Origin of the sequence: Bordetella genomosp. 6 (genome assembly GCF_002119705.1) — a bacterium.
Classification (GTDB): domain Bacteria; phylum Pseudomonadota; class Gammaproteobacteria; order Burkholderiales; family Burkholderiaceae_B; genus Bordetella; species Bordetella bronchiseptica_F.
The window spans coordinates 3,608,579-3,720,165 of sequence record NZ_CP021107.1 but is presented as its reverse complement, the minus strand read 5'-3'; the positions used below and the strand labels follow the sequence as shown (position 1 = coordinate 3,720,165).

At 69.4% G+C, this 111,587-nt stretch carries 107 protein-coding genes, 1 tRNA gene and 1 other RNA gene (2 of these 109 running past the window's edge); 67 read left to right on the top strand and 42 right to left on the bottom strand.

The window, feature by feature from the left end; all coding sequences use genetic code 11:
- The 3 genes in view from ybeY to miaB are tightly spaced (each overlapping or abutting the next) and all read right to left on the bottom strand, a layout consistent with a single transcriptional unit that may run on beyond the window.
- Window positions 1-263, bottom strand: partial view of an rRNA maturation RNase YbeY gene (gene ybeY / locus CAL11_RS17455; protein WP_033465013.1) — the 5' portion only. It extends 211 nt beyond the left edge of the window; only the first 263 of its 474 coding nucleotides appear in the window; its start codon is at window positions 261-263; its stop codon lies beyond the left edge, outside the window.
- The gene (locus tag CAL11_RS17450; RefSeq protein WP_015064328.1) at window positions 253-1,275 is read right to left on the bottom strand and encodes a PhoH family protein; all 1,023 of its coding nucleotides are present in this window, start codon (window positions 1,273-1,275) and stop codon (window positions 253-255) included. Before CAL11_RS17450 ends, ybeY begins: the two co-directional genes overlap by 11 nt.
- Entirely contained in the window at window positions 1,272-2,699 is a 1,428-nt protein-coding gene (gene miaB / locus CAL11_RS17445) for a tRNA (N6-isopentenyl adenosine(37)-C2)-methylthiotransferase MiaB (RefSeq protein WP_015064327.1), read from the bottom strand. The genes CAL11_RS17450 and miaB overlap by 4 nt, the downstream gene beginning before the upstream one ends.
- 158 nt (window positions 2,700-2,857) lie before the next feature.
- On the opposite strand from miaB, the gene CAL11_RS17440 reads away from it, so the two are divergent.
- On the top strand, window positions 2,858-3,589 hold the full coding sequence (locus CAL11_RS17440; protein ID WP_086093644.1) for a phosphatase PAP2 family protein: 732 nt from the start codon (window positions 2,858-2,860) through the stop codon (window positions 3,587-3,589).
- A gap of 117 nt (window positions 3,590-3,706) precedes the next feature.
- Here the strand turns inward: CAL11_RS17440 and secF are convergent, their stop codons facing one another.
- The 5 genes from secF to queA all read right to left on the bottom strand — a co-directional run bounded on the left by secF (window position 3,707) and on the right by queA (window position 9,336).
- Window positions 3,707-4,642 (bottom strand): protein translocase subunit SecF, encoded by a 936-nt coding sequence (gene secF, locus CAL11_RS17435; protein WP_015064325.1) that lies wholly within the window; start codon window positions 4,640-4,642, stop codon window positions 3,707-3,709.
- A 50-nt stretch (window positions 4,643-4,692) separates the two neighbouring features.
- Window positions 4,693-6,573 carry a protein translocase subunit SecD gene (gene secD, locus CAL11_RS17430; protein ID WP_033465008.1) on the bottom strand — a complete coding sequence of 627 codons (1,881 nt, stop codon included), beginning with the start codon at window positions 6,571-6,573 and terminating at the stop codon, window positions 4,693-4,695.
- A 64-nt stretch (window positions 6,574-6,637) separates the two neighbouring features.
- The gene (gene yajC / locus CAL11_RS17425) at window positions 6,638-6,982 is read right to left on the bottom strand and encodes a preprotein translocase subunit YajC (protein WP_015064323.1); all 345 of its coding nucleotides are present in this window, start codon (window positions 6,980-6,982) and stop codon (window positions 6,638-6,640) included.
- Between the two features lie 147 nt (window positions 6,983-7,129).
- The gene (gene tgt / locus CAL11_RS17420; RefSeq protein ID WP_086093643.1) at window positions 7,130-8,266 is read right to left on the bottom strand and encodes a tRNA guanosine(34) transglycosylase Tgt; all 1,137 of its coding nucleotides are present in this window, start codon (window positions 8,264-8,266) and stop codon (window positions 7,130-7,132) included.
- Entirely contained in the window at window positions 8,263-9,336 is a 1,074-nt protein-coding gene (queA, locus tag CAL11_RS17415; RefSeq protein WP_086093642.1) for a tRNA preQ1(34) S-adenosylmethionine ribosyltransferase-isomerase QueA, read from the bottom strand. The genes tgt and queA overlap by 4 nt, the downstream gene beginning before the upstream one ends.
- A gap of 157 nt (window positions 9,337-9,493) precedes the next feature.
- On the opposite strand from queA, the gene dacB reads away from it, so the two are divergent.
- Together dacB and upp are read left to right on the top strand one after the other, a co-directional pair.
- Entirely contained in the window at window positions 9,494-10,930 is a 1,437-nt protein-coding gene (dacB, locus tag CAL11_RS17410; protein ID WP_068925379.1) for a D-alanyl-D-alanine carboxypeptidase/D-alanyl-D-alanine endopeptidase, read from the top strand.
- A 90-nt stretch (window positions 10,931-11,020) separates the two neighbouring features.
- Complete coding sequence (gene upp / locus CAL11_RS17405; protein ID WP_033465004.1) at window positions 11,021-11,662, top strand: uracil phosphoribosyltransferase; 642 nt, start codon at window positions 11,021-11,023, stop codon at window positions 11,660-11,662.
- 79 nt (window positions 11,663-11,741) lie between these two features.
- Here upp and cysG read toward each other — a convergent pair whose 3' ends face one another.
- On the bottom strand, window positions 11,742-13,163 hold the full coding sequence (cysG, locus tag CAL11_RS17400; protein ID WP_068925381.1) for a siroheme synthase CysG: 1,422 nt from the start codon (window positions 13,161-13,163) through the stop codon (window positions 11,742-11,744).
- Between the two features lie 264 nt (window positions 13,164-13,427).
- Here cysG and CAL11_RS17395 point away from each other — a divergent pair, with 264 nt between their 5' ends.
- The 4 genes from CAL11_RS17395 (at window position 13,428) to CAL11_RS17380 (ending at window position 15,361) form a co-directional block, all read left to right on the top strand.
- Window positions 13,428-14,144 carry a hypothetical protein gene (locus CAL11_RS17395; protein ID WP_086093641.1) on the top strand — a complete coding sequence of 239 codons (717 nt, stop codon included), beginning with the start codon at window positions 13,428-13,430 and terminating at the stop codon, window positions 14,142-14,144.
- A gap of 84 nt (window positions 14,145-14,228) precedes the next feature.
- Window positions 14,229-14,546 carry a DUF883 family protein gene (locus CAL11_RS17390; RefSeq protein ID WP_003809432.1) on the top strand — a complete coding sequence of 106 codons (318 nt, stop codon included), beginning with the start codon at window positions 14,229-14,231 and terminating at the stop codon, window positions 14,544-14,546.
- Window positions 14,547-14,586: 40 nt separating this feature from the next.
- Window positions 14,587-15,000 (top strand): phage holin family protein, encoded by a 414-nt coding sequence (locus tag CAL11_RS17385; protein WP_033465000.1) that lies wholly within the window; start codon window positions 14,587-14,589, stop codon window positions 14,998-15,000.
- A gap of 1 nt (window position 15,001) precedes the next feature.
- Window positions 15,002-15,361, top strand: a complete 360-nt coding sequence (locus tag CAL11_RS17380; RefSeq protein WP_033464998.1) for a hypothetical protein — start codon at window positions 15,002-15,004, stop codon at window positions 15,359-15,361.
- Window positions 15,362-15,397: 36 nt separating this feature from the next.
- Here CAL11_RS17380 and ubiD read toward each other — a convergent pair whose 3' ends face one another.
- Entirely contained in the window at window positions 15,398-16,942 is a 1,545-nt protein-coding gene (ubiD, locus tag CAL11_RS17375; protein ID WP_086093640.1) for a 4-hydroxy-3-polyprenylbenzoate decarboxylase, read from the bottom strand.
- A gap of 83 nt (window positions 16,943-17,025) precedes the next feature.
- Between ubiD and CAL11_RS17370 the strand changes: the two genes are divergently transcribed.
- The gene (locus tag CAL11_RS17370; RefSeq protein WP_033464993.1) at window positions 17,026-17,856 is read left to right on the top strand and encodes a lytic transglycosylase domain-containing protein; all 831 of its coding nucleotides are present in this window, start codon (window positions 17,026-17,028) and stop codon (window positions 17,854-17,856) included.
- Window positions 17,857-17,893: 37 nt separating this feature from the next.
- Here the strand turns inward: CAL11_RS17370 and CAL11_RS17365 are convergent, their stop codons facing one another.
- A complete protein-coding gene (locus tag CAL11_RS17365) occupies window positions 17,894-19,048 on the bottom strand; it encodes a pyridoxal phosphate-dependent aminotransferase (protein ID WP_086093639.1) in 1,155 nt (384 codons plus the stop codon).
- 42 nt (window positions 19,049-19,090) lie between these two features.
- Between CAL11_RS17365 and CAL11_RS17360 the strand changes: the two genes are divergently transcribed.
- The 4 genes from CAL11_RS17360 to CAL11_RS17345 all read left to right on the top strand — a co-directional run bounded on the left by CAL11_RS17360 (window position 19,091) and on the right by CAL11_RS17345 (window position 24,042).
- Window positions 19,091-19,963: a hypothetical protein gene (locus CAL11_RS17360; RefSeq protein WP_086093638.1), complete on the top strand. Its 873-nt coding sequence runs from the start codon at window positions 19,091-19,093 to the stop codon at window positions 19,961-19,963.
- 116 nt (window positions 19,964-20,079) lie between these two features.
- The gene (locus tag CAL11_RS17355) at window positions 20,080-22,368 is read left to right on the top strand and encodes an NADP-dependent malic enzyme (protein WP_086093637.1); all 2,289 of its coding nucleotides are present in this window, start codon (window positions 20,080-20,082) and stop codon (window positions 22,366-22,368) included.
- Window positions 22,369-22,417: 49 nt separating this feature from the next.
- On the top strand, window positions 22,418-23,581 hold the full coding sequence (locus CAL11_RS17350; protein WP_086094613.1) for a patatin-like phospholipase family protein: 1,164 nt from the start codon (window positions 22,418-22,420) through the stop codon (window positions 23,579-23,581).
- Window positions 23,578-24,042, top strand: coding sequence for a barstar family protein (locus tag CAL11_RS17345; RefSeq protein ID WP_015064315.1), 465 nt, complete (start codon window positions 23,578-23,580; stop codon window positions 24,040-24,042). The genes CAL11_RS17350 and CAL11_RS17345 overlap by 4 nt, the downstream gene beginning before the upstream one ends.
- Window positions 24,043-24,072: 30 nt before the next feature.
- On the opposite strand, the gene CAL11_RS17340 is transcribed toward CAL11_RS17345, so the two are convergent.
- A complete protein-coding gene (locus tag CAL11_RS17340; protein WP_086093636.1) occupies window positions 24,073-24,813 on the bottom strand; it encodes a 16S rRNA (uracil(1498)-N(3))-methyltransferase in 741 nt (246 codons plus the stop codon).
- A gap of 194 nt (window positions 24,814-25,007) precedes the next feature.
- Between CAL11_RS17340 and tkt the strand changes: the two genes are divergently transcribed.
- The 3 genes from tkt (at window position 25,008) to CAL11_RS17325 (ending at window position 29,383) form a co-directional block, all read left to right on the top strand.
- A complete protein-coding gene (gene tkt / locus CAL11_RS17335; RefSeq protein ID WP_068925385.1) occupies window positions 25,008-27,044 on the top strand; it encodes a transketolase in 2,037 nt (678 codons plus the stop codon).
- Between the two features lie 17 nt (window positions 27,045-27,061).
- On the top strand, window positions 27,062-28,072 hold the full coding sequence (gene gap / locus CAL11_RS17330) for a type I glyceraldehyde-3-phosphate dehydrogenase (RefSeq protein WP_003809444.1): 1,011 nt from the start codon (window positions 27,062-27,064) through the stop codon (window positions 28,070-28,072).
- A gap of 117 nt (window positions 28,073-28,189) precedes the next feature.
- A complete protein-coding gene (locus tag CAL11_RS17325) occupies window positions 28,190-29,383 on the top strand; it encodes a phosphoglycerate kinase (RefSeq protein ID WP_086093635.1) in 1,194 nt (397 codons plus the stop codon).
- Window positions 29,384-29,391: 8 nt separating this feature from the next.
- Here the strand turns inward: CAL11_RS17325 and fabI are convergent, their stop codons facing one another.
- The 8 genes from fabI to CAL11_RS17285 form a co-directional block, all read right to left on the bottom strand.
- On the bottom strand, window positions 29,392-30,165 hold the full coding sequence (gene fabI / locus CAL11_RS17320; RefSeq protein ID WP_086093634.1) for an enoyl-ACP reductase FabI: 774 nt from the start codon (window positions 30,163-30,165) through the stop codon (window positions 29,392-29,394).
- Entirely contained in the window at window positions 30,162-31,352 is a 1,191-nt protein-coding gene (locus tag CAL11_RS17315; protein ID WP_068925386.1) for an acetate/propionate family kinase, read from the bottom strand. Before CAL11_RS17315 ends, fabI begins: the two co-directional genes overlap by 4 nt.
- 25 nt (window positions 31,353-31,377) lie before the next feature.
- Window positions 31,378-32,316, bottom strand: coding sequence for a phosphate acetyltransferase (locus CAL11_RS17310; protein WP_033464975.1), 939 nt, complete (start codon window positions 32,314-32,316; stop codon window positions 31,378-31,380).
- Window positions 32,313-34,643: a DUF3141 domain-containing protein gene (locus CAL11_RS17305; RefSeq protein ID WP_086094612.1), complete on the bottom strand. Its 2,331-nt coding sequence runs from the start codon at window positions 34,641-34,643 to the stop codon at window positions 32,313-32,315. The genes CAL11_RS17310 and CAL11_RS17305 overlap by 4 nt, the downstream gene beginning before the upstream one ends.
- Window positions 34,644-34,794: 151 nt before the next feature.
- Window positions 34,795-35,436: a glutathione transferase gene (yfcF, locus tag CAL11_RS17300; protein ID WP_086093633.1), complete on the bottom strand. Its 642-nt coding sequence runs from the start codon at window positions 35,434-35,436 to the stop codon at window positions 34,795-34,797.
- Window positions 35,437-35,537: 101 nt separating this feature from the next.
- A complete protein-coding gene (locus CAL11_RS17295; protein WP_015064307.1) occupies window positions 35,538-35,867 on the bottom strand; it encodes a DHCW motif cupin fold protein in 330 nt (109 codons plus the stop codon).
- 31 nt (window positions 35,868-35,898) lie between these two features.
- The gene (locus tag CAL11_RS17290; protein ID WP_033464969.1) at window positions 35,899-36,447 is read right to left on the bottom strand and encodes a DinB family protein; all 549 of its coding nucleotides are present in this window, start codon (window positions 36,445-36,447) and stop codon (window positions 35,899-35,901) included.
- A gap of 18 nt (window positions 36,448-36,465) precedes the next feature.
- Complete coding sequence (locus CAL11_RS17285; RefSeq protein WP_033464966.1) at window positions 36,466-36,951, bottom strand: GNAT family N-acetyltransferase; 486 nt, start codon at window positions 36,949-36,951, stop codon at window positions 36,466-36,468.
- A gap of 183 nt (window positions 36,952-37,134) precedes the next feature.
- Between CAL11_RS17285 and CAL11_RS17280 the strand changes: the two genes are divergently transcribed.
- Genes CAL11_RS17280 through CAL11_RS17265 form a run of 4 tightly spaced genes read left to right on the top strand, consistent with a single transcriptional unit; the run spans window position 37,135 to window position 39,493 of the window.
- Window positions 37,135-38,073, top strand: a complete 939-nt coding sequence (locus CAL11_RS17280) for a DnaJ C-terminal domain-containing protein (protein WP_086093632.1) — start codon at window positions 37,135-37,137, stop codon at window positions 38,071-38,073.
- A gap of 2 nt (window positions 38,074-38,075) precedes the next feature.
- On the top strand, window positions 38,076-38,393 hold the full coding sequence (locus CAL11_RS17275; protein ID WP_015064303.1) for a chaperone modulator CbpM: 318 nt from the start codon (window positions 38,076-38,078) through the stop codon (window positions 38,391-38,393).
- A 45-nt stretch (window positions 38,394-38,438) separates the two neighbouring features.
- Window positions 38,439-39,152 carry an AzlC family ABC transporter permease gene (locus tag CAL11_RS17270; protein ID WP_086093631.1) on the top strand — a complete coding sequence of 238 codons (714 nt, stop codon included), beginning with the start codon at window positions 38,439-38,441 and terminating at the stop codon, window positions 39,150-39,152.
- Window positions 39,149-39,493: an AzlD domain-containing protein gene (locus CAL11_RS17265; RefSeq protein ID WP_015064301.1), complete on the top strand. Its 345-nt coding sequence runs from the start codon at window positions 39,149-39,151 to the stop codon at window positions 39,491-39,493. The genes CAL11_RS17270 and CAL11_RS17265 overlap by 4 nt, the downstream gene beginning before the upstream one ends.
- A 20-nt stretch (window positions 39,494-39,513) precedes the next feature.
- Here CAL11_RS17265 and CAL11_RS17260 read toward each other — a convergent pair whose 3' ends face one another.
- Entirely contained in the window at window positions 39,514-40,989 is a 1,476-nt protein-coding gene (locus CAL11_RS17260) for an inorganic phosphate transporter (protein WP_033464963.1), read from the bottom strand.
- Window positions 40,990-41,174: 185 nt separating this feature from the next.
- On the opposite strand from CAL11_RS17260, the gene mog reads away from it, so the two are divergent.
- From mog to CAL11_RS17245, 3 genes are read left to right on the top strand one after another with little or no spacing between them, the layout of a single operon-like run.
- Entirely contained in the window at window positions 41,175-41,825 is a 651-nt protein-coding gene (mog, locus tag CAL11_RS17255) for a molybdopterin adenylyltransferase (RefSeq protein WP_015064299.1), read from the top strand.
- Between the two features lie 53 nt (window positions 41,826-41,878).
- Window positions 41,879-42,214, top strand: a complete 336-nt coding sequence (locus CAL11_RS17250; protein ID WP_086093630.1) for a hypothetical protein — start codon at window positions 41,879-41,881, stop codon at window positions 42,212-42,214.
- Window positions 42,211-43,071 (top strand): M23 family metallopeptidase, encoded by an 861-nt coding sequence (locus tag CAL11_RS17245; protein WP_086093629.1) that lies wholly within the window; start codon window positions 42,211-42,213, stop codon window positions 43,069-43,071. The genes CAL11_RS17250 and CAL11_RS17245 overlap by 4 nt, the downstream gene beginning before the upstream one ends.
- 22 nt (window positions 43,072-43,093) lie before the next feature.
- On the opposite strand, the gene CAL11_RS17240 is transcribed toward CAL11_RS17245, so the two are convergent.
- From CAL11_RS17240 to CAL11_RS17210, 7 genes are all read right to left on the bottom strand, one after another.
- Window positions 43,094-43,375, bottom strand: coding sequence for a hypothetical protein (locus CAL11_RS17240; RefSeq protein WP_086093628.1), 282 nt, complete (start codon window positions 43,373-43,375; stop codon window positions 43,094-43,096).
- Between the two features lie 74 nt (window positions 43,376-43,449).
- On the bottom strand, window positions 43,450-43,713 hold the full coding sequence (gene infA / locus CAL11_RS17235) for a translation initiation factor IF-1 (protein ID WP_003809486.1): 264 nt from the start codon (window positions 43,711-43,713) through the stop codon (window positions 43,450-43,452).
- Window positions 43,714-44,075: 362 nt separating this feature from the next.
- Entirely contained in the window at window positions 44,076-44,480 is a 405-nt protein-coding gene (locus CAL11_RS17230) for a GFA family protein (RefSeq protein WP_086093627.1), read from the bottom strand.
- A 128-nt stretch (window positions 44,481-44,608) separates the two neighbouring features.
- Window positions 44,609-44,941, bottom strand: coding sequence for an FmdB family zinc ribbon protein (locus CAL11_RS17225; RefSeq protein ID WP_086093626.1), 333 nt, complete (start codon window positions 44,939-44,941; stop codon window positions 44,609-44,611).
- Window positions 44,942-44,960: 19 nt separating this feature from the next.
- Complete coding sequence (locus CAL11_RS17220; protein ID WP_086093625.1) at window positions 44,961-45,476, bottom strand: AmiS/UreI family transporter; 516 nt, start codon at window positions 45,474-45,476, stop codon at window positions 44,961-44,963.
- Window positions 45,477-45,528: 52 nt separating this feature from the next.
- A complete protein-coding gene (gene fmdA, locus CAL11_RS17215; RefSeq protein ID WP_086093624.1) occupies window positions 45,529-46,755 on the bottom strand; it encodes a formamidase in 1,227 nt (408 codons plus the stop codon).
- 177 nt (window positions 46,756-46,932) lie between these two features.
- A complete protein-coding gene (locus CAL11_RS17210; protein ID WP_086093623.1) occupies window positions 46,933-48,063 on the bottom strand; it encodes a helix-turn-helix transcriptional regulator in 1,131 nt (376 codons plus the stop codon).
- Between the two features lie 247 nt (window positions 48,064-48,310).
- Here CAL11_RS17210 and CAL11_RS17205 point away from each other — a divergent pair, with 247 nt between their 5' ends.
- Window positions 48,311-48,853 (top strand): MOSC domain-containing protein, encoded by a 543-nt coding sequence (locus tag CAL11_RS17205; protein ID WP_086093622.1) that lies wholly within the window; start codon window positions 48,311-48,313, stop codon window positions 48,851-48,853.
- Between the two features lie 175 nt (window positions 48,854-49,028).
- The gene (gene fba, locus CAL11_RS17200) at window positions 49,029-50,093 is read left to right on the top strand and encodes a class II fructose-bisphosphate aldolase (RefSeq protein ID WP_015064288.1); all 1,065 of its coding nucleotides are present in this window, start codon (window positions 49,029-49,031) and stop codon (window positions 50,091-50,093) included.
- A gap of 84 nt (window positions 50,094-50,177) precedes the next feature.
- Here the strand turns inward: fba and CAL11_RS17195 are convergent, their stop codons facing one another.
- Window positions 50,178-50,624, bottom strand: coding sequence for a GFA family protein (locus tag CAL11_RS17195; RefSeq protein WP_033464956.1), 447 nt, complete (start codon window positions 50,622-50,624; stop codon window positions 50,178-50,180).
- A gap of 227 nt (window positions 50,625-50,851) precedes the next feature.
- Here CAL11_RS17195 and CAL11_RS17190 point away from each other — a divergent pair, with 227 nt between their 5' ends.
- The 16 genes from CAL11_RS17190 to CAL11_RS17120 all read left to right on the top strand — a co-directional run bounded on the left by CAL11_RS17190 (window position 50,852) and on the right by CAL11_RS17120 (window position 64,031).
- Window positions 50,852-51,733 (top strand): phosphoribosylaminoimidazolesuccinocarboxamide synthase, encoded by an 882-nt coding sequence (locus tag CAL11_RS17190; protein ID WP_003809513.1) that lies wholly within the window; start codon window positions 50,852-50,854, stop codon window positions 51,731-51,733.
- 199 nt (window positions 51,734-51,932) lie between these two features.
- Window positions 51,933-52,229, top strand: a complete 297-nt coding sequence (locus tag CAL11_RS17185) for a type II toxin-antitoxin system MqsR family toxin (RefSeq protein ID WP_086093621.1) — start codon at window positions 51,933-51,935, stop codon at window positions 52,227-52,229.
- A 2-nt stretch (window positions 52,230-52,231) separates the two neighbouring features.
- Window positions 52,232-52,633 (top strand): type II toxin-antitoxin system MqsA family antitoxin, encoded by a 402-nt coding sequence (locus CAL11_RS17180; protein ID WP_086093620.1) that lies wholly within the window; start codon window positions 52,232-52,234, stop codon window positions 52,631-52,633.
- 97 nt (window positions 52,634-52,730) lie between these two features.
- Window positions 52,731-52,889, top strand: a complete 159-nt coding sequence (locus tag CAL11_RS24400; protein ID WP_167382416.1) for a DUF5993 family protein — start codon at window positions 52,731-52,733, stop codon at window positions 52,887-52,889.
- A 7-nt stretch (window positions 52,890-52,896) separates the two neighbouring features.
- Window positions 52,897-53,376, top strand: a complete 480-nt coding sequence (locus CAL11_RS17175; RefSeq protein ID WP_086093619.1) for a disulfide bond formation protein B — start codon at window positions 52,897-52,899, stop codon at window positions 53,374-53,376.
- Between the two features lie 134 nt (window positions 53,377-53,510).
- Window positions 53,511-54,026 carry a 5-(carboxyamino)imidazole ribonucleotide mutase gene (purE, locus tag CAL11_RS17170; RefSeq protein ID WP_167382528.1) on the top strand — a complete coding sequence of 172 codons (516 nt, stop codon included), beginning with the start codon at window positions 53,511-53,513 and terminating at the stop codon, window positions 54,024-54,026.
- A gap of 2 nt (window positions 54,027-54,028) precedes the next feature.
- Window positions 54,029-55,219 carry a 5-(carboxyamino)imidazole ribonucleotide synthase gene (locus CAL11_RS17165; RefSeq protein WP_086093617.1) on the top strand — a complete coding sequence of 397 codons (1,191 nt, stop codon included), beginning with the start codon at window positions 54,029-54,031 and terminating at the stop codon, window positions 55,217-55,219.
- Between the two features lie 18 nt (window positions 55,220-55,237).
- Window positions 55,238-56,275, top strand: a complete 1,038-nt coding sequence (locus tag CAL11_RS17160) for an L-threonylcarbamoyladenylate synthase (protein WP_086093616.1) — start codon at window positions 55,238-55,240, stop codon at window positions 56,273-56,275.
- A gap of 135 nt (window positions 56,276-56,410) precedes the next feature.
- Complete coding sequence (locus CAL11_RS17155) at window positions 56,411-57,433, top strand: amino acid ABC transporter substrate-binding protein (protein WP_086093615.1); 1,023 nt, start codon at window positions 56,411-56,413, stop codon at window positions 57,431-57,433.
- Between the two features lie 91 nt (window positions 57,434-57,524).
- A complete protein-coding gene (locus tag CAL11_RS17150) occupies window positions 57,525-58,361 on the top strand; it encodes an IclR family transcriptional regulator (RefSeq protein ID WP_086093614.1) in 837 nt (278 codons plus the stop codon).
- A 192-nt stretch (window positions 58,362-58,553) separates the two neighbouring features.
- A complete protein-coding gene (locus CAL11_RS17145) occupies window positions 58,554-59,459 on the top strand; it encodes an arginase family protein (protein ID WP_033464932.1) in 906 nt (301 codons plus the stop codon).
- 26 nt (window positions 59,460-59,485) lie between these two features.
- Window positions 59,486-60,277, top strand: coding sequence for an ABC transporter substrate-binding protein (locus CAL11_RS17140; protein ID WP_086093613.1), 792 nt, complete (start codon window positions 59,486-59,488; stop codon window positions 60,275-60,277).
- Window positions 60,278-60,299: 22 nt separating this feature from the next.
- On the top strand, window positions 60,300-60,992 hold the full coding sequence (locus tag CAL11_RS17135) for an amino acid ABC transporter permease (RefSeq protein ID WP_003809541.1): 693 nt from the start codon (window positions 60,300-60,302) through the stop codon (window positions 60,990-60,992).
- 21 nt (window positions 60,993-61,013) lie between these two features.
- Window positions 61,014-61,766 carry an amino acid ABC transporter ATP-binding protein gene (locus CAL11_RS17130; RefSeq protein ID WP_086093612.1) on the top strand — a complete coding sequence of 251 codons (753 nt, stop codon included), beginning with the start codon at window positions 61,014-61,016 and terminating at the stop codon, window positions 61,764-61,766.
- A 128-nt stretch (window positions 61,767-61,894) separates the two neighbouring features.
- Window positions 61,895-63,454 carry an acetolactate synthase large subunit gene (locus CAL11_RS17125; RefSeq protein ID WP_068925409.1) on the top strand — a complete coding sequence of 520 codons (1,560 nt, stop codon included), beginning with the start codon at window positions 61,895-61,897 and terminating at the stop codon, window positions 63,452-63,454.
- A gap of 133 nt (window positions 63,455-63,587) precedes the next feature.
- The gene (locus tag CAL11_RS17120; protein WP_033461376.1) at window positions 63,588-64,031 is read left to right on the top strand and encodes a MaoC family dehydratase; all 444 of its coding nucleotides are present in this window, start codon (window positions 63,588-63,590) and stop codon (window positions 64,029-64,031) included.
- Between the two features lie 180 nt (window positions 64,032-64,211).
- Here CAL11_RS17120 and CAL11_RS17115 read toward each other — a convergent pair whose 3' ends face one another.
- On the bottom strand, window positions 64,212-65,405 hold the full coding sequence (locus tag CAL11_RS17115) for an acyl-CoA dehydrogenase (RefSeq protein WP_033461374.1): 1,194 nt from the start codon (window positions 65,403-65,405) through the stop codon (window positions 64,212-64,214).
- Between the two features lie 79 nt (window positions 65,406-65,484).
- Window positions 65,485-67,182: a thiamine pyrophosphate-binding protein gene (locus CAL11_RS17110; RefSeq protein WP_086093611.1), complete on the bottom strand. Its 1,698-nt coding sequence runs from the start codon at window positions 67,180-67,182 to the stop codon at window positions 65,485-65,487.
- A 156-nt stretch (window positions 67,183-67,338) separates the two neighbouring features.
- On the opposite strand from CAL11_RS17110, the gene CAL11_RS17105 reads away from it, so the two are divergent.
- The 5 genes from CAL11_RS17105 (at window position 67,339) to CAL11_RS17085 (ending at window position 70,859) form a co-directional block, all read left to right on the top strand.
- Window positions 67,339-68,226, top strand: coding sequence for a LysR substrate-binding domain-containing protein (locus CAL11_RS17105; protein WP_033461370.1), 888 nt, complete (start codon window positions 67,339-67,341; stop codon window positions 68,224-68,226).
- A gap of 38 nt (window positions 68,227-68,264) precedes the next feature.
- Window positions 68,265-69,197, top strand: a complete 933-nt coding sequence (gene xerD, locus CAL11_RS17100) for a site-specific tyrosine recombinase XerD (protein ID WP_086094610.1) — start codon at window positions 68,265-68,267, stop codon at window positions 69,195-69,197.
- Window positions 69,198-69,210: 13 nt separating this feature from the next.
- Window positions 69,211-69,699, top strand: a complete 489-nt coding sequence (gene ybaK, locus CAL11_RS17095) for a Cys-tRNA(Pro) deacylase (protein WP_086094611.1) — start codon at window positions 69,211-69,213, stop codon at window positions 69,697-69,699.
- A gap of 116 nt (window positions 69,700-69,815) precedes the next feature.
- Window positions 69,816-70,394: a DJ-1/PfpI family protein gene (locus tag CAL11_RS17090; RefSeq protein WP_033451572.1), complete on the top strand. Its 579-nt coding sequence runs from the start codon at window positions 69,816-69,818 to the stop codon at window positions 70,392-70,394.
- A gap of 96 nt (window positions 70,395-70,490) precedes the next feature.
- The gene (locus CAL11_RS17085) at window positions 70,491-70,859 is read left to right on the top strand and encodes a ribbon-helix-helix domain-containing protein (protein ID WP_033461365.1); all 369 of its coding nucleotides are present in this window, start codon (window positions 70,491-70,493) and stop codon (window positions 70,857-70,859) included.
- A 6-nt stretch (window positions 70,860-70,865) separates the two neighbouring features.
- Here CAL11_RS17085 and pbpG read toward each other — a convergent pair whose 3' ends face one another.
- Both pbpG and CAL11_RS17075 read right to left on the bottom strand, forming a co-directional pair.
- Window positions 70,866-71,963, bottom strand: a complete 1,098-nt coding sequence (gene pbpG / locus CAL11_RS17080; RefSeq protein ID WP_086093610.1) for a D-alanyl-D-alanine endopeptidase — start codon at window positions 71,961-71,963, stop codon at window positions 70,866-70,868.
- A gap of 404 nt (window positions 71,964-72,367) precedes the next feature.
- Window positions 72,368-72,442 (bottom strand) — tRNA-Arg (locus tag CAL11_RS17075).
- A gap of 246 nt (window positions 72,443-72,688) precedes the next feature.
- On the opposite strand from CAL11_RS17075, the gene CAL11_RS17070 reads away from it, so the two are divergent.
- From CAL11_RS17070 to CAL11_RS17020, 12 genes are all read left to right on the top strand, one after another.
- Window positions 72,689-73,891 carry an MFS transporter gene (locus CAL11_RS17070; protein WP_033461362.1) on the top strand — a complete coding sequence of 401 codons (1,203 nt, stop codon included), beginning with the start codon at window positions 72,689-72,691 and terminating at the stop codon, window positions 73,889-73,891.
- A gap of 35 nt (window positions 73,892-73,926) precedes the next feature.
- On the top strand, window positions 73,927-74,073 hold the full coding sequence (locus CAL11_RS24500; RefSeq protein WP_167382527.1) for a hypothetical protein: 147 nt from the start codon (window positions 73,927-73,929) through the stop codon (window positions 74,071-74,073).
- A 21-nt stretch (window positions 74,074-74,094) separates the two neighbouring features.
- Complete coding sequence (locus tag CAL11_RS17065) at window positions 74,095-76,755, top strand: PD-(D/E)XK nuclease family protein (RefSeq protein ID WP_086093609.1); 2,661 nt, start codon at window positions 74,095-74,097, stop codon at window positions 76,753-76,755.
- A gap of 12 nt (window positions 76,756-76,767) precedes the next feature.
- Window positions 76,768-80,172, top strand: a complete 3,405-nt coding sequence (locus CAL11_RS17060) for a UvrD-helicase domain-containing protein (protein ID WP_086093608.1) — start codon at window positions 76,768-76,770, stop codon at window positions 80,170-80,172.
- Between the two features lie 506 nt (window positions 80,173-80,678).
- Window positions 80,679-80,776, top strand: an RNA gene (gene ffs, locus CAL11_RS17055) — signal recognition particle sRNA small type.
- A 166-nt stretch (window positions 80,777-80,942) separates the two neighbouring features.
- Window positions 80,943-82,991 (top strand): DNA polymerase III subunit gamma/tau, encoded by a 2,049-nt coding sequence (locus tag CAL11_RS17050; protein WP_244172825.1) that lies wholly within the window; start codon window positions 80,943-80,945, stop codon window positions 82,989-82,991.
- Between the two features lie 46 nt (window positions 82,992-83,037).
- Window positions 83,038-83,364, top strand: a complete 327-nt coding sequence (locus CAL11_RS17045) for a YbaB/EbfC family nucleoid-associated protein (RefSeq protein ID WP_033462776.1) — start codon at window positions 83,038-83,040, stop codon at window positions 83,362-83,364.
- A gap of 49 nt (window positions 83,365-83,413) precedes the next feature.
- A complete protein-coding gene (gene recR / locus CAL11_RS17040; RefSeq protein WP_033462775.1) occupies window positions 83,414-84,022 on the top strand; it encodes a recombination mediator RecR in 609 nt (202 codons plus the stop codon).
- 74 nt (window positions 84,023-84,096) lie between these two features.
- Window positions 84,097-85,347, top strand: coding sequence for a CaiB/BaiF CoA transferase family protein (locus tag CAL11_RS17035; protein ID WP_010926155.1), 1,251 nt, complete (start codon window positions 84,097-84,099; stop codon window positions 85,345-85,347).
- A gap of 105 nt (window positions 85,348-85,452) precedes the next feature.
- Window positions 85,453-86,493 carry an ABC transporter substrate-binding protein gene (locus CAL11_RS17030; RefSeq protein ID WP_086093606.1) on the top strand — a complete coding sequence of 347 codons (1,041 nt, stop codon included), beginning with the start codon at window positions 85,453-85,455 and terminating at the stop codon, window positions 86,491-86,493.
- Window positions 86,486-87,295, top strand: coding sequence for an ABC transporter ATP-binding protein (locus tag CAL11_RS17025; RefSeq protein ID WP_033462773.1), 810 nt, complete (start codon window positions 86,486-86,488; stop codon window positions 87,293-87,295). Before CAL11_RS17030 ends, CAL11_RS17025 begins: the two co-directional genes overlap by 8 nt.
- A 3-nt stretch (window positions 87,296-87,298) precedes the next feature.
- Window positions 87,299-88,093, top strand: a complete 795-nt coding sequence (locus tag CAL11_RS17020; RefSeq protein ID WP_033462772.1) for an ABC transporter permease — start codon at window positions 87,299-87,301, stop codon at window positions 88,091-88,093.
- Between the two features lie 41 nt (window positions 88,094-88,134).
- On the opposite strand, the gene tal is transcribed toward CAL11_RS17020, so the two are convergent.
- The gene (tal, locus tag CAL11_RS17015) at window positions 88,135-89,097 is read right to left on the bottom strand and encodes a transaldolase (protein ID WP_068925423.1); all 963 of its coding nucleotides are present in this window, start codon (window positions 89,095-89,097) and stop codon (window positions 88,135-88,137) included.
- Between the two features lie 225 nt (window positions 89,098-89,322).
- On the opposite strand from tal, the gene carA reads away from it, so the two are divergent.
- The 3 genes from carA (at window position 89,323) to CAL11_RS17000 (ending at window position 94,721) form a co-directional block, all read left to right on the top strand.
- Window positions 89,323-90,477 (top strand): glutamine-hydrolyzing carbamoyl-phosphate synthase small subunit, encoded by a 1,155-nt coding sequence (carA, locus tag CAL11_RS17010; protein ID WP_068925425.1) that lies wholly within the window; start codon window positions 89,323-89,325, stop codon window positions 90,475-90,477.
- Window positions 90,478-90,487: 10 nt separating this feature from the next.
- Window positions 90,488-93,730 (top strand): carbamoyl-phosphate synthase large subunit, encoded by a 3,243-nt coding sequence (carB, locus tag CAL11_RS17005; RefSeq protein ID WP_086093603.1) that lies wholly within the window; start codon window positions 90,488-90,490, stop codon window positions 93,728-93,730.
- Between the two features lie 226 nt (window positions 93,731-93,956).
- Window positions 93,957-94,721 (top strand): SDR family oxidoreductase, encoded by a 765-nt coding sequence (locus tag CAL11_RS17000; RefSeq protein ID WP_086093602.1) that lies wholly within the window; start codon window positions 93,957-93,959, stop codon window positions 94,719-94,721.
- 214 nt (window positions 94,722-94,935) lie between these two features.
- Here CAL11_RS17000 and CAL11_RS16995 read toward each other — a convergent pair whose 3' ends face one another.
- From CAL11_RS16995 to CAL11_RS16970, 6 genes are all read right to left on the bottom strand, one after another.
- On the bottom strand, window positions 94,936-95,580 hold the full coding sequence (locus CAL11_RS16995; protein ID WP_086093601.1) for a histidine phosphatase family protein: 645 nt from the start codon (window positions 95,578-95,580) through the stop codon (window positions 94,936-94,938).
- Window positions 95,581-95,590: 10 nt separating this feature from the next.
- Window positions 95,591-96,490, bottom strand: a complete 900-nt coding sequence (locus tag CAL11_RS16990; protein ID WP_033462766.1) for a LysR family transcriptional regulator — start codon at window positions 96,488-96,490, stop codon at window positions 95,591-95,593.
- A 47-nt stretch (window positions 96,491-96,537) separates the two neighbouring features.
- Window positions 96,538-97,623, bottom strand: coding sequence for an ABC transporter ATP-binding protein (locus CAL11_RS16985; RefSeq protein WP_033462765.1), 1,086 nt, complete (start codon window positions 97,621-97,623; stop codon window positions 96,538-96,540).
- Window positions 97,620-99,329: an ABC transporter permease gene (locus CAL11_RS16980; RefSeq protein ID WP_033462764.1), complete on the bottom strand. Its 1,710-nt coding sequence runs from the start codon at window positions 99,327-99,329 to the stop codon at window positions 97,620-97,622. The genes CAL11_RS16985 and CAL11_RS16980 overlap by 4 nt, the downstream gene beginning before the upstream one ends.
- A gap of 79 nt (window positions 99,330-99,408) precedes the next feature.
- A complete protein-coding gene (locus tag CAL11_RS16975; protein WP_086093600.1) occupies window positions 99,409-100,731 on the bottom strand; it encodes an extracellular solute-binding protein in 1,323 nt (440 codons plus the stop codon).
- A gap of 100 nt (window positions 100,732-100,831) precedes the next feature.
- Window positions 100,832-101,149, bottom strand: a complete 318-nt coding sequence (locus CAL11_RS16970; protein WP_086093599.1) for a hypothetical protein — start codon at window positions 101,147-101,149, stop codon at window positions 100,832-100,834.
- 133 nt (window positions 101,150-101,282) lie between these two features.
- Here CAL11_RS16970 and CAL11_RS16965 point away from each other — a divergent pair, with 133 nt between their 5' ends.
- Window positions 101,283-102,596, top strand: coding sequence for a solute carrier family 23 protein (locus CAL11_RS16965; protein ID WP_033462761.1), 1,314 nt, complete (start codon window positions 101,283-101,285; stop codon window positions 102,594-102,596).
- Between the two features lie 28 nt (window positions 102,597-102,624).
- Here the strand turns inward: CAL11_RS16965 and CAL11_RS16960 are convergent, their stop codons facing one another.
- Window positions 102,625-104,262 (bottom strand): methyl-accepting chemotaxis protein, encoded by a 1,638-nt coding sequence (locus tag CAL11_RS16960; protein ID WP_086093598.1) that lies wholly within the window; start codon window positions 104,260-104,262, stop codon window positions 102,625-102,627.
- Between the two features lie 618 nt (window positions 104,263-104,880).
- On the opposite strand from CAL11_RS16960, the gene greA reads away from it, so the two are divergent.
- Window positions 104,881-105,357: a transcription elongation factor GreA gene (greA, locus tag CAL11_RS16955; protein WP_003809615.1), complete on the top strand. Its 477-nt coding sequence runs from the start codon at window positions 104,881-104,883 to the stop codon at window positions 105,355-105,357.
- 354 nt (window positions 105,358-105,711) lie between these two features.
- On the opposite strand, the gene CAL11_RS16950 is transcribed toward greA, so the two are convergent.
- Window positions 105,712-106,314, bottom strand: coding sequence for a YhbY family RNA-binding protein (locus CAL11_RS16950; protein WP_068925431.1), 603 nt, complete (start codon window positions 106,312-106,314; stop codon window positions 105,712-105,714).
- Between the two features lie 18 nt (window positions 106,315-106,332).
- Here CAL11_RS16950 and CAL11_RS16945 point away from each other — a divergent pair, with 18 nt between their 5' ends.
- The 5 genes from CAL11_RS16945 to CAL11_RS16925 all read left to right on the top strand — a co-directional run.
- Window positions 106,333-106,965: an RlmE family RNA methyltransferase gene (locus CAL11_RS16945; RefSeq protein ID WP_010930175.1), complete on the top strand. Its 633-nt coding sequence runs from the start codon at window positions 106,333-106,335 to the stop codon at window positions 106,963-106,965.
- Between the two features lie 237 nt (window positions 106,966-107,202).
- Window positions 107,203-109,089 carry an ATP-dependent zinc metalloprotease FtsH gene (gene ftsH / locus CAL11_RS16940; protein ID WP_086093597.1) on the top strand — a complete coding sequence of 629 codons (1,887 nt, stop codon included), beginning with the start codon at window positions 107,203-107,205 and terminating at the stop codon, window positions 109,087-109,089.
- Between the two features lie 18 nt (window positions 109,090-109,107).
- Entirely contained in the window at window positions 109,108-109,950 is an 843-nt protein-coding gene (gene folP / locus CAL11_RS16935; protein ID WP_033460043.1) for a dihydropteroate synthase, read from the top strand.
- Window positions 109,947-111,305 carry a phosphoglucosamine mutase gene (gene glmM / locus CAL11_RS16930; protein WP_068925434.1) on the top strand — a complete coding sequence of 453 codons (1,359 nt, stop codon included), beginning with the start codon at window positions 109,947-109,949 and terminating at the stop codon, window positions 111,303-111,305. Before folP ends, glmM begins: the two co-directional genes overlap by 4 nt.
- 220 nt (window positions 111,306-111,525) lie before the next feature.
- On the top strand, window positions 111,526-111,587 hold the 5' portion of the coding sequence (locus CAL11_RS16925; RefSeq protein ID WP_086093596.1) for a GNAT family N-acetyltransferase. The gene runs 733 nt beyond the window's last position; only the first 62 of its 795 coding nucleotides appear in the window; it begins with the start codon at window positions 111,526-111,528; the stop codon falls past the right edge of the window.

Genomic DNA, 111,587 nt, shown 5'->3' with positions numbered 1-111,587 from the left:
CCGCGCGCCACGCCGTCGGGGCCTGTGCCGTATTCGAACGTGAGCACGTTGGTGGCGTAGTCGCGGCCGCGGAATTCGCGGTTCAGGCGCCGGCCTTCTGCCAGCCCCACCAGGCGCAGGCCGAGTTCGGCGCCGGCCAGTCCGGCGTGCCCGTCGCCGGCGGCGCCGGCCAGCGCATACTGGACCCAGCGGCGCAGCCGCCAGCGCGGCAGCCGAGCCTCGGCCACCCCATATTGCACCGACAGCGACAGCTCAGTCGCCATTGGCGGCCGCCTGGTCGTAGGCGTCGACGATGCGCGCCACCAGCGGATGGCGCACCACGTCGCGGCTGGTGAAGCGGGTCGTGGCGATGCCCTGGACGTCCTCGAGCACCTGCACGGCGTGCGCCAGCCCGCTTTGCTGGCCGCGCGGCAGGTCGACCTGCGAGGGGTCGCCGGTAATGACGGCCTTGCTGCCGAAACCGATCCGGGTCAGGAACATTTTCATCTGCTCCGGCGTGGTGTTCTGGGCCTCGTCCAGGATCACGAAGGCGTGGTTGAGCGTGCGCCCGCGCATGTAGGCCAGCGGGGCGATCTCGATGGTCTGCTTCTCGAACAGGCGCTGCACGCGCTCGAAGCCCATCAGGTCGTACAGCGCGTCGTACAGCGGCCGCAGATAGGGGTCGACCTTCTGCGCCAGGTCGCCCGGCAGGAACCCCAGCCGCTCGCCGGCCTCGACGGCCGGGCGCGTCAGCACCAGTCGCTGCACCGTGTCGCGCTCCATGGCGTCGATGGCGCAGGCCACGGCCAGCCAGGTCTTGCCGGTGCCGGCCGGCCCCACGCCGAACGTGATGTCGTGCTTGAGGATGTTGTTCATGTAGTCGCGCTGGCGCGGCGTGCGCGGGCGCAGGTCGGTGCGCCGCGTGCGCAGCACCACGCCGCCGCTTTCGTCGTCGACCGGCGGCAGCGTCTGGTCGAGTTCGCGCGGGTCGGCCTGGACCTCGGCCGGGCGGCCCACGCCGATCTCGACCAGGCCGAGCTGGATGTCGTCGACCGACAGCGCGCGGTGGGTGGCCTGCTCGTGAAAGCGCCGCAGGGCCCGCCCGGCCAGTTCGGCCTGTTCGCCCTCTATCGTGACCCGGCTGCCGCGGCGCGCCAGTTTCACGCCCATGCCGTCGGCGAGCTGGCGCAGGTTCTCGTCCAGCGGGCCGCACAGGTTGGCGAGGTGGATGTTGTCGCCATCGAGATTGACGATGACGGGCATGGTGCGGCGGGCGCGGCTGCGGGAAGTGCTCATTCGGCTCCGGAGGTGTCGCGTTCGATGCCGGCGACGCGGCCGCGCAGCGAGTTGGTGTGGGCGTGGGTGATGACGACGTCGACCATATGGCCGATCAGGCGCGGCACGCCGGGGAAGTTGACGATGCGGTTGTTCTCGGTGCGGCCCATCAGTTCGTTGGGGTCGCGTCGCGACGGGCCTTCGACCAGCACGCGCTGGCGGGTGCCGATCATGCCCTGGGCGATGGCCGCGGCCTGCTGGTTGATGAGCGCCTGCAACTGCTGCAGGCGGCGCAGCTTGACGTCCTGCGGCGTGTCATCGTGCAGGTCCGCCGCCGGCGTGCCGGGACGGCGCGAATACACGAACGAGAACGAGGTGTCGAAGCCGACGTCCTCGATCAGCTTCATGGTCTTCTGGAAGTCCTCCTCGGTCTCGCCCGGGAAGCCGACGATGAAGTCCGACGACAGCGTCAGGCTGGGGCGCGCGGCGCGCAGGCGGCGCACCACCGACTTGAACTCCAGCGCGGTATAGCCGCGCTTCATGGCCGCCAGCACGCGGTCGCTGCCGGCCTGCACGGGCAGGTGCAGGAACGACACCAGCTTGGGCAGCCGCGCGTAGGCGTCGACCATGCGTTGGGTCATTTCCTTCGGGTGCGAGGTGGTGTAGCGGATCCGTTCGATACCGGGAATCTCGTGCACGTATTCCAGCAGCATGGCGAAATCGGCGATTTCGCCGCTATCGCCCATGGCGCCGCGGTAGGCATTGACGTTCTGGCCCAGCAGCGTGACTTCCTTGACGCCCTGGTCGGCCAGGTCGGCGACCTCGAGCAGGACGTCGTCGAAGGGCCGCGAAACCTCTTCGCCGCGCGTGTAGGGCACCACGCAGAAGCTGCAGTACTTGCTGCAGCCTTCCATGATGGACACGAACGCGGTGGCGCCATCGATGCGCGGCGGGGGCAGGGCGTCGAACTTCTCGATTTCGGGGAAGCTGATATCGACCTGCGACACACCCTGGGCGCGGCGGCGCTTGATCAGGTCGGGCAGCCGGTGCAGGGTCTGCGGGCCGAACACCACGTCGACATAGGGCGCGCGCTTGACGATGGCCTCGCCTTCCTGGCTGGCCACACAGCCGCCCACGCCGATCACCAGGTTGGGATTCTGCTTCTTGAGGTGCTGCACCCGGCCCAGGTCGGAGAACACCTTCTCCTGCGCCTTCTCGCGCACGGAACAGGTGTTGAACAGGATGACATCGGCATCCTCGGGGTTGTCGGTCAGCTCCAGCCCCTGGTCGGCGCGCAGCACATCGGCCATCTTGTCCGAGTCGTACTCGTTCATCTGGCAGCCGAAGGTGCGGATATACAATTTGCCCAGGCCCTGGGCGGCGGTGGCCGGCGTGCCGGCATCGGACGGGCCGGCGCCGTCGCGTTTGACAGTGGTTTCTTGCATGGCGGTCGCCGTGACGGGTGTAGATCCCGGGGGCGTAAGTGGACGAAACCGCCTATTTTAGCCTGTCACCCGCGCGTGGTCTTGGCGGTGCCGTATTTGGCAAGTACTATTGCTGGCCGCCGGGCTGCGGCTATCCGGCCCTTATCTCATACCGCCCCATGACCGCAGAACCGATCGCCGCTTTTCCCCCGCCCCAATCCGGGTCGCCCGGCCAGGGGGGGCTGGCCAGCCTGCTGCGCCGCTGCCTGGTGCCGGTGCTGCTGCTGCTGGGGTGCGCCGCCTGGATCGACCGGCCGCTGACGCTGTGGATCAACCGCAGCGTGTCGCCGCAGCTCAATACGGTGTTCGATTACATCGGCAACCTGGGCGACAGCGGCACCTATGTGACGCTCGGGCTGGCGGCCTATATCCTCGGCCTGCAAGGCATGCTGCGCGGCTGGGCCGCGCCATGGGGCTGGACCTGCGAGAAGATCGCGCGCGCCGGCATGCTGCTGCTGGCCACGCTGACCGCCGGCGGGCTGGTGACCTGGGTGCTCAAGAACATCGTGGCGCGCGCCCGCCCCGAGGAGCTGCTCGACGACGGCATCTACGGCATGGGCCGCATGTTCGCCGGCAGTCCCTTCAATTCGTTTCCGTCCAGCCATACCCAGACGGCGTTCGCCGTCGCGGCCGTGCTGGGCATCCTGGCGCCGCGCTGGCGCTGGCCGGCGCTGGCGCTGGCCGCGCTGGTGGCGATCAGCCGGGTCATCAATCGCGACCATTACCTGTCGGATGTGTGCGCCGCTGCCCTGATCGCCGTGGTGGCGGCCTACGCCATCAAACCCTACGTGCTGTCGCCGAGCCACACCTGGCCGTTGCGCGCGCCCTGGCGCTGGCGCAAGCGCGGCTGACGGGGCGCCTGTCCCCACTCCCCATGCGGGGACGGGCGCCTCGCGCATCGGGCCTCATGTAAAAAACCCTGTCCGGCCATGCGGCCGGACAGGGTTTCTTTTTCCGGGAACGGCCTCTCAGGCGACTTCGACTTCGTCGCCGTCCTTCTTGACCGGCTTGACCAGGTCCTCGCGCTTGACCCCCATCCACATGGCCAGCGCGGCGGCGACGAACACCGACGAATAGATGCCGAACCAGATGCCGATGGTCAGGGCCAGCGAGAAGTAGTGCAGGGTCGGGCCGCCGAAGAACAGCATGGCCAGCACCATCATCTGCGTCGAGCCGTGGGTGATGATGGTGCGCGAGATCGTCTGCGTGATCGCGCTGTTGATGACTTCCTGCACCGAGGCCTTGCGGTACTTGCGGAAGTTCTCGCGGATCCGGTCCATGATGACGACCGATTCGTTGACCGAGTAGCCCAGCACCGCCAGGACCCCGGCCAGCACCGCCAGCGAGAACTCCCACTGGAAGAACGCGAAAAAGCCCAGGATGATGACCACGTCGTGCAGGTTGGCGATCACGCCCGCCACGGCGAACTTCCATTCGAAGCGCAGGCCCAGGTAGACCATGATGCCGATCACCACGACCAGCAGCGCCATCAGGCCGTTGTGCAGCAGCTCCTGGCCGATCTGCGGGCCGACGAACTCGACCCGGCGCAGTTCCACCGCCGGATCGGCCGCCTTCAGCGCGCCCATCACGGTTTCGCTCTGGGTGGCCGAGGTCTGGCCTTCGGCGATCGGCAGGCGGATCATGACGTCGCGCGAGGTGCCGAAGTTCTGCACCTGGAAGTCGGTATAGCCCAGCGTGCCGATGGCCGTGCGCACCTGGTCGAGCTGGGCGGTCTGGGCATAGCTGACTTCCATGACCGTGCCGCCGGTGAACTCGATCGACAGGTGAAAGCCGCGCGTGACGATGAAGAACACGGCCGCCAGGAACGTGACCAGGCTGATGATGTTCAGCACCAGGGCATGGCGCATGAACGGGATGGTGCGATGAATCCGGAAAAATTCCATGTTTCGCCTTGCGTATCAGGACGGCGGGCGGCCCGGGCCGCCCGCATCGATCAGTTTGCCTTGGGTTTCCAGACCGTGCCGATGGAAATGCTCGACAGCTTCTTCTTGCGGCCATACCAGAGGTTGGCCAGCGCGCGCACGCCCACCACCGACGAGAACATCGAGGTGACGATGCCCAGGCAGTGCACCACGGCAAAGCCGCGGATCGGGCCCGAGCCGAACGCCAGCAGCGCCAGGCCGACGATCAGCGTGGTGAGGTTGGAGTCCAGGATGGTGCCCCATGCGCGCTCGAAGCCATGGTGGATGGCCTGTTGCGGCGTGGCGCCGTTGCGCAGCTCTTCGCGGATGCGCTCGTTGATGAGCACGTTGGCGTCGATGGCCATGCCCAGGGTGAGGGCGATGGCGGCGATGCCGGGCAGGGTCAGGGTTGCCTGCAGCATGGACAGCAGCGCCAGCAGCAGCAGCACGTTGACCGTCAGGCCGATGGTCGAGAAGATGCCGAACAGGTGGTAGTACACGATGATGAAAACGGCGATCGCGATGAAGCCATACAGCGTCGAGTAGAACCCCTTGGCGATGTTGTCCGCGCCCAGGCTGGGGCCGATGGTGCGTTCCTCGATGATGGACATGGGCGCGGCCAGCGCGCCGGCGCGCAGCAGCAGCGCCGTGTCGGCGGCTTCCTCGGCGCTCATGCTGCCGGAGATCTGCACCTGGCCGCCGCCGATTTCGCTGCGGATGACCGGCGCGGTGACGACTTCGCCCTTGCCGTTCTCGAACAGCAGGATGGCCATGCGCTTGCCGACGTTGTCGCGGGTGACGTCGCGGAAGATGCGCGCGCCCTTGGAATCCAGCGTCAGGTGCACGGCCGGCTGCTGGGTCTGGCCGTCGCGGCCGGGCTGGGCGTCCTGCAGGTTTTCGCCGGTCAGCACCACCTGGCGGCGCACCAGCAGGGGGCGGCCGTCGCGATCGGTGTAGCGCTCCAGGCCGAACGGCACGCTGCCCGCGGCCAGGGCCGATTGCGCCGCCGGGCTGTCGTCGACCATGCGGATCTCGAGCGTGGCGGTGCGGCCCAGCAGCTCCTTGGCCTTGGCCACGTCCTGCACGCCGGGCAACTGCACGATGATGCGGTCGGCGCCTTGCTGCTGGATGACCGGCTCGGCCACGCCCAGCTCGTTGATGCGGTTGTGCAGGGTGTTGATGTTCTGCTTGAGGGCGGTGTCCTGCACGCGGGTGACCGCGGCCGGATTGAGCATGCCCGTCAGCTGCAGCTTGCCGCCGTCGCTGGTTTCGGTGAACTGCAGGTCGGGCAGGCGCGAGCGCAGCACGTCGCGGGCGCGGTCGCGTTGCTCGGCGGTGGCGAAAGTGGCCACGACCGACTGGCCCGAGCGCTCGATGGCGCCGACGTCGGCCTTCTGGTCGCGCAGCACGCTGCGCACGTCGGCCACCAGCGAGTCATAGCGCGCCGTCAGGGCGCCCTGCATGTCGACCTGCAGCAGGAAGTGCACGCCGCCGCGCAGGTCCAGGCCCAGGTACATGGGCTTGGGCTCGAACCAGCCCAGCGACCGCATCCAGGGCGGCGAGGCGGGCAGCAGGTTCAGCGCCACGGTGTAATGGGGGTCGCCGGCCACGGTGTTGAGCGTGCGGTCGATCAGGTCGCGCGCCTGCAGCTGCACGTCGGTGGACGGAAAGCGCGCGCGCACCGTGCCCAGCGTGCCGTTCTGCTCGTAGTAGACGCTGTCGGCCGGCAACTGGGCGTTTTCGATGATCTGCTGGACCTGCTCCAGCGTGGCCTGGTCGACCTTGATCGTCGCCTTGGCGGACGAGACCTGGACGGCGGGGGACTCGCCGTAGAAGTTGGGCAGGGTATAGAGCAGGCCGATGACGACCGCAACCAGGACCGTGATGTATTTCCAGAGGGGATAGCGGTTCATTGCCGGCTACTTCGTGCGGTGGGTGAGCGGAACAAGGCCCCGCCACGCGGGGCCTTGTGTGACCTTACAGGGCCTTGATGGTTCCCTTGGGCAGGACCGCGGACACGGCGGTCTTCTGCATCACCACTTCGACCGGCTTGTCGGCCAGTTCGGAGACTTCGACGGTGATATAGCTGTCGGTAACCTTGGAAACCTTGCCCAGCATGCCGCCCGAGGTGACGACCTCGTCGCCCTTGGACAGGGCGGCGACCATGTTGCGATGTTCTTTCTGGCGCTTCATCTGCGGACGGATCATCAGGAAATAGAGGATCACGAACATCAGAACGATGGGCAGCATGCCCATCAGCGCGTTGCCTTCGGCCGGCGCGGCCTGGGCCAGCACGAGGCCGGCGGTATCGATAGCAGACATTGGTGTACTCCTGGTTGGTTGTTCGAGTCTATATAGGTTGTCTGTATGCCTGTCCCCCGCGCGAGCCTTGGACAGGGCAAGCCGACTATTGTAGCGATGTTGGCGCGGCGCAACGAGGGCCGCGCCGCGCGGGGGGGACGGCCCGCCCTAGTCGACCCCGCGCGCGCGGTCGGCGGCGAACCGGGCGCGCCACGCCTCGAAGCGGCCGGCGGCGATCGCCTCGCGCATTTCGCCCATGATGGCCAGGTAGAAGTGCAGGTTGTGCAAGGTGTTCAGGCGCGCGCCGGTGATTTCGTTGGCGCGCTGCAGGTGGTGCAGGTAGGCGCGCGAGAAGTGGCCGCAGGTGTGGCAGGCGCAGCTGGGGTCGAGCGGGCGCGTGTCGTCGCGGTATCTGGCGTTGCGGATCTTGACGTCGCCGTAGCGGGTGAACAGCCAGCCGTTGCGGGCGTTGCGGGTCGGCATGACGCAGTCGAACATGTCCACGCCGCGCGCCACTCCCTCGACCAGGTCCTCGGGGGTGCCCACGCCCATCAGGTAGCGCGGCGCCTGCGCCGGCAGGCGCGGCGTGACATGCGCCAGGATGCGCATCATGTCTTCCTTGGGCTCGCCCACCGACAGGCCGCCGATGGCATAGCCGTGAAAGCCGATTTCGGCCAGCCCGGCCAGCGACTCGTCGCGCAGCGCCTCGTACATGCCGCCCTGCACGATGCCGAACAGCGCGTTGGGGTTGCCCAGCCGGTCGAACTCGTCGCGCGAGCGGCGCGCCCAGCGCAGCGACATGCGCATCGAGCGGGCCGCTTCGTCGACGCTGGCGGGCCGGCCATCGATTTCGTACGGCGTGCACTCGTCGAACACCATGACAATATCGGAATTCAGCGAGCGCTGGATGCGCATCGACTCCTCGGGCGTCAGGAACAGGCGCGCGCCGTCGATGGGCGAGGCGAACTTGACGCCTTCCTCGGTGATCTTGCGCATGCCTTGCAGGCTGAACACCTGGAAGCCGCCGGAGTCGGTCAGGATGGGCTTGTCCCACTGCATGAAGCCGTGCAGGCCGCCGTGCTTTTCCATGATGGCGGTGCCGGGGCGCAGCCACAGGTGGAAGGTATTGCCCAGCACGATCTGCGCGCCGATCTCCTTGAGCTCGTGCGGCAGCATGGCCTTGACGCTGCCGTAGGTGCCGACCGGCATGAAGATGGGGGTCTCGACCACGCCGTGGTTGAGCGTCAGGCGGCCGCGGCGGGCGCCGCCGTCGGTGGCCAGCAGTTCGAATTGCAGTCCGGTCATGGGGCAGGAGTCTCGATGAACATGGCGTCGCCGTAGCTGAAGAAGCGGTAGCGTCCGGCGACCGCGTGGGCGTAGGCGCGGCGGATCGGCTCCACGCCGGCCAGCGCCGACACCAGCATCAGCAGCGTGGATTGCGGCAGGTGGAAATTGGTGAGCAGGGCGTCGACGATCCGGTAGCGGTAGCCGGGCGTGATGAACAGCCGCGTATCGCCCTGCGCGGCGGCCAGCGGCCCGTCCTGCGCCTGGGCGGCGGCCGATTCCAGCGCGCGCACGCTGGTGGTGCCCACCGCCACGATGCGCCCGCCGTGCGCCCGCGCCCGGGCGATGGCGGCCACCGTGGCTTCGGGCACCGTGTACCACTCGGCGTGCATGATGTGCTCGGCAAGGTTCTGCACCCGCACCGGCTGGAAGGTGCCGGCGCCCACGTGCAGCGTCACGAAGGCCCGCTGCACGCCCAGGGCGGCCAGTTGCTCCAGCATGGGCTGGTCGAAGTGCAGGCCCGCGGTGGGCGCGGCGACCGCGCCCGGCTCGCGCGCGTAGACCGTCTGGTAGCGCCGTTCGTCGGTCGCGTCGGCCGCGTGCGTGATGTAGGGGGGCAGCGGCGTGGCGCCGTGGGCGTCGAGCAGGTCCAGTACCGGGGCGGGAAAGCGCAGGTCGAACAGTTCGCCCTCGCGGCCCAGCACTTCGGCTTCGAAGGCCTCGGCCAGGCGCAGGCGCATGCCCGGCCCCGGCGACTTGCTGGCGCGCACGTGCGCCAGCGCGCGGTCCGGCGCCGTGATGCGTTCGACCAGCACCTCGACCTTGCCGCCGGTGGCCTTCCGGCCCGTCAGGCGCGCCTTGATCACGCGCGTGTCGTTGAACACCAGCAGGTCGTGCGGGCGCAGCAGCCCGGCCAGGTCGGGAAAGCGGCGATCGTGCAGCCGGCTGGCCGCGTCCAGGTGCAGCAGGCGGCTGCCGCCGCGCTCGGCGGCCGGGCTCTGGGCGATCAGCTCGGGCGGCAGGTGGTAGTCGAAATCGGCAAGCGTAAGAGGGGTGGGCACGCGATACGTTCTATGGAAAGCCGCGGCCAATGGCGGCCGCGTTGGACAGCCCGCTATTGTATGCGAGGGCCCCAGGCGGCTCGGCGGCCGGGCACCGGCGCCGAAAATGTGTCCGCGTGCGCCGCGGCGCGCCAGCTTAGGTATGCTTGCATTCTTGAACGAAAGAACATGTAACAGGCAGGGAGCGATGCGGCGGGCAGGCAAACAAGGCAAGTGGCAACAATGGCTGGCCGGCGTCACGCTGGCGCTGGGCGCCGCCGGCGCGGCGGCGCAGGGCCTGCCCTCCAGTCTGGTGGCGGCCTGGAAAGCGACGAAGCTGCCCGACCAGTCGCTTTCGCTGGTGGTGCAGGAGGTCAACGGCCCGCGGCTGGCGGCGCTCAACGCCAAGGAGCCGCGCAACCCGGCTTCCGTCATGAAGCTGGTGACGACCTGGGCCGCGCTGTCCGAACTGGGGCCCAGCTATGCGTGGCGCACCGAATTCCTGACCGAGCCCGGCAACCGGCCCGATGCCCACGGCGTGCTGCGCGGACCGCTGTACCTGCGCGCCGGCGGCGACCCGCAGCTGCTGCTGCAGGACTTGTGGGCGCTGCTGCGCGAGTTGCGGCTGCGCGGCGTCAAGCAGATTGGCGACCTGGTGGTGGACCGCAGCATTTTCGGGCAGGTGGCCATCGATCCCGGCGCCTTCGACGGCGCCTCCGACCGGGCCTACAACGCCAGTCCGGATGCCCTGATGGTGGGCTTTGGCGCGCAGCGCCTGCTGTTCACGCCCGACGCCGCGGCGCGCAAATGGGTGCCGATGATCGATCCGCCGCTGCCGGGCCTGCGCCTGGAAGGCGCGGTCGAGTGGAGCGATGTGCGCTGTCCGGGGCCGCCGGTGGTCGGCACCGAGCCGGTCGTGACCCAGCAGGGCGTGTCCATCCGCCTGAGCGGCAAGGTGGCCGGCTCGTGCGGCGAGTTCAGCCTGTACCGGCTGGCGCTGTCGCAGCCCGAATACGCCAGCGCGGTGTTCCGCCTGCTCTGGCGCGAGCTGGGCGGCACCCTGAAGGGCCAGATCCGCAGCGGCGTCGTGCCGCCGGACGCCGTGGTGCTGGCCAGCCACGACTCGCCCACCCTGGGCGAGGCGATCCGCACGATCAACAAGCGCAGCAACAATGTGATGGCGCGCACCTTGCTGCTGACTCTGGGCGCCGAGCGCGGCCGCCGGCCGGCCACCGTCGAGAGCAGCGGCGTGGTCGCCCGCACCGTGCTGGGCGCGCAGGGGCTGGAAATGCCCGAACTGGTGATCGACAACGGTTCCGGACTGTCGCGCGAGGGCAGGGTGTCGGCCGACAGCCTGGCCTCCATGCTCACGGTGGCCTGGAATTCGCCCCTGATGCCGGAATTCATCTCGTCGCTGGCCATCGCCGGCGTGGACGGGACGGTGCGGCGGCGCCTCAAGGGCAACGGCGCGCAGGGCATGGCCCACCTGAAGACCGGCTCGTTGCGCGATGTACGGGCGGTGGCCGGCTATGTGCTGGGCGCCAGCGGCAAGCGCTATGTGGTGGTCAGCATGGTCAACCACGAGAACGCGGCCGCCGTGCGCGCGTTCGACGACGCGCTGGTCGCCTGGCTGGCCGAACAGTGATTCCCCGCCAACCGGCTTAAAATCCTCGTGTTCCCGCCGGCGGCCCCGTGCCGCCGGCCATTCGAGAGCCATTTACTGGAGATTCCGCACATGCCCGTGCATGAAATCCGCCATCCGCTGATTCGCCACAAGCTGGGCATCATGCGTCGCGCCGACCTCAGCACCAAGAGCTTTCGCGAGCTGTCGCAGGAAGTGGCGGCGCTGCTGACCTACGAGGCGACCAAGGACATGCCGCTGGCGCCCGCCAGCGTCGAAGGCTGGTGCGGCACCGTCGGGGTCGAGAAGATCGCCGGCAAGAAAGTCACCGTGGTGCCCATCCTGCGCGCGGGCATCGGCATGCTCGACGGCGTGCTGAGCCTGATCCCGGGCGCCAAGGTCAGCGTGGTCGGCGTGGCCCGCAACGAAGAGACCCTGCAGGCGCATACCTACCTGGAGCGCCTGGTGGGCGAGCTGGACCAGCGCCTGGCCCTGATCGTCGACCCGATGCTGGCCACCGGCGGCTCCATGGTCGCCGCCATCGACATGCTCAAGCGGGCCGGCTGTCGCGAAATCCGGGCGCTGACCCTGGTCTCGGCGCCCGAGGGCATCGACGCCGTGCTCACGGCGCATCCGGACGTGCAGATCTACACCGCCTCGATCGACCAGGGCCTGAACGAAAACGGCTATATCATGCCCGGCCTGGGCGATGCCGGCGACCGCATCTTCGGCACCACGCAGAAGCACGCCGAGTAGCGCGCCGCGCGAATCCGCCGCCCGCAAGAGAAACCGCCCCGAAGGCGGTTTTTTTTCGCCATTGCGCAAGGCCCCGGGTTCAGGCGGCCAGCGCCTGCGGGCCGGGCAGGCCGCGCTGGTGCTGGCCGAACCATTGCAGGGTGTCGGCCAGGGCGGCGACTTCGCCGACGACCAGCAGCGCCGGAGGGCGTACGCCGCGCTGGCGCGCGATCTCGGGCAGGCCGGCCAGCGTTCCGGTGACCACGCGCTGTTCGGGCCGGCTGCCGTTCTCGATCAAGGCAAACGGGGTGGTGGGCGCGCGGCCATGTTCGAGCAGGCGCGCGGTGACGTAATCGAGCTGGCCGACGCCCATGTAGAACGCCAGGGTCTGCTGGTCGCGGGCCAGGCCGGCCCAGTCCAGGGTGTCCTGGTCGGCGCGGCAGTGGGCTGTGACCATGCGCACCGACTGCGCATGGTCGCGATGCGTCAGGGGAATGCCGGCATAGGCGGCGCAGGCCAGCGCCGCGGTGATGCCGGGCACCACCTCGTACGGCACGCCGTGCGCGCGCAGGTATTCCAGCTCTTCGCCGCCGCGCCCGAAGATGAAGGCGTCGCCGCCTTTCAGGCGCACCACGCGCCGGCCGGCGCGGGCGTGGGCCAGCATGAGGGCATGGATGCGCGACTGGGTGGCGTCGTGGTCTTCGCCAGGCAGCTTGCCCACGGGCAGGCGTTCGGCGTCGCGGCGCGCCAGCGCCAGCACGCCCTCGCTGACCAGGCGGTCGTACAGGATGATGTCGGCTTCATTGAGCGCGCGCAGCGCCTTGAGCGTCAGCAGGCCGGGGTCGCCCGGGCCCGCGCCTACCAGCACGACGCTGCCCCGGGGGGCGGCCTGCGGCGCGCGCAGCGCCTGTTCCAGCTCCTGCTCGGCCAGCCCGGGCTGTTGCTGGCGCAGGCGTGCCGCGACCGGGCCGTCGAGCAGCCAGTCGTAGAAACGCCGCCGCTGGCCGAGGTCGGGGCGGGCGGCGCGGATGCGCGGACGATAGCGCGCCGCCAGGGCCGCCAGCTGGCCGAGCGAATGGTCGAACAGCGACTCGATGCGCTCGCGCAGGCGCCGCGCCAGCACGGGCGCCACGCCCGACGAGGAGATGGCCACGATGAGCGGCGCACGGTCGACGACGGACGGCACCTGGAAGGACGACAGTTCGGCATCGTCGACCACGTTGCAAAACACCCGGCGCGCACGCGCGGCCTCGCTGACCGCCGCGTTGACGGCGCGGTCGTCGGTGGCGGCCACCACCAGCCAGGCGCCGGCCAGCCAGGCGGGCTCGAAGCAGCCGTCCAGGCGGGCGATGCGGCCCTGGCCGGCCAGCTCGGCGAGCGCCGGATCCAGGCGCGGCGCGCCCACGGTGACCTCGGCCCCGGCCTGCAGCAGGGCCTGCGCCTTGCGGGCGGCGACGGCGCCGCCGCCCACCACCAGTACGCGCCGCCCTGTCAGGTCGGCGAAAATCGGGAACAGCGTCATGAAAATCAGCCACGCGGGAAGGCCCGCAGAATGTCAGTCGATCATAGGGATCGGGGTTCATCCCTACAACTTTCGATTTCTTGAATCCATATAGCCATTAATCATTTGGACGCCCGTCGCCCCGGGCGCGGCCGGTCCGGAACCCTGGATGGGCGGGCGGGTCAGAACTGTCTGCCGGGCCGCGTCGGCCGGCGCAACCGGTGTAGTATCAGCCAGCGCGGTCCGCGTCCCGGACCGCCGAACCGAGCGTTTCAGGAGCGGCCCATGATGGTGCGATTTTTTGTTTCAATTGGTGTGCTGGCGTGGGCCGGCGCGGCGCAGGCGGGCGTGTGCGACGCCAAGTTCATGCATGACGGCGGCCAGGTGCAGTTGACCGGCAGCGGCAACATCGGCCTGGGCGCCGACCTGGGCTTCACCGAGGTGTCCAAGACCAATGGCGACAACTGCCGCGCGCGCGTGCAGGGCGTGGCCACTTTCAGCTATGCCGGCCTGCCGCCGGGCAAGTCGCGGCTGGACTACCTGATGACCGTCAAGAATGGCCAGGCCACGTTCGTGAAGTACGCCGAGGCCGGCGAGCAGCCCCGCTCCGAGGGGCAGTTCGACCTGCGCATGCTGGGCCTGTTCGCCTACGACAAGATCAGCGGCGAAGGGCAGCGCCTGCCCGGCGCCAGCTACCGGCTCAGGATCGGCAAGGAGGCGCCGGTGGGCGGCCAGCCGACCACCGTGGTGCGCATCGGCGAGAAGACGGTCGGCGCCCGCCAGGACCTGAGCACGGCGCTGGGCCGCCATGCCTGCTGGCCGATCACCTATCCGCGCAGCAGCGAACCCACCATGGCCACCTTCAAGGGCCTGACCTTGCCGATTCCGGGCATGGACACCACGGTGACCGATTGGTACTGCCCCGGCGTCAACCTGGTCATGCGCCAGGACATCGACCAGGCCGGGATCAAGTCATCCGTTGAGATTACGCAATTGAAGTAGCACCCCGTAGCACGCGGGGGTGCGTGGCGCGGGGCGCGGCTGGTATGATGAACGCGTCATCGACACATCGACAAGGAGCTGATAATGGCCGCGAGAAGATCCGACGAAGCAACGAAAGAGAAACTCATCGACAGCGTCAAGACCAGCCTCAATGATGCCGAGACCCTGCTGCGCGAAGCCGCCAGCACCACGGGCGACAAGGCGACCGAATTGCGCGAGCGCGCGCTGGCATCGGTGCGCCGCACCCGCGAAGCGCTGTACGACGCGCAGGACGCGGTGCTCGAGCGTGGTCGCCGCGCGGCCCGCGCCACCGACGATTACGTGCACGACAACCCCTGGCAGGCCATCAGCATCGCGGGCGTGACCGGCCTGCTGCTCGGCCTGCTGATCAGCCGCCGCTGATCCCGGCGGGGCGGGCCGCGCGCCCGCCCCGGCATGCACAATGGGTTTGCGTAGATCGGTATTCGGCGTGGCCGCCAGTCTGGTCGGACTGACGCGTACGCGCCTCGAACTACTGGCGCTGGAAGCCGCCGGCGAAAAGATCCGCCTGATCAAGCTGCTGGGCATGGCGTTTGGGGCGCTGCTGTTCCTGACCTTGGCGGTCCTGGTGTTCACCATCACGATCGCGGTGGCCTTCTGGCCTACCGAGTCGCGCTATGCCGCGCTGGGCTGGCTGGCGGGCGGCTACGGCGTGATCGGGCTGGTGCTGTTCTACCTGGTCCGGCGCGACCTGGTCGACGGCCCCGTGCCGTTCGCCGCCACGCTCGAGGAGCTCGGCCGCGATACGGACATGCTGGAACGGGTGCGCGATGCGCAACGCGCCAGCGATGGGCAGCGCAACGCGGAGGACGACTGACATGGCCCGCCACTCGGCTTCGGTAGACCGCATGGTGCGGCTTGAATTGCTGCGCGCGCGCGCGGCGCTGGAGCGCGAGGCGCTGGCGCAGGGCATCGTCGAGGCGGGCCGCACGCTGACGCCCGGCAACATGGTCAAATCCATCTGGCCCAGCCTGGGCAAGGCCAATACCTCGCGGCTGTTCTGGCAGGCATTCGCGCTGGTGCGGCGCTATCCCTTCGTCAGCTCGACGCTGTCGGCCATGGTGGTGGGGCGCGGCGGCCGGCGTTCGCGCCTGCTCAAGCTGGCCGGCGTGGCGCTGGTGGGCTGGCAGGCATACCGGATCTGGCAGTCCTCGCGCGAGGAGCGCCAGGCCGATTGAGCCAGGCGCGGGCGGCCGGCGCCGCCCGCTGCATTGCTACAGGCCCAGCGTGTCCCACATGGCGTCCACCCGGCGCTTGACCGCCTCGTCCATGTGTATGGGCGTGCCCCATTCGCGGCTGGTTTCGCCCGGCCACTTGTTGGTGGCGTCCAGCCCCATCTTGCCGCCCAGGCCGGACACCGGCGAGGCGAAATCCAGGTAATCGATAGGCGTGTTCTCGACCAGCACCGTGTCGCGCACGGGGTCCATGCGCGTGGTCATGGCCCAGACCACTTCGGCCCAGTCGCGCGGGTCGATGTCCTCGTCGACCACCACGATGAACTTGGTGTACATGAACTGCCGCAGCACGCTCCACAGGCCGAACATCACGCGCTTGGCGTGGCCGGCGTACTGCTTGCGGATCGACACGACCGCCAGGCGGTAGCTGCAGCCTTCCGGGGGCAGGTAGAAATCGACGATCTCGGGCAGCTGGCGGCGCAGCAGCGGCACGAATACCTCGTTCAGCGCCACGCCCAGCACGGCCGGCTCGTCGGGCGGCTTGCCGGTATAGGTGGAGTGGTAGATGGGGTTGCGCCGCATGGTGATGCGGTCCACCGTGAACACCGGGAACCAGTCCTGCTCGTTGTAGTAGCCGGTATGGTCGCCATAGGGGCCTTCGAGCGCCATTTCGTAGCCGGTGGCCGGGGGCGGGTTGACGCCATCGGGCACCACGGGCGCGACGGCGCGCGGGTCGTCGGCCGGCAGCAGGTGGCCCTCGAGCACGATCTCGGCCGAGGCCGGCACCGACAGTTCGCTGCCCAGCGCCTTGACGACCTCGGTGCGCGAGCCGCGCAGCAGCCCGGCGAACTGGTACTCCGACAGCGTGTCCGGCACCGGCGTGACCGCGCCCAGGATGGTGGCCGGGTCGGCGCCCAGCGCCACGGCGATGGGAAACGGCGTGCCCGGGTGGGCCTGGGCGTGGTCGCGGAAATCCAGCGCGCCGCCCCGGTGCGACAGCCAGCGCATGATCAGCTTGTCGGGCCCCAGCGGCTGCTGGCGGTAGATGCCCAGGTTCTGCCGGCGGGCGTTCGGCCCGCGCGTGATCACCAGCCCCCAGGCCAGCAGGGGCGCCACATCGCCCGGCCAGCAGGTCTGGATGGGCAGGCGGCCCAGGTCGACATCGGCGCCTTCCCAGACGATTTCCTGGCAGGCGGCGCCGCGCACGGTCTTGGGGCTCATGTCCCACAGGGCGGCCTTCAGCATGGAGACCTTGGCCAGCGCGTCGCGCAGGCCCTTGGGCGCCTCGGGTTCGCGCAGCGAGGCCAGCAGTTCGCCGGTTTCGCGCAGGGCGCCGACGTCTTCGGCCCCCATGCCCCAGGCGACCCGCCGCGGCGTGCCGAACAGGTTGGCCAGTACCGGCATCTGCGCCGGCGCGTCGTTGTGGCGGGCATTCTCGAACAGCAGGGCCGGGCCGCCGGCGCGCAGCACCCGGTCGGCAATCTCGGTCATTTCCAGCCGCGTGGAGACCGGCGCGGTGATGCGTTTGAGTTCGCCCTGGCGTTCAAGCTGGGCGAGAAAATCTCGGAGGTCGCGATACTTCAAGGCAGATCCCGGCAAAATAGTTACATTTTTGAGGCAAAACAGAGGTTAACATCTGGCTCCTCTCATTCCACGCAGGAGGTCCCATGCCCGATGCGTCAGTGGCCGGCCTGTTCCGACAGCTGGCCCAAGGAGTGCACCACCATCTCGCCGAATGGCTGCGCATCAGTTCCCTCTATCTGGGCATCGCGGTCATCGTGACAGTGAGCATGGGGTTTGCCTTGCCCGGTCTGCGCGACCAGGCGCTGCAGGTGCACAAAGCCTTGTTGACCGCCCTGGCACCTACGTCCATGCCATCCGCCGAACTGGAACCCGGAGCCGAACCCGGCGCCGATGCGTCCTCGGCCGTGGTCATGGCGATACCGAGCGCGCCCGCCAGCAACGCGACCGGATTCCTCGGTCCGTTGCGCAGCGATACGCCGCCGGCGCCGCCCAAACGTCCATCCGCCGCCTCGAGCGCGCAGGTGGAGGCATTGCGCAACTATATCTCGCGCAAGTACAAGGTGGCCTATGACGCCACCGCCGTGCTGGTCAACACCGTCTACAAGGTCGGTCGCGAGAAACAGCTCGATCCGCTGCTGTTGCTGGCCGTGATCGCCATCGAGTCGCGCTACAACCCGTTTGCCGAAAGCCCGGTGGGCGCGCAAGGGTTGATGCAGGTGATGACCCGGGTGCACCAGGAGAAGTTCGACGCCATTGCCCACGTGGGCAAGGGCAATCCGCTCGATCCGGTGGCCAACATCCATGTCGGTTCCACGATCCTGAAGGATTGCATCAACCGCCGCGGCTCGGTCAATGGCGGCCTGGCCTGCTATGTGGGGGCCACCGGCCCCGACGACGGCGGCTACGGCGCCAAGGTGCAGGCGGAGCGGCGCCGCCTGGCGCTGGCCTCGGGTATCGCGCTGGCGCGCGATTGAGGCCGTGCCGGCGCCAGCCGGCACGCGCCGCCGCGGCCTACAGCAGCTTTTCGATGCGGGCCACGGCGTCCTGCAGGCGGTCCAGCCCGGTTGCGTACGAGAAGCGCATGGTGCGCTCGCCATGGGCGGGGCCGAAGTCCAGCCCCGGCACGGCGGCCACGCCGCCCTCGTGCAGCAGGCGGTGCGAGAACGCCATGCTGGTCGTGCCCAGCGCCGCGATGTCCGCATAGATGTAGAACGCGCCGTCCGGGCGCACCGGCACCGGGATGCCCAGGCGTTCGAACTCCGGCAGCAGGTAGTCGCGCCGCTGCTTGAAGGCCTCGCGGCGATGTTCGAATATCTTCAGCGCGTCGGGCGTGAAGCAGGCCAGCGCGGCATGCTGGGCCAGCGTGGGCGCGCAGATGGCCAGGCTGGCGGCCATTTTCTCGATCTTGGCCGTCATGCTTTCGGGCACGATCATCCAGCCCAGGCGCCAGCCGGTCATGTGGAAGTACTTCGAGAAACTGTTGATGACGATGATGTCGTCGTCCAGCAGCAGCGCCGAGCGCGGTTGCGATTCGTACGACAGCCCCAGGTAGATTTCGTCCACGATGCTGAAGCCCTGGCGTTCGCGCACGGCGGCCAGCAGTTCGGCCAGTTCGTCGTGGGCGATCGAGGTGCCGGTGGGGTTGCTGGGCGAGGCGATCAGCACGCCCCGGGTGGCGTCGTTCCAGTGGTCGCGCACGTCCTGCGCCGAGAGCTGGAAGCGCTTGGCGGCGCTGCTGGGAATCAGGCGCGGCTGGCCGCCGGCGGCCAGCACGAAGTTGCTGTTGGCCGGGTACGAGGGGTCGGGCATCAGGACCTGCGCGCCCGGATCGACCAGCGCGGCGCAGGCCAGCGCCAGCGCGCCCGAGGCGCCGGCGGTGACGATGATGCGGGCCGGGTCCACGCGCGCGCCGAATTCGCTTTCGTAGAATGCGGCGATGGCTTCGCGCAGGGCGGACAGGCCGGCCGGCGCGCTGTAGCCGCTCAGGCCGGCGCGCGCGGCGCGCTCCAGCGCTTCCACCACCTGGGGCGGCGCGGTAAAGTCCGGTTCTCCGATTCCCAGGCTGATGATGTCGCGTCCGGCCGCTTGCAGGGCCTGCGCTTCCTTGAAAAGCTCCACAACCTGGAATGTCAGAAAATCGTTGGTACGAGTGGCTAGGCGCGGCATGGGAAATCGAATGGGTTATGTAGCGAAAGGGGGATTGTAGTCATGCAGCCATCGCGACGCGCTTTCCTGCTCGGACGCCGCCCGCGGCAGTCGTCCTGGGCGGCGTTCTGCGAGCGGCTCTCGCTGGCGGTCGCGGCGCCGCTGCGCGACCTGGATCCGTCCGGGGGCGCGGCATTGTTGCTGGCGCGCTCGGATGCCGAGGTGCGCCGCGCGCGCGCGCTGTGCCAGGAGTATGGCGTGAGCCTCGGCCTGCCGGGCGCCCGGCAGGCCGGGCGGCCGGTGTTGCAGATCGATCCGCGCGGCCTGCGCGCGCTGGCCCCCGAAGGCGCAGCCTGGCGCGCCGGCCCCGGCTGCCTGGCGGGAGAGCTGGCCGCCGCCGGCCTGGGCCAGTTCGCCGAGGTCGCGCCGGAGCGCACGCTGGCCGACTGGCTGGCCGACGCGCACGGCTGGCCTACCGGCGAGACCGGCGCCAGCGGCGTGCTGGAGGCCAGCGTGCTGCTGGCCGATGGCACCGTCGAGGCGCTGGGACCCTTCGGCGCGGCCGACGTGCGGCCGCTGCGCTCGGCCACGGTGCAGCGCCTGGTGCCGGCCCTGTTCCAGCTGGCCGGCGGCCCGGATGCCGCGGCCTGCCTGGCCCTGCCGGCCTGGCCCGCGCGCTGCCGCCTCGACGCGCTGCAGCCGCGCGAACCGGCAGGCGTCAACCTGGCGCACCTGTTGCTCGGGCATGACGGCGCGCTGGCCTGGGTGGAAAGCGTGCTGCTGGCGCCGGCGCCAGCGCCGCCGCCGGCCGCGCCCGGCGATGCGACGGCCGAGGCCGCGCGCCTGGACGCGCGCGTGCGCGCGCTGTTCGATCCCGACGGCGTGCTGGCCGCGCGCGCCGGGGCCGGCGCGGTTGGCGTACAGGGGCGGGAGTAAGATAGCGCCACTGCGCCTTGCGCAGCCGGCCAGCCCGTGCGGGCGCGGGCAGCATCTTTCCGGCGCGCGCTGCCGCATCGTTCACTTTCGCAGCTCCAACCTACGTCATCGCCATCATGGACGCCAACTTTCGCAAGGCCGCGCTGGAATATCACGAGCATGGCCGCCCCGGCAAGATTTCGGTCACCCCCACCAAGCAGCTGAGCAATCAGCGCGACCTGGCCCTGGCGTATTCGCCGGGCGTGGCCGCCGCCTGCGAGGAAATCGTCGACGATCCGGTGAACGTGTTCCGCTACACCGGTCGGGGCAACCTGGTGGGGGTGATCACCAACGGCACGGCGGTGCTGGGGCTGGGCAACATCGGCGCGCTGGCCTCCAAGCCGGTGATGGAAGGCAAGGCGGTGCTGTTCAAGAAATTCGCCGGGCTGGACGTGTTCGACATCGAGATCAACGAGACCGACCCGGACAAGCTGGTGGAGATCATCGCCGGGCTGGAGGCCACCTTCGGCGGCATCAACCTGGAAGACATCAAGGCGCCGGAGTGCTTCACGGTCGAGCGCAAGCTGCGCGAGCGCATGAAGATCCCGGTGTTCCACGACGACCAGCACGGCACCGCCATCACCGTGTGCGCGGCGTTCATCAACGGCCTGGAAGTGGTGGGCAAGGATATTGCGCAGGTCAAGGTGGTGACCTCGGGCGCCGGCGCCGCCGCCCTGGCCTGCCTGGACCTGATGGTGGACCTGGGCCTGCCCATCGAGCATGTGTGGGTGACCGATATCGAGGGCGCGGTCTATCAGGGCCGCACCGCCCTGATGGACCCGGACAAGGCGCGCTACGCGCAGCCGACCGAAGCCCGCACCCTGGCCGAAGTGATCGAGGGCGCGGACGTATTCCTGGGCCTGTCGGCCGGCAACGTGCTCAAGCCGGAGATGGTGGCCGCCATGGCGGCCAACCCGCTGATCCTGGCGCTGGCCAACCCCAATCCCGAGATCCTGCCCGAGGCCGCGCACGCGGTGCGCGACGACATCGTCATGGCCACCGGCCGTTCGGACTACCCGAACCAGGTCAACAACGTGCTGTGCTTTCCGTACATCTTCCGCGGCGCGCTGGACGTGGGCGCGACCACCATCACGCGCGAGATGGAAAAGGCGGCCGTCCTGGCCATCGCCAACCTGGCGCGCGAAGAGCAGAACGAGGTCGTGGCCGCCGCCTACGGCACCTACGACATCTCGTTTGGCCGCGACTACCTGATTCCCAAGCCGTTCGACCCGCGCCTGATCGTGCGCATCGCGCCGGCGGTGGCCAAGGCGGCCATGGAAAGCGGCGTGGCCACGCGTCCGCTTGCCGACCTGGACGCCTACGCCGAACAGCTGCAGCAGTTCGTCTACCACTCCGGCGCCTTCATGAAGCCGCTGTTCTCGCAGGCCAAGCAGATCGTGCGCGACGGCGGACGGGCCCGCATCGTCTTCACCGAGGGCGAGGACGAGCGCGTGCTGCGCGCCGTGCAGGTCGTCGTCGACGAGGGCCTGGCGCGCCCCATCCTGGTGGGCCGCCCCGCGGTGCTGTCGGCGCGCATCGAGAAATTCGGCCTGCGCCTGCGGCTGGGCCAGGATGTCGAAGTCTGTAACCCGGACTACGACGAACGCTTCCACCAGTACTGGACGACGTATTGGGAGCTGATGTGCCGCCGCGGCATCACCAAGGAGATGGCGCGCGTGGAAATGCGCCGCCGCCTGACCCTGATCGGCGCCATGATGGTGCGCCTGGGCGACGCCGACGGGCTGATCTGCGGGACGGTGGGCGCCTACGCCGACCACTTGCGGTTCATCGACGAGGTCATCGGCAGGAAACCGGGCGCGCAGACCTACGCGGCGATGAACATCCTGCTGCTCAACGAGCGCACCGTGGCGCTGGTGGATACGCACGTCAACGACGACCCCAGCGCCGAGCAGATCGCCGAGTACACCGTGGCGGCCGCCGAGGAAATGCGGCGCCTGAACCTGGCGCCCAAGGTGGCGCTGCTGTCGCGCTCGAATTTCGGCACAGGCAGCTCGGCTTCCGGCGCCAAGATGCGCCGCGCGCTGGAACTGGTGCGCGAGCGCGCGCCCGAACTGGAGATCGACGGCGAGATGCACGGCGACTGCGCGCTGGACGAGGCGCTGCGCCTGCGCATCCTGCCGTCGTCCACGCTCAAGGGGGAGGCCAACCTGCTGGTGTGCCCCAACGTGGATTCCGGCAACATCGCCTACAACCTGCTCAAGACGACCGCCGGCGGCAACGTCGCGGTGGGGCCCTTCCTGCTGGGCGCCAACGCGGCGGTGCACATCCTGACGTCGAGCTCGACGGTGCGCCGCATCGTCAACATGGCCGCGATGGCCGTGGTCAATGCCGACGCGGTCCGCTGAGCGCGGCGCGGGCAGGGCGGGGGGCGCCCGCCCGCTGACCGGCCTGGTCATGACGGGCGGCGGCGCGCGCGCCGCCTACCAGGTGGGCGCGCTCAGCGCCATCATGGCGATCCTCGACCCCAAGGCGCGGCCGGGCTATCCCAACCCGTTTCCCATCATCTGCGGCACCTCGGCCGGCGCGGTCAACGCGGCGGCGCTGGCCTGCCGCGCCGACCGGCCCCACCTGGCGGTGCGCCGCATGCGGCGGCTGTGGGCCTCGCTGGAGACCGGCATGGTGTACCGGGCCGACGCGCCCGGGCTGATCCGCACCGGCGTGCGCTGGCTGGGCCTGCTCTCGCTGGGATGGATGTATGCCGGCCTGACGCGCAAGCGGCCCCAGTCGCTGCTCGACAGCAGCCCGCTGGCCGACCTGCTGGGCCGCGTGATGGACTTCGACCGCATGCGCCACAACCTGGCGCGCGGGAAGCTGTCGGCGCTGGCCATCACCGCCTCCGGGTATACCAGCGGCGAGCACCTGACCTTCTACCAGTCGGACCGGCCGATCGACCCCTGGCACCGGTTCCTGCGCCGCGCCGTGCCTTCGGCCATCGGGATCGATCACATCATGGCCTCGTCGGCCATCCCGTTCGTGTTCCCGGCGCGGCCGGTGCGCGTGCACGGGCAGGTCGAATGGTGCGGCGACGGGTCGATGCGGCAACTGGCGCCCATCAGCCCGGCCATCCACCTGGGGGCGACCCGGGTGCTGGTGATCGGCACGGGCTTTCATGACGACACCCACCCGGAAAAGCGCGAGGAGGACCCGCCATACCCGTCGCTGGCCCAGGTCGGCGGCCACGCGCTGTCGAGCATCTTCCTCGACGGCCTGTCGATGGACGTCGAGCGCCTGGAGCGCACCAATTTCCTGCTCGGCCGCGGCGGCCAGGAGGCCGAGCCGGAGTTCGCCCTGCGGCGGGTGGAGGTGCTGGCCCTGACGCCCAGCCAGTCGCTCGACCAGCTGGCGCTGGAGCACCTGGACGACATGCCGTCGGAAGCCCGTACCCTTTTCCGCGTTCTCGGTGTATCGTCCGACCCGAGCCGGTCAAACGGTGGCGCGCTGATGTCATATCTCCTGTTCGAGCATACGTACACGCAACGATTGATCGAACTGGGTTATGCCGATACGATGCGGCGTATTGACGACGTGGTGAAGTTTTTCGGGGAGGCCGGGGCATGACGCGTAACGGTCAGGCGACTTTGCAGCGCCAACTGCGCCGTGGCGGCGCTTTGGATCACGACGGGCTGGACAAGCAGGCCGTGGTCGACGCCACGCGTGAGCTGGGCATGTCGTTGCTGGTCGCCGATTGCGACCGCGCGCGCAGCCGCTCGGCGGTATTGCGCGCGATCGCCAAGGCGGTCGATTTTCCCGAATATTTCGGCGGCAATCTCGATGCCCTGTACGACTGTCTGTGCGACACCGTGCTGGACCACAAGACCGGCATCGTCCTGTGGCTGTACCGCCTGCATTCGGGCGATCCGGCATTGCACGAAGACAGCAATCTCATCGATGGCGTATGCGCCGACGCGGCCGAGTTCGCCCGCGAGAACGGCCGGGTGTTCGCCTATGTCATCGAGCACGCCGGACGGCACCCCGACCCCGAGCCGGGCGTGGCCGCGGCCCCCTACGGCGAGGCCTGAGGCCGGCGGGGCGCCCGGGCGCCCCGGCTGCTAGCCGTTCCAGCCCCGGATGGCGCTGACGGCGGCGATCAGGGCGATGCCCGCGGTTTCGGTGCGCAGCACCCGGGGGCCGAAGCGCACCGCCTGCACGCCGGCCGCGCGCGCCTGCGCCAGTTCGTCATCCGACCAGCCGCCTTCCGGCCCCACCAGCAGGCAGATGTCGTCGTGCGCAGCGTGCCGCGTCAGCGCGCCGGCCAGGTCGAGTTCGGCCTCGGGGTGGCACAGCAGGCGCAGCGACGCGCCGGGCGCTTGCGCCAGCCAGGTCGCCAGGGCCTGCGGCGCGTCCACGGCCATCAGGCGGTTGCGGCCGCATTGCTCGGCGGCCGCCTGGGCGACCCGCTGCCAGTGCGCCAGGCGCTTTTCGGCGCGCGCCCCATTCAGCTGGAGCACGCTGCGCTGCGCCGCGATGGGGCTGACCCGCCAGGCGCCCAGCTCGACCGCCTTCTCGACCACCCAGTCCATCTTGTCGCCGGCAGGCAGGCCCTGGACCAGCGTGATGCGGCCCGGCAATTCGGCTTCGCGGGGCACGTGCGCGCCCAGCTGCGCCCAGGCCGCCTTGCCCTCGATCTCCAGCGTGGCGGGATATTCGCCGCCGGCGCCGTCGAACAGCACCAGGGCCGCGCCGGCGCGCAGCCGCAGCACACGCACCGCATGGTGGGCGAGCGCCTCGGGCAGCGCCATGCGCTCGCCGGGCGCCAGGCGGGCGTCGCAGTAGAAACGGGGCAGTGACATGACAGTTTCGCGTACGGCTGGGACAAGGCCGTAAGCCTATCATTTCGGCGCCCCGGCGCCGCGATCCGGGCAAGCCGGCCGCCGCGGCGCGCACTATCGGGGACGGATATTCTCCCGGTGCTAAAATCTGGAGCTTTTCAATCCTTACACCTGACGTCGGATTGACCGGCCGCCAGGGTCACAGAGCCTCCCGAATGAGCAACCCGACCGCCCCTAAACTTGCCTTGGCGGATGCCATCCGCGTACTTGCGATGGACGCCGTGCAGAAAGCGAATTCCGGACACCCCGGCGCGCCCATGGGAATGGCCGAAATCGCGCAAGCGCTGTGGCTGGGCAACCTGCGCCACAATCCGGCCGATCCGGCCTGGGCCAACCGCGACCGCTTCGTGCTGTCCAATGGCCATGGCTCGATGCTGATCTACGCCCTGCTGCACCTGACGGGCTACGATCTGCCCCTGGAAGAGCTGAAGAACTTCCGCCAGCTGCATTCGCGCACGCCGGGGCACCCCGAAGTGGGCATCACCCCGGGCGTGGAAACCACCACCGGCCCGCTGGGCCAGGGCCTGGCCAACGCGGTCGGCATGGCGCTGGCCGAGTCCCTGCTGGCGGCCGAGTTCAACCGCGCCGGCCACACGGTGGTGGACCACCACACCTATGTCTTCCTGGGCGACGGCTGCCTGATGGAAGGCATTTCGCACGAGGCCTGCTCGCTGGCCGGCACGCTCAAGCTGTCCAAGCTGGTGGCGTTGTACGACGACAACGGCATTTCCATCGACGGCCATGTCGAGCACTGGTTCGCCGACGACACCGCGACGCGCTTCGAGGGCTACGGCTGGAACGTGATCCGCGGCGTGGACGGCCACGACGTGGCGGCGGTGGACGCGGCCATCAAGCAGGCGCGCGCGCAATCCGAGAAACCCACCCTGATCGTCTGCCGCACCGTGATCGGCAAGGGCTCGCCCAACATGGCGGGCACGCACAATGTGCACGGCGCGCCGCTGGGCAACGACGAGATCGCCGCCACCCGCGCGGCGCTGGGCTGGTCGGCCGGCCCGTTCGAGGTGCCGCAGGACATCTACGCCGCGTGGGACAGCCGTCCCGCCGGCGCGCTGGCGCAGGCCGCCTGGGAAGACAAGTTCCAGGCCTACGCGGCCCAGTATCCGGCCGAGGCCGCCGAATTCACGCGCCGCATGAAGGGCGAGCTGCCCGAAGACTTCGCCGCCCGGTTCGAGGCCTTCCTGCAGGCCACCGTGGCCAAGGGCGAGACGGTCGCCACCCGCAAGGCGTCGCAGTTCGCGATTGCCGAGCTGGCCGGCCTGCTGCCGGAAATGCTGGGCGGCTCGGCCGACCTGACCGGCTCGAACTTCACCGACTGGAAGGGCGTGGCGCCGGTGCGCGCCGGCCACCACGGCCTGCATTTCGGCCGCCATATCAACTACGGCGTGCGCGAGTTCGGCATGGCCGCCATCATGAACGGCATCGCGCTGCATGGCGGCTACCTGCCGTTTGGCGGCACCTTCCTGACGTTCTCGGACTACTCGCGCAACGCCATCCGCATGGCGGCGCTGATGAAACAGCGCGTGGTGCACGTGTTCACGCACGACTCCATCGGCCTGGGCGAGGACGGTCCGACCCACCAGTCGATCGAGCACGCCGCCAGCCTGCGCCTGATTCCCAACCTGTCGGTGTGGCGGCCCTGCGATACCGTCGAGACGGCTGCTGCCTGGGGCGCGGCCGTGACGCGGCCGGCCAGCATCGGCATGGACGTGCGCGACGGCGGTCCGACCGCGCTGCTGCTGTCGCGCCAGAACCTGCCGTTCGTGGCGCGCGACGAGGCCACGCAGAAAGCGATTGTTCGCGGTGGTTACGTCTTGCGCGACGCACACGACGCGCGTGCGGCTATCATCGCCACGGGCTCGGAAGTCGCCATCGCGCTGGCCGCGCAGGAATTGCTGGCCGCCGACGGCATCGCCGTGCGGGTGGTGTCCATGCCCAGCACCGACACGTTCGATCGCCAGGACGCCGAATGGAAGCGCGAGGTGCTGCCGGCCGGCATGCCGCGCGTCGCCGTCGAGGCGGGCGTGACCGCGTTCTGGCACAAGTACGTAGGCCTGGAAGGCGCCGTGGTGGGTATCGACCGCTATGGCGAGTCGGCGCCCGCCGGGGCTTTGTTCAAATTCTTCGGACTGACCGCTGAAAAGGTGGCCGAGGCCGTCAAGCAGGTTTTGTAAAAAAGGGAGATCAAGTCATGACCATTCGCGTCGCCATCAACGGCTACGGCCGCATCGGCCGCAACATCCTGCGCGCCCACTACGAAAACGGCAAGAAGCACGATATCGAGATCGTCGCCATCAACGACCTGGGCGATCCCAAGACCAACGCGCACCTGACGCGCTTCGACACGGCGCACGGCAAGTTCCCCGGCACCGTGACGGTCGACGGCGACTACATGGTCGTCAACGGCGACAAGATCCGCGTGCTGGCCAACCGCAACCCGGCCGAGCTGCCCTGGGGCGAGCTGGGCGTGGACGTGGTGCTGGAATGCACGGGCTTTTTCACCTCCAAGGAAAAGGCCGGCGCGCACCTGAAGGGCGGCGCCAAGAAGGTCATCATCTCGGCGCCCGGCGGCAAGGACGTCGACGCCACCATCGTGTTCGGCGTGAACCAGAACGTGCTCAAGGCCGAGCACACCGTGATCTCCAACGCCTCGTGCACCACCAACTGCCTGGCCCCGCTGGTCAAGCCGCTGCACGACAAGCTGGGCGTGGAAACCGGCCTGATGACCACCGTGCACGCCTACACCAACGACCAGGTGCTGACCGACGTCTACCACGAAGACCTGCGCCGCGCCCGTTCGGCCACCATGAGCATGATCCCGACCAAGACCGGCGCGGCCGCCGCGGTCGGCCTGGTGCTGCCCGAGCTCAACGGCAAGCTGGACGGTTTCGCGATCCGCGTGCCGACCATCAACGTCTCGCTGGTCGACCTGTCCTTCGTGGCCAAGCGCGACACCACCGTCGAGGAAGTCAACAGCATCCTGCAGGCCGCCGCCGAAGGCGAGCTCAAGGACATCCTGACCTACAACACCGAGCCGCTGGTGTCGGTCGACTTCAACCACAACCCGGCCTCCAGCAACTTCGACGCGACCCTGACCAAGGTGTCCGGCAAGCTGGTCAAGGTGTCGTCGTGGTACGACAACGAGTGGGGCTTCTCGAACCGCATGCTCGACACCACCGTCGCGCTGATGTCGGCCAAGTAAGCAGCACGGCCTGAACAGGGCGCAAGGGCCAGGTTGGTTTTCCCGTCAAGGGGAAACGGATCTGGCCCTTTTCGCAGGCAGGCCCCGGACGCCATCCACACAGGAACCGAATACAGTATGTCCAAAGTCAACACGCTTTCCGCGCTGGCCAAGAGCGGCGCTCTGGCCGGCAAGCGCGTCTTCATCCGCGCCGACCTCAACGTGCCGTTCGACGACGCCGGCCGCATCAGCGAAGACACCCGCATCCGCGCCTCGGTGCCCGGCATTCGCCTGGCGCTGGATGCCGGCGCGGCGGTCATGGTCACCTCGCACCTGGGCCGCCCCAAGGAGGGCGCGCTGACCGAGGCCGACTCGCTGGCCCCGGTCGCGCAGCGCCTGTCCGAATTGCTGGGCATGCAGGTGCGCCTGGTGCCCGACTGGGTCGACGGCGTTTCCGTCGAGCCCGGCGAGGTCGTCCTGCTGGAGAACTGCCGCGGCAACGTGGGCGAGAAAAAGGACGACGAAGGGCTGGCGCGCAAGATGGCGGCGCTGTGCGATGTGTACGTCAACGACGCCTTCGGCACCGCGCACCGCGCCGAGGCCACCACGCACGGCATCGCGCGCTTCGCGCCGGTGGCCTGCGCCGGCCCGCTGCTGGAGGCCGAGCTCGACGCCCTGGGCCGCGCGCTGTACGATCCCAAGCGGCCGCTGGTGGCGATCGTGGGCGGCTCCAAGGTGTCGACCAAGCTGTCGATCCTGCAATCGCTGGCCGACAAGGTCGACCAGCTGGTGGTCGGCGGCGGCATCGCCAACACCTTCATGCTGGCCGCGGGCCTGCCCATCGGCAAGTCGCTGGCCGAGCCCGAACAGGTCGAGCAGGCGCGCGCCGTGATCGACATCATGAAGCGCCGCGGCGCCGAGGTGCCGATTCCCACCGACGTGGTTTGCGCCAAGTCGTTCGGCGCGGATGCCGCGGCCACCGTCAAGGCGGCCGCGGACGTGGCCGAGGACGACATGATTCTCGACATCGGTCCGCAGACCGCGCAGCGCCTGGCCGACATCCTCAAGGCGGCCGGCACCATCGTCTGGAACGGCCCGGTCGGCGTGTTCGAGTTCGACCAGTTCGCCCATGGCACCGAGGTGGTGGCGCGCGCCATCGCCGACTCGGCGGGCTTTTCGATTGCCGGCGGCGGCGATACGCTGGCGGCCATCGCCAAGTACGGCATCGCCGAGCAGACCGGCTATATCTCGACCGGCGGCGGCGCCTTCCTGGAATTCCTGGAAGGCAAGGCGCTGCCGGCCGTGGCCGTGCTGCAGGCGCGCGCCGCGTAAGGCGGGCCTCAATCGATGATGTGGTAGCCGCCGTCGATGTAAAGGGTCTGGCCGGTGATGCGGCGCGCCGCGTCGGTGGCCAGCCAGGCGGTGGCCTCGCCCACGTCGTCGATGCCGACCAGGCTGCGCGCCGGCGCCTTGGCCTGGGCCCGGTCGAGCAGGGCGTCGAAGCCGGCGATGCCCGAGGCGGCGCGGGTCTTCAGCGGCCCGGGCGAGATGGCGTGCACGCGTATGCCCTGCGGGCCCAGTTCGGCCGCCAGATAGCGGGTGGCCGATTCCAGCGCCGCCTTCACCGGCCCCATCATGTTGTAGTGCTCCACCACCATCTGCGAGCCGTAGTAGGTCATGCAGAACAGGGTGCCGCCCCTGGGCATCAGGGGTTCGGCCAGGTGCGCCATGCGGATGAACGACCAGCACGAGATGTCCATGGCCTGCAGGAAGCCTGCGCGCGAGCAGTCGACCACGCGCCCCTGCAGATCGTCGCGCGGCGCGTAAGCGATCGAATGCATGACGAAGTCCAGGCCGCCCCAGTGCGCGCCGACTTGCTCGAACACGGCTTCGAGCTGGCCGTCGACGCGCAGGTCCAGCGGCAGCAGCAGGGCGGCGTCGATGCTGCGCGCCAGCGGTTCGACGTGCGCGCGCGCCTTGTCGTTCAGGTAGGTGACGGCCAGTTCGGCGCCCAGCGCGCGAAAGGCGCGCGCGCACCCCCAGGCAATCGAATCCTGGTTGGCGATGCCGGTGACCAGCCCGCGCCGGCCCCGCAGGGGAGCGGCGGCGTTCATGCCTGCCTCCGCCGCACCAGCGCCAGCGTGTGCTGGGCGATGATCAGTTCTTCGTTGGTGCGCACCACGTACACGCCGATGGCGCTGTCGTCGCTCGAGATGCGCGGGCCGTGGCGGGCGTTGCGCGCCTCGTCCAGCCGCACGCCCAGCCACTCCCAGCGGCGGGCAATGGCCGCGCGCACCGGCGCGGCGTTTTCGCCGATGCCGGCGGTGAACACGATGGCGTCGATGCCGTTCATGGCGCAGCCCAGGCCGGCGATGCCCTCGGCCACGCGCCAGGCGAAGTAGTCCAGCGCCAGCCGGGCCGCCGGCGCGTCGCTGGCCAGCAGCTCGCGCACGTCGTTGCCGATGCCCGACAGCCCCTTCAGCCCGCACTCGTGGTAGAGCAGGTGCTCGATGTCGTCGTGGCTCATGCCGCGCTCCATCATCCACAGCACCACGCCCGGGTCCAGGCGGCCGGGCCGGGTGCCCATGGGCAGGCCTTCGAGCGCGGTAAAGCCCATGGTGCTGTCGACGCTGCGGCCATCGACCATGGCGCAGGCCGAAACGCCGTTGCCCAGGTGGGCAGCCACGATCCTGCCGCCGGCGATTTCGGGCAGCGCGCGCCGCAGGCGCTGGGCGATGTACTCGTACGACAGGCCGTGAAAACCGTAGCGCCGCACGCCTTCCTGGTACAGGTGCTCGGGCAGCGCGTAGCGGTCGGCCAGCGGCGAATGGGCGCGGTGGAAGGCCGTGTCGAAGCAGGCTACCTGCGGGATGCTGGGCCGGCGCTCGCGGATCACGCGGATCGGCGCCAGGTTGTTGGGCTGGTGCAGCGGCGCCAGCGGCGTGAGGTCGTCGAGCTGCGCCAGCACGTCATCGTCGACCAGCACCGGCGCGTCGTACTCGGTGCCGCCATGCACCACGCGATGGCCGATGGCGTAGGGCGCGCCGCCCAGGTGGCCGCTGAGCCAGGTGCCCAGCACTTCCTGGGCGCCGGGCACGTCGGCCGCGTGCGTGGGCGCCACGTCGCGCTCGAGCAGCGTCTGGCCGTCCTGGGCGCGGATGCGCAGGTGCGGGCGCGATCCGCCGATGCCGTCGAGCTGGCCGCCCAGGGTGGGCAGCAGCTCGTCGCCTTCGGCGATCTCGTACAGGTAGAACTTGAGGCTGGAGCTGCCGGCGTTGATGACGAGCAGGGTGTCGCTCATGGTCGCGTACTCCGTTGGCGCCGCTTCAGGGCAAGGGGGTGGCGCGCGCCAGATGATGGGCGTAGAGGGTGGCCACCGCGCACGAGGCCAGGCGGGTCTGGGCGCTGTCGGCGCGGCTGGTCAGGATGATGGGCACGCGCGCGCCCAGCACGATGCCGGCGGCCTGGGCGTTGGCCAGGAAGCTGAGGTTCTTGGCCAGCATGTTGCCGGCTTCCAGGTCGGGCACCACCAGGACCTGCGCGCGGCCGGCCACCGGCGAGACGATGCCCTTGACCTGCGCGGCCTCGGGGCTGATGGCGTTGTCCAGCGCCAGCGGGCCGTCCAGGATGCCGCCCTGGATCTGGCCGCGGTCGGCCATCTTGCACAGCGCGGCGGCCTCCAGCGTGCTGGGAATGCTGGGCATGACCTGCTCGACCGCCGACAGGATGGCCACGCGCGGCTCGCCCAGCCCCAGCCCGAGATGCAGCGCGATCGCGTTGCGCACGATGTCGGCCTTGGTTTCCAGGTCGGGGAAGATGTTGATGGCCGCGTCGGTGATGAACAGCGGCTCGGGGTAGGTGGGCACGTCCATGATGAACACGTGGCTGATGCGGCGCTCGGTGCGCAGCCCGGTGTCGCGCGCCACGACCTCGTGCATCAGTTCGTCGGTGTGCAGGCTGCCCTTCATCAGCAGGCTGGCCTGGCCGCCGCGCACCAGCTCGACCGCGGCGGCGGCCGCGGCGTGGCTGTGCGGCGCATCGACGATGGCCGCCCCGCCCAGCTCCAGGCCGCAGCGCTCGGCCACGTCGCGGATTTTCTGTTGCGGCCCCACCAGGATGGGCGTGAGCAGGCCCAGCTGCATCGCCTGCAGCGCGGCGCCCAGCGAGGTTTCGTCGCAGGGATGGGCTACCGCGCAGGGCAGCGCGGGCAGGGTGCGCGCGTGCGCGATCAGGCGTTCGTAGTGGTTGTGGCGCGCCGCGCTCATGCCGCGCGCCCCTTGCGCGGGGCCGCTGCCTTGCGGCCAGCCGGCCTGGCGGCCGTCTTGCCCGCCACAGTCTTGCGCGCGGGCGTCTTGCGCGCCGGCGCGGGCGCGTCGGCGCGCTTGACGGCGCGCCGCTCGGCGCCCTGGAACAGGCGCTTCATTTCGTCCAGGCTCTCGCGCGCCCGGTCGCTCAGCGGGCCGGCGGCCTCCAGCACGTGGGTGATTCCCTGCAGGGTGGCGCGGATGTCGGCGGCGCTGGCGTTCTCCAGCAGCTTCGGGATGGCGCGGATCGCCGCCGGCCCGTCGAGCTGCATCATCAGCGCCTGGTCGCGCGTGGCGTCCTTGAAGGCCTGCAGCGACAGCTTGGCGTCGGTGTCGGCGCGCATCTTGCGGATCATGGTGAAGCTGCGCTCGTCGACGCCGCCCTCGGCGCCGCTGACATATAGCAGCATGCGCAGGCCGGCTTCGCGCAGCCCGCCCTGGTCGATCTGCGCGCGCAGCTCGGCCGCGCGCGCGGCCATGAAGTCGCGGTGCTCGGGCGAAACGCCCGGGTGCTTGCGCGGGGGGCCGTCCTTGGCGCCCAGGCCGGCCCAGTCCTGCACCAGCGGCGAGCCATAGGTGGCCATGAAGATCCGCTCGCAGGCCGAGTCGCGCAGGTCGCGCCAGATGTCCAGGCCCGCCACGATGGCGTTGGACGCCATCTTCTGCAGCGCCCAGAACGGGTTGTCCGCCGTGGCGGGCTGGCGCTGTTCGCGGACCTGCTCGGCCAGCTGCGCGACAGGCGCCACCCAGGGGTTGCGGTCGGAAATCAGCTCGTAGGGCAGGCGCAGCGGATGCATGCGCTGCATCCACTCGGCCGATTGCGGCGTGACGGCGGCCCGCACCCACGGCTGCACGAAGCTGCGGTACAGGCCCAGGTTGATGTCGGAAATGCGGGCCACCGCCGCGAAGCGCTGGTCGTCTTCCTCATTGCGCTCGACGATCTCGCGCACGTCGTCCAGGCGACGGCGCTCGAACGACAGCACGTAGTCGCCGTAGGCCAGGTCGGCGTTGGGCGTGTCGGGCGTCTTGTCGGCGATCTCGGCCTGGTAAATGCCGGGCGGCAGCACGTCGATGACGTCGATGTTGGCGGTGAATTCCTGGTGCTCCTTGCGCGCCACCGCGCCGGAGACGAAGATGCCCAGGTGACCGATGCTTTCATGCACCGCATAGACGATGGTCTGGTTGTGCGCCACCACCTCGCGGTCGTCCTGGTACAGGTCGGTGATCCAGCCCAGCGCCTGCGGCGGCGGCGTGATGTTGTCGCCCTTGGAGCAGAACACGATGATGGGCGAGCGGATGTTGCGCAGGTCGATGCGGATGCCGTCGGAGGTGACCAGGCCGGCGGTGGCCAGGCGGTTGCCCACGAACAGGTTGTCGACGATGTACTGGATTTCGGGGCCGTTGAGGAACACGTGCCCGCCCCACCATTTCTCGAATTCGAGGTAGCGGGGCGCCTCGGTGTCGACCTTGGCGTAGAGGTTGTACTGCTTGCTCCACAGCGTGTTGGCCGGGTTGAGGTTCTCGAAGTTCTGCACCAGCCAGGCGCCGTCGAACTTGCCGTTGCCCAGGTCGCTGGTCATCTGGGTCAGCCAGCTGCCGCCCAGCAGCCCGCCCGAGTAGCGCATGGGGTTCATGTCGCGCCAGCCGGCCCAGTACGACAGCGGCGCGCCGGCGACGATGATGGGGCCGAACAGCTCGGGCCGCATCGCGGCCGTCATCATGATCTGCCAGCCGGCCTGGCAGTTGCCGACCACCACCGGGCGGCCTTCGGCCTGCGGATGCAGGGCGATGATCTCTTCCAGGAAGCGCGCCTCGGCGCGCATCACGTCCTCGACCGTCTGGGTGTCGGTCGGGTGCGGCAGGAAGGTGGCGAAGTAGCAGGGGTGGCCGGCGCGCACCGCCACGCCGATTTCGCTTTCGGGCTTGAAGCCGCCGATGCCGGGGCCGTGGCCGGCGCGCGGGTCGACCACCAGGAACGGGCGCTTCTGCGGGTCGGCCGGCGTGTCCGCGGGCGGGACGATGCGCAGCAGCGCATAGTTGACGGGGCGTTCGAACTTGCGCCCGTCGAGCACCAGCTCGGACTTCATGCTCAGCACATTGGGGGCGCGCTTGGCCATGTGCGTCAGGTACTGGTTGCCGCGCTGGCGCATCACGTCGGTGTACAGGATGCCGCGCTGCCAGGCGTCCAGCGTGTATTCGTACGCGCTGGTCCAGAGGTTGGCGGCGGAATGCGCGGCCGGGGCGGGGGAGCGGTCGGGGGCGGTGCGATCGGCGGCGGGTGCGGCCATGGCGATCTCCATTGCGATGCGGCGGCTGGCCTGGAGCCGTAGCGGCCGGCTCCCGTGTGGGGAGCGGATTCGGGGACCCTTGTGGGTTTACCCTATTACACCGCAAACGATGTTGCGGTGCAACATTCAAATGGCCGGGGCGCCGGCCCCTTCAGCCGCGGGCCGCCTCGTAATGCCGCAGCCATGCCTGCACGCTGGCGCGCTGCCATTGGGCCGCCGCGTAGTCGCGCAGCGGCGCGGGCAGGTCGTCGCCGCTACAGGCCAGGCGGTTGAGCATCAGCGCCAGTTCGGTGTCGGCGATGCTCCAGGCGCCGAACAGGTGCGCCTGGCCGGGTGGCAGCAGCGCCTCGGCCACGCGGATCAGCTTGGCGGCGTCGCAGTGCGCGGCATCGTCCAGCGGCGTGGTGGCCGGGGTATCGAAGACGGAGTCGATCGGGCGCGCCCGCCGCAGCGCCGCCAGGTCGGTGCGCAGCCAGGCCTGCACCTGGCGGGCGCGGGCGCGCGCCTGGATGCCGGCCGGATACAGCGCGGGGTGCGCCGGCGGCGCGAAGGCGTCTTCCAGGTATTCGTGGATGGCGCTGGACTCGGTGAGGTGAAAGCCGGCATGCGCCAGGGCCGGCACCCGGGCGGTCAGGGCGCGGCTCTGGTAGGGCTGCATGCGCTGCTCGCCGGCAGCCAGGTCCACCAGGCGGACTTCGAACTCCAGCTGTTTCTCGGCCAGGGCGACATGGGCCAACATGGCGTAGGGGCTGCGAAAACGGGCGTCGACGTACAGGGTCAGGGGGGCGGGCAACGGCGGGCTCCTGGAACGGCAGGCCACGCGTGCCGCGGTGGCCGATCGCTACAGCGTAGCGCAAACCGGGCCGTCCTGCCCGTCGGTGTGGCGCGCCGGAGTCAGTCGACGATGAACAGCCGCGCGCCGTCGCGGGTCGAGGAGCGGTGCGCCTCGGCCTGGTCGGCGACCTGGTAGCTCATGCCCGGGGTCAGCACGAAAGTGCGGCCGTCCTCCAGTTCGGTGTGCAGTTCGCCTTCCAGGCAGAACAGGATATGGCCCTTGCTGCACCAGTGGTCGGCCAGGTAGCCGGGCGTGTATTCGACCACGCGCACCCGGATGTCGCCGAACTGGCGGGTGCGCCACAGCGCCTTGCCGGATTCGCCCGGATGCTCGGTCTGGGGCACGGTCGACCAGTCGGTGGTGCCGAAGGGGATGTCGTGCATTTTCATGGGCTTCAGGTCCTTTGCGATGAGGGGGGATTCAGGCCGGGGCATCGCCGGACGCGGGCACGCGCAGCACCAGGTCGGTGGCGCCCATGTCGATGCCGGCTTGCGACAGCAGGGTGGTGGCCTGGCCGCGGTGGTGGGTCTGGTGGTTGAAGAAGTGCAGGACCAGGCCGCCGAACGGGCGCCGCGCCGTCTCGCCTGCCAGGCTGGTGTACGCCAGTTCGCAGGCCAGGTCCTCGGGGCGCAATTGCGCGGTCCAGTCGACGATGCGCTGGTCCAGCCAGGCGCGGTGCGCGGCCAGCGGCGGCAGCGCCGGGTAGAGGATCTCGTCCAGGCGCGCCGGGGTGGGCAGCGCAAGCACGGGCTGCAGGGCGGCCGGGCGAGCGGGGTGCGCGGCGAAGCGCCGCAGCCAGACGCGGTCGCCCACCGCCACGTGGTTGAGCGTGCCCAGCAGCGAGCCGAAGTAGGCGCCGCGCTCGCGGGCCAGCTCGGCCGGCGGCAATTGCGCCGCACAGGCATACAGGCGCTGGTTCATCCACTGGTTGTAGTCGGCGAGCAGCTGCAGGTCGGCGGGGCTGGGCATGGGGGCTCCGGAGGCGGGTCAGGCGGCCAGCTTCTTCTGCCAGAACATGGCGCGGCCGGTGTCGGCCGCCAGTTCGTAGCCGGCGTAGCCGAGGCGGCGGTACAGCGCCTGGGCGCGCGTATTGCCTTCCAGCACCTCCAGCGTCACCTTGCAGCAGCCCAGCCGTGTCGCCAGGGCTTCGAGCGCCTGGAGCAGGCGCGTGCCCACGCCCTGGCCGCGGAAGCGTTCGGCCACCGCCAGGTCGTGCAGGTTGAGCAGGGGGCGGCAGGCAAAGGTGGAAAAGCCTTCGATGCAGATGGCCAGCCCGGCCGGCTCGCCGTCCTGCCAGGCCAGCAGCGCGCGGGCGTGGGGCCGGCGCGCCAGCTCGCCCACCAGGTTGGCGCGCGCATGGGCCGACAGCGGCTCGCCGCCGCCCATGGGGCCGCGGGCGTACTCGTCGAGCAGGGCGATGATGGCCCGGCCATGGGCGGCGTCGTTGAAATCGGCTTCGATGATTTCCAGCACGGTGTTTCCTGTAGGGGGCGTGAATGCGGCGCGCGGGGCGCGGCGCGCAAACGGCCATTATGCCGCGCCCATGCGGGGCGTTTGCGCCGGCGCATTGAAAAAACGGGTGCCAGCGCCTATCTTTACCCTATTCGACCGGCCGCGGCGCGTACCCGGCCGCCCCATCCCTTACGAGGCCGGAATATGGAGTTCAAGGACTACTACAAGATTCTCGGCGTGCAGAGCGACGCTCCCGAAGACGAGATCCGGCGCGCCTATCGCAAGCTGGCGCGCAAGTACCATCCGGACGTCAGCAAGGAAAGCGACGCCGAAACGCGCATGCGCGACGTCAACGAAGCGTACGACGTGCTGGGCAACCAGGAAAAGCGGCAGGCCTACGACAACCTGGCCGCCGGCGTGGCGCCCGACGGCGGCTTCCAGCCGCCGCCCGGCTGGGACCAGGGCTTCGAGTTCCACTATGCGCGCGAGGGCGAGGGCGACCAGCAGTTCAGCGATTTCTTCTCGTCGCTGTTCGGCGGTCAGGCGCGCCGCCGCGCGGCGCAGCAGGACTTCCGCGCGCGCGGCGAGGACCACCATGCCGCCATCGAGGTCGATCTCGAGGACGCGCTGCATGGCGCCACGCGCGACATCAGCCTGCGTTCCATGCAGCCCGACGAGCACGGGCAGCCGCAGGTGCGCACGCGCACGCTGAGCGTGCGCATCCCGGCCGGCGTGCGCGAGGGCCAGTACATCCGCCTGGCCGGGCAGGGCATGCCCGGCTACGGCGGCGCCGAGAACGGCGACCTGTACCTGGAGGTGCGCTTCAAGCCGCATCCGCGCTACCGCGCCGAGGGCCGCGATCTCTACATGAACCTGCCCGTGGCGCCCTGGGAGGCGGCGCTGGGCGCGCAGGTCGAGGCCCCCACGCCGGGCGGCGCGGTCGAGGTCGCGGTGCCGCCCGGCTCGCGCAACGGCCGCAAGCTGCGGCTGCGCGGCCGTGGCATTCCGGGCGATCCGCCCGGCGATCTGTACCTGGTGCTGGACCTGGTGCTGCCGCCGGCCGATTCCGACGCCGCGCGCGAGGCGTACCGCAAGATGGCGCAAGACCTGGCGTTCGATCCGCGCCGCAATTTGGGAGTCTGAACATGAGCAAAATCGTGGTGACCCAGGCGACCGTGATCGGCAAGTCGCGCGCGTTGAGCGCCGAGGAACTGGCCCATGCCTGCGACGCGGAAGTCGAGTGGGTGGCGCGCCTGGTCGAGGTGGGCATCGTGCCGGCGCGCGGCCGCCAGCCCGCGGAGTGGCGGTTCTACAGCCTGGATCTGCGGCGCGCCCGCGAGGCGCGCCGCCTGGAGCGCGACATGGGCGCCGGGCTGGATGCCGCGGCGCTGATCCTCGACCTGTGCCAGGAAGTGCGCGAGTTGAAGGCAAGGCTGCGCGCGCTGGGCGAGCCGCCGGCATAGGCCTGCGTACAATCGTCAATCCGTCACTCTCTTGCTACCCATCCCATGCGCAGCAAGCCCATTGACGCGCCCGGCACGCCGGGCGCGCCCGTTTCCGCCGGCCTGAAGGCCTGCATCCCCGTCATGATCGGCTACTTCCCGGTGGCCGTGGCCTTCGGCATCGCGGGGCTGGCCGCCGGCCTGCAGCCCTTGCAGGTCATCCTGATTTCGGTGTTCGTCTACGCGGGCGCCAGCCAGTTCCTGCTGCTGGCCTCGATCAAGGCCGGCACGCCCTGGCTGTGGGTCGTCGCGCTGTGCTCGCTGCTCAACGCGCGCCACCTGCTGTATGGCCCCTTGCTGGCGCGCTTCCTGCCCGAGTCCCTGCGCGAACGGCTGAGGATCGCCTTCCTGCTGACCGACGAGGTGTTCGCGACGGCCTTTCACCGCATGGGCGCGGTCCGGCCGGCCAGCCGCGGCCGCTGGATCACCGCGCTGGGCCTGGGCGCCTGGGCGACCTGGATCGCCGGCACCGCGGTCGGCGTCTATGCGGGCGAAGGGCTGGAGCGCCACTACCCGGTGCTGTCGCAGGTGATGCGTTTCGCGCTGCCGGCGCTGTTCCTGGCGCTGGTGTGCCAGAGCATGCAGCCCGGCATGCGGCGGCCGGTGCTGGCCGCGCTGGCGGTGGGCGGCGCGCTGGCGGCGGCCGGCCAGACCACGCTGGCGATCCTGGCCGGGGCCGCCGCGGGCTGCCTGTGCCATCGTCCGGAGCGGCGCGCATGACGGGCCAGAGCATCGGTTTCTGGGCGGCGGTGGCCGCCATGGCGGTGATCACTTATCTCACGCGCGCGCTGCCGTTCATGCTGTCGACGCGCAGCCGCCTGTTGCGGCGCCTGTCGGAAGAGGGTTCGGCGCTCGCGGCGCTGGGGCCGTCGCTGCTGGCCGGCATCGCCGCGGCGGTGATCGTGCCCGACCTGGTCGGCGCGCAGGCCGTGGACGGGCGCGGCGCCTACATAGGCGGCCTGGTGGTCACCGCCGTGGCCGCCCGGCTGGTGGGCAACAGCGGCGCGGCGGTGATACTGGGGCTGGCCGGTTACGGCCTGCTGCTGGCGCTGGGCCTGTAGGCGGCCCGGGCGCGCGCCGCCTACGCGGCGAGCAGCGTGCCCACCCAGAACAGGCCGGCCGACAGCAGCATCGAGGCCGGCAGCGTCAGCACCCAGGCCATCAGGATGGTGCGCACGGTGCCGCCCTGCAGCCCGCTGTTGTTGGCGACCATGGTGCCGGCCACGCCGGACGACAGCACGTGGGTGGTCGATACCGGCAGGCTGAACACATTGGCCAGGCCGATGGCGCCGACCGCGGTGACCTGGGCCGCCATGCCCTGGGCGTAGGTCATGCCCTGCTTGCCGATTTTCTCGCCCACGGTCAGCACCACGCGGCGCCAGCCCACCATGGTGCCGATGCCCAGCGCCAGCGCCACCGCCACGATGACCCACAGCGGCGCGTATTCGGTGGTGGCGGTGAGGTCGCTGCGCAGGCGCTGCAGGTCGGCGCGCTCGCGCGCCGGCAGGCCTTCCAGCCGCGCGACCTTCTTGGCCGTATCGTCCAGGCACAGCAGGTAGCGCCGCACATCGATGCGCTTGTCGGCCGACAGGTCGGCGTAGCTGGTCACGCCGCGCAGGTCGTCCTGCAGGGCGGCGATGGTGGGCATGGTCAGTTGGGGATCGCAGCGGAACGTCTCGGGCAGGTCGGCGCCGTTGCCGCCGCGCGACAGGGCCAGGAACTCGCCCAGGGTGGCTTCGTTGCGGTGGTAGAACGCGCTCAGGTGGCTGGCGGCGTCGCGGGTGCGGTCGATCTGGTAGGTGGTGCTGTTGACGTCGAGCACGAACTTGGCGGGCACGATGCCGATCAGCACCAGCATGATCAGCCCGATGCCCTTCTGGCCGTCGTTGGAGCCGTGCACGAAGCTGACGCCCATGGCCGACAGGACCAGCACCAGGCGGTTCCAGAAGGGCGGGTGCTTCTTGGCGTCGATGGCGCGGCGCTGTTCGGGCGTCTTGTGCATTTTCGACAGCGGCAGCCAGCGCTTGAGCAGCAGCAGGATGCCGCCGGCCACCATGAAGCCGGCCACCGGCGAGACCACCAGCGACAGGCCGATGTCGATCGCCTTGCCCCAGTTGACGCCGTCGGCCAGCGAGATGTCGGTCAGCAGGGCGTTGGCCATGCCCACGCCCAGGATGGAGCCGATCAGGGTGTGCGAGCTGGAGGCCGGGATGCCGAAATACCAGGTGCCCAGGTTCCAGGCGATGGCCGCCGACAGCATGGCGAAGACCATGGCCAGGCCGCGTCCGGTATCGACGTTGATCAGCAGTTCGACCGGCAGCAGGTGCACGATGGCGTAGGCCACGCCCACCCCGCCCAGCAGCACGCCGAGGAAGTTGAAGATGCCGGAGAGGATGACGGCCAGGTGCGGCGGCATGGCCTTGGTGTAGATGACCGTGGCCACCGCATTGGCGGTGTCGTGAAAGCCGTTGATGAATTCGAAGGCGAGAACGAACGTCAACGCCAGGACGAGGCTGAGACCTACCCAGAGGTCTAGGCCGGAGAAAAGATGGAGCATGGGAGCCAGGTGAGGGGTGTGGTGTGGCGGAATTATTGCAGATTTGTGACCCATCCCGGGCGCGCCGCGCGGCGCGTTAGAATGCCGCGAGAGATCCTCCGGCGCCGCCGCCCCGGGGCCGGCCTTCGGCGGCCCGGCCCGCGCGGCCCGTTCCGTTCCCCCTGCCGCCGCCCGCGATGCCCGCCATGTCCACGCCTACCGCCCTTTCGGCCCCGCTTGTCCGCCGCCATCCCGACGAACTGCTCATCGGCCTGGTGTCGATTTCCGACCGCGCTTCCAGCGGCGTCTACCAGGACCAGGGCCTGCCGTCGCTGCGCGACTGGCTGGGGACGGCCCTGACGTCGCCCTGGCAGGTCGTCGAGCGCCTGATCCCCGACGAGCCCGCCGCCATTTCGGCCGCGCTGGTCGATCTGGTGGACGGCTGCGGCTGCGACCTGGTGCTGACCACCGGGGGCACCGGCCCGGCGCGGCGCGACTGCACGCCGGAAGCGACCCTGGCCGTGGCGACCAAGGAGATGCCCGGGTTTGGCGAGCAGATGCGCCAGATCAGCCTGCGCTTCGTGCCCACCGCCATCCTGTCGCGCCAGGTCGCGGTCATCCGCGAGACGGCGGACCACGCCGCGCTGATCATCAATCTGCCGGGCCAGCCCAAGGCGATCCGCGAAACGCTGGAGGGCCTGAAGGACGCCGACGGCGCCGTGCTGGCGGCCGGCGTGTTCGCCGCCGTGCCCTATTGCATAGACCTGATCGGGGGGCCGTATGCCGAAACCGATCCGGCCGTGATCAAGGCGTTCCGGCCCAAGTCGGCGCTGCGCCAGCCGGCCGCCAGGCAATAGGCCGTGCGCTATAGTGGGCGCGCCGTTTTTCAGATTTTCAGGAAGAAGCCTCGATGAAAGCCCGTTTCGTACTGCTGGCCCTGGGCCTGGCGCTGGCCGGTTGCGCCAATGTGAAGGACATCCGTGACCGCGAGCCGGCCTTCTATGGCTCGCCGCAGCGTTCCGCCCAGGAGTACGCGGCATGCGTCAGCGCGGCCTGGAAGGGGCTGGGCGTGCCGGTCGAGCAGCGCGAGATCCGCAACGGCTATGAACTGGTGTCGCGCGGCAGCCTGGGCGTGGACGCGGTGCTGACCACCACCACCTGGCAGGGCAAGACCGACGCCAGCCTGTCGACCCGCCTGCCGCAAAGCGGCCAGCAACTGGTCGACGCCGCCAACCTGTGCCTGTGAGCGCGGCTTCCCGCCTGTGGCGCGGCGCCTGGCTGGCGCTGGCCCTGCTGGCCGCCCCGGCCGCGCAGGCGCAGGGCTACATCAGCCGCAAGCTGAACGCGCCGGTGCCCGGCGGAGTGGCCGTGGTCGACCTGGGGCAGGCCGCCCAGGCGCCGCAGGTCACGTACCGCGGCCGTCCGGTCATGGTGTTGCGCGAAGCCGAAGGCCCGTGGATCGCCGTGGTCGGCATTCCGCTGGCGGCCAGGCCCGGCAGCGAGGCGATCTCGGTGCGGAGCGCCGGCGGCGCGGCGCGCAGCATCGCATTCGACATCGGCGCCAAGAAGTACACGGCCCAGCACATCAAGCTGAAGAACCAGCGGCAGGTCACGCCCAATCCGGACGACCTCAAGCGCATCGAGCGCGAGCTGGCCGAGCAGACGGCCGCCTATCGCATCTTCCGGGCCGGCGTCACGCCCAGCAATGTGCTGCTGGACCGGCCGGTGCCGGGCCGGCTGTCCAGCCCGTTCGGCCTGCGGCGCTTTTTCAACGGCCAGGAGCGCAATCCGCATTCCGGGCTGGATTTCGCCGCCGCCGCGGGCACGCCGATCAAGGCGCCGGCGGCCGGGCGCGTCGTGCTGGTGGGCGATTACTTCTTCAATGGCAGGACGGTGTTCGTCGACCACGGGCAGGGCTTCATCAGCATGTTCTGCCACATGTCGGAGATCGACGTGAAGGTGGGCGACGAGGTGCCGCGCGGCGGCGTGGTGGGCAAGGTGGGCGCCACCGGGCGCGCCACGGGGCCGCACCTGCACTGGAACATCAGCCTGAACGACGCGCGCGTCGATCCGGCCATTTTCATCGGGGCGTTCAAGCCCTAGGCGCGCGCAGGGGCGGGGCCGCTCAGGCGGTCTGCTCCAGCTCGGCCAGCAACTGGCGGTGCAGGCGTTCGGCGTATTGCAGCTCGTTGATGGCTTGCTGGTGCAAGTGCTGCTGCTCGTCCAGGCAGTTGTCGTACTTGACCTGGGCCTGGGCGTAGGTGAGGCCGGTGTTGCGCAGGCTGTTGATGAACGCCTCGCGCGAGCGGCGCAACAGGCGCAGGCCGTCCTCGCCGAGGCCGAACGCGCGCCGGGCGCTGTTCAGCCGGTCGGCGGCTTCCCGCAGGGTTTCATGCTTGTCCGTCATGGCGCCATTTTTCCATGTCTGGCGCTTCGCTGCACGACGGCGGGCGGGCCGGTACGCAACGGCCCGCTGGGGAATCAGCGGCGGTGCTGCGGCGGACGGCTGGGCGGGCCCGAGCGCTCGTCCTTGTGGCGGAAGTTGATACGGCCCTTGGTCAGGTCGTAGGGGGACATTTCCAGCGTCACGCGGTCGCCGGCCAGGATGCGGATGCGGTGCTTGCGCATGCGGCCCGACGCGTAGGCGCCGACTTCGATGCCGTTGTCCAGTTTGACGCGATAGCGGCTGTCGGGCAGCACTTCGTCCACGATGCCATTCAGTTCGATCAGTTCTTCTTTCGCCATCAGGTACTCCTCGTCAAAGGCGGGCGCCGGGGGGCGCCATATGCGTAAGGCCCCCGCGCGGCGGCGCAGGCCGATCCGACTGGCACGGGTACGGGCCACGAGAAGCCCCGGCAGGGGCACGATAGGCAGGTACTCACGCCGCTAGGGCTGTGTGCGCTCGGGGGCGCGGCTTGGTCGCAGCGATACGGGTGTCGCCGGAAGAAGCGGACGGGCGACGCCCCTGTCGGGATGACAGGCTGGGCGCCCAGGAAAGCCATCGAAAAAAGATTTGCGCCAAGGCAAATCCGATGGCTTTTGCGGAAAAATCAATCACTTATTGTAGCGCGGTTGTCAAATAATGACCAGCCCCCGCGTAGTGCCATTCAGTGCCCGGGGCGGCCTTCGGGGTACTGCGGCAACGCATCGGTAATGTCGTGCCACGGCGCTTTGTGGGCGACGTAGACGTGGCAGGCCGCCTTGACGCCGGGATCGTCGTCCAGCGCGCCCAGCGGCAGGGCGTAGACATCGGGCGTCTGGTCGAAGCGGCTGAGCAGCGGGGTGCCGCAGGCGCTGCAGAAACCGCGGTAGTTGCCCGGCGAGGAGCTGTACCAGGTGACGTCGCTTTCGCCGCGGACGAAGGCGAAATGCTCGGCCCGCACCGTGGCGCGCGTGCGGAAGGCGGCGCCGTGGGCCTTGCGGCACATGGCGCAATGGCAATTGAGCGCATCGGCAAGCGGGCCGTCGACGGTGTAGGCCACCCGGCCGCACAGGCAGGAACCGTTGAGCATGATCGCAGTCTCGGAAAGACGGGTATTCCCAATATACCCGTTGCCCGGCGGCCCGGCGCGCCATTCGTGGCGGCGGGGGGCGGGCCGCATTCCCGCGGCCGGCCCGGGGTTGGCGGCGTCCGGCGGCGTCAGTGGTGGCCGACCATGGAGCGGTGCGGCGAAACCACCCATGGGCCCGGGCCCAGCCCGGCCGGCACCGGCGCGTGGGCGTGGCCATGCCCGTGCCCGTGGTCATGCGCGGGCGCCTGGCGGCTGACCACCGCCGGTTCGTGCGCGCTTTTCTCGTTGCGCGCGTGCGCCTGGCGCACGGCCGGGTTCATGTCGGACAGGAACGGCGCGGTGACCGACTTGGGCGCGCGCTCGCCGCATTGCGGGCAGGCCAGCGCCGCGCCGGCCTCGCGCAGGGCGCGCCAGGCGCGAAACAGGCCGCATTGCGGGCAGGCATAGTCATATAGAGGCATGACGGGGCTCCTCGATGGGTCAGGTCAGCGTGCCGTTGAGCAGCAGGTAGCCGGGGATCCAGCCGGTCACGATGCCCTCGATCACGGTCAGCATGCCGGTGGCGCGGGCGATGGGGCGCTTCCTGACCAGCAGCAGGTAGAACATGAACCACAGCACCGCCCAGGCCACCCAGTTCAGGCCCAGCCAGTAGCCCCACAGCGTGCTGGCCTGGGCCAGCGTCTGCAGGGCCACCGGCACGGCGGTGAGCGCCACGAACAGGCTGTACCAGCCCAGGCCGCGGCCATCGGCGCCGTTGTAGCGGTTCAGCGCCACCCAGATATACGTGAAGGTGAACAACAGCGTCAGCGCGGCGGCGCGCACCGACAGCGGCGAGGCGTCCTGGCCGAAGGCCAGGCGCAGCGACACCAGCAAGGTCAGCGCGCCCGAGAAAATATTGATGATCCAGATCTCCTTGTCGCCGATCTTTTCGAGCAGCCACAGGCCGTTGAGGAACAGCACCGCGCCGACATACAGTAGGGTCAATCCGAGCAACATGAAGAGCTCCTTCGCGCGCGCCGCGGCCTGGCCCCGGCGCGCGCCGTGCGCCTCAGCTGGTGGCGGCCACCTTGGCCTTGCCGACCTTGGCCGACGGGCCGGCCGCCGTGGGCCGGATGTCGAAATCGAAGATCTCCGTCGGAATGGCCAGCGTGCAGCATGCGTTGGGAATATCGACGATGCCGCTGATGCGGCCCTCGACCGGCGCCGTGCCCAGGATGATGTAGGCCTGCTCGCCGGTGTAGCCGAACTTCTTCAGGTACTCGATGGCGTTCAGGCAGGCGCGGCGGTAGGCCACGTGGGCGTCCAGGTAGTACTGCTCGCCGGTATGCTCGTCGACCGAAATGCCCTCGAACACCAGGTATTCGGCGAAGTGCGGCTCGATCGGGCTGGGCTTGAAGATCGGGTTGACGATGCCGTACTTGTTGATGCCGTCCTTGATCAGATCGACCCGTATGTCGAGAAAGCCCGCCATTTCGATGGCGCCGCAGAACGTGATCTCGCCGTCGCCCTGCGACCAATGGATGTCGCCCATCGACAGGCCGCCGCCCTTGACGTACACCGGGAAGTACACGCGCGAACCGCGCGACAGGTTCTTGATGTCGCAGTTGCCGCCGTGCTCGCGCGGCGGCACCGTGCGCCACGCTTCGGCGCCGGCCTTGCGCGCGGCCTCGCCGTTCATCTGGCCCATCAGCGCGGTGTTCGCGTAGGGCGGCGCCAGCAGCGGCGGCACGCGGTCCGGGTCGGTCGCCAGCAGCGCCGCCTCGCGCTTGTTGGCGCGGTCCAGCAGCTCGCGGTCGGGCAGGCAGCCGATCAGTCCCGGATGGATGATGCCCGGCCAGCGCACGTTGGGCACGTGGCGCGACGTGGTGTAGATGCCGTGGAAGTCCCAGCACGCCTTGCGCGCGTCGGGGAAGTGCTCGCACAGGAAGCCGCCGCCGTTTTCGCGCGCGAAAATGCCGGTAAAGCCCCAGGCCGACTCGGGCAGCGCGCCGACGTCCAGCAGGTCGACCACCAGCAGGTCGCCCGGTTCGGCGCCCTTGACCCCGAACGGCCCGCTCAGGTAATGCACGCGCGTGAGGTCGACGTCGCGCACGTCGTTGGCGCTGTCGTCGTTGCCGATCTGCCCGCCGGTCCAGTCGTAGCATTCGACGCGGAACTCGTCGCCCGGATTGAACCATTCCACCATGGGGATATCCGGGTGCCAGCGGTTGTGGGTCTTGGTCGCCTGGTCTTCCGGCGCCTTGTTGAATTCGACATGAAATGCGGTTTGTGCCATGGCCTTGTCTCCTGGTGGTCGCCCGAGGACGGGCGCGGCCGGCGCGTGCGTCGTGGCCGGTTTCCTGCCATGTTAGGGACGCGCCGGGCATGGCACAGCCTTTGCGCGAGGGAATTACAGATCGCCGCCGCGAGGCAGCGGCGCTCCCCTGGTCGGGGGAGGCGCGTGCCCCCGGTTTCAGTAATCGGCGCGTTCGCGCAGGCTCATCAGCTCGGCCTGGCGGTGGGTGTTGGTCTTGCGGAATATCTGCTTGAGATGGCTGCGCACGGTGTGCTCGGAAATATGCAGCGAGCGCGCCACCCGGGCCGGGGTCATGCCTTGCAGGATCAGGGCGCTGACCTTTTCCTCGGCCGGACTGAGCGCGAAGTGATCGGCGAACCGGCGCATGGCCTGGCGGGCGTCCTGGCCCGGATCGCTGATCAGCAGGCCGACCAGGGCGCCGGCCTGGCCGCCCTGGGCATTGCTGTCCGGGCCGAGCGCGCACAGGGTCAGCTGGATGGGGGCGGCGCCGTCGGCCTCGGCCAGCGCCAGGCTGGCGCGGCCAGGCCTGCCGGCCAGCGCGGCCTCGGCCATACGGTGGATGCGTTCGCGCAGCGGCTTTTGCAGCGCGGCATCGCGGGCGGCCAGCCGGCCGTCGACCAGCCGCAGCTGCGCCGGCAGGGCGTCTGCCGCGACTTCGCCATGCAGCACCGCGCCGTCGCGATCCAGCACCAGCACCGGCGGCAGGTAGGCTTGCACGACGCGCGCGAGCAGGCTGGCCAGCCGGGCCTGCGCGGCGCAGCGCGCGCGCACCTCGAACACCGTCATCAGGTGCGGCATCAGCGTGCGCAGGCGCGCGCGGTCGGCGCCGTCGAACGGCGCCTGCTCCTTGCGACGGTGCAGGACGAGATACCAGACATGGTTGCGCTGGCGCGCCAGCACCCCGCACAGGCGATGGAACAAGCCATGCGGGCGCAGGATCTCGCGGTAGAAATCGGTCTGCAGGAAGTCCTCGGGCGCGATCAGTTCCGGGCTGTCCAGGATGCGTCCGGGCAGGTAGGGCGCCTTGGACAGGAACCAGGGGTTGAGCGGGCGGCCCTGGTCGTAGATGGCCTGCAGCGGACCGTCGGCCGGCGCCTGGTAGAGGATGCGGCCGGCGCCGGCATCGAAATCGTAGTGGGCCAGGGCGGCGGCGCGCGTGGCGAAGCGGCGGCACAGCGCCGCCAGCACTCGCTGCCATTGCGTGTCGTCGTTCAAGGTGCCGTAGAGCGCATGCAGCAGCCGGTCTTCGGTTTGCGCGGCGGCCGCGGCGGCTGGTCTGGCGTCCATCGCTGTCCTCGGCGGCAAGGTCGGGGGCATGGTTGCCTGGGCGCCTCGCCGGGCGGCGGGCGCGACGCGAAATAGTCGCAATATTGTGAGCGTGGGCGACCCCGCTGTCCCATTCATTTTCTCTATGCGGCGCCGCACAGCGGGGGGATGGTATCCGGCCCGCGCGGCCGCGCAAGCGGCTACCATGTGGGGCGGCCAGGGCGCGCAGGCGGTCCGGCCGTTGCGTTCATCCGTGCGAGGGGGCCCCATGACAGCCATCGTGACCGCCGTGTGCAGCAGCCCCGGCCATACGTTCAGCAAGCCCGTGCGCGAGGCCATTACGCTGGTGGCCGGCCTGGGCGTGGCGGGCGACGCGCACCACGGGGCGACGGTGCGGCACCGTTCCCGCGTGCGCGCCGATCCCGGCCAGCCCAATCTGCGGCAGGTGCACCTGATCCATGGCGAGCTGCACGACGCGCTGCAGCAGGCCGGCTTCAACGTGGCCGAGGGCACCCTGGGCGAGAACATCACCACGCGCGGCATCGACCTGCTGGCCCTGCCGCGCGACAGCCTGTTGCGCCTGGGCGGCCAGGCCATCTTGCGCATCACCGGCCTGCGCAATCCGTGCGTCCAGCTGGATCTCTACCAGCGCGGCCTGATGGCCGCCGTGCTGGAGCGCGACGCCGCCGGCGGGCTGGTGCGCAAGGCCGGCATCATGGCGGTGGTGGAGGCCGGCGGCGACGTGCGGGCAGGCGATCCGATCGAAGTCGTCCTGCCGCCGCCGCCGCATCATCGGCTCGATTGCGTCTAGGGTCCGCGGAACGGGGACCGGCGCGCCGTCCCGCGCTGATTGCGAAGGGATGTAACGGTCTTCCGGGGGAAGCCGGCGCAGGCGTTGCAAGACCTTTCTTTCAATCCCCCGTAAAATCATGTGGTTCAGCAGGCTTTAACCAATCCATCAATAAAGTACCTCAGGAGGTCTCCCCATGGCCCTAGTTTCCATGCGCCAATTGCTCGACCACGCCGCCGAGCACGGCTACGGCATTCCCGCTTTCAACGTCAACAACCTGGAGCAGGTCCAGGCCATCATGGAAGCCGCCGCCGAGACCGACAGCCCGGTGATCATGCAGGCTTCGGCCGGCGCCCGCAAATATGCCGGCGAAGGCTTCCTGAAATACCTCATCCAGGCCGCCGTCGAGTCGTACCCCCACATCCCGGTCGTCATGCACCAGGACCACGGCCAGTCGCCCGCGATTTGTCAGGGCGCCATCGACCTGGGCTTTTCCAGCGTGATGATGGACGGCTCGCTGAAAGAAGACGGCAAGACCATCGCCGACTACGACTACAACGTCGACGTCACCAAGAAAGTGGTGGACATGGCCCACAAGCTGGGCGTGACGGTCGAAGGCGAACTGGGTTGCCTGGGCTCGCTGGAAACCATGCAGGGCGACAAGGAAGACGGCCACGGCGCCGACGGCAAGCTGACCATGGAACAGCTGCTGACCGACCCCGAGCAGGCCGCCGATTTCGTGCGCCGCACCCAGCTCGACGCGCTGGCCATCGCCATCGGCACCAGCCACGGCGCCTACAAGTTCACCCGCAAGCCCACCGGGGACATCCTGTCGATCGCCCGCATCAAGGAAATCCACGCCCGCCTGCCCAACACCCACCTGGTGATGCACGGCAGCTCCAGCGTGCCGCAGGACCTGCTGGCCGAGATCCGCGAATTCGGCGGCGACATGAAGGAAACCTACGGCGTGCCGGTCGAGGAAATCCAGGAAGCCATCAAGTTCGGCGTGCGCAAGATCAACATCGACACCGACATCCGCCTGGCCATGACCGGCGCGGTCCGCCGCTTCTTCGCCGAGAACCCGAGCAAGTTCGATCCGCGCGAATACCTCAAGCCGGCCCGCGCCGCCGCCAAGGCGATCTGCGTGCAGCGCTACACCCAGTTCGGCACCGCCGGCAACGCCAGCAAGATCAAGCCGCTGCCGCTGGCCGACATGGCGCAGCAGTACGCTGCCGGCAAGCTGGCCCAGGTGGTGCAGTAAGGCGGCGATGGGCGCGGCGCATGGCGCCGCCCGTCGGCCTGGAAAACCGGACGCGCGAGCGTCCGGTTTTTTCATGGCCCCGCGCTACGACGGCGCGTTGCCCGCGAAGTGCGGGTGGGCGGTGTCGATGTCGTGCCAGGGCGGTGCCGAGGCCGTCCAGACCGTGAGCTGGTTGGCAAAGCGCGCAGGCTCGTCCAGCGCGCCGGCCCGTATTATGGTGTAGCCGGCGTCCTCGGTATGGCCGAACAGCGGCGTGCCGCAGTCGGCGCAGAAGCTGCGCATGACCCGGCGCCCCGCCGCGCTGCGGTAGTGGTACTCGCGCGGGGCGCCCCGTTCGAGGCGCAGCGCGCCGGCCGGCAGCAGCAGGGCATGCGCCGGGGCGCCGCCGCTCAGGTATTGGCATTCGCGGCAATGGCAGGTGGCGGCGGCCAGCAGCGGGCCGGTGGCGCGGAAGCGCACCGCCTGGCAAAGGCATCCGCCGGCATAGGTCTGGATGTCGGCCGGCGTGTCGGCGGCGGGGGCAGGGCTCATGGGATCGGGCGCTCCGTTGGACAGGGATGCCCCGAGGCTACCTGTCCCGGCCGTTCGCGTCGAGGGCGGGCCGGACAGGGCGGGGCCATTTGCAGTAACCTAGCGCCTGCGCGTGCCGCGCCCGCCGTCCTGGCTGCCTCGCGAGGCCGCCGCGGCACGCCCGTCATCGACGCTTCCTGCCCAGCCTCGCGCGGGCGGGAAGTTTTCTTTTTGCCATAGGCCATCCCGTGACTTCCGCTTTGCATGAATCCAGCATCAAGTCCCTGCCGCTCCTGGGGCGCGGCAAGGTGCGCGATATGTACGCCGTCGGCGACGACAAGCTGCTGATCGTGGCGTCCGACCGCATTTCGGCGTTCGACGTCATCCTCGATGATCCCATCCCCGGCAAGGGCCAGGTGCTCACCGAGCTGACCGACTTCTGGCTGCGCAAGCTGGCACACATCCTGCCCAACCACTCCACCGGCATCCAGCCCGAGGACGTGGTGGCGCCCGATGAAGTCGACCAGGTGCGCGGCCGCGCCGTGGTGGTCAAGCGCCTCAAGCCCATCCTGGTCGAGGCGGTGGCGCGCGGCTACCTGATCGGATCGGGCTGGAAGGACTACCAGGCCAGCGGCTCGGTGTGCGGCATCGCGCTGCCCGCCGGCCTGCAGCAGGCCAGCCAGTTGCCCGAGCCGATTTTCACGCCGGCCGCCAAGGCCGAGTTCGGCATGCACGACGAGAACGTCGATTTCGCCCACGTGGTCAAGGAAGTCGGCCAGGAAATGGCCGAGCGCATCCGCGACGTGACGCTGCGCCTGTACGGCGAGGCGGCGCGCTTTGCCGCCACCAAGGGCATCATCATCGCCGACACCAAGTTCGAATTCGGGCTGGACGACAACGGCACGCTGCACCTGATGGACGAAGTGCTCACGCCCGATTCGTCGCGCTTCTGGCCGGCCGACGGCTACCGGGTGGGCATCAGCCCGCCTTCGTTCGACAAGCAGTTCGTGCGCGACTGGCTGGAAACCCAGCCCTGGGACAAGACCCCGCCCGCGCCGCGCCTGCCGCGCGACGTGCTGGAAAAGACCGCCGCCAAGTACCGCGAAGCGCTCGACCGCCTGCTCGCCTGAGCACCGCCGGCGCCGCCCAGGCCCGCCGCCCTTCGGGGCGCGCGGGCTTTTTTCATTGGAGGCGCGGCGACAAAAAAGCCGGGATAAAAGCGTCGCGCCAGGGAGGCGGCGCAACCGTTGCGTCCGCACAATGGAGTTATCCGCGTCGGCGCGATCAATTAACCTACTTGCCAAAATTTTCTTTCCTGTTTAGCCTCGCATGGAAAAGGGAACACCGCACTGCAAGCTGCCGGCGCTCAAGGCGCTGGTCCATGCAGGCCAGGTCCGAGCCACGTTATCGGCCTTGTCCGGCGCGGCGGCGCTGGGGCTGGATTTCAACGCCATGATCGACATCGTGCTGGCGCTGACACCGCGGGATTTCCACAAAAGCATGACGACCCATGCCGACCATCGCATTTGGCAGGACGTCTATTGCCCAATGACAGTGATGGGCGCCGTCTACCTGAAGCTGACGGTCCTCGACGGCGTGCTGATCGTGTCGTTCAAGGAGTTGTGACCATGAAGTGTCCCGGATGCGGGGCGGCCGCGCTGGCGCGCGATACCCGCGACATGCCTTACAGCTACAAGGGCGAGGCCACCACGATCGCGGCGGTGACGGGCGACTGGTGTCCGGCATGCGGCGAGAGCGTGCTCGATGGCGTCGAGTCGGCGCGGGTGGGCGAGGCCATGCTGGCTTTCAACCGCCTGGTCAACGCCCGCCGCGTCGATCCCGGGTTCATCGTGCGGGTGCGCAGGAAGCTGGGGTTGGACCAGCGCGAAGCCGCGGCGCTCTTCGGTGGCGGCACCAATGCGTTCTCGCGTTACGAGAACGGCAAGACGCGCCCGCCGCTGGCGCTGGTGAAGCTGCTCAGGCTGCTGGATCGCCATCCGGAGCTGCTGGAGGAAGTCCGCGCGGATTGAGCCTTGCTACAGATTTATCGTGAATTATTTCGTATTGTTACGTTATACTCGCCCTTCATCCCATTAAGGCAAACGCGAGGGGAGCGACGAAATGCTCATGATGTTGCCATTTCTGAGCGGAGCACTGGCCGTCTGGTTCGGCATCCTGGGCAAGCGGCGGCCCTGCTTCACACTTTGGCTGGTGACGCTGGCGGTGTTCGCCGTGGGCGCGCACCGCTACATGACCGGCCCCTTGCCCTTGCCGCTGGCGCTCTGAATCCGCCATGATCTTCCTGCGCAATCCCGGCCGCGGCTCCCGCATCGTCAATACCCTGGTCCTGCTCGCGGTCAGCCTGCTGCTGCTGTCGGCGCTCGTGTGGCAGTGGCTCGAAGGGCAGGCGCCTTGTCCGCTGTGCCTGCTGCAGCGCGCGGCGCTGGTGCTGATCGGCGTCGGCCTGCTGCTGAACGTGCGCATGGGGCCGTCGCCGCTGCATTACGCCATGGTGCTGGCGCCCGCGCTGGGCGGGCTGGCCGCGGCGGGCTGGCAATTGCTGTCGCCGGATGCCGGCGCGGCGGCGCCGCCGTGGCAGGGTTGGGCCTTCCTGCTGTTCGGCGCCATGCTGGTGTACTGCACCCTGATGCTGGCCGCCGATCGCAAGTGGGGCGACAACGCCCTGAAAAAGCCGGTGGCGCTGCCCGGCGCCCTGGTGATGGGCCTGTTCCTGGTGGCGGTGCTGGCCAACGCCGCCGGCGTCGCCCTGTAGCGCGTGATCCCGGCCCCGCGCGGCGCGCCCGCGGGCGCGGGGATGACCATGCCGGCAGCCGCCTGCCGCGTCACGGTAAAATAGCCGATTCGCGGCCGCCTGGCGGGCCGTTCCATCCCTATTACATACCGGTTATGACGAGCAACTCTAGCGCATCGGGCGCGCCCCTGGTGGGCGTGATCATGGGATCTTCCAGCGACTGGGAGGTCATGAAGCACGCCGTGGCCATGCTGCGGGATTTCGGCGTGGCGCACGAGGCGCGCGTGATTTCGGCGCATCGCATGCCGCAGGACATGGCCGAGTATGGCGCGGCGGCGCGCGCGCGCGGGTTGCGCGCCATCATTGCCGGCGCCGGCGGCGCGGCCCACCTGCCCGGCATGATGGCCGCCCTGACCGAGGTGCCGGTATTCGGCGTGCCGGTTCCGTCCAGGTACCTGCGCGGCGAGGACTCGCTGCTTTCCATCGTGCAGATGCCCAAGGGCGTGCCGGTGGCCACCTTTGCCATCGGCGAGGCCGGCGCGGCCAACGCGGCGCTGCATGCCATCGCCACGCTGGCCACCACCGACGACGCCCTGCACGCCCGGTTGGTCGCGTTCCGCGCGCGGCAGACCGAAGCGGCGCGCGCCATGAAAGTGCCTCCCGAAGCCTGACCATGACGCAATCCTCCACGTTCGATCCCATTGCCCCCGGCGACTGGCTGGGCCTGTTGGGCGGCGGCCAGCTGGGCCGCATGTTCTGCCATGCGGCCCAGAGCCTGGGCTACAAGGTTGCCGTGCTCGATCCGGCCGACGAGTGCCCGGCCGGCATGGTGGCCGACCTGCACATCCAGGCCGCCTACGACGACGCCGACGGCCTGGCGCGCCTGGCCGCCCGCTGCCGGGCGGTGACCACCGAATTCGAGAACGTGCCGGCCGACAGCCTGCGCGCGCTGGCGGCGCGCTGCCGCGTCAGCCCCGCGGCCGACGCGGTGGCCGTGGTGCAGGACCGCATCGCCGAGAAGACCTTCATCGCCGGGCAGGGCATCGAGGTCGCCCCGCACGCGGCGATCCGCGCCCGCGAGGATCTGCTGGCCGCGCCGCAGGCGCTGTTTCCGGGCATCCTCAAGGTGGCGCGCCTGGGCTACGACGGCAAGGGGCAGGCGCGCATCGCCAGCCGCGACGAGGCGCTGGCCGCGTTCGACGAGTTCGGCGGCGTTCCCTGTGTGCTGGAAGCGCTGCTGCCGCTGGACTACGAAATCTCGGTGGTGATCGCGCGCGGCTTCGACGGCGCCAGCAGGGTGTTCCCGATCGCCCGCAACGTGCACCGCGACGGCATCCTGGCGGTGTCGTCGGTGACGCCGGGCGCGGCCGACGCCGGCCATGCGGCGCGCCAGGTCCAGGCCACGCAGGCGGCGCAGGCCATCGCGCAGGGCCTGGGCTACCATGGCGTGCTGTGCGTGGAGTTCTTCGTGCTGGGCGACGGCCGGCTGGTGGTCAACGAAATCGCGCCGCGGCCGCACAACAGCGGCCACTACACCATCGACGCCTGCATCACCAGCCAGTTCGAGCAGCAGGCCCGCGTCATGGCCGGGCTGCCGCTGGGCAGCGCCGACCTGCTGGCGCCGGCCGTGATGCTCAATATCCTGGGCGACGTGTGGTTCGAGCCGGGCGCGACCGCGCCGCGCGAACCCGACTGGTCCGCCGCGCTGGCGGTGCCGACCGCCAAGCTGCACCTGTACGGCAAGCGCGAGGCGCGCCGCGGCCGCAAGATGGGACACGTGACGATCGTGGCTGGCACGCCCGAACAGGCGCGCGACGACGCGGCGCGCGTGGCGCGCGCGCTGGGCATGGCCGCGCCGTTCTGACGCATTGATTCCCGCCCCATGACCGCCGCCGATCCCGCCGTCGCCCACGCCGCCGCCTGCCTGCTGGCCGGCGAGCTGGCGGCCTTTCCCACCGAAACCGTGTACGGCCTGGGCGCCGACGCCGAGAATCCGCAGGCGGTGGTGCGCATCTACGCCGCCAAGGGCCGGCCGTCGAACCACCCGGTCATCGTGCACATCGCCCCCGAAGGCGATGTCGATTACTGGGCCAGCGACGTGCCCGCGGCGGCGCGCCAGCTGATCCGGGCGTTCTGGCCCGGGCCGCTGACGCTCATCCTCAAGCGCGCGCCCCACATCGGGGCGGAGGTCAGCGGCGGCCAGGACAGCATCGGCATCCGTTGCCCTTCGCATCCCGTGGCGCAGGCGCTGCTGCGCGCCTTCGCGGCCGGCAAGCCCAACGGGCAGGGCGGGGTGGCGGCGCCGTCGGCCAATACGTTCGGCCATGTGTCGCCCACCCGGGCCGAGCATGTGCGCGCCGAATTCCCGCGCGAAGTCGCCGCCGGCATGCCGGTGCTCGATGGCGGCGACGCCGAGGTCGGCATCGAATCCACCATCATCGACCTGTCGCGGCTGGACCAGGGCGTGGGCCCGGTGCTGTTGCGGCCCGGCCATATCAGCGCGGCGCAGGTGGCTGCCGTACTGGGCATGCCGGTCGCGCGTCCGGACGCCGCGGCGCCGCGCGCCTCGGGCACCCTCAAGGCGCATTACGCGCCGCGCACGCCGCTGGAACTGCTCGACGCCGCGCAGTTGCCGCGCGTGCTGGCGGCCGCGCCCGCCGGCGCCCGCCAGGCGGTCGTGGCCCTGGCGCCGGCGCCCGCCGGCTTGCCCGCCGGCGCGCACTGGCGCATGGCGCCGGCCGAACCGGCGCGCTACGCGCAGGCGCTGTACGCATTGCTGCGCGAACTGGACGGGCAAGGCTATGCGCGCATCCTGGTCGAGCAGCCGCCGCGCTCGGGCGACTGGGACGCCGTCAACGACCGCATCGGCCGCGCCGCGGCCGCCTTTTCCCTCGATACCACCGACCTGCCCGGCACCTGAGCGGGCCGGGGGCGTAACTCCTGATTGCCGCGCCTGTCGGCCGGGCGTAATCTCACGCGGACCTGCCACACGCGGGCACCATCGCCGGATGGCCACGCACGAGGTCGGCCACGGCACTCACCAGGAGAAGCGGTTATGAAGCGGCACATAGCAATGGCGGCGGGCGCCCTGGCCCTGGCCCTGGGCGCCCAGGCGGCGCATGCCGGCCCCACGCTGGACGCGGTCAGGAAGAAAGGATTCGTCCAGTGCGGGCTGACCGACGGCGTCGCCGGGTTCAGCGCCACCAACAGCAAGGGCGAATGGGAAGGCATGGACGTCGACATCTGCCGCGCGGTCGCCGCCGCGGTGTTCGGCGACGCCGGCAAATTCAAGGGCACGGCGCTGTCCACCCAGCAGCGCTTCACCGCGCTGCAGTCGGGCGAGGTCGATGTGCTGCTGCGCACCGTGACGCTGACGCAGACGCGCGACACCTCGCTTGGCCTGGCGGCCGTGGCGGCCAGTTTCTACGACGGCCAGGGCGTGCTGGTGCGCAAGGCGCTGGGCGTGAAATCCGCCAAGGAGCTCAACGAGGCCACCATCTGCGTGCAGCCGGGCACCACCACCGAGCTCAACCTGGCCGACTGGTTCCGCGCCAACGGCATCACGTTCACGCCGGTGGTGATCGACAAGGTCACCGAGGTGGTGCGCGCGTTCGAGTCCGGCCGCTGCGACGCGTTCACCGACGACGCTTCCCAGCTGGCGGCGGTGCGCGCCACGCAAGTGGCCAAGCCCGACGATTTCGAGATCCTGCCCGAGCGCTTCTCGAAAGAGCCGCTCGGCCCCATGGTGCGCCAGGGCGACGAGAACTGGCTGGGCATCGTGCGCTGGACCCTGTTCGCGCTGATGGAGGCCGAGGAATACGGCATCACCCAGCAGAACGTCGACGAGATGCTCAAGAGCAAGAACCCCAACGTGCTGCGCATCCTGGGCGTGACGCCCGGCGCCGGCAAGAACATGGGGCTGGACGAGAAGTGGGCCTATAACGCCATCAAGGCGGTGGGCAACTACAGCCAGATCTTCGAGCGCAACGTCGGCAAGGACAGCCGGCTGGGCCTGCAGCGCGGCGTCAACGCGCTCTGGAGCCAGGGCGGCGCGATGTATCCCTGGCCGATACGCTGAGGCCGGGGCGGCGGGGCGGGCAAGATCGCCAAGCGATACGCCCGTCCCGGATTGCGGTACGCTATGCGCTTTCCGCCTCCTGCCCGCCGCCATGACCACCGTTGCACCTGAAGACTCGCCCCTGTTCGTGGCCGCGCTGGCGCGCGGCCTGACGCTGCTCGCGGCGTTCAGCGAAGGCCGCCCCGCCATGACGCTGCCCGAACTGGCCGAGGCGACAGGCCTGACCAAGAGCGCGGCGCAGCGCTTCGCGCACACGCTGTGGACGCTGGGCTACCTGCGCAAGAACCCGGACAGCAAGAAGTTCTCGCTGTCGCCGCAGTCGCTGCAACTGGGCATGCAGTACGCGCAGACCAGCCCCCTGGTGCTGGGCGGCAATCCGTTCCTGCACTCGCTGAACCGCACCAGCCAGGAGACCTGCAGCCTGGCCGAGCCCGACGGCCTGGACATGGTGTACGTGGCGCGTTTCGCCACCCACAAGCAGATGTTCGTGCATATGCCGGTGGGCATGCGCATCCCGATGTATTGCGCCGCCGCCGGCCGCGCCGTGCTGGCCCGGCTCGATCCCGACCGCGCGCGCCGCCTGCTGCAGCAAAGTCCGCGCGCGGCGCGCACCGCCACGACGCTGACCGACCTGGACGCCCTGATGGCCGAACTGGCGTTCACGCGCGAGCATGGCTATGCCCGCTCCAACGGCGAGTACTACCCCGGCGACATCACCATCAGCGCCGCCGTGCTGGACAACGCCGGCACCCCCGCCGGCTCGGTCAATATCTCGGTGCCGTCGAGCCGCTGGAGCTTCGAGGAAGCGCAGGCGGTTTTCGGCCCGCAAGTGCTGGAGACCGCGCATGCGATCAGCGCCTCGCGCACGCTGGGCGTGACGCCGCCGTTCTACCGGATGGCGCCGCCGTCCGCGCTCAATTCAGACTGAATAGCTCGGGTATTTGACGAGAAGGCAAGGGGAATACCCTAGCTTTCCGGATCTTTCGCGCGTTGATAATCTATTTGCGACATGATCGTATCGACAGTCGATACGACTGGTGTGAAATTATCTGATGGCGCAAGCCGGGAGCTCGTCGTGCAGCAGGGTACAGAAGCAGTGGTCCAGGCAGGTGGGGGATTCATGGGTGTGCCGGCGCGGCGCGGCGCCGGACAGGCCGCGCTGGCCTGCGTGCTGGGCATTCCGTTCGACTGCGGCACGCATCCTTTCCGGGTGGGCGCGCGCCAGGGGCCGGACGCGATACGCGAGCAATCGCGCCTGCTGCGTCCGTTCGACCTGGCGCGCCGCGCCGGGGTGGACAACCCGGTGGAGTTCCTGCGCCTGCTGGACCTGGGCAACGTGGCCTGCGTGCCGGGCGACCCGCAGGCCTCCTATCCGGCCATCGAGCAGGCCGTCGCGCAGGTGCTGCAAGCCGGCGCCATTCCCATCACCATGGGCGGCGACGGCGCGGTCACGCTGCCGCAGCTGCGCGCGGTGGCGCGCCGCTGGCCGGGCGTGGCCGTGCTGCATTTCGATTCGCACACCGACACCTATCCCATCGCCGGCTACAACACCGCCACTACGTTCACGCGCGCCGCCGAGGAAGGGCTGATCGACCTCTCGCACAGCTTCCATGTGGGCACGCGCGGCAATTCGTTCATGGGCGGCGTCATCGAATACGGCCGCGAGGTCGGCTACACGGTGATCCCGTACGACGACTTCGACCGCGACCAGGCCGGCACGCTGGCGCGCCTGCGCGGCCAATTGGGCGACCGGCCCGTGTACCTGTGCTTCGACATGGACATCTTCGATCCGTCCTGCGCGCCGGGGGTATGCACGCCGGAATGGGGCGGCCTCTCGCCCAAGGAGGGCCTGAACCTGCTGCGGGCCCTGAGCGGCCTGAACTTCGTCGCCTTCGACGTCAACACCGTATCGCCGCCGCAGGACGTGGGCGGCGCGACGGCGTTCCTGGCGGCCTCCGTGATGCAAGAATTCTGCGCCCTGGCCGCCGCGGCGGTACAGGCCTATCCGCAAGGGCGGCCGGACTGAGCCGCCACGCTACAAGGGGAATACACATGAAGATCAAAGCCGTTCTGGGCATCCTGGCGACCGTGGGCATGCTGGCGCACGCGGGTAGCGCCGCGGCCCGCACGCTGGACGACGTGCGCGCCGCCAAGTCCGTCAATGTCGTGACCACCGCGTCGGCGCCGCCGCACGGCTTCAAGAATCCGGCCAGCAACCAGCTCGAAGGCATCATGGTCGACGTGGGCGCCGCCGTCGCCAAGCACCTGGGCGTGGCCATGAGCCTGAAGGACGTGCCGTTCTCGGGCCTGATCCCCACGCTGACGTCCGGCCGCGCGGACGTCATGTCGGCGCCGTTGTTCGTCACGCCCGAGCGCGCCAAGGTGATCGATTTCTCGGCGCCCGTATACGAATGGGGCGAAGGCCTGGTGCTGCGCGAGCAGAATCCCGACGACATCAAGCGCTTCGAGGACCTGCAGGGCCGGCGCATCGGCGTGCTGGTGGATTCGGTGCAGTTCAACATGATCAAGGACATGCCGGACACCAAGGTCTCCACCTACCAGGACTACTCGACCCTGCTGGCCGATGTGCGCGCCGGCCGCATCGAGCTGGGCATCATCGATCCGCCCAGCATCATCTACCAGATCCGCACCAAGAAAATTCCCGGCGTGAAGCTGGCCACGCAGTACCAGCCGCAGAAAAAGTGGCACGTGGGCCTGGCGGTGCAGAAGGACAACAAGGCGCTGCTGGACGCGGTCAATGCCGCGCTGGCCGAGATGAAGCGCAATGGCGAACTGGCCGAGATCGGGCGCAAGTGGGGTGTGGCCGACCTCATCAGCAAATAAGCGCGCGCGGCAGGAGGCGACGATGAATCTGGAAACCTTGCGCATGTACCTGACGCCGCTGGCCGAGGGCACGATGTGGACGCTGGCGCTGTTCTTCTGTTCGGCGGTGCTGGCCGTCGCCCTGGGCCTGCTGGTCTGCCTGTGCCGCCTGTCCAAGTCGCGCGTGCTCAGCCGTGGCGCGCGCCTGTACATCGACATCATCCGGGGCACCCCGCTGCTGCTGCAGCTGTTCTACATCTACTACGGCATGCCGGAGCTGGGGGTGGTGATCAATGCGTTCGTGGCCGGCGTACTCGGCCTGACGCTGAACTTCGGCGCCTATCTGGCCGAGCTGTTTCGCAGCGGCATCCAGTCGGTCGACTCGGGCCAGTACGAGGCGGCGCGCGCGCTGGGCCTGAACAAGGTCGACCGCCTGCGCCGCGTGGTGCTGCCGCAGGCCGTGCGCACGGTGTTCCCGGCGCTGGGCAATTACGCGCTGGTGCTGATCAAGGAAACCTCGCTGGTGGCCGTGATCAGCGTGTACGAGCTGATGCGCGCCGGCGAAATGCTGGCGGGCGCCACCTTCCAGGCCCTGACGGTCTACACGATGGTCGGCGCCATTTACTTCGCCATGTGCAGCGTGCTGGCGCACCTGTTCCGCCGTTCGGAAAAGCGCCTGACGGTGCCCGGCTACTGGAGCGGGGCGGGCGAGAACCACGACATCTCCAAGGCATAGCGCATTAACAGGATCAGAACGATGGATGCATGCAACCAGCCCGCGCCGGTCATCACGCTGCGCGGCGTTTCGAAGTGGTACGGCGACTTCCAGGTGCTGAGGGATCTGGATCTCGATGTCTACCAGGGCGAACGGGTCATCCTGTGCGGCCCGTCGGGATCGGGCAAGTCCACCACCATCCGCCTGCTCAATCGCCTGGAAGAGCACGAGCAGGGCGAGATCGTGGTCAACGGCATCACGCTGGACGGCGAATTGCGCAATATCGAGCGCATCCGCGCCGACGTCGGCATGGTGTTCCAGCACTTCAACCTGTTCCCGCACCTGACGGTGCTGGAGAACTGCACCCTGGCGCCGATGCGCGTCAAGGGGCTGGACGAAGGCGAAGCGACGGAGCGCGCCATGCAGTTCCTCGAACGGGTGCGCATCGCGCAGTTGGCCGACAAGTATCCCGGGCAGCTGTCGGGCGGGCAGAAGCAGCGCGTGGCCATCGCGCGCGCGCTGTGCATGCAGCCGCGCATCATGCTGTTCGACGAGCCCACCTCGGCGCTGGATCCCGAGATGGTCAAGGAAGTGCTCGACACCATGGTCGAGCTGGCGCGCGACGGCATGACCATGATCTGCGTCACGCACGAGATGGGCTTCGCCCGCGAGGTCGGCGACCGGGTCGTGTTCATGGATGCCGGCAGCATTGTCGAGTCCGACACGCCCGAGCGCTTCTTCAGCGCGCCGCGCAGCGGCCGGGCGCAGGCGTTCCTGGGACAGATCCTGGGTTGAGCCCGGCCTGCCGCGCGCGCCCGCGCGGCAGTGGTTCCATGGCCGGGGCGGCAAATGGTTCTAGCCCCTGGCGCGCTCTATGCCTATGATGTCCCTCTTCCCATTGACCCTTTTTCTCTGCGTAGACTATGAACGGCGCCGACAGCCTTTGCGACACACTGCTTGCCAATGACATCGATGTCTGTTTTGCCAATCCCGGCACGTCCGAAATGCACTTCGTGGCCGCGCTGGATCGCAAGCCGCGCATGCGCTGCGTGCTCGGGCTGTTCGAAGGGGTCGTGACCGGCGCCGCCGACGGCTACGCGCGCATGGCCGACAAGCCGGCGGCAACGCTGCTGCACCTGGGGCCCGGCCTGGGCAACGGGCTGGCCAACCTGCACAACGCCAAGCGCGCCCGTACGCCCATGGTCAACGTGGTGGGCGACCATGCCACCTACCACGTGCAGTACGACGCGCCGCTGACCAGCGACGTCGAGGCCGTGGCGCAGCCCATGTCGCACTGGGTGGGGCGCATCCGCGACGCCGCCTCGGTGGCCGCGCAGACCAGCGAGGCCATCCAGGTGGCGCGCCAGGAGCCGGGCAACGTGTCAACCCTGATCCTGCCGGCCGACGCCGCCTGGACCGACCTGCCCGACGATACGCCGGCGCCGCAGCCGGTGCGCCAGGCGCCGCAGGCGCAGGCCGACGCCCAGGCCATCCGTGCCGCCGCCCAGGCCATCCGCAGCGGCCAGGCCACCACGCTGCTGCTGGGCGGGGACGCGCTGCGCGGCCGCGCGCTGGCCGCCGCCGGCCGTATCGCCCACGCCACCGGCGTGCGGCTGGCCGCCGAAACCTCCAGCCGCCGCACCGAGCGCGGCGCCAATCGTCCGCCCGTGGCGCGCCTGCCGTACCCGGTCGACCTGGCCGTGGCCTTTCTCAAGGACGTGCGCCACCTGATCCTGGTCGGCTCGCGCTCGCCGGTGGCCTTTTTCGCCTACCCGGGCAAGCCCAGCCTGCTGGCGCCGCAGGAGTGCGACCAGATCGTGCTGGCCGAACCGGCGCAGGACCTGCACCACGCGCTGGAATGGCTGGCCGACGAGCTGGGCATTCCCGCCGATGCGCCGCAGACCCGGCCGGCCGCGTTGACCGAGGCCGTGCCCGCCGAGGGCCGCCTGACCAGCGCGGCCGTCAACCGCGTGGCGGCCGCGCTGCTGCCGGAGAACGCCATCGTCTGCGACGAATCGATCACCCAGGGGCGCGAGTTCAGCATCTACAGCGTGCATTCCGCGCCGCACGACTGGCTGCAGCTGACCGGCGGCGCCATCGGCATCGGCCTGCCGCTGGCCACCGGCGCGGCCGTGGCCTGCCCGGACCGCAAGGTCGTGCTGCTGCAGGCCGACGGCAGCGGCATGTACACGGTGCAGGCGCTGTGGACGCAGGCGCGCGAACGCCTGGACTGCCTGACCATCATCTACGCCAACCGTACCTATGCCACGCTGCATGGCGAAATGAAGAACGTCGGCGTGACCCAGCCGGGCGAGAACGCCAAGCGCATGCTGGACCTGGTCGATCCCCACATCGATTGGGTGCAGGTTTCGCAGGGCCTGGGCGTGGAAGCCGTGCGGGTCGATACGGTCGAAGGCTTTACCCAGGCCATGCGCGCGGCGCTGGCCCGCAAGGGGCCCTTCCTGATCGAAGCCGTGATCTGATCCGCGCATCGCGCCCGGCACGCCGGGCGCGATGCCGCCGCGCAACACGCGGGCGGCGCGTTTGGTCTATCCTGCTGCATTGGCGCGGCATGGCAGCCACGGGCTGCCCGCTGCCTTTCAGCAAGGACGTTCCATGAAATTCGCAGATCTGCGTGCCGGTATGGTGATCACAGGCGGCCCGCTCCAGGTTACCGAGGCAGAGATCCTGGAGTTCGCGCGCAAGTTCGATCCCCAATGGTTCCACACCGACGTCCAGCGCGCCGCCGAAGGCCGCTGGGGCGGCCTGATCGCCAGCGGCTGGCATACCTGCGCGCTGGCCATGCGCATGGCGGTCGACGCCATCCTGCACGACTCCGAATCGTTCGGTTCGCCCGGCCTGGGCGAAGTCAGCTGGCGCGTGCCGGTGCGTCCCGGCGACACCCTGACGCTGCACGCACGCGTGCAGGGCGCGCGCGTTTCCGCTTCGCGCAACGACCTGGGCATCGTCAACTGGGCCTGGGTGGTGGACAACCAGCACGGCGAAACCGTGCTCGAACTCGACGCCACCAGCCTGTTCGACCTAAGCGGGGATGCATAGCGGGGCAGGTGAAAGCCGGCCGGTGCCGGTCCCTGCGTGAAACGGGAACTGAACTCTGCGGCAGCGTGTGCCAGTCCCCCTGCGGGGACAGGCACGCGCCGGTGCCTGTCCGCTTGCGGGGGCAGGCACGCGTAGAAGTTTGCCGGTGCCTGTCTCCCTGCGGGGACAGGCACGCGGGGTTTAGTAGAAGGCCTGCAGTCCGGTCTGGGCGCGGCCGAGGATGAGGGCGTGCACGTCGTGCGTGCCCTCGTAGGTGTTGACGACTTCGAGGTTGACCAGGTGGCGGGCGACGCCGAATTCGTCCGAGATGCCGTTGCCGCCGAGCATGTCGCGCGCCAGGCGGGCGATGTCCAGCGCCTTGCCGCACGAGTTGCGCTTCATGATCGAGGTGATCTCGACCGCGGCGGTGCCTTCGTCTTTCATGCGGCCCAGGCGCAGGCAGCCTTGCAGGCCCAGCGTGATCTCGGTCTGCATGTCGGCCAGTTTCTTCTGGATCAGCTGGTTGGCGGCCAGCGGGCGGCCGAACTGCTTGCGGTCCATGGTGTACTGGCGGGCGGTGTGCCAGCAGGCCTCGGCCGCGCCCAGCGCGCCCCAGGCGATGCCGTAGCGGGCCGAGTTCAGGCAGGTGAACGGGCCCTTCAGGCCGGAGACGCCAGGCATCATCTGCTCTTCGGACACTTCCACTTCGTCCATCACGATTTCGCCGGTGATGGAGGCGCGCAGGCCTACCTTGCCATGGATGGCGGGCGCTGACAGGCCCTTCATGCCTTTTTCCAGGATGAAGCCGCGGATCTTGCCGTCGAAGTCGCCGCCCACGCACTTGGCCCACACCACGAACACGTCGGCGATGGGCGAGTTGGTGATCCACATCTTGTTGCCGGTCAGCTTGTACCCGTCGGGCGTCTTGGTGGCGCGGGTTTCCATGCCGCCGGGGTCCGAACCATGGTTGGGCTCGGTCAGGCCGAAGCAGCCGATCCACTCGCCGGCGGCCAGCTTGGGCAGGTACTTGCGCTTTTGCGCTTCGCTGCCGAATTCATTGATGGGCACCATCACCAGCGAGGACTGCACGCTCATCATCGAGCGGTAGCCGGAGTCGATGCGTTCGACTTCGCGCGCGATCAGGCCGTAGCAGACGTAGTTCAGGCCGGCGCCGCCGTATTCGGTGGGGATGGTGGCGCCCAGCAGGCCCAGCTCGCCCATTTCGGCGAAGATGGCGGGGTCGGTCTTTTCGTGGCGGAAGGCTTCCAGCACGCGCGGCGCCAGCTTGTCTTGCGAGTAGGCCACGGCGGCGTCGCGCACCATGCGCTCTTCTTCGGTCAGTTGCTGGTCGAGCAACAGGGGATCTTGCCAGTGGAACGAGGGCATCGAGGACATGCGGGTACTCCAGTGTAGATACGAAAAACTCAAATCCGGATCGTGGATATGCGGGCGCGGCAGTGCCGCGCCCGCACGCTTACTGTGCCTTGAGCGCCGCGGCGCGGATTTTCTCCAGCGTGGTCGACGGCGTAATGGTTTCCGGGTCGATCAGGCAGTGCAGGATGGCGGGCTTGCCGCTGGCCAGCGCGCGCTCGAAGGCCGGCGCGAACTGCGCGGTGGTCTCGACGCGTTCGCCGTGGCCGCCGAAGGCGCGGGCGTATTCGGCGAAGTCGGGGTTCTTCAGGCTCGTGGCCGAAATGCGGCCGGGGTAGTGCTTTTCCTGGTGCATGCGGATCGTGCCGTACATGCCGTTGTCGATCAGCACGACCACGATGGGCAGGTCGTACTGCACCGCCGTGGCGAATTCCTGGCCATGCATCAGGAAGCAGCCGTCGCCGGCGAAGCAGACCACGGTTTTCTGCGGCCAGATGCGCTTGGCGCCCACCGCGGCGGGCAGGCCATAGCCCATCGAGCCGGAGGTCGGGGCCAATTGGGTGCCGTAGCGCGTGTAACGGTGGAAACGGTGCAGCCAGGTGGCGTAGTTGCCCGCGCCGTTGGCCATGATGGCGTCGGCGGGCAAGGTCTTTTCCAGGTACGCCATCACTTCGCCCAGTTGCAGCGCGCCGGGCGTGCGGATGGCCTCGGGGTCGCTCCATTGCAGGTAGCTCGCGCGCATGGCCTGCGTGTCGTCGGCCCAGACCGGCTGGCCCGACGGTCCGTCCGCTTGCGCCAGCGCGGCGCAGAATGCCGCCGGCGAGGTATTGATCGCCAGGTTGGCGCGGTAGACGCGGCCCAGCTCGGCGCTGTCGGGATGCACGTGCACCAGCTTCTGGCGCGGCACCGGAATGTCCAGCAGGGTATAGGCCTGGCTGGGGTTTTCGGACATGCGCCCACCCACCATCAGCACCAGGTCGGCCTCTTCGATGCGCTTGAGCAGCGCGGGGTTGATGCCCAGCCCGACGTCGCCGATGAAACAGGGGTGGTCGGCCGGGAACAGCATCTGGCGTCGGAACGACACCGCGGTCGGCAAGGCGTGGCGCTGCGCGAAATCGGCGAACTGCTGCACCGCCTGGGCATTCCAGCGCGAACCGCCCAGGATCGCCACCGGCGCCCTGGCCTGCGCCAGCATCTGCGCGAGCTGGTCCATCTGGCCGGCGGCCGGCGCGGCGTCGATCACCTCGTAGCGCGGCGCATCGGGCACGCTGGCGGTTTCAACCAGGACGTCCTCGGGCAGGGCGATGACCACGGGCCCCGGGCGTCCGGAGGTGGCCACGTGGAAGGCGCGCGAAATCAGTTCGGGAATGCGCTCGACCTGGTCGATTTCGGTCACCCACTTGGCCTGGGTGCCGAACACGGCGCGATAGTCCATTTCCTGGAAGGCTTCGCGCTCGCGCATGCCGCGCTCGATCTGGCCCACGAACAGGATCATGGGCGTGGAGTCCTGCTTGGCGATGTGCACGCCGGCCAGCGCGTTGGAGGCGCCGGGGCCGCGCGTGACCATACAGATGCCCGGCTCGCCGGTCAGCTTGCCGTGGGCGTCGGCCATCATGGCCGCGCCGCCTTCCTGGCGGCACACGGTGACGTCGATGCTGGCGTCGTGCAGGCCGTCGAGCACGGCCAGGTAGCTTTCGCCCGGCACGCAGAACACATGCTTGACGCCATGGGCGGCCAGCTGGTCGACCAGGATATGGCCGCCGAGGCGGGATGCAGGAGTGGAGTGGTTAGCAGTAGTCATGGATTAGCCGGGGTGTGATCGCTGAGCATAGTGTTCCTCACTTGCACAAAGCAATTGATAAAATTGCACAATCTATTGACGTGCCGGAAAGTTGTGCGTGCTGCATTGCACCAAGCGCCGGCCTTTTGCGAAGACCGGCTTCCAGGACAGAGCCCGATGCGTAACGGTATCCCTAATTTGAGCGCCTTGCAGGCGTTCGAGGCCACGGCGCGGCTGGGCAGCTTCTCGCGCGCCGCCGAAGAGCTGTCGCTGACGCACAGCGCGGTCTATCGCCAGGTGGCCAGCCTGGAGGACCGCCTGGGCGTGCAGCTGTTCACGCGCGTACGCCGCCGCATCGTGCTGACCGACCATGGCGCCGAGTATGCCGGCCGCATCCGCCACCACCTGGACCAGATCGAGAAGGACACGTTCGGGCTGGTCAGCCGCACCGGCATGGGACGCAGCATCCATATTGCGGTGGTGCCCACGCTGGCCACCACCTGGCTGATTCCCCGCCTGGCCGATTTCCAGCGCGTCCAGCCCGACATCACCGTGAGCCTGTCGGTGCGCACGCTGCCGTTCCAGTTCAAGGACCAGCCCTTCGACGGCGCGCTCTACCATGGCGACGGCATCTGGCCGGGCACCCAGGGCGTGCTGCTGTTTCCCGAGCGCGAGCTGGTGCCGGTGTGCGCGCCGGAACTGGCCGAGCGCGCGCGCGGGGGCGACGACGGCGCGCTGGGCGGCATGACGCACCTGCACCTGTATTCGCGTCCCGACGCCTGGCGCCAGTGGTACGGCGCCAACCAGCACTCCTACGGGCCGCAGGCGGCCGGCGGCCCGCGCTACGATCTGTTCACCATGATGCTGGCCGCCGTGCAGGCCGGGCTGGGCGTGGGGCTGATGCCGCGCTTCCTGGTGCAGGATGCGCTGGACGCCGGCACGCTGGTGATGCCCGTGCCGCAGGCGCTGTCGGTCAGCCAGGGCTACTACTTCGGCTATCCGCAGCGCAGCGAGCGCTCCGGCGCGCTCAAGGCCTTCGAGGTGTGGCTCAAGAGCGCGGCATGACGCCGCCGGCCCGGATGCGCCCTGCGTACAATGCCGCCATGAGTTCCTCCGCCCCGCTGGCCTCGCAGGCTGACCTCGACGCTTTCATCGACGCCGTCTGGCTGGAGGACGGCCTGGCCGCCAACACGCTGGCGGCCTATCGGCGCGACCTGAGCGCGTTCGCGCAATGGCTGGAGAACCCCGCCTGCCATCCGGGCCTGGCCACCGGCGCCAGCCTGCGCGAGGCGGGCAAGGGCGACATCGAAGCCTGGTTCGCGGCGCGCCACGCCGAAAGCCGCGCCACCACGGCCAACCGGCGGCTGGCGGCGCTGCGGCGCTTCTATGCCTGGGCATTGCGCGAACGCCTGATTCCGGGCGATCCCTGCCTGACGCTGGTCACCGCCAAGCAGCCGCCGCGCCTGCCCAAGACCCTGTCCGAGGCGCAGGTCGAGGCGCTGCTGCAGGCGCCGGACCTCGATACCGCGCGCGGCCTGCGCGACCGCGCCATGCTCGAAACCCTGTACGCCACCGGATTGCGAGTGTCCGAACTGGTCTCGGTCAAGGCGCTGGATGTCAGCCTCAACGAGGGCGTGGTGCGGGTCGTCATGGGCAAGGGCGGCAAGGACCGGCTGGTGCCGCTGGGCGCGGAGGCCGCGCACTGGATCGAGCGCTATGCCGGCGGCGCCCGCCCCGAACTGCTGGGCGCGCGCGTGGCCGACGCGCTGTTCGTGACGGCGCGCGCCGAGCCGATGTCGCGCCAGGCCTTCTGGCAACTCGTCAGGAAATACGCGCTGGCGGCCGACATCCATGCGCCGCTGTCGCCCCACGTGCTGCGCCATGCGTTCGCCACGCATCTGCTCAATCACGGCGCCGACCTGCGCGTGGTGCAGATGCTGCTGGGCCATGCCGATATTTCCACCACCCAGATCTACACGCATGTGGCGCGCGAACGCCTGAAGGCGCTGCATGCTGCCCATCACCCGCGCGCCTGAGCGCCCATCCGCCATGAGCAAGAACCGCCACGTCTCCGAAACGCCCGCCACCCAGTTGCTGCGCCAGCGCAAGGTGGCGTTCACCGAACACACCTACGATTATGTCGACCATGGCGGCGCCGGCGAGGCGGCTCGCCAGCTCGGCCTGGACCCGCACGCCGTGGTCAAGACGCTCATCATGGAAGACGAGGGCGGCCATCCGCTGGTGGTGCTGATGCATGGCGACCGCGAGGTTTCCACCAAGAACCTGGCGCGCCAGGCCGGCCTGAAAAAGGTCGCGCCTTGCCAGCCCGAGGTCGCGCAGCGCCATTCCGGCTACCAGGTCGGCGGCACCTCGCCTTTCGGCACGCGCAAGCGCATGCCGGTGTGGGTCGAGGCCGGCGTGCTGGATTTTCCGCAGGTCTATGTCAACGGCGGGCGCCGCGGCTACCTGGTGGGCATCGCGCCGCAGGCGCTGGTCGACCTGCTGGGCGCGCGCGCCGTGCAGGTGGCCTTGCCGTAACGGCGCCGCATCCGGCGCGGTAGCCCCTTACCACCCGCGCCGGCGCGCGCGCGTCCACAATCGTCATGACCAGGCCGGCGCGCCACGGCGGCCGGCTCCTTTCCATGGAGACGACGATGAGCAAGAAGCTGCTGATGCTGGTGGGCGATTACGCCGAAGACTATGAAACCATGGTGCCGTTCCAGACGCTGCTGGCGGTCGGGCACACGGTGCATGCCGTCTGCCCCGACAAGAAGGCGGGCGATACGGTCGCCACGGCTATCCACGACTTCGAGGGCGCGCAGACCTACAGCGAAAAGCGCGGCCACAATTTCACCCTCAACCATGACTTCGCCAAGGTCGAGCCGCAGCACTACGACGGCCTGGTGATCCCGGGGGGCAGGGCGCCCGAGTACCTGCGCCTGGACGAGCGGGTGCTGGACATCGTGCGCCACTTCGACCAGGCCGGCAAACCCATCGCCGCCGTCTGCCACGGCGCGCAATTGCTGGCCGCCGCCGGCATCCTGAAGGGCCGCACCTGCTCGGCCTATCCGGCCTGCGCGCCCGAAGTGCGCCTGGCCGGCGGGACCTACGCCGAGATCGGCATCGACCAGGCCCATACCGACGGCAATCTGGTCACCGCGCCGGCATGGCCCGCGCATCCGGCGTGGCTGGCGCAATTCCTGGCGGTGCTGGGCACCCGCATCTCGCACTGACCCCAATACGGCCACCGGCCGGCGCGCGCTTGTCGCGCGCCGGCCGGTGGCCGTACAGTGGGGGTGTCATGCACCAGCCGCGTGCCGGAGATCCTCATGTGCGAAATCTTCATCCGCGCCAACCAGCGCTCGTATTCCCTGCAGGCCCGCTCGCTGCGCTTGCACGGGGTGGCCACCAGCGTGCGGCTGGAACAATTGTTCTGGGACGTGCTGGAGGAAATCGCCGCGCGCGACGGCATGCGCGTCACGCAGCTGATCGAGCGGCTGTACGACGAGCTGGTGCAGTATCGCGGCGAGGCCGCCAATTTCACGTCGTTTCTGCGGGTGTGCTGTCTGCGCTACCAGGTGCTGCAGGCCGAGGGCCGCATTCCGGCCGATGCCGCGGTGCCGATCGGTTCGCTGGATGCGCAGGCCGTGTTGCGCGGCCTGCCGGCCAACCTCTACGACAGCCGGCCGCTGGGCTAGCCGTATTCAGAGCATCGCCACGTCGTTCTGCACGATGCGGCGTATGCGCACGGCATCGCCGATGCGCGACAGCTTGCCTTGCGAATCCAGCAGCACGATGGCCATGTCGCGGCCATTGATGCGCGCCAGCATCACCAGGCATTCGCCGGCCTCGTTGATGAAGCCGGTCTTCGAGACCTTGATGTCCCAGTCGGGCTTGCGCACCAGCAGGTTGGTGTTGCGGAACGTCTGGGTGCGGTTGTTGATCTCGACCTCGTACTCGGTGTCGGTCGAGTAGCGGTGGATCAGCGGGCGCTGCGAGGCGGCGCGCAGCATGCGGGCCAGGTCGCGCGGCGAGGACACGTTCTCGCTCGACAGGCCGGTGGGCTCGACGAAACGCGTGTTCAGCATGCCCAGCGAACGCGCCTTGGCGTTCATGGCGGCGACGAAGGCCGGCATGCCGCCCGGATAGTTGCGTCCCAGCGCGTGGGCGGCGCGGTTTTCCGAGGACATCAGCGCCAGGTGCAGCATGTCGCCGCGGCTGAGCACGGTACCCACGCGCAGGCGCGAAGTGGTGTGCTTGAGCGTATCGACATCATCGTCGGTGATCTCGATCATCTCGTCCATCGGCAGGTTGGCGTCCACCACCACCAGGGCCGTCATCAGCTTGGAGATCGAGGCGATCGGGCGCACCACGTTTTCGTTCTTGGCGAACAGCACCGTGGAGGTTTCCAGGTCCTGTACGTAGGCGGTGCTCGAGCGCAGCGCGGCCGCTTCGGCGGCCGGGGAGGCCGCCGCCGGCGGCATGGCGGCGGTGGCCGCGGCGCTGGCGCGCGCCGCGGTGCGCGTGCGGGCGCGGATGGACGATTTGCGCGTGCTGCCCTTCTTGGCGGTGGCGGCTTTCTTCTTGGCGGTGCTCGTGGATTTCTTGCTGGAGGCGGTCTTGGCGGGGGCTTTCTTGGCCGAGGTCTTCTTGGCCTGCTGGGACTTGCAGGCGGCCGACTTGGCGTTGGTCCTGCACGGGTCGGCCTTGGCGGCGTGCGCGGCGTAGGGAAGCAGCGCGCCTATCGCCAGCGCCAGGGGCGCCAATGCTCTCGCTACCGCGCGCGTCCAGTGAAATGCCATGATGTAAGCAGACCTTGTCTGGCTGTATTGAATTGTTGCAATCGCCGGATTGGGCCGGGGCGGAAAAAATCCAGGCGAATTATGGGGTTACGCGCCAAATTTAAACAGCAATTTGAACTGATGCGCAAGAGTTTGCGTGAATTAAATTTAGGGACATATTGCCGGGCATCCTGTCTGCGGAGTATCGCCGCGCGCCGAGGTCGCAGCGTATACCGATTTACCCTGCAATTGGCTGAACGGCGCGGCGCGGGAGGTCCCTGTGCCGGTGGGGGCAGATACCGTCTGGGCGGGCTGGCGTCGATGGCGTCGATGGCGTAGAGCAGTGTGCCAGTCCCAGCCGGGACAGGCACACGCACGGGCAGACGCCAGTCCTCATGCGGGACAGGCACGCCGGGAAAAGGGGATGGCCTCGCCGGGTGGAATCGAACCACCAATTGACCCTTAGGAGGGGCCGGTTATATCCATTTAACTACGGCGAGACGGGCGGGCAGCGCGAGGCCGCGGATGCGCGTGCGCGTATCGGTGCGCCGGCCGAGCAGGATTCTAGCACCTTGGCGGACCTTGCCGGGGCCGGCGCGGCGCCGGGGGAAAGGGCCGCGGGCCCGCGCGGCGGGCGGACGGCATCAGGGTATTCCTCGATGGCATCGCGGGGATTTGTATATGATCGCGGATCCGCCCCCGCCACGGGGTGACCGATTACTACCTCCGAAGGCAGACGACGTTCCATGTCGACATCCGAGAAACCCTCCCTGCGCATCCTGTTCATCGGCACCGGCGTGGTGCTGCTGGCCATGGGGGTGCGCGCCACGTTCGGGCTGTTCATGCAGCCCATGGGGCTGGCGCATGGCTGGGGGCGCGAAGTGTTCTCGATGGCCTTCGCCTTGCAGAACCTGGTCTGGGGCGCCGCCTGTATCGGCATGGGCATCCTGGCCGACCGCTACGGATCGGGCCGCACCATCGTGCTGGGCGCCGTGCTGTATGCGCTGGGCATGATAGGCACGCGTTTCGCCACCGACGAGGCCACTTTGTACCTGACGGCCGGGGTGCTGGTGGGGCTGGGCCAGGCGGGCACCACCTTTCCCGTGATCCTGCCGGTGGTGGCGCGCTCGGTGCCGGCGGCCTATCGCAGCACGGCCATGGGCATCGCCAGCGCGGGCGGTTCGCTGGGCCAGTTCCTGGTGGTGCCGGCCGGCCAGCAGCTGATCACCGGGCTGGACTGGCCGGGCGCATTGTGGGTGCTGTCGCTGCTGGTGGCCGTGGGCGCGCCGCTGGCGTATTTCCTGCGCGGCAAGCCGGGCGCGCACGGGGGCGCGCAGCAATCGCTGGGCGCCGCGGTGCGCCAGGCGATGGCGCATCCGTCGTTCCACTTCCTGTCGTGGAGCTATTTCGTCTGCGGTTTTCACACCGCGTTCATCACCCTGCACCTGCCGGCCTATGTGGTCGATGCCGGTCTGAAGGCCAGCCATGGCGCCACCGCCATCGCGCTGATCGGCCTGTGCAACGTGATCGGCTCGTACTATGCCGGCAAGCTGGGCGGCGTCTACAGCAAGCGCCTGCTGCTGGCCGCCATCTACGGTTTGCGCGCCTTCGGCATGCTGTTGCTGCTGGCCGTGCCGCTGACGCCGCTGGTGCTGTACGTGTTCGCCGGGTGGATGGGCCTGTTCTGGCTGGGCACGGTGCCGCTCACGCAAGGCTTGATCGGGCAGATCTACGGACTACGCTACGCGGCGACGCTGTCGGGCATCGCCTTCCTGGGGCACCAGGTCGGCAGCTTCATCGGCGTGTGGATGGGCGGGGCCGTGTATGCGCGCACGGGCAACTACGATCTGGTATGGTGGACGGGCGTGGCCCTGGCGGTCGTCGCGGCGCTGCTGTGCCTGCCCGTGCGCGAGCAGCCGCTGGCGCGTCCCGCCGCGGCGCGCGCCTGAGCCACGGAGTTTCCGCAACCGCACTGCCTGCCGCCATGCATACGTCCGTTTCCGTTTCGCGCCGCTGGCGCATAGCCGGCTGGTTGGCCCTGTCGGCCGTGCTGGCCCTGGGGTTCTGGAGCTACCTGAGTCCCGACATGGCCATCAACTGGGAAAACATCGCCGCGTTGTGCGGCTTCTAGGCCGCGCGCCGCCCTGGGCCCATGTCGGACGACCTGCGCACTGATTTTCCGTCCTGCACGCTGCGCGATCTCGGCGAACTGCCCGCGATCGACACGCTGGTGCTGACCGTCAACAACCGGCTTTCGCGCCGGCTCACGCTGGACCTGGCCGCGCAGCTGCGCAGCGAACGCCAGGTCAGCGAGCTGCCGCGCATCATGCCGCTGTCGGCCTGGCTGGCCGATTGCGCCGCCGAGCTCGCGTTCGACGAACGCTACGAAGTGCCGGCGTACCGTCTGTCCAGTTTCGCGACCCAATTGGTGTGGCGCGAAGCGATCCGCCTGGAGGAGGCCGACCGCGTGCTGCTGGACGCCGACCAGGCCGCGCGGCTGGCGCTGGACGCGGACCTGCTGGTCGACGAGTGGCAGGCGCATGTGCCGCCCGGCGCCGAGACCGATGAGTACCGCGGGTTCTCGCGCTGGCGCGCGCGCTATCGCGCCATGCTCGACGAGCTGGACGCCGAGGATGCCAACCAGGGCTACGAGCGCGTGCTCGAGGCGCTGCGGCAGGGCGCCTTGCGCGCGCCGCGCCACGTGGCGCTGGCCGGCTTCGTCGATATCTCGCCGCGCTTCGCGCGCCTGCTGCGCGCGCTGGCCGACGGCGGCGCCGACGTGGTGGCGTGGCGCGACGCCGTGCGCGAGCCGGCATGGCCGCAACGCTTCGAGGCCGCCGATCGCGGCGCCGAATGGCGCGCGGCGGCGCGCTGGGCGGCCGAGCGACTGCGCGCCGATCCGCACGGCCGCTACGCCATCGTGTCGCCGCAGCTGGAGGCCGAGGCGCCGTTCGCGCGACGCGTGCTGGGCCAGGCGCTGGCCGGCGAGGGCGCGCCCCTGCCTTTCAACGTGGCGGTGGGCCGGGCGCTGGACGAGTGGCCGGCGGTGCGCGCCGCCCTGGCCTGGCTGGCGCTGCTGGCCGAGGTGGCCGCGCGCGGCGCGGGCGAGCCCGCGCTGTTCGGCGCGGCGCTGCTGGCCGGCCACTGCGCCGGCGACGTGCAGGAAGGGCCGCGCCATGCGGCGCTCGATGCGCGCTGGCGCCGCCAGGCGCTGGCCCACGTGGCGCCGGCCGACTGGCAGCGCGGCCTGGAGGAGTGTCCGCGCCTGGCCGAGGGCTGGTCGCAGGCCATGGCGATCTGGCGCGCCGGCCAGCGCAGCGATACCTGCGACGCCTGGGCGCCGCGCTTCAAGGCCGCGCTGACCGCGCTGGGCTTTCCGGGCGAACGCGCGCTCGACAGCGTGGCCTATCAAGTCATGGGGGCGCTGGGCGACCTGCTGGCCGAATTCACGGCGCTGGCGCCGGCCGCCGGCCGCCTGGACGGGCGCGCCGCGGTGCGCCTGCTGGCCAGCGCGGCGCGCGCCGGCTCGTTCCAGCCGCAGCGCGACCCGTCGGCGCGGCTGGACGTGCTGGGCCTGCTCGAGGCCGAAGGCGGTGCCTGGGACGGGATCTGGGTGCTGGGCCTGACCGACGACGTACTGCCGGCCTCGCCCAAGCCCAATCCGCTGCTGCCGCTGGCCGTGCTGCGCCAGGCCGGCGCGCCGCGCGCCACGCCCGAGCGCGAGCGCGAGTGGGCCGAAGGCATGTTCATGGCCTTGCGCCGCTGCGCGCCGGAGATGATCGCCAGCCACGCCGCCATGGACGGCGAGCGCGAGCTGCGGCCCTCGCCCCTGATCGCGCGCGCGGCGCCGGCCGATTGGCGGCCGGGCGCCGAGGCGCAGGCCGCCGCGCTGGAGCAGGAGACCCTGGACGACAGCCAGGGGCCGCCGCTGCAGGCCGAGCGGCAAAGCCGCGGCGGCCTGGACGTGCTGGATACCCAGGCGCGCAACCCGCTGTGGGCCTTCGTGCGCCATCGACTGGGCGGACGTGCCATGGCGCCCTATGCCGATGCGGCCACGGTCAGCGTGCGCGGCCAGTTCCTGCACCGCGCGCTCGAACTGGTGTGGCGCATGCTGCCCGACCAGGAGGCCCTGCACGCGGCGATGGCCGAAGGCCGCCTGGCCGCGCTGGTCGAGCAGGCCATCGGCGAGGCGGCGCGTACCGAGCTGGCCGGTTATCCGGCGGCGCTGCGCGAACTCGAGTGCGCGCGCGCGGCGGCCGTGCTGGCCAACTGGTTCGACAGCGAGGCGCGGCGCCAGCCGTTCGAGGTGGCGCAGATCGAACAGGAGCACAGCTGGCAGCGCGGCGCGCTGGCGCTCAAGGTGCGGCTGGACCGCATGGACCGCCTGGCCGATGGCCGCGCGCTCATCGTCGACTACAAGACCGGCGCGGCGCCGGGCCGGCCCGAATCCGATTGGGCGCGGGCGCGTCCGGTCAACCTGCAATTGCCGTTCTACGCGTCGGTCCTGGCCGATGGCGCGGACACCGAGGTGGCCGGACTGATGCTGGCGCAGATCCATGCGCGCCAGGTCAGCGCGCAAGGCCTGGCGGCGGACGACCTGGGCATCGAAGGCGTCACGCCGGTCGAGCAGAGCAAGGCGTTCGAGGGGCAGCCATGGCCGCGCATCCTGCAGCGCTGGCGTGCGGCGGTCGAGATGCTGGCCGACGAATACGCCAATGGATACGCCGCCAACGTGGCATTGCGCCGGGACGACCTGAAGTTCTGCGACGCGATGCCGTTCCTGCGCCTGCACCTGGACGACGAGGACGCCTGAGGGCCGCCAGCCATGACCGAACCCGAACGCTTGCCGCATGACCACGCCGCGCGCCGCCAGGCGCTGGACCCGTCGCGCTCGTTCCTGGTGCAGGCGCCGGCGGGTTCCGGCAAGACCGAACTGCTGACCGACCGCATCCTGGCCTTGCTGGCCACCGTGACGCGGCCCGAGGAAATCGTCGCCATCACTTTCACGCGCAAGGCCGCCTCCGAGATGCATGCGCGCGTGCTGCACAAGCTGGGCCTGGGCGCCGGCGAGCCGCCGCGTTCGGCGCACGAGCGGCGCAGCTGGGAGCTGGCGCGCGCCGCCCTGGCGCGCGACCAGGAGCAGGGCTGGCACCTGCTCGATCACCCGGCGCGGCTGGCCATCCGCACCATCGACTCGTTCTGCGCCGGCCTGGTGCGCGGCATGCCCTGGCTGTCGGAGCTGGGCGGCATGCCCGATATCGCCGACGACGCGCGCACGCACTACGAGGCGGCGGCGCGCGCCACGCTGGAACTGGCCGACGAGCACGAAGCGGTGCGCGCCTTGCTGGCGCACCTGGACGTGGACGTGCAGGCCGCCAAGGAGGCCATCGCGGCGATGCTGGGCCAGCGCGACCAGTGGATGCCGCTGCTGCAGTACGGACTGGACCGCGCAGGGCTGGAAGCGTCGCTGGCCGAGGCGCTCGAGCACGAGCTGGACAGCCTGTGCGGGCAATTGCCGCGCGGCTGGAGCCAGGCCTTGTGCGGGCCGGCGCGCCTGGCCGCGGCGGCGCTGGAGGGCAGCGGCGATGCGCGGCTGGCGGCCTTGCAGGATTGGGACGGCCCCTTGCCGCCGCTGGCCGAGGCGCTGGACCAGTGGCGCGCGCTGGCGCATCTGCTGCTGACCGGCACGGGCGCCTTGCGCAGCCCCAGGGGCGTGAACAAGAACCTGGGCTTTCCGGCCGGTTGCGACCACAAGGAGCCGTTCACCGCCTGGCTGGCCGCCTGCGACGGCGGCGCGCCCTGGGTGCGCGCGCTGGCGGCGGTGCGCGACATGCCCGATGCGCATTTCTCGGACGCGCAATGGGACGTGCTGAGCGCGCAGCTGACCACGCTGGCGCTGTCGGTGGCGCAACTGCGCGTGCAGTTCGCGCGGGCCGGCGAAGTCGACTTCATCGAGATCGCCCAGCGCGCGGCCTACGCGCTGGGCAGCGGCGACGATCCCGGCGAGTTGCTGCTCAAGCTGGACGCGTCGATCCGCCATCTGCTGATCGACGAATTCCAGGACACCAGCCAGGGCCAGATCGATTTGCTGGCCACGCTGACCGCCGGCTGGCAGGACGGCGATGGCCGCACGCTGTTCCTGGTGGGCGATCCGATGCAGTCGATCTACCGTTTCCGCAAGGCCGAGGTCGGCCTGTTCCTGCAGGTGGCCGAGCGCGGCGTGGGCCAGATCCAGCCGGGCTTCCTGCAACTGACCGACAATTTCCGTTCGCAGGGCGGGGTGGTGGACTGGGTCAACCGCGTGTTCGCGCAATTGCTGCCGCGCGCCAATGACGCGGATTCCGGCGCCATTGCCTACAGCCCCTCGACCGCGTTCCACGAGACGGCGCCGGGCGAGGCGGTGCGGTTCCACCCCGCCTGGGATTGCGGCGACGCCGCCGGCGCCGAGGCGCAGGCCGAGGACATCGCGGTGGGCCTGGTGCGCGAGGCGCTGGCCGAGCACGAAGGCAGCCGCCATCCGGTCGCGATCCTGGTGCGCGCCCGCAGCCATCTGGGCAGCCTGACGCGCCGCTTGGCGCAGGAAGGAATCCCGTGCCGCGCCGTCGAGCTGGTGCCGCTGGGGCTGCGGCCCGTGGTGGCCGACCTGGTGCAGCTGGCGCGCGCGCTGGCGCATCCGGCCGACCGGCTGGCCTGGCTGTCCGTGCTGCGCGCGCCATGGTGCGGCCTGACCCTGGCGTCGCTGCAACGCCTGTTCGGCGCCGATCAGCTGACGCCGGTGCCCACGCTGCTCGAGCGCGCGCTGCGCGGCGCGACGCGGCCCGAAGGCGGGCAGGGCAGCCTGTTCGATGCGCCGGCGCCGGGCTGCCTGGCCGAGCAGGCGCTGGCGCCCGATGAATACCGGCGCTTGCGCGCCGTGGCGGCGATCCTGCTGGACCGTGGCAATGACGCCGGCCTGCTGCCGCTGGCCGCCTGGCTGGAGCAATTGTGGCGGCGCCTGGGCGGGCCCGGCCTGTATGCCGGGTCCAGCGCGGCCAGCGATGCCGAAAGCCTGTTCCAGTTGATCGAGCGGCTGGCGCCGCACGGCGGGCTGGACGCCGGCTTGCTGGATGGCGCGGTGGCGCGCCTGTTCGCCGCGCCGCAGGCCGCCGGCGAGCAGGGCACGGTCGAGATCATGACCATGCACAAATCCAAGGGGCTGCAGTTCGATACCGTCATCCTGTACGGCCTGCACCGCGCGCCGCGCGGCGACCAGGCGCCGCTGGTGCGTTTCGAGCAAAGCGGGGGCAGGGTGCTGCTCGGGCCGATCAAGCCGCGCGCCGAAACCGAGGCCGACCCGGTGTCGCGCTACCTGGGCGCGCGCGAGGCGCGCCGCGCCGCCTACGAAACCGACCGCCTGCTTTATGTGGCGGCCACGCGCGCGCGCCAGCGCCTGCACCTGGTGGCGCACGTGGCGCTGGACACAGCCAGCGGCCAGCCCCGCACGCCGGCGTCGGCCAGCCTGCTGGGCCGGTTGTGGCCGCATCTGTCGGTGCCGCAGCCGCCCGAGGTGGCGCAGGATCCGGCGGCGGCCACCGGCGAGCAGCCGGCGCTCGTGGGCGAGCCGTTGCGCCGCCTGGCCGGCGCCGGGCTGGCGAGCCTGGCGGCCCGGGCCTTGCCGCGCGAGACCGCGGCGGGCGTGTACGGCGGCGCGCAGGGCGCCGAGCATCCGTCCTGGCAATTGGAGGCGGGCCATGACGCGGCCGTCGGCACGCTGGCGCACGCCTGGCTGGCGCGCATCGGCGGCGATGGTCCGCAGCACTGGTCGGCCGAGGCGCTGTCCGAACGCCTGCCGGCCATGCGGCGCCAGTTGACCCGCGCCGGCATTCCGGCCAGCCAGGCCGCCGCCGCCGCGCAGGCCGTGCTGGATACGCTGCAGTCCACGCTGGACGACGAGCGCGGCCGCTGGCTGCTCGGCCAGGCCCGCGCGCGCCGCGAATGGCCCCTCATCGACGCCGCCGGCCGCGTATCGGTGATCGACCTGGCGCTGAGCACCGAAGATGGCTGGCTCATCGTCGACTACAAGACCGGCCGCCCGCACGAGGATGAGACGCCCGAGCAGTTCGCGGTCCGCATGCGCCAGCGCCATGGCGAGCAACTGATGCGCTACTGCGCCCAGGTCACCGCCCTGGACGGCCGTCCCGCGCGCGCCGCCCTCTACTTCCCGCGCGCCCGCGCCTGGATCGACCTGTAGCGGCGTGCCAGCCCCTCGCGGGTTCAGGCACGCCGCAAGGCCACGCCATCCCCGCCAGGGGATAGGCGTAGGCCGCCCCAAGCAGCACCCCACCGTAGCCAAGCACGCCACCCTGCGCATCACAGATGCCAGCCCCCCGCGGTTTCAGGCACGCCGCAAGGCCACGCCATCCCCGCCAGGGGATAGGCGTAGGCCGCCCCAAGCAGCACCCCACCGTAGCCAAGCACGCCACCCTGCGCACCACCGATGCCAGCCCCCCGCGGTTTCAGGCACGCCGCAAGGCCACGCCATCCCCGCAGGGGATAGGCGTAGGCCGCCCCAAGCAGCACCCCACCGTAGCCAAGCACGCCACCCCGCGCACCACATTGCCCTCCCACCGCCCCCTCCCCCTCGGGGGGAGGGCTGGGGAGGGGGCCCACCACCTTGCCCCGACGGCCCTGCCGGACCCTGATGGGTCCGGCAGGGCCGGGGCCCGCCAGCTACGCATTCTGTTAGAATGCGTAGCTGGCGGGCCCCTTCGCATGGTTCGGCGGTGAATCTGGTCAGGTCGGGAACGAAGCAGCCATAGTCGTTCAGAACCAGTGCCGGAGTAAGGCTCGCCTACCGGTATCCCTGAAAGGGGCGCCGTGACCGGGATGCATCGCGATCCATTCGGATCGCATCATTCCCGGTCGCGGCGCCCCTTTTGCATTCCGGCGGGCGCGTTCGCGCGCCGGTCAGTGAACCAGCGCGCCGTGCCGGGCGCGCGCAACTGGCTCTACAATCCGCCCATGACTTATCTGGTACTGGCCCGCAAGTGGCGCCCGCGATCGTTCGATACCCTGATCGGGCAGGATCACGTGGTGCGCGCCCTCACGCACGCGCTGGACACGCAGCGCCTGCATCACGCCTGGCTGTTCACCGGTACGCGCGGGGTCGGCAAGACCACCCTGTCGCGCATCCTGGCCAAGTCGCTCAATTGCGAGAACGGCATCACGTCCAAGCCTTGCGGCCAATGCCGCGCCTGCACCGAAATCGATGCGGGCCGCTTCGTCGACTACCTCGAACTCGATGCCGCTTCCAACCGCGGCGTCGAGGAAATGACCCAGCTGCTCGAGCAGGCGGTCTACGCGCCGGGAGCCGGCCGCTTCAAGGTCTACATGATCGACGAAGTGCACATGCTGACCGGGCATGCCTTCAACGCCATGCTCAAGACGCTGGAAGAGCCGCCGCCGCACGTCAAGTTCATCCTGGCGACGACCGATCCGCAGAAAATACCGGTCACGGTGTTGTCGCGCTGCCTGCAGTTCAATCTCAAGCAGATGCCGCCCGACGCGATCGTGGGGCATCTGCAGGCGGTGCTGGGCGAAGAGCAGATCGGCTTCGAAGTGCCGGCGCTGCGCCTGATCGGCCAGGCGGCCGGCGGTTCCATGCGCGACGCGCTGTCGCTGACCGACCAGGCCATTGCCTATAGCGCCGGCAACCTCAGCGAAGAAGCGGTGCGCGGCATGCTGGGCACGATCGACCAGCGCCACCTGGTGCGCCTGCTGGATGCGCTGGCCTCGGGCGACGCCGCCGGGGTGCTGGCGGTGGCCGACGAACTGGCGGTGCGCGGCCTGTCGTATGCCGGCGCGCTGGCCGACCTGGCGGTGCTGCTGTCGCGGGTGGCCATCGAGCAGCGCGTGCGCGGCGCCTTGCCGCAGGACGATCCGCTGACCGAGGACATCGCGCGCCTGGCCGCCGCCCTGCATCCGGATGCGGTGCAACTGTTCTATTCGGTGGCGGTGCACAGCCGCGGCGAGCTGACGCTGGCGCCCGACGAGTACGCCGGTTTCGTGATGGCCTGCCTGCGCATGCTGGCGCTCAATGGCGAGGCCGGCCCGGCAACGGCCGTGCAGGCGCCGCGCGCCGACGTGACGCCGCGGGCCGCCGCGCCGGCCGAGGCGGCCCCGGCCGAAGCCCGGCCTGACCCCGCGCCGCAGGCCGCCGCGGCGCCACGCGCCGAAGCCCGGGCCGAATCCAAGCCAGAGCCTGAACCCGATCCTGAACCGGAGCCTGAGCCAGAACCCCCGCCCGCGGTCACGCCGGTGGTGGCGGCGCCAGCGCCGCCGCCCGTTGCCGAACCCGCGCCGGGGCAAGTGCCGCCCTGGGAGGACTTGCCCGAGCCCGCGGCCGCTTCCGTGCCGGCCGCTTCCGTGTCCGCCGAACCCCCGGCCGCGCCGGCGCCGGCCGCGGCGGATGACGACGGTCCGCCGGCTTGGGTCGACGAGGCCATTCCCGACGAAGCAGGGGGCGGCTTCGTGCCCGAGCACAGCTTCACCGCCGATCCGGACGACGAATTCGAAACGCTGGCGCCCGCCGCCGCGGCCATGCCCGCGCCCCGGGCTCCAGCGCCGCGGCGCGAATCCGGCGGCCGTGGCCGCGCGGCGCGCTCGCGCCTTGCGGACATGTCGCCGACCGGCTGGCCCGAACTGGCGGCACGCCTGCCGGTCACCGGCCTTGCCGCCGAACTGGCGCGCCAGAGCGAGTGGGCCGGTGTGCAGGGCGACGCGGTGCTGTTGCGCGTGGCCGTGCGCACGCTGGCCGAAAGCGAAAGCCGCGTGCGCCTGCAGACCGTGCTGTGCGAACATTTCGGCCAGGGCCTGCGGCTGGAGATCGAGGTGGGCGTCACCGGAGACGGCACCGCGCACGCGGTGGCCCAGATCGAACGTGCGGCGCGCCAGCAGGCCGCCGAAGACGCGGTCGCGGTCGATCCCTTCGTGCAGGCGCTGGTCGCCGATTTCGGCGGCCGCGTCGTGCCCGGCTCGATCCGCCATGTAGACAATCCGCCGGCCGCCTGAGCGGCACCGGCCAGACTCAATCCCCTAATCCGAGGAAGCATCGATCATGATGAAAGGACAACTCGCCGGCCTGATGCGCCAGGCGCAGCAAATGCAGGAAAACATGAAGAAGGCGCAGGACGCGCTGGCCGAGATCCAGGTCGAGGGCGCCGCGGGCGGCGGCCTGGTCAAGGTCACCATGACCTGCCGCCACGACGTCAAGCGGGTGGCCATCGACCCCAGCCTGCTGGGCGAGGACAAGGACATGCTCGAAGACCTGGTGGCCGCGGCGTTCAACGACGCGCTGCGCAAGGCCGAGACCACTTCGCAGGAAAAAATGGCGTCGGTGACCGCCGGCATGCCGCTGCCTCCGGGCATGAAGCTGCCGTTCTGATAACGCCTTGGCGGCCCGCCGGGCCGCCGGGCGCGCTGCTGTCTGCGCGATGGATCCCCAACTACCCGAACCCGAACCGCTGATCGCCTTGATCGAGGCGTTGCGCCGCCTGCCTGGCGTGGGCGTGCGCTCGGCGCGCCGCATGGCCTATCACCTGCTGCAGCACGACCTGCAGGGGGCCGACATGCTGGGCCGCGCGCTTTCCGGCGCCGTGCAGCACCTGCGCCATTGCGCGCGCTGCAACAGCTTCACCGAAGACGAGGTCTGTGCGACCTGCGCCAACCCCAAGCGCGATCCGACCCTGCTGTGCATCGTCGAGACGCCGGCCGACCAGAACATGATCGAGTCCAGCCATGGCTACCGCGGGCTGTACTACGTGCTGATGGGGCGTATCGCGCCGCTGGAAGGAGTGGGGCCGCGCGAGCTCGACTTCCAGCGTGTCATCGAGCGCGCCTGCGACGGCGTGGTCCAGGAGGTCATCCTGGCCACCAATTTCACCGCCGAGGGCGAGACGACGGCCCATTTCCTGGGCGACGCCCTGGGCGAGCGCGGCCTGAAGGTCTCCCGGCTGGCGCGCGGCGTGCCGGCGGGCAGCGAGCTCGAATACGTCGATGCCGGCACTATCGCCTGGGCCCTGATGGAGCGCCGTTCGACCTAGCCGCCGCATGACCCGCGCCGCCGGGCGCGCAACCGAGGCGGCGCAAGACCGCCCTCTACGAGGAAGACAGTCTCATGTCCGCGCTGAAAGGACTCAAGGTGCTGGAGCTGGGCACGCTGATCGCCGGGCCGTTCGCGGCCCGCATGTTCGGCGAGTTCGGCGCCGAGGTCATCAAGGTGGAAACCCCGCACGGCCCCGATGGCACGGGCGGCGGCGATCCGATCCGCAGCTGGCGCCACCTGCACCGGGGCGACTCGCTGTGGTGGACCGTGCAGGCGCGCAACAAGCAGTCCATCGCCCTCAACCTGAAGGACCCGCGCGCGCAGGAGATCGCGCGCAGGCTGGCCCTGGAGGCCGACGTCGTGGTCGAGAACTACCGGCCCGGCGTGCTGGAGAAATGGGGGCTGGGCTACGAGCAACTGCGCGCCATCAACCCGGCCACCATCATGGTGCGCCTGTCGGGCTATGGCCAGACCGGGCCGCTGCGCGACCTGCCGGGCTTCGGCGCGATCGGCGAATCCATGGGCGGGCTGCGCTATGTCTCGGGCCATCCCGACCGCCCGCCGGTGCGGGTGGGCATCTCGATCGGCGATTCGCTGGCCGCGCTGCACGGCGTGATCGGCGCCTTGATGGCGCTGCGCCATCGCGACGCCACCGGGGGGCGCTGGAACGGCGCCACCGGCGAGCAATGTCAGGCTGGCCAGGGCCAGATGGTCGACGTGGCGCTGTACGAGTCGGTCTTCAACATGATGGAAAGCCTGGTGCCCGAATACGACGTGGCCGGCGTGGTGCGCGAGCGCACCGGCGGCGCGCTGCCGGGCATCGTGCCGTCGAACACCTACACCACGCGCGACGGGCAGAACATCGTCATCGCCGGCAACGGCGACGCCATCTTCCATCGCCTGATGCTGGCGATCGGACGCAGCGACCTGGCGCACGATCCGCAGCTCGAGCGCAACGACGGGCGGGCGCGGCGCGCCACCGAGATCGACAGCGCCATCCAGCGCTGGTGCGACACCCACACCATCGAGCAGGCGCTGGCCACGCTGCGCGCCGCCGATGTGCCGGTGGGCAAGATCTACAGCGTGGCCGATATGTTCACCGATCCGCAGTTCCTCGCGCGCGGCATGATCGAGCAGCACCACTTCCCCGACGGCTCGCCGGTCAAGTTGCCGGCGGTGGTGCCCAAGCTGTCGGAAACCCCCGGCGGCACGCGCTGGCTGGGCCCGCGTTTAGGGGAACATACCGAGGAAGTCCTGAAGGCGCTGGGGTATGATGCAGCGGCGATTGCCGAGCTGGCGCAGACCGGGGCAATCGGGCGCTGAGCGCCCGTCGCGGCCGCGCGGGCGGCTGCCCAAGACAGCACGAACCAGGAGATCGGCCGCGCCTGGGGCACACCGCCCGCGGGCGGCCCCATAGGAGACGAAAGCATGTCAGTCACCCGTCGTGAACTGCTCAAGCTGGCCGGTGCCGCCGGCGCGATGAGCCTGGCGCCCGCGATCGTGCGCGCCCAGAAGCTGGAAAAGGCCAAGGTCCAGATCGCCGTGGGCGGCAAGCCGCTGATCTACTACCTGCCGCTTACCATTGCCGAGGTCAAGGGCTTCTTCAAGGACGAGGGCCTGGATGTCAGCATCGCCGACTTCGCCGGCGGCTCCAAGGCTTTGCAGGCCGTGGTCGGCGGCAGCGCCGATGTGGTCTCGGGCGCCTTCGAGCATACGCTCAGCCTGCAGGCCAAGGGCCAGTTCTACCGCGCCTTCGCGCTGCAGGGCCGCGCGCCCATGATAGGCGTGGGCGTCTCGAAGAAGAACCTGCCCGGCTACAAGGGCCCGGCCGACCTCAAGGGCAAGAAGATCGGCGTGACCGCGCCCGGATCCTCGACCAACATGGTGGTCAACTTCTTCCTGGCCAAGCATGGCCTGAAGGCCTCGGACGTCTCGTTCATCGGCGTGGGCGCCGGCGCCGGCGCGGTCACCGCGCTGCGCAGCGGCCAGATCGACGCGATCTCCAACACCGACCCGGTGGTGTCCATGCTGGAGACCAGCGGCGACATCCAGATCATCGTCGACACCCGCACGCTCAAGGACACCCAGGACATTTTCGGCGGCAACATGCCGGCCGGCTGCCTGTACGCGCCGCAGGCCTTCATCGACGCCAATCCGAACACCGCCCAGGCGCTGACCAACGCCATCGTGCGCGCCGACAAGTGGATCCAGAAGGCCGGCGCCGACGAGATCGCCAAGACCGTGCCCGAAGGCTATCTGCTGGGCGACCCGGCCGTCTACAAGGCCGCCATCGGCAAGAGCATGGAAGGCCTGTCGCCCGACGGCGTGATCCCCGAGGACGGCGCGGCCACCGCGCTCAAGGCGCTGGCCGCCTTCGTGCCCGATTTCGATGCCGCCAAGGTCGATCCCGCCAAGGCCTGGACCAACGCGTACACGCGCCGCGCCAACGAGAAGTACCCCAATGGCTGAAGCCGCGCTGTCGCTGGAAGGCATTACCTGCACGTTCGTCGCGCGCGACGACCGCAGCCGGCGCTACACCGCGGTGCAGGACACCAGCCTGGCGGTCGCGCCGGGCGAGTTCGTGTCCGTGGTGGGCCCCACCGGCTGCGGCAAGTCCACGCTGCTCAACGTGGGCGCCGGCCTGCTGGCGCCGTCCTCGGGTACGGTGCGGGTGTTCGGCCAGCCGCTGGCCGGCATCAACGAGCGGGCCGGGTACATGTTCCAGGGCGAGGCGCTGCTGCCGTGGCGCAGCGCGCTGGAGAACGTGGTGGCCGGCCTGGATTTCGCCGGCGTGCCGCGCGCCGAGGCCGACGAGCGCGGCCGCGATTGGATGCGCAGGGTGGGGCTGGGCGGCTTCGAGACGCGCTACCCGCACCAGATGTCGGGCGGGATGCGCAAGCGCGTGATGTTGGCCCAGACGCTGATCCGCGATCCCGACATCATTCTCATGGACGAGCCGTTCTCGGCCCTGGACATCCAGACCCGCCAACTGATGGAAAACGAGGTGCTCGAGCTCTGGATGGCCAAGCGCAAGGCGGTGCTGTTCATCACGCACGACCTGGACGAGGCCATCGCCATGAGCGACCGCGTGATCGTGCTGTCCGCCGGCCCGGGCACGCATCCCATCGGCGAGTTCGCCATCGACCTGCCGCGCCCGCGCGACGTGGCCGAGGTCCGTACCCATCCGCGCTTCGTCGAGCTGCACGCCGCCATCTGGGGCGTGCTGCGCGAGGAAGTGCTCAAGGGTTATGCCCAGCAGAAGCGAGCCTGAACCATGTCCAAGCTGATCAAGCCGGGCTCGCTGAGCCTCCGTTTCTGGCAACTGCTGCTGTTCGTCGTCATCCTGCTGGTCTGGCACGTGGCCTCGCGCGATCCCAAGGTCGCGTTCTTCTTCGGCGAGCCGCTGAAGGTATGGGGGCGCATGTGGGCCTGGTTCGTGTCCAACGGCGATATCTATGGCCATTTGTGGGTGACGCTGTCCGAGACCGTGCTGGCCTTTGTCATCGGCACCGTGGGCGGGCTGGGCTTCGGCCTGTGGCTGGGCCTTTCGCCCGGCGCCAGCGCCATTCTCGACCCCTACATCAAGGCGGCCAACTCGATGCCGCGCGTCATCCTCGCGCCGATCTTCGGCATGTGGTTCGGGCTGGGCATCTGGTCCAAGGTGGCGCTGGCGGTGACGCTGGTGTTCTTCATCGTCTTCTTCAACGTCTACCAGGGCGTGCGCGAAGTCAGCCCGACGCTGCTGGACAATGCCCGCATGCTGGGCGCGCGCCGGCGCCAGCTGCTGCGCCACGTCTACCTGCCGTCGGCCACCAGCTGGGTGTTTTCCAGCCTGCACACCTCGGTGGGCCTGGCCTTCGTGGGCGCGGTGGTGGGCGAATACCTGGGCTCGGCCAGCGGGGTGGGCTACCTGATCCTGCAGGCCGAGGGCACTTTCGACGTGAACACGGTGTTCGCCGGCATCGTGGTGCTGACCGCCTTCGCGCTGGTGCTCGACTACGTGGTGGGGCTGGGCGAGAAGCGCCTCATGAAGTGGCAGCCCAAGTCGGGCGAAACCGAAAAACTCTAGGGCGCGGCGCGGGCATGCGCATGCCCGCGCGCCGCATTCCGCTAGGCCGCGCCCTGGGACTCGATCAGCGCGTCCAGCTTGCGCGCATCGGCCACGAACTGGCGGATGCCCTCGGCCAGCTTCTCGCTGGCCATCGCGTCCTCGTTGAGCTGCGTGCGGAACGCCACCTCGCCGCCATCCACGCGGACCACGTCGGCGTCGTCGCCGCCGGCCTGCGGCGACAGCGCGGCGGGCACCTCGCCCTCGGCCTGCGACAGCCGGGTCAGCAGTTCGGGGCTGATCGTCAGCAGGTCGCAGCCGGCCAGCGCCAGGATCTGGTCCACGTTGCGGAAGCTGGCGCCCATGATCTCGGTCTCGATGCCAAAGCGCTTGTAATAGCGGTAGATGCGGCTGACCGATTGCACACCCGGATCGTCGGGGCCGCGGCGCTCATCCTCGACCCACTCGGCGCCGGCGTTCTTCTTGTGCCAGTCGTAGATGCGGCCGACGAAGGGCGAGATCAGCTGCACGCCGGCGTCGGCGCAGGCCGCGGCTTGCGGCAGGCAGAACAGCAAGGTCAGGTTGCAGCGGATGCCCTCGGCCTGCAACACCCGCGCGGCCTGGATGCCCTCCCAGGTGGAGGCGATCTTGATCAGCACCCGTTCGCGCGGCACGCCGGCCGCCTGGTACAGGGCGATCAGGCCACGGGCGCGCTCGACCGTGGCGCGGGTATCGAAGGACAGGCGTGCGTCCACTTCGGTGGACACCCGGCCCGGCACGATATCGAGGATCTGGCGGCCGAACGCGACCAGCAGCCGGTCGGTGATCTCGGCCGGCGACGCGCCCTGGTGCGCGCGCGCCGTCTGGACCAGCAGCGGCCGGTACGCCTCTTGCTGCACGGCCTTGAGGATCAGCGAGGGGTTGGTGGTGGCGTCGGTAGGGCGCAGCGCGCGCATCGCTTCGAAATCGCCGGTATCGGCAACGACAACGGTATGGCGGCGCAACGCTTCGAGTTGGCTGGGCATAAGGCGAATCTGAGCGGACAATAAGTGGCGGAACCCTTAGGGTAGCACCCCGTCGCGCCGGGATTCGGTAACTGCTGGAAAATTCTGGGGACGTAACGGTGCCGGCATGGCCGCCGGTCCGGCCAGCTGGCCGCGCAGCCTTATCCGGCGCGCCATGCGGGGAAAAACGGCCGTCCAGGGTATAATCTGAAAGTTTGATTATCGATTCTGAAACCGGGGTTTACTGTGCTGCCGCAACTTTTTCCCGAGGGGATCAACCGCTTCCCTCCTGCAATTCTGGCTTTGGCGGACGGTACCATTTTTCGGGGCGTATCGATAGGCGCGCCTGGGCATACCGTGGCCGAAGTGGTGTTCAACACTTCGATGACCGGATACCAGGAAATCCTGACAGACCCGAGCTACGCCGGGCAGACCGTCATGCTGACCTATCCCCACATTGGCAATACCGGCGTCAATCCTGAAGACGTCGAGGCCAATCGTGTGTACGCCGCCGGTCTGGTGGTGCGCGACTGCCCGGCGCGCGTGTCCAATTTCCGCGCCACGCAATCGCTGCCCGAGTACCTGAGCGCGCAAGGCATTGTCGCCATCGCGGGCATCGACACCCGCAAGCTGACCCGCATCCTGCGCGAGTCCGGCGCCCAGGGCTCGTGCATCCTGGTCGGCGAGGACGCCGAACGCGCGGTCGAGCTGGCCCGCGGCTTCCCGGGCATGAGCGGCCAGGATCTGGCCAAGGTCGTCTCCATCAAGGAGCGCGCCGACTGGACCCAGGGCACCTGGGAGCTGGGCTCGGGCTATACGCAGCCGGCCCAGGACCGCTTCCACGTCGTGGCCTATGACTACGGCGTCAAGAGCAACATCCTGCGCCTGCTGGCCGACCGCGGCTGCCGCGTCACGCTGGTGCCGGCGCAGACCACCGCCGAGGAAGTGTTCAAGCTGCAACCCGACGGCGTGTTCCTGTCCAACGGCCCGGGCGATCCCGAGCCGTGCGATTACGCGGTGGACGCCACGCGCGCCTTCCTGGAGCGCAAGCTGCCGGTGTTCGGCATCTGCCTGGGCCACCAGCTGATGGGCCTGGCGCTGGGCGGCAAGACCGTCAAGATGAAGACCGGCCACCACGGGGCCAACCACCCGGTGCAGGACGTGCAATCCGGGCGCGTGTTCATCACCAGCCAGAACCATGGCTTCGCGGTCGACGCCGCGACCCTGCCGGCCAACGCGCGCGTCACGCACGTCTCGCTGTTCGACGGCACGCTGCAGGGTTTCGAGCTGACCGACCGGCCGGCGTTCTGCTTCCAGGGCCACCCCGAAGCCAGCCCCGGGCCGCACGACATCATCGTGCTGTTCGACAAGTTCATCAGCCTGATGGCCGGCCAGAAATAAAGATTCCACCATGCCCAAGCGTACAGATCTAAAAAGCATCCTCATCATCGGCGCCGGCCCGATCATCATCGGCCAGGCCTGCGAGTTCGACTATTCGGGCGCCCAGGCGTGCAAGGCGCTCAAGGCCGAGGGTTACCGGACCATCCTGGTCAACAGCAACCCCGCCACCATCATGACCGACCCGGAAACGGCGGACGTCACCTACATCGAGCCCATCACCTGGCAAGCGGTCGAGAAGATCATCGAGCGCGAGAAGCCCGATGCGCTGCTGCCCACCATGGGCGGCCAGACCGCGTTGAACTGCGCGCTCGACCTGGCCCACCTTGGCGTGCTGAAAAAGCACAACGTCGAGCTGATCGGCGCCAACGAGCACGCCATCGAAAAGGCCGAAGACCGCCAGAAGTTCAAGCAGGCCATGACCGACATCGGCCTGGAGTCGGCCAAGTCGGGCGTGGCCCACTCGATGGACGAGGCCTGGGATGTGCAGCGTCGCATCGCCGCCGACATCGGCACGTCGGGCTTTCCCGTGGTCATCCGCCCCAGCTTCACGCTGGGCGGCTCGGGCGGCGGCATTGCCTACAACGCCGAGGAATTCGAGATCATCTGCCGCCGCGGCCTGGAAGCCTCGCCGACCAAGGAGCTGCTGATCGAGGAATCGCTGCTCGGCTGGAAAGAGTTCGAGATGGAAGTGGTGCGCGACAAGGCGGACAACTGCATCATCGTCTGCTCGATCGAGAACCTGGACCCCATGGGCGTGCACACCGGCGACTCGATCACCGTGGCGCCGGCCCAGACGCTGACCGACAAGGAATACCAGATCATGCGCAACGCGTCGATCGCGGTGTTGCGCGAGATCGGCGTGGACACCGGCGGTTCGAACGTGCAGTTCGCGGTCAATCCGCAAAACGGCCGCATGATCGTCATCGAGATGAATCCGCGCGTGTCGCGCTCGTCGGCGCTGGCCTCCAAGGCCACCGGCTTTCCCATCGCCAAGGTCGCCGCGCGCCTGGCCGTGGGCTACACGCTGGACGAGCTGCGCAACGAGATCACCGGCGGCGCCACCCCGGCCTCGTTCGAACCCACCATCGACTACGTGGTCACCAAGGTGCCGCGTTTCGCGTTCGAGAAATTCCCGCAGGCCGACGCGCGCCTGACCACCCAGATGAAGTCGGTGGGCGAAGTGATGGCCATGGGCCGCACTTTCCAGGAGTCGTTCCAGAAAGCCCTGCGCGGGCTGGAAGTCGGCGTGGACGGCCTGAACCAGAAGACCACCGATCGCGAGAAGCTGCAGATCGAGCTGGGCGAGCCCGGCCCCGAGCGCATCTGGTATGTGGGCGACGCCTTCGCCCAGGGTTTCACGCTGGACGAGGTGCACGGCCTGACGCGCATCGACCCGTGGTTCCTGGCGCAGATCAAGGAAATCGTCGACATCGAGCTCGCGCTCGAGCAGAAGACGCTGGCCGATCTCGACCATGCCACCCTGTGGGAGCTGAAGCGGCGCGGTTTCTCCGACCGCCGCCTGGCGTTCCTGCTGGATTCGTCCGAATCCGAAGTGCGCAAGCTGCGCCACCAGCTCAACGTGCGTCCGGTCTACAAGCGCGTGGACACCTGCGCCGCCGAATTCGCCACCAACACCGCGTACATGTATTCCACGTACGAGGAAGAGTGCGAGTCCAAGCCGACCGACCGCAAGAAGATCATCGTGCTGGGCGGCGGTCCGAACCGCATCGGCCAGGGCATCGAGTTCGACTATTGCTGCGTGCACGCCGCGCTGGCGCTGCGCGAAGACGGCTACGAGACCATCATGGTCAACTGCAACCCGGAAACCGTCTCGACCGACTACGACACCTCCGATCGCCTGTACTTCGAGCCGCTGACGCTGGAAGACGTGCTGGAGATCGTCCACAAGGAAAACCCGGTCGGCATGATCGTCCAGTACGGCGGCCAGACCCCGCTGAAGCTGGCGCGCGCGCTGGAGGCCAATGGCGTGCCCATCATCGGCACCAGCCCCGAGTCGATCGACGTGGCCGAGGACCGCGAGCGCTTCCAGAAGCTGCTGAACAAGCTGGGCCTGCGCCAGCCGCCCAACCGCACCGCGCGCACCGAAGCCGAGGCCCTGGCGCACGCCGGCGAGATCGGCTACCCGCTGGTGGTGCGTCCCAGCTACGTGCTGGGCGGGCGCGCGATGGAGATCGTGCACGAACAGCAGGACCTCGAACGCTACATGCGCGAAGCCGTCAAGGTCAGCAATGACTCGCCGGTGCTGCTGGATCGCTTCCTGAACGACGCCACCGAAGTCGACGTGGACTGCCTGGCCGACGGCCAGACCGTGTTCATCGGCGGCGTCATGGAGCACATCGAGCAGGCGGGCGTGCACTCGGGCGACTCGGCGTGCAGCCTGCCGCCGTATTCGCTGTCGGCCGAGGTGATCGCCGAGATCAAGCGCCAGACCACCATGATGGCCAAGGCGCTCAACGTCTCGGGCCTGATGAACGTGCAGTTCGCCATCCAGGGCGGCGACGTCTACGTGCTGGAAGTCAACCCGCGCGCCTCGCGCACCGTGCCGTACGTGTCCAAGGCCACCGGCCTGCAGCTGGCCAAGATCGCCGCGCGCGCCATGGCCGGGCGCACGCTGGCCGACCAGGGCATCACGCGCGAGGTCGTGCCGTCGTACTTCAGCGTCAAGGAAGCCGTCTTCCCGTTCGTGAAGTTCCCGGGCGTGGACACCATTCTCGGCCCCGAAATGAAGTCGACCGGCGAAGTCATGGGCGTGGGCAACAGCTTCGGCGAGGCCTTCGTCAAGTCGCAGCTGGCCGCCGGCGTGCGCCTGCCCGATTCGGGTACGGTCTTCATCAGCGTGAGGAACCAGGACAAGCCGCGCGCGGTCGAGGTCGCCCGCGGCCTGCACAACCTGGGCTTCAAGCTGGTGGCCACGCGCGGCACCGCCGCCGAGATCGAAGCCGCCGGCATTCCGGTGCAGGTGGTCAACAAGGTCACCGAGGGCCGTCCGCACATCGTCGACATGGTCAAGAACGGCGAAGTCTCGCTGGTGATCAACACCGTCGAAGAGCGCCGCAACGCCATCGCCGACTCGCGCACCATCCGGACCCAGGCGCTGGCCAACCGCATCACGTTCTTCACCACCATCGCGGGCGCGCGCGCCGCGGTGGAAGGCATGCAATTCATGCGCCAGGGACTGGGCCTGCAGGTCTACCCCTTGCAGGAACTGCACGCCGGGCTTGCCGCGCAATAAGGCGGCGCCTCCAACGTCCACCCCGCCACGGCGCCAGCCGTGGCGGGGTTTTTTTTGCATCACGGTGTGCCTGTCCCAGTGGGGACAGGCACACGCTGCCGCAGGTGTCAGTTCCCAGGCCGAGACAGGCACAGGTCGAGCGCCGCAGGCCGGGCCGCCCCCGCCGCGCCGCCAAGTCCGGTATCCTGGCGCCGGACATCCGTTTCCCGACTCCAGGACGACAGGCATGCAGCATGTATTCATCACGGGCGCCAGCAGCGGGCTGGGGCAGGCGCTGGCGCGGCGCTACGCCGCCGACGGCGCGCGGCTGGGGTTGCTGGGCCGGCGCGCGCAGGCGCTCGAGGCGCTGGCCGCCAGCCTGCCCGGCCGGCACCATTGCTACGCGGTGGACGTGCGCGACCGCGCGGCGCTGCACGCGGCCGCGCAGGATTTCATCGGCCATTGCGGCGGGCGGGTCGATGTCGTGATCGCCAGCGCCGGGGTCAGCGCCGGCACGCTGACCGAAGCGGGCGAGGACTACGAGGTGTTCAAGGAAATCGTCGACACCAACCTGCTGGCCACCGTCGCCACCTTCGAGCCCTTCATCGCCGGCATGCGGGCGGCGCGCGCCGGGCGGCTGGTCGGCATCGCCAGCGTGGCGGGCATACGCGGGCTGCCCGGCGCGGGGGCCTACAGCGCGTCCAAGGCGGCGGTCGCGACGTATTGCGAAAGCCTGCGGCTGGAGCTGGCGCAGGCTGGCGTGCGGGTGGTGACCATCGCGCCGGGCTACGTGAAAACCGCCATGACGGCCCACAACCCTTATGCCATGCCGTTCCTGATGGAGGCCGATGCCTTCGCCGGACGCGCCCACGCGGCGATCGCGCGCGGCGTGTCGTATCGCGTGATTCCCTGGCAGATGGGCGTGGTCGCCAAGCTGATGCGCCTGCTGCCCGACGCCGTCTATGACCGCCTGGCCCGCAACGCGCCGCGCAAGCCGAGGCGAGGGCAGTAGGGGGCTAGAGGCCGGGGTCGGGCGGCGGCGCTATCCGTCGCCGTCCGGGGCTGTGCCCGGGGCGCCTGCCTTGGCCCGGGGGTTGGCACTTGCGGCATGAGGTGCCCGCCCGTGCAACGCGTCTGTCCCAGCGGGGACAGATACCGTCCTGGCAGTCCACCGTTCATAGCCTACGACGGTGTGCCTGTCCCAACGGGGACAGGCACGCCGACGGTCAGGGGGTTACGTCATTGCCGGTTTCGGCGCCGATGTGCTCGACATCGCCCCAGCCCAGGATTTCCCATTTGCGCCGTTCGATCGCGACGCGGTTGATGCTGACGTTGAGCAGCGCGGCGTAGCGCGGGGCGTCCAGGGGCACGCCGCTGGCATGGCGCCAGATGATGTCGAGCGCGCCGCCGTGCGTGACGGCCAGGATGCGCTCGCCGGCGTGGCGGGCCGCCAGGTCGTCGACGGTGGCGACGATGCGCGCCTGGAACTGCCCCAGCGTCTCGCCGCCTTCCAGCGGACGCAGCGGATCGCGGCTGCGCCAGGCCTGCGCGGCCTGCGGCGCCTGCTGCTCCAGGTTTTCCATTTCCAGCCCTTCCAGCACGCCGAAGCCGCGTTCGCGGATGCCCGGCTCGGTGCGTACGCGCAGGTCCAGCGCGGCCGACAGCGAGGCGGCCGTATCGTGCGCGCGCTTGAGATCGCTGCTGTAGAGCGCCGCGAAAGGGTGTTCGCTGGCCGTATCGCGCAGCCGCTCGGCCAGCAGGCGGGCCTGTTCGCGGCCGGATTCGTTCAGCGGGATGTCCTGCCAGCCTTGCAGGCGGCGTTGGCGGTTCCAGTCGGTTTCGCCGTGTCGGATGAACCAGATCTCAGTCATGCGCTTGTATTCATGTGGCCACGGCGGCGCCGGGCTTCCAGATTTTTTGAATCATGGAGATTAACGCGACCAGCATGGGTTCGCCAGCCTGCTCGGGCGCAGCGATGAAACCCAGCGTGGCGTCGGCGCGCGCCTGCCCCCACACGATGAAGTCGCCGGCGGCCGCTCCGGCCAGGGCGGTTTCCTCGCGCAGCAGGGCGCAGCCGGCGCCGGCGCGCACCAGCGCGTCCAGGTTGGACTGGTCGTCGTTCTGCATCACCACCCGCGGCGCCAGGCCGTGCCGCTCGAACATGTCGCGCAGCAGCAGGTGCAGGTGGCTGCCGGATGGGCCGTCCAGCCAGGGCAGCTGGGCGATCTCGCGCCAGCCGGCGCGCTTGAGGGTATCGGCCAGCGAGGCGGGCAGGGCGATGCGGTAGCGCACGCTGCGCAGGGCATGCCAGGTCACGCCGCGCGGCGGGTGCGCGACGATGGTCAGCGCGCCGGCCAGGCGCGCGGTGCCGACTTGTTCGAGCAGCCCGGTGGCCGGCAGCACGTGGGTCTTCAGTTCCACCAGCGGCAGGCGCTGTCGCAGCGCGGCGGCCAGCTCGCCCAGGCGCAGGAAGTCGGGCTGCTCGCTCGGCACGCCCAGGTCGATCACGCCCTGCAGCTGGCCTTGCAGCTGGCGGGCCTCGGACCTGAGCTGGGCGCCCAGCACCAGCAGCGCCTCGGCGGTCGGCAGCAGCGCTTCGCCGGCCTTGGCCAGGCTCAGCCGGCCCGCGGCCCGGTCGAACAGCGCCACGCCCAGGCTCTGCTCCAGCGCCTTCAGTTGGGCGGTGACGGCGGGCTGGGTCAGCGACAGCGCTTCGGCGGCCTTGGTCAGGTTGCCCAGGCGGGCGACGGTGACGAAGGCGCGGATCTGGTAGATCTCCATGGCCGCAGTCTACGGCGAGCCGGGGGCCCGGCGCGAGCGGGGCGCGTTCATGCCGCCAGCAGCCTGATCTGGGTGGGCTCCAGGCCCACCGCCACGGGCGCGCCGATGGGAAACGGCGACAGGCCGGCCAGGTGATGCTGGTCGGCCGTCAGGCGCTGTTCGCCCACCTGCACCTGGTAGCGGGTGAACTCGCCCAGGAACTCGCTGCTTTCGACCACGCCGGGCAGCCACACATAGCGCGCGTCGCCCGTGCCGTCGGCCATTTCGATCAGCACCGTGTGGGGCCGGAAACTGGCCGCCAGCCGCCCGGCCTGCGGCGCGTCGCCATTGACCGGCAGGTGCAGCTCGCCCACGCCGTCGACGGCCAGCACCACGCCGCCGCGCGAACGCTCGCGCACCTCGCCTTCCAGCACGTTCATGGTGCCGACGAAGTTGGCGACGAAGCGGTTGACCGGATAGTCGAACAGCGTGCTGGGCGAACCGATCTGCTGCACCACGCCATGGTCCAGCACCGCCATGCGGTCGGCCGTGGTCATGGCTTCTTCCTGGTCATGCGTGACGAAGATGGTGGTGATGCCCAGCCGCCGCTGCAGCGAGAGCAGGTCCTGGCGCATCTGCACCCGCAGCTTCTTGTCCAGGTTGGACAGGGGCTCGTCCAGCAGCAGCACCTGCGGCTCGATGACGATGGTGCGCGCCAGCGCCACGCGCTGCTGCTGGCCGCCGGACAGCTGGTTGGGACGGCGCCGCCCGAAGTCGGCCAGGCCCACGAGCTCCAGCGCGGCGGCGACCTTGTCGCGGATCTCGGCGCGCGGCAGGCGCCGCTCGACCAGGCCGAACGCGACGTTGTCCCACACCGTCATGTGCGGCCATAGCGCATAGTTCTGGAACACCATGCCGATGTTGCGGTTCCAGGGCGGCGTGGCGCCGATATCGCGGCCATCGACCAGCAACTGCCCATGGCTTTGCCGGTTGAAGCCGGCGATCAGGCGCAGCAGGGTGGATTTGCCCGACCCCGACGGGCCGAGCAGGGCGAAGAATTCACCGGGCTCGATATGGACGTTGATGTCCTTGAGGACTTCGTTCCTGCCATAGGAAAGCCGGATGTTGCGGCATTCGACGCTGACTTTCTTCATGAGGATTCCCCGCTGCGCGCCGGCCGCTGGCGCGCCGAGGCGCGCTCGACCAGCAAGTGAGACACGTAGGTTCCGATGCCGACCGCGACCACGGCCAGCACGCCCAGCGCCGCGCCCGGGCCGCGCCCGGCGGCGCTTTGCATGTACAGGTAGATGCCGTAGCTCATGGGCGCCTGGCTGTCGCGCGTGACCAGCATGATGGTGGCCGACAGCTCGACGGCGGCGGTGATGAAGCTGGTGACGAAGCCGGCCAGCATGCCGCCGGCCATCAGGGGCACGACGATGCGGCGGATGGTGCGCAGCCGGCTGGCTCCCAGCGACTCGGCCGCCTCTTCGAGCGACACGTTGATCTGCTGCAGGGCCGCCACGCACGAACGCAGCGCATAGGGCAGCCGCCGCACCGAATAGGCGATCATGATCAGCACCCAGGACGAGGTCAGCAGCACGCCGGTGCCCGGGATTTCCACGCCGCGGAAGGTGCGCAGGTAGCCGATGGCCAGCACGATGCCCGGAATCGCCAGGGCCGCCGAGGCGATGAAGTCCAGCCACTGGCGCGCCGGCAGGCGGGTGCGCAGCATCAGGTAGGCGATGGCGGTGCCCAGCACGACGTCGACGCCGGCGGCCAGGCCGCAGTACAGCAGCGTATTGGCGATCATGCCCTGCGACTCGGTGAAGACCGCGGTGTAGTGGGCCAGCGTGTAGCCGTCGGGCAGCGGCGCATAGCTCCAGACGCTGGCCAGCGACAGCAGCAGCACGCCCAGGTGGGGCGAGAGCACCAGCAGCAGTACCGCGCCGATCCAGGCATAGGCCAGCACCGACTCGACCGGGCGCAGCCGGCGCTTGTGGATGGCATTGCCGCCCTTTTGCAGGGTCGAGTAGTCCTTGCCCTTGAGCACGCGGGCCGACAGCCACAGCGCCAGGATGGAAAAGCCGATCATGATCACGCTGATCACGTAGCCCAACGGGTCTTCCAGCCCGACCTGGGTGATGCGCAGATAGGCCTGCGGCGCCAGCATGTTGGTGGTGCCCAGCACCAGCGGCGTGCCCAGGTCGTCGAATACCTTGACGAACACCAGCGAGGTGCCGGCCAGGTAGCCGGGCAGCGCCAGCGGAAAGATGATGCGGCAGAACAGGCGGAACCCGCGCGCCCCCAGGTTGAAGGCGGCTTCCTCCATCGAGCCGTCGATATTGCGCAGCGCCACCACCAGGTTCATCAGGATGAACGGGAAGTAATGCAGCGACTCGACGAAGATGACGCCGTTCAGCCCGTCCATGAAGGGCAGGGTGATGCCGAGCCAGTCGTCCAGCAGCAGGTTGACGCTGCCCGAGCGGCCGAAGATCAGCTGCATGGCCACCGCGCCCACGAACGGCGGCATGATCAGCGGCAGCACGCCCAGGGTCTGGATCAGCAGCGCGCCGCGGAACTCGAAGCGCACCGTGAAGTAGGCCAGCGGCACCGCGATCAGCGAGGCCAGCAGCGACGACCAGCCGGCCACGTACAGGCTGTTGAAGAAGGCCTCCTTCATGAGCGGCTGGTTGAAGAAGGCGCCGAAGTGGCCCAGCGTGAAACTGCCGTCGGCGTTGACGAAGGCGGTGTAGAACACCGTGCCCACCGGAAACACCAGGAACAGCGCCAGGAAGGCGAGCACCAGCAAGGCGGCCAGCGCCGGCCCCGCGGGCAGGCGGAAAGTACCCGTAGAGGTCATGAAGATCCCGGATGTGAACGGACGAGGGCCACCCCGCGGGGCGGCGCGTGCGGCGCGCCCCGCGGGGTGGCGGCGGCGCCTAGAGCGCGGCCGCTTCGCGCGCCAGCTTCTGCGCTTGCTCGTAGTTGGCGCGGGCCTTGCCGTTCCACTCGCCTTCGAGCTGCGTGATCTGCTGGTTGACGGCGGCGTCCTTCTTGTTGCCGGCGAACAGCTTGAGGAATGCCGGGTCGGCGGCGCGCTTGGCGTCGACCAGCGGCGCCCAGGCCAGCTGGCGCGCCTGCGCCAGCAGCTCGGCCGCCTTGCCTTGTGCGGCGCGTTCGCCCAGCTTGGCCTGGGCGTCGTAGATGGCCTTGGTGGCCGCCTGCAGCTCCTTGAGCCGGAAGGTGATGGTCTGGTCGAACAGGCTCTGGACCACGTAGTAGCGCGCCTGCGACAGGTCGGCGTCGAAGTGCACCTTGCTGCGCTTGGCGATCTCGGCCGGGTCGGGATAGCCCGGCGGGATCTTGCCGGCCAGCGCCGAGTACGGCAGCACCGGCAGGCGCGAGATCTTCGGCTCCAGCAGCAGCTCCTGGCCGGCCTGGCTGAGCGTGAAGGCGATGAACTTCTTGCCTTCCTCGGTGTTCCTGGCTCCCTCGATCAGGGCGATGTTGGCCGGCACGATGGCGGTCTCGGACGGATAGACGAAATCGACCGGGAACTTGGAGTACTTGCTGGACAGGCCGAAGAAGTCGATCACCGGGCCGGCGCCGAACTGGCCGTTGTTCACGCCGTCGGGCACGCCGAAGGAGCGCTCGGTGACCGCGCTGGCGTTGCCCGACATGCGCAGCAGGGTGCTCCAGCCATCATCCCAGCCTTCGCCTTGCAGGATCGTCTCCACCGTCAGGTGCATGGTGCCCGAGCGCGACGGCGCGGTGATCCCCACGTGGCCGAACCAGTGCGGCGCCAGCAGGTCCTTCCATTCGACCGGCGCGGGCAGCTTGTTGGCCTTGATGTAGCGGGTGTTGTAGATGATGCCGTAGCCGGCCAGCGCCTGGCCCATGTACATGCCAGAGGGGTCGTTGATCGGGTAGCTGCCGATCTTGTCGGGCACGGCCGGGTTGGCCACGTCAGGCGCCTTGGCCAGCAGCTTGTCGCGGCCCAGCACCTCGAAGGCGTCGGGCGCGCTGGCCCAGAACACTTCCGGACGCTGGCCGGGCGGGGTTTCGCGCACGAAGGCGATGCCCGACACGGTGTTCTTGTTGAGGATCTCCAGCTTGATGTCCGGATGGGCCTTCTCGAAGGCCGCCTTGTAGGCCTGGGTCAGGTCCTTGGGGAAAGACGTGATGACCGTTACCGTGCCGGCCAGGGCCGGCGCGCAGGCAGCCATGATGGCCGCTGCGAGGATTGGGCGCAACGCTTGCATGGGTCTCCTCCTTTTTTGAGTTGTGGCAAGACCTTAATGCCCGCGTACCCCCGAGTCCAATCAGAAATTTTGATGCGCGCCATCAACGGCGCGGCCAGCTTCAGCGGGCCGCCAGCCGCTGCGCCAGGCGCAATTGCTCCTCCAGGATCTTCTGGATCTGCCCCTGGATGGCGAAGGCCTGGCGGTTCAGGTCCTGCAACTGCCGGGCCTTGTGCTCGGCGGTGGCGTTGCTTTCGCGCACCTGGCGCATCTGGCGCATGATGGCCGCCAACTGGCGCTGCAGGGCCTGCAGCGCCTCGGCCGCGGGGCTGCCGGCCTCGTCCTTTTCGCCCGCGGCGGCGGCGCGGTCGCGCAACCGCCTGGCGTACTGGTCGAAGGCGCCGGCGGAGATGCGCGATGAAATGGAACTGACGGTCATGGTGGCGGCGCCCGCGTCGATTAGGGTTAGTCCTTAATACGGCAGGCGCGCGGACAAACTTAAACATATTGCTGCGCGCTTCCGACCCCCCTTACACTTGCGCCGCCCATCCCTTCAACTTCCACGCACACATATGTCCAATACCTATTTCCCGCGCTGGCGGCTGGCCGACGACACCGTGCCGGGCGCCGTCATCGCGCCCGACGAACGCCTGTCCTGGCCCAAGAACATCGCCATGGGGGCCCAGCACGTGGTCGCCATGTTCGGTTCCACCGTGCTGGCGCCGCTGCTGATGGGTTTCGACCCCAATGTGGCGATCCTCATGTCCGGCATCGGCACGCTGATCTTCTTCCTGTTCGTCGGCGGCCGGGTGCCCAGCTACCTGGGTTCCAGCTTCGCCTTCATCGGCGGGGTGGTGGCGGTCACCGGCTATGTGGCGCCCGGCGCCAATGCCAATATCGGCGTGGCGCTTGGCGCGATCATCGCCTGTGGCCTGGTGTACGCGCTGATCGGCCTGGTCGTATGGGCGGCCAGCGCGCGCGGCAACGGGGCGCGCTGGATCGAGGCCATGATGCCGCCGGTCGTCACGGGCGCGGTGGTGGCCGTGATCGGCCTGAACCTGGCGCCGATCGCCGCCAAGGGCGCCATGGGCTCGTCCGGCTTCGAGGCCAGCATGGCGTTGGCCACCATCCTGTGCGTGGGCGGCATCGCCGTCTACACGCGCGGCATGGTGCAGCGGCTGCTGATCCTGGTCGGCCTGGTGCTGGCCTGCGTCATCTACGCGGTCTGCGCCAACGGCCTGGGGCTGGGCGCGCCCATGGATTTCGCCAAGGTGGCCGCCGCGCCCTGGTTCGGTCTGCCGACCTTCGCCGCGCCCGTATTCGAGCCGCAGGCCATGGGCCTGATCGTGCCGGTGGCCATCATCCTGGTCGCCGAGAACCTCGGCCACGTGAAGGCGGTCGCCGCCATGACCGGGCAGGACCTGGACCGCTACATGGGCCGCGCCTTCGTGGGCGACGGCGTGGCGACCATGGTCTCCGGCGCCGTCGGCGGCACCGGCGTGACCACCTACGCCGAGAATATCGGCGTGATGGCCGTGACGCGCATCTATTCCACGCTGGTGTTCGTGGTGGCGGCCGTGATCGCGCTGGTGCTGGGGTTCTCGCCCAAGTTCGGCGCGCTGATCCAGACCATCCCCGGCCCCGTGCTGGGCGGCATGTCGGTCGTGGTGTTCGGCCTGATCGCCATCGCCGGCGCGCGCATCTGGGTGGTCAACCAGGTCGATTTCAGCGACAACCGCAACCTGATCGTGGCCGCCGTGACCCTGGTGCTGGGCGCGGGCGATTTCAGCGTCAGGCTGGGCGATTTCTCGATGAACGGCATCGGCACCGCCACGTTCGGCGCCATCATCCTGTACGCCGTGCTGGGCCTGGCGCGCCGCCGCTGACGGCGCGCCGGCGCGGCCCGGGCGGCGCTCAGTGGGCCGCGGCCGGCGGCAGGGCGGCATGGCCGCCCGCCGGCCCGGCCAGCGGCGCGGCGGCGACGTCGATGATGGCGCCGCCTTGCGTCCTGAAGACCGCCGCCGCGGCCGCCAGGTGGCGGGCCTGTTCTTCCATGGCCGTGGCCGCCGCCGCGGCCTGTTCGACCAGCGCGGCATTCTGCTGGGTGGTTTCGTCCATTTGCGAAATCGCCAGGCTGACCTGATCGATGCCGCTGGCCTGCTGGGCCGAGGCGGCCGAGATCTCTCCCATGATGTCGGCCACGCGCTGTACCGAGGCCACCACCTCGTCCATGGTGCCGCCGGCGCTGGCGACCTGTTGCGAGCCGGCGCGCACCGTCGCCACCGAACTCTCGATCAGGATCTTGATCTCCTTGGCCGCCTGCGCGGCGCGCTGGGCCAGGCTGCGCACCTCGCCCGCCACCACCGCGAAGCCCTTGCCCTGCTCGCCGGCGCGCGCCGCCTCGACCGCGGCGTTCAGCGCCAGGATATTGGTCTGGAAGGCGATGCCGTCGATGACCGTGACGATGTCGGCGATCTGGCGCGAACTCTCGGAGATGCCGTGCATGGTCTGCACCACCTGCGCGACCGACTCGCCGCCGCGTTGCGCCACCTGCATGCTGACGGCGGCCAGCTGATTGGCTTGCGCGGCATTGTCGGCGTTCTGCTTGACCGTGGTGGACAGTTCTTCCATCGTGGCCGCGGTTTCCTCCAGGGCGGCCGCCTGCTCCTCCGTGCGGCTGGACAGGTTGGCGTTGCCGGCCGAGATCTCGGCCGCGCCGACGTTGATCTCGTCGACGCCGCGGCGCATGACGGCGATGGTGCGCGTCAGGCCTTCCTGCATGCGCTTGAGCGCCGCGAACAGCGCGCCGATCTCATTGCCCGAGCGCACCTCGATGCGCGCGGTGAGGTCGCCGTCGGCGATGCGGTCGAAATGGCGGCCGGCCTCCAGCAAGGGGCGCAGCACCGCGCGGCGCACGAACAGCCAGCCGGCCAGGGTCAGCAACGCGCCCAGCGCGGCCAGCGCGATGACGCTCCAGCGCGCCATGACATGGGTGGTTTCGGCGCCGCTGCGTACCTCGTCGCTGTGGGCCTGGACCCTGGCCAGGAAGGCTTCCATGTCGCGCTGGAAAACATGTTCCGCCTGCTGCGCGCGGTTCATGGCGGCCAGGGCGGGTTCGGCCTGGCCGGCGTCGACGGCGGCGGCCAGCTCGTCCAGCACCGCCTGGTAGGCGCGCCAGCGCGTCTGCAGGGTCGCGGCCAGCTCGGCCGCGGCTGGCTCCTTGGGCACGTCCACGTAGCGCTGGAATTGCGTGGCCGCCTGGCGCTGGGCCGCGCCGGCCTGCTGGTGCAGCGTCGCCACCGGGTCCAGGTGATTGGCCTGCAGGTTGGCCAGGGCCTCCAGCAGGGCGACGCGGGCGCGCAGCGCCGCGCCGCTGGCCTCGAACAGCGGGTCGACCTGGTTGACGGCGACCTGATTCAACCCCTCGATCTCGGCGGCGCTCCTGCCCGCGTTGCGCCACGTCAGGGCGCCCGACAGCATCAGCACCACCAGGAAACACGCGAATACCGCCACCATCGCGGTGCGGACCTTGATCCTTTCAAGCATGGGCATCTCCTGGGTAGGGTCTTGCGCAATAAACGTTGACGAGGTGCGCGGCGCGTCCGCGCGGAAAGGCTCGGGCCGTGACGGGCGTGCTGCCGGGGAATTCGTCTTAAACAATCGATATTCGGTATTAATTTGTTATTTGTAGTTATATATACGAATATTCATACCCGGATTTGCCCTAAGTTGGTGCGTTTTTTGGCGTGTGCTTTTGATCGTCCGCCCGTCAGACAAATGAAGGACCCCACGCCAACGCCAGGCCCACGGCGCGATCGGCGGCCAACACGCAGGTTTTGTGGCTTTTCCGCAGCCAACATGCGCCGAAACCTACGCCTGGCTTACAGGCTTGCAATTCCGCTGGACTTTGCCGACAATGTCATCTGATTGCCCCGGTTCCGACCCGAGCCGGGGTTTTGTTTTGGTCGACGCTTGGCCGCCGGGTGCGGCAGGCCGATCAAAGAGGAGACAGCAAAGGGGAGCCTCGGTCGGGTTCGACCTTGTCTCGTCTTTTGTTCGCCTGTCTTTCCGCAACGGCCCGCCTGCTTCATGGCGAGGCCACACACCAAGCCGAGACCTTCACCGAAACGCTCCGTCGGGGGCGTTTTCTACTTTTGTTTGGGAAACGACATGTCTGCCATTCCTTTGACCGTGCGCGGGGCCGAGCGCTTGCAGCAAGAACTGCATCGGCTTAAGACCGTTGAGCGTCCTGCGGTGATCAGTGCCATTGCGGAGGCGCGTGCGCAGGGTGATTTGTCGGAAAATGCCGAGTACGACGCCGCCCGCGAACGCCAGGGCTTCATCGAAGGCCGGATCTCCGAACTCGAGGGCACGCTTTCGAACGCGCACCTCATCGATCCGACGGCGCTCGACGCCGAAGGCCGTGCCGTGTTCGGCGCGACCGTGGAAATCGAAGACCTCGACTCGGGCGACCGCCTGACCTACCAGATCGTGGGCGACGTCGAAGCCGACATCAAGTCCAACCTGATTTCGGTCTCCAGCCCGGTGGCCCGCGCCCTGATCGGCAAATCCGAGGGCGATGTGGTCGAAGTGAAGGTGCCGGCTGGCGTGCGCGAGTACGAAGTCATCGGTGTGCGTTATCTCTGACGCCGATTCCGCCCCCCTGCATACCCATGGCCAATGACCGACGCCGTTTCCACCATCAGCCAGCCGCTTGCGGCCAGGCGGGGTGGCACAGCCGCAGCCGTCGCGCTGCAGGCGTCCCGGATGCGATATCCCGGGCTCCGGTCGTGGCCAGCGTATTCCCCTGCTCGGCCGTCAACGGCTTGGGGGGCGCGGTATTCATCCGAATTCCTGAACGCCGGGCCGTGCGCCCGGCGTCTGCATCGTTGTCGCGCCGCGACGCACGGAACGTGCCGTCGGGCGCCGCAACGCGGGGCCGCGCCGCCTAGGCGGCCAGCCTGAAGCCGGCCGGCCCGTCCGGGCCGGCCAGATCAAGTACTATCGCTTGTTTGCCCGTGCGGCCTTGCGGCCGGCCAGGCCGCCGCGTGCTCCGGCGCGCAGGCTCAGCGCGCTGCCGCTGCGGCGCGGAATGGCGTGCCCCGGCGCTGCCTTGCGCGTGGACGGGCGCGCCGGACGGCCGGCCTGGTTCAGGTCGTCGCGGCCGGGGCGTGCGCCGGCGGCGGGCGCGGCCGGTTCGGCGGCCTTGCGCGCCGGGCGCGTCTTGGTCAGGCGCTTGCCTTCGGCGGCCATCTTCTTGGGCGTATGGGGCTCGGAAGGGCGGCGCCTGGCGGGCGTGTCGGCGGCGGCCTTGGCCGCGGCCGCGCGCAGGTCGGGACGGAACAGGATCAACGTCTTGCCCAGGTGATGCACCGCGGCGCACGACAGCGTGTCGCAGATCGTGGCCAGCATGGCTTCGCGCGCCTCGCGATCGTCGCCGCCGGCCCGCACCTTGATCAGCTCGTGGGCGGTCAGGGCCAGGTCGATTTCCTTCAGGACGGCGTCGGTCAGGCCGTTGTCGCCGATCAGGACGACAGGGCGCAATGGGTGGGCGGCGGAGCGCAAGTCGCTGCGTTCGCGAGAGGTAAGTTCTAATATAGGCATGCTTGGAATTGTACGGTAATGGCCAAGAATAAATTCTCCAAAGACTGGATTCACCAGCACATCAACGACCCCTATGTGAAACTGGCGCAACAGAAGGGCTACCGGGCCCGCGCCGCCTTCAAGCTGCTCGAGATCCTGGACGCCGAAAAGCTGATGCGGCGCGGCGACGTCGTGGTCGACCTGGGCTCGGCGCCGGGCAGCTGGTCGCAGGTGGCGCGCGAGCGCCTGGCCGGGCCGGGCGGGGTGGTCGACGGGCGCATCATCGCGCTGGACCTGCTGCCCATGGAGCCGGTGGCCGGCGTGGAGTTCATCCAGGGCGACTTCCGCGAGGAAGAGGTCCTGGAGCAGCTCGCCCGGATGGTGGACGGGCAGCCGGTGGACCTTGTGATTTCCGACATGGCCCCCAACTTGTCGGGGGTGGGCGTGGCGGACTCGGCCCGCATCCAGCATGTCTGCGAGCTTGCGCTCGAATTCGCCTGCGCCCACCTCAAGCCCAACGGGGCGTTGATCGTCAAGGCTTTCCACGGCAGCGGGTTTTCCCAGATCGTGCAGTCGTACAAGCAGCGCTTCAAGCGCGTGGTCGAACGCAAGCCCAAGGCGTCGCGGGACAAATCCTCGGAAACCTTTCTGGTGGCCCGCGATCTGAAGTAACCCATCCACGGCCAACTTGTAACGGTTGGCTGGCCATCCACCCCTCATCCAGCGGCGCAGCCCTTGCCATCAGACAGAATCGGGAAAATTCCCAAACCAAACGAAACGAGGCCTCCTTGCGGGGCCGCAAACGCGATCTGCCCCGACAGGGTAGAATGACTCATTGACAAATTTGTTGGCTGCGCCTTGAGCGCGGGGACGCGGCCACCGGTCGGAATCGAGAGCAGGAGATCGACCTTGAACAATTCGTTTTCTAAAGTCGCGGTCTGGATGGTGATCGCGCTGGTGCTGTTCACGGTGTTTAAGCAGTTCGACGGACGTGCACAGACCCAGGACGGCGTCAGCTACACCCAGTTCATGGACGACGCCAAGGCGGGCCGCATCCGCAAGGTCGACGTGCAGGGCGACGTGCTGTATGTCACGCCGGACGCCGGCCGTCCCTATTCGCTGACGTCGCCGGGCGACCTGTGGATGGTGTCGGACCTGCTCAAGTACGGCGTGCAGGTTTCGGGCAAGGCCCGCGAAGAGCCGTCGCTGCTGATGAGCATCTTCGTGTCGTGGTTCCCGATGCTGCTGCTGATCGGCGTATGGATCTTCTTCATGCGCCAGATGCAGGGCGGCGGGCGCGGCGGCGCGTTCAGCTTCGGCAAGTCGCGCGCGCGCATGCTCGACGAGAACACCAACCAGGTGACCTTCGCCGACGTCGCCGGCTGCGACGAAGCCAAGGAAGACGTCCAGGAATTGGTCGATTTCCTGCGCGACCCCAGCAAGTTCCAGAAGCTGGGCGGCCGCATCCCGCGCGGCGTGCTGATGGTCGGCTCGCCCGGCACCGGCAAGACGCTGCTGGCCAAGGCCATCGCCGGCGAGGCCAAGGTGCCGTTCTTCAGCATCTCGGGCTCCGATTTCGTGGAAATGTTCGTCGGCGTGGGCGCTGCCCGCGTGCGCGACATGTTCGAGAACGCCAAGAAGCACGCCCCGTGCATCATCTTCATCGATGAAATCGACGCGGTCGGCCGCCAGCGTGGCGCCGGCCTGGGCGGCGGCAACGACGAGCGCGAACAGACCCTGAACCAGATGCTGGTCGAGATGGACGGCTTCGAGTCGGGCCAGGGCGTGATCGTCATCGCGGCGACCAACCGCCCCGACGTGCTCGATCCGGCGCTGCTGCGTCCGGGCCGCTTCGACCGCCAGGTGGTGGTGCCGCTGCCCGACATCCGCGGCCGCGAGCAGATCCTCAAGGTGCACATGCGCAAGGTGCCGCTGTCGCCCAACGTCGACGCCACCATCCTGGCGCGCGGCACGCCCGGCTTCTCCGGCGCCGACCTGGCCAACCTGGTCAACGAGGCGGCCCTGTTCGCGGCGCGCCGCAACGGCCGCACGGTGGACATGTCCGACTTCGAGAAGGCCAAGGACAAGATCATCATGGGCGCCGAGCGCCGCTCCATCGTCATGCCCGAGGAAGAGCGCAAGAACACGGCCTACCACGAGTCCGGCCACGCCATCGTGGCGCGCATGCTGCCCAAGACCGACCCGGTCCACAAGGTCACCATCATCCCGCGCGGCCGTGCGCTGGGCGTGACGATGCAGCTGCCCGAAAGCGACCGCTACAGCATGGACAAGGAGCGCCTGCTCAACACCATCGCGGTGTTGTTCGGCGGCCGCATCGCCGAAGAAATCTTCATGAACCAGATGACCACCGGCGCTTCGAACGACTTCGAGCGCGCCACGGCCATCGCCCGCGACATCGTCACCCGCTACGGCATGACCGACGAGCTGGGCCCCATGGTGTATGCCGAGAACGAAGGCGAGGTATTCCTGGGCCGCAGCGTCACCAAGACCACGCATGTCTCGGAAGCGACCATGCAGAAGGTCGATAGCGAGATCCGCCGCATCATCGACGAGCAGTACGGCGTGGCGCGCAAGATCCTGGAAGACAACCGTGCCCGGGTCGAGGTGATGACCTCGGCGCTGCTCGAATGGGAAACCATCGACGCCGACCAGATCGACGATATCGTCAACGACCGTCCGCCGCGTCCGCCCAAGACGCCGCAGGGCCCGTCCGATACGTCCGACACCCCGCCCACCGGCCTGGCTGCCGGCGGCAATACGGCGGCTGCGGTCTGAGCCTGCTGCTAAGGTTTCATGGCAAATAACTTCCAGTGCGGGCGCTTTGAGTTCGATCTCGAGCGCCCGCTTGTCATGGGCATCGTCAACGTCACGCCGGATTCGTTTTCCGACGGCGGCGAGCATGCCGATACCGACAGCGCCATCGCCCATGCACGCCAGCTGGTCGATGAAGGGGTGCATATCCTGGATCTCGGCGGCGAATCGACGCGGCCCGGCGCCGAGCCGGTCAGCGTCGCCGACGAGCTGGCGCGCATCCTGCCGCTGATCGAAGGCCTGCGCGACTGCGGGGTGCCGCTGTCGATCGACACCTTCAAGCCTGAAGTCATGCGCGCCGTGCTCGACGCCGGCGCCGACATGATCAACGACATCTACGGTTTCCGGCAGCCCGGCGCCATCGACGCGGTGGCGCGCTCGCGGTGCGGGCTGTGCGTCATGCACATGAAGGGCGAGCCGCGCACCATGCAGGAGGCGCCCGAGTACGCCGACCTGATGGGCGAAATCGGCGTCTTCCTGGGGGCGCGCGCCCAGCGGCTGCGCGCCGCCTGGGTCGATCCCCGACGCATCGTGCTGGACCCGGGGTTCGGGTTCGGCAAGACCATGGATCAGAATTATCAGTTGCTGCGCCGCCTGGCCAGCTTGCGCGTCTCCAGCTATCCCCTGCTGGTGGGCGTCTCGCGCAAATCCATGATAGGGGCGGCCACCGGCAAGCCGGTGGGCGACCGCCTGGCCGGCAGCGTTGCCGCCGCGCTGGCATGCGTGGCGCGCGGGGCCGCCATCGTTCGTGTGCACGATGTCGCCGCGACCGTGGATGCGCTAAAAGTCTGGCAGGCGGCCGAACAAGGAGCAGTCCCCACATGAGTCAACGCAAATATTTCGGTACCGACGGCGTGCGCGGCGAGGTTGGCGGCCCGGTGATCAACGCCGCCTTCGCGCTGCGCCTGGGCTATGCCGCCGGCCGTGTGCTGGCGCGCGAGCATCGCGAGCACGCCAGCGGGCGCGGCCGCAACCGGCCGCAGGTCGTGATCGGCAAGGACACCCGCATTTCCGGCTACATGCTGGAATCCGCGCTGGAAGCCGGCCTGTCGGCCGCCGGCATCGACGTGCTGCTGGCCGGGCCCGTGCCGACGCCGGCCGTGGCCTACCTGACGCGCACGCTGCGCCTGGCCGCCGGCATCGTGATCAGCGCCTCGCACAACCCGTACCAGGACAACGGCATCAAGTTCTTCTCCGCCCATGGCATGAAGCTGCCCGACGACATCGAGGCCGCCATCGAGCAGGCGCTGGACGAGCCGCTGGGCTGCGTCGGCTCGGAAGAGCTGGGCCGCGCGCGCCGCATGGCCGATGCGCAGGGCCGCTACATCGAATTCTGCAAGAGCACCTTCCCGCACGACCTGGACCTCAACGGGCTGAAGCTGGTCGTCGACGCCGCCCACGGCGCCGCCTACAACGTCGCCCCGCATGTGTTCCGCGAGCTGGGCGCCGAGGTGCACGCCATCGGCGTCTCGCCCGACGGTTTCAACATCAACAAGGGCGTGGGCGCGCTGCATCCGGAGTCGCTGGCCGAGGAAGTGCGCGCGCGCGGCGCCGACCTGGGCATCGCGCTGGACGGCGACGCCGATCGCCTGCAGATGGTCGACGGCACCGGCCGCATTTACAACGGCGACGAGCTGCTCTACGCCATCGTGCGCGAGCGCATGCAGCGCGGTCCGGTGGCCGGGGTGGTCGGCACCCTGATGACCAACTATGGCCTGGAGCGCCAGCTGCAGCAGATCGGCGTGGGCTTCGAGCGGGCCAACGTCGGCGACCGCTACGTGCTGGAGCAGATGCAGGCGCGCGGCTGGCTGTACGGCGGTGAAAGCTCGGGCCACCTGCTGTGCCTGGACTGCCACACCACGGGCGACGGCACGATCGCCGCCCTGCAGGTGCTGACGGCGCTGCGTCGCGCCGACGCCACGCTGGCCGAATGGGTGGCCGACCTGCGCATGTATCCGCAGAAGATGATCAACGTTCCGCTGGCGCCCGGCCTGGACTGGAAAACCCACGACGGCCTGGCGCGGGCGCGCGGCGCCGTCGAGGCCGAGCTGGCCGGCCGGGGCCGGGTGCTGATCCGCGCCTCGGGCACCGAGCCCAAGCTGCGCCTGATGGTCGAGGCCGAGGACGAAGCGCTGGCGCAGGCCTGCGCCCAGAAGCTGGCCGACAGCCTGGGCGCCTGAGCAAGCCCGGACCTGCCCCGAGGCCCGCCTGACGGCGGGCCTTTTTCGTTGCGCGGACGACGCAGGAACGAAAGGCAATGACTCTGTTTGTATCAAATGGTCAAGTGGGGTCGTATCGCCCTCGGTGGGGCGGCGTAAACTTCATAGTCACGTAACATATCGGTCAGATTACTGACATGACGCGCGGCCACACTGGCAGGACATTTAGGAGTTTCGCGCAATGCTCGAACTAGTACGCATCGATACGGGTTCAACTGCCGCCAACGCATGGCCGGGCGCCGC

Coding starts and splice junctions, on each gene's coding strand:
- miaB (WP_015064327.1), bottom strand. CDS start 2,699: ATGCAAGAAACCACTGTCAAACGCGACGGCGCCGGCCCGTCCGATGCC.
- CAL11_RS17205 (WP_086093622.1), top strand. CDS start 48,311: ATGACAGCCATCGTGACCGCCGTGTGCAGCAGCCCCGGCCATACGTTC.
- gap (WP_003809444.1), top strand. CDS start 27,062: ATGACCATTCGCGTCGCCATCAACGGCTACGGCCGCATCGGCCGCAAC.
- CAL11_RS17450 (WP_015064328.1), bottom strand. CDS start 1,275: ATGAGCACTTCCCGCAGCCGCGCCCGCCGCACCATGCCCGTCATCGTC.
- CAL11_RS17390 (WP_003809432.1), top strand. CDS start 14,229: ATGGCCGCGAGAAGATCCGACGAAGCAACGAAAGAGAAACTCATCGAC.
- greA (WP_003809615.1), top strand. CDS start 104,881: ATGTCTGCCATTCCTTTGACCGTGCGCGGGGCCGAGCGCTTGCAGCAA.
- CAL11_RS17250 (WP_086093630.1), top strand. CDS start 41,879: ATGAAAGCCCGTTTCGTACTGCTGGCCCTGGGCCTGGCGCTGGCCGGT.
- tgt (WP_086093643.1), bottom strand. CDS start 8,266: ATGACCGGACTGCAATTCGAACTGCTGGCCACCGACGGCGGCGCCCGC.
- recR (WP_033462775.1), top strand. CDS start 83,414: ATGGATCCCCAACTACCCGAACCCGAACCGCTGATCGCCTTGATCGAG.
- CAL11_RS17195 (WP_033464956.1), bottom strand. CDS start 50,624: ATGAGCCCTGCCCCCGCCGCCGACACGCCGGCCGACATCCAGACCTAT.
- CAL11_RS16965 (WP_033462761.1), top strand. CDS start 101,283: ATGTCCAATACCTATTTCCCGCGCTGGCGGCTGGCCGACGACACCGTG.
- CAL11_RS17115 (WP_033461374.1), bottom strand. CDS start 65,405: ATGTCCTCGATGCCCTCGTTCCACTGGCAAGATCCCCTGTTGCTCGAC.
- CAL11_RS16945 (WP_010930175.1), top strand. CDS start 106,333: ATGGCCAAGAATAAATTCTCCAAAGACTGGATTCACCAGCACATCAAC.
- secF (WP_015064325.1), bottom strand. CDS start 4,642: ATGGAATTTTTCCGGATTCATCGCACCATCCCGTTCATGCGCCATGCC.
- CAL11_RS17225 (WP_086093626.1), bottom strand. CDS start 44,941: ATGCCTCTATATGACTATGCCTGCCCGCAATGCGGCCTGTTTCGCGCC.
- CAL11_RS17160 (WP_086093616.1), top strand. CDS start 55,238: ATGACCGCCGCCGATCCCGCCGTCGCCCACGCCGCCGCCTGCCTGCTG.
- fmdA (WP_086093624.1), bottom strand. CDS start 46,755: ATGGCACAAACCGCATTTCATGTCGAATTCAACAAGGCGCCGGAAGAC.
- CAL11_RS17125 (WP_068925409.1), top strand. CDS start 61,895: ATGAACGGCGCCGACAGCCTTTGCGACACACTGCTTGCCAATGACATC.
- CAL11_RS17385 (WP_033465000.1), top strand. CDS start 14,587: ATGGGTTTGCGTAGATCGGTATTCGGCGTGGCCGCCAGTCTGGTCGGA.
- CAL11_RS17325 (WP_086093635.1), top strand. CDS start 28,190: ATGTCCAAAGTCAACACGCTTTCCGCGCTGGCCAAGAGCGGCGCTCTG.
- CAL11_RS17025 (WP_033462773.1), top strand. CDS start 86,486: ATGGCTGAAGCCGCGCTGTCGCTGGAAGGCATTACCTGCACGTTCGTC.
- CAL11_RS16970 (WP_086093599.1), bottom strand. CDS start 101,149: ATGACCGTCAGTTCCATTTCATCGCGCATCTCCGCCGGCGCCTTCGAC.
- CAL11_RS17130 (WP_086093612.1), top strand. CDS start 61,014: ATGGATGCATGCAACCAGCCCGCGCCGGTCATCACGCTGCGCGGCGTT.
- CAL11_RS17240 (WP_086093628.1), bottom strand. CDS start 43,375: ATGACGGACAAGCATGAAACCCTGCGGGAAGCCGCCGACCGGCTGAAC.
- ybaK (WP_086094611.1), top strand. CDS start 69,211: ATGAGCAAGAACCGCCACGTCTCCGAAACGCCCGCCACCCAGTTGCTG.
- glmM (WP_068925434.1), top strand. CDS start 109,947: ATGAGTCAACGCAAATATTTCGGTACCGACGGCGTGCGCGGCGAGGTT.
- mog (WP_015064299.1), top strand. CDS start 41,175: ATGTCCACGCCTACCGCCCTTTCGGCCCCGCTTGTCCGCCGCCATCCC.
- CAL11_RS16975 (WP_086093600.1), bottom strand. CDS start 100,731: ATGCAAGCGTTGCGCCCAATCCTCGCAGCGGCCATCATGGCTGCCTGC.
- yajC (WP_015064323.1), bottom strand. CDS start 6,982: ATGTCTGCTATCGATACCGCCGGCCTCGTGCTGGCCCAGGCCGCGCCG.
- cysG (WP_068925381.1), bottom strand. CDS start 13,163: ATGACGCTGTTCCCGATTTTCGCCGACCTGACAGGGCGGCGCGTACTG.
- CAL11_RS17145 (WP_033464932.1), top strand. CDS start 58,554: ATGGGTGTGCCGGCGCGGCGCGGCGCCGGACAGGCCGCGCTGGCCTGC.
- CAL11_RS17070 (WP_033461362.1), top strand. CDS start 72,689: ATGTCGACATCCGAGAAACCCTCCCTGCGCATCCTGTTCATCGGCACC.
- CAL11_RS17355 (WP_086093637.1), top strand. CDS start 20,080: ATGGACGCCAACTTTCGCAAGGCCGCGCTGGAATATCACGAGCATGGC.
- dacB (WP_068925379.1), top strand. CDS start 9,494: ATGCGGCGGGCAGGCAAACAAGGCAAGTGGCAACAATGGCTGGCCGGC.
- CAL11_RS16985 (WP_033462765.1), bottom strand. CDS start 97,623: ATGAAGAAAGTCAGCGTCGAATGCCGCAACATCCGGCTTTCCTATGGC.
- CAL11_RS17020 (WP_033462772.1), top strand. CDS start 87,299: ATGTCCAAGCTGATCAAGCCGGGCTCGCTGAGCCTCCGTTTCTGGCAA.
- CAL11_RS17090 (WP_033451572.1), top strand. CDS start 69,816: ATGAGCAAGAAGCTGCTGATGCTGGTGGGCGATTACGCCGAAGACTAT.
- CAL11_RS17050 (WP_244172825.1), top strand. CDS start 80,943: ATGACTTATCTGGTACTGGCCCGCAAGTGGCGCCCGCGATCGTTCGAT.
- CAL11_RS17340 (WP_086093636.1), bottom strand. CDS start 24,813: ATGTCACTGCCCCGTTTCTACTGCGACGCCCGCCTGGCGCCCGGCGAG.
- secD (WP_033465008.1), bottom strand. CDS start 6,573: ATGAACCGCTATCCCCTCTGGAAATACATCACGGTCCTGGTTGCGGTC.
- CAL11_RS17295 (WP_015064307.1), bottom strand. CDS start 35,867: ATGAAAATGCACGACATCCCCTTCGGCACCACCGACTGGTCGACCGTG.
- CAL11_RS16950 (WP_068925431.1), bottom strand. CDS start 106,314: ATGCCTATATTAGAACTTACCTCTCGCGAACGCAGCGACTTGCGCTCC.
- CAL11_RS17085 (WP_033461365.1), top strand. CDS start 70,491: ATGTGCGAAATCTTCATCCGCGCCAACCAGCGCTCGTATTCCCTGCAG.
- upp (WP_033465004.1), top strand. CDS start 11,021: ATGCCCGTGCATGAAATCCGCCATCCGCTGATTCGCCACAAGCTGGGC.
- CAL11_RS17140 (WP_086093613.1), top strand. CDS start 59,486: ATGAAGATCAAAGCCGTTCTGGGCATCCTGGCGACCGTGGGCATGCTG.
- CAL11_RS24500 (WP_167382527.1), top strand. CDS start 73,927: ATGCATACGTCCGTTTCCGTTTCGCGCCGCTGGCGCATAGCCGGCTGG.
- CAL11_RS16995 (WP_086093601.1), bottom strand. CDS start 95,580: ATGACTGAGATCTGGTTCATCCGACACGGCGAAACCGACTGGAACCGC.
- CAL11_RS17060 (WP_086093608.1), top strand. CDS start 76,768: ATGACCGAACCCGAACGCTTGCCGCATGACCACGCCGCGCGCCGCCAG.
- CAL11_RS16990 (WP_033462766.1), bottom strand. CDS start 96,490: ATGGAGATCTACCAGATCCGCGCCTTCGTCACCGTCGCCCGCCTGGGC.
- CAL11_RS17165 (WP_086093617.1), top strand. CDS start 54,029: ATGACGCAATCCTCCACGTTCGATCCCATTGCCCCCGGCGACTGGCTG.
- CAL11_RS17185 (WP_086093621.1), top strand. CDS start 51,933: ATGGAAAAGGGAACACCGCACTGCAAGCTGCCGGCGCTCAAGGCGCTG.
- CAL11_RS17210 (WP_086093623.1), bottom strand. CDS start 48,063: ATGGACGCCAGACCAGCCGCCGCGGCCGCCGCGCAAACCGAAGACCGG.
- pbpG (WP_086093610.1), bottom strand. CDS start 71,963: ATGGCATTTCACTGGACGCGCGCGGTAGCGAGAGCATTGGCGCCCCTG.
- infA (WP_003809486.1), bottom strand. CDS start 43,713: ATGGCGAAAGAAGAACTGATCGAACTGAATGGCATCGTGGACGAAGTG.
- CAL11_RS17370 (WP_033464993.1), top strand. CDS start 17,026: ATGCCCGATGCGTCAGTGGCCGGCCTGTTCCGACAGCTGGCCCAAGGA.
- CAL11_RS17155 (WP_086093615.1), top strand. CDS start 56,411: ATGAAGCGGCACATAGCAATGGCGGCGGGCGCCCTGGCCCTGGCCCTG.
- purE (WP_167382528.1), top strand. CDS start 53,511: ATGACGAGCAACTCTAGCGCATCGGGCGCGCCCCTGGTGGGCGTGATC.
- CAL11_RS17275 (WP_015064303.1), top strand. CDS start 38,076: ATGAGCAAAATCGTGGTGACCCAGGCGACCGTGATCGGCAAGTCGCGC.
- tkt (WP_068925385.1), top strand. CDS start 25,008: ATGAGCAACCCGACCGCCCCTAAACTTGCCTTGGCGGATGCCATCCGC.
- CAL11_RS16960 (WP_086093598.1), bottom strand. CDS start 104,262: ATGCCCATGCTTGAAAGGATCAAGGTCCGCACCGCGATGGTGGCGGTA.
- CAL11_RS17440 (WP_086093644.1), top strand. CDS start 2,858: ATGACCGCAGAACCGATCGCCGCTTTTCCCCCGCCCCAATCCGGGTCG.
- CAL11_RS17030 (WP_086093606.1), top strand. CDS start 85,453: ATGTCAGTCACCCGTCGTGAACTGCTCAAGCTGGCCGGTGCCGCCGGC.
- CAL11_RS17270 (WP_086093631.1), top strand. CDS start 38,439: ATGCGCAGCAAGCCCATTGACGCGCCCGGCACGCCGGGCGCGCCCGTT.
- carB (WP_086093603.1), top strand. CDS start 90,488: ATGCCCAAGCGTACAGATCTAAAAAGCATCCTCATCATCGGCGCCGGC.
- fabI (WP_086093634.1), bottom strand. CDS start 30,165: ATGAACGCCGCCGCTCCCCTGCGGGGCCGGCGCGGGCTGGTCACCGGC.
- CAL11_RS17260 (WP_033464963.1), bottom strand. CDS start 40,989: ATGCTCCATCTTTTCTCCGGCCTAGACCTCTGGGTAGGTCTCAGCCTC.
- fba (WP_015064288.1), top strand. CDS start 49,029: ATGGCCCTAGTTTCCATGCGCCAATTGCTCGACCACGCCGCCGAGCAC.
- CAL11_RS17230 (WP_086093627.1), bottom strand. CDS start 44,480: ATGCTCAACGGTTCCTGCCTGTGCGGCCGGGTGGCCTACACCGTCGAC.
- CAL11_RS17345 (WP_015064315.1), top strand. CDS start 23,578: ATGACGCGTAACGGTCAGGCGACTTTGCAGCGCCAACTGCGCCGTGGC.
- CAL11_RS24400 (WP_167382416.1), top strand. CDS start 52,731: ATGATGTTGCCATTTCTGAGCGGAGCACTGGCCGTCTGGTTCGGCATC.
- CAL11_RS17105 (WP_033461370.1), top strand. CDS start 67,339: ATGCGTAACGGTATCCCTAATTTGAGCGCCTTGCAGGCGTTCGAGGCC.
- CAL11_RS17120 (WP_033461376.1), top strand. CDS start 63,588: ATGAAATTCGCAGATCTGCGTGCCGGTATGGTGATCACAGGCGGCCCG.
- CAL11_RS17350 (WP_086094613.1), top strand. CDS start 22,418: ATGACGGGCGGCGGCGCGCGCGCCGCCTACCAGGTGGGCGCGCTCAGC.
- CAL11_RS17045 (WP_033462776.1), top strand. CDS start 83,038: ATGATGAAAGGACAACTCGCCGGCCTGATGCGCCAGGCGCAGCAAATG.
- CAL11_RS17135 (WP_003809541.1), top strand. CDS start 60,300: ATGAATCTGGAAACCTTGCGCATGTACCTGACGCCGCTGGCCGAGGGC.
- folP (WP_033460043.1), top strand. CDS start 109,108: ATGGCAAATAACTTCCAGTGCGGGCGCTTTGAGTTCGATCTCGAGCGC.
- xerD (WP_086094610.1), top strand. CDS start 68,265: ATGAGTTCCTCCGCCCCGCTGGCCTCGCAGGCTGACCTCGACGCTTTC.
- CAL11_RS17180 (WP_086093620.1), top strand. CDS start 52,232: ATGAAGTGTCCCGGATGCGGGGCGGCCGCGCTGGCGCGCGATACCCGC.
- CAL11_RS17175 (WP_086093619.1), top strand. CDS start 52,897: ATGATCTTCCTGCGCAATCCCGGCCGCGGCTCCCGCATCGTCAATACC.
- CAL11_RS17110 (WP_086093611.1), bottom strand. CDS start 67,182: ATGACTACTGCTAACCACTCCACTCCTGCATCCCGCCTCGGCGGCCAT.
- CAL11_RS17220 (WP_086093625.1), bottom strand. CDS start 45,476: ATGTTGCTCGGATTGACCCTACTGTATGTCGGCGCGGTGCTGTTCCTC.
- CAL11_RS17360 (WP_086093638.1), top strand. CDS start 19,091: ATGCAGCCATCGCGACGCGCTTTCCTGCTCGGACGCCGCCCGCGGCAG.
- CAL11_RS17035 (WP_010926155.1), top strand. CDS start 84,097: ATGTCCGCGCTGAAAGGACTCAAGGTGCTGGAGCTGGGCACGCTGATC.
- tal (WP_068925423.1), bottom strand. CDS start 89,097: ATGCCCAGCCAACTCGAAGCGTTGCGCCGCCATACCGTTGTCGTTGCC.
- CAL11_RS17365 (WP_086093639.1), bottom strand. CDS start 19,048: ATGCCGCGCCTAGCCACTCGTACCAACGATTTTCTGACATTCCAGGTT.
- CAL11_RS17380 (WP_033464998.1), top strand. CDS start 15,002: ATGGCCCGCCACTCGGCTTCGGTAGACCGCATGGTGCGGCTTGAATTG.
- CAL11_RS17315 (WP_068925386.1), bottom strand. CDS start 31,352: ATGAGCGACACCCTGCTCGTCATCAACGCCGGCAGCTCCAGCCTCAAG.
- CAL11_RS17280 (WP_086093632.1), top strand. CDS start 37,135: ATGGAGTTCAAGGACTACTACAAGATTCTCGGCGTGCAGAGCGACGCT.
- CAL11_RS17310 (WP_033464975.1), bottom strand. CDS start 32,316: ATGAGCGCGGCGCGCCACAACCACTACGAACGCCTGATCGCGCACGCG.
- CAL11_RS17065 (WP_086093609.1), top strand. CDS start 74,095: ATGTCGGACGACCTGCGCACTGATTTTCCGTCCTGCACGCTGCGCGAT.
- CAL11_RS17290 (WP_033464969.1), bottom strand. CDS start 36,447: ATGCCCAGCCCCGCCGACCTGCAGCTGCTCGCCGACTACAACCAGTGG.
- CAL11_RS17000 (WP_086093602.1), top strand. CDS start 93,957: ATGCAGCATGTATTCATCACGGGCGCCAGCAGCGGGCTGGGGCAGGCG.
- CAL11_RS17305 (WP_086094612.1), bottom strand. CDS start 34,643: ATGGCCGCACCCGCCGCCGATCGCACCGCCCCCGACCGCTCCCCCGCC.
- CAL11_RS17150 (WP_086093614.1), top strand. CDS start 57,525: ATGACCACCGTTGCACCTGAAGACTCGCCCCTGTTCGTGGCCGCGCTG.
- CAL11_RS16980 (WP_033462764.1), bottom strand. CDS start 99,329: ATGACCTCTACGGGTACTTTCCGCCTGCCCGCGGGGCCGGCGCTGGCC.
- CAL11_RS17395 (WP_086093641.1), top strand. CDS start 13,428: ATGATGGTGCGATTTTTTGTTTCAATTGGTGTGCTGGCGTGGGCCGGC.
- CAL11_RS17265 (WP_015064301.1), top strand. CDS start 39,149: ATGACGGGCCAGAGCATCGGTTTCTGGGCGGCGGTGGCCGCCATGGCG.